The organism is Janibacter sp. LM (assembly GCF_039631275.1).
In the GTDB taxonomy this organism is placed as follows: Bacteria; Actinomycetota; Actinomycetes; order Actinomycetales; family Dermatophilaceae; genus Janibacter; species Janibacter terrae.
In genome coordinates this window covers 1-115,343 of sequence record NZ_JBDIVG010000020.1, presented here as the reverse complement: position 1 = coordinate 115,343, position 115,343 = coordinate 1, and the positions used below count along the sequence as shown (strand labels likewise).

Annotated in this window: 99 protein-coding genes, 1 tRNA gene and 1 pseudogene (1 of these 101 running past the window's edge); 25 read left to right on the top strand and 76 right to left on the bottom strand. The window is 71.6% G+C overall.

What is annotated here, in order from left to right; genetic code table 11:
* From ABC138_RS12095 to ABC138_RS12065, 7 genes are all read right to left on the bottom strand, one after another.
* Positions 1-274: the beginning of a phosphoglycerate kinase gene (locus tag ABC138_RS12095; protein WP_068323803.1), read on the bottom strand. The gene continues 935 nt to the left of window position 1, outside the view; only the first 274 of its 1,209 coding nucleotides appear in the window; the start codon lies at positions 272-274; its stop codon lies beyond the left edge, outside the window.
* 32 nt (positions 275-306) lie between these two features.
* Positions 307-1,314: a type I glyceraldehyde-3-phosphate dehydrogenase gene (gene gap / locus ABC138_RS12090; RefSeq protein WP_068323795.1), complete on the bottom strand. Its 1,008-nt coding sequence runs from the start codon at positions 1,312-1,314 to the stop codon at positions 307-309.
* Positions 1,315-1,411: 97 nt separating this feature from the next.
* Positions 1,412-2,392: a DNA-binding protein WhiA gene (gene whiA, locus ABC138_RS12085; RefSeq protein ID WP_345913815.1), complete on the bottom strand. Its 981-nt coding sequence runs from the start codon at positions 2,390-2,392 to the stop codon at positions 1,412-1,414.
* A 46-nt stretch (positions 2,393-2,438) separates the two neighbouring features.
* The gene (yvcK, locus tag ABC138_RS12080; protein WP_068323789.1) at positions 2,439-3,389 is read right to left on the bottom strand and encodes a uridine diphosphate-N-acetylglucosamine-binding protein YvcK; all 951 of its coding nucleotides are present in this window, start codon (positions 3,387-3,389) and stop codon (positions 2,439-2,441) included.
* Position 3,390: 1 nt separating this feature from the next.
* Positions 3,391-4,305 (bottom strand): RNase adapter RapZ, encoded by a 915-nt coding sequence (rapZ, locus tag ABC138_RS12075; protein ID WP_068323786.1) that lies wholly within the window; start codon positions 4,303-4,305, stop codon positions 3,391-3,393.
* Complete coding sequence (gene uvrC, locus ABC138_RS12070) at positions 4,302-6,248, bottom strand: excinuclease ABC subunit UvrC (RefSeq protein ID WP_345913813.1); 1,947 nt, start codon at positions 6,246-6,248, stop codon at positions 4,302-4,304. Before uvrC ends, rapZ begins: the two co-directional genes overlap by 4 nt.
* Before the next feature lie 9 nt (positions 6,249-6,257).
* Positions 6,258-6,653 (bottom strand): Rieske (2Fe-2S) protein, encoded by a 396-nt coding sequence (locus ABC138_RS12065; RefSeq protein WP_345913812.1) that lies wholly within the window; start codon positions 6,651-6,653, stop codon positions 6,258-6,260.
* A 217-nt stretch (positions 6,654-6,870) separates the two neighbouring features.
* On the opposite strand from ABC138_RS12065, the gene ABC138_RS12060 reads away from it, so the two are divergent.
* The 5 genes from ABC138_RS12060 (at position 6,871) to ABC138_RS12040 (ending at position 12,468) form a co-directional block, all read left to right on the top strand.
* Entirely contained in the window at positions 6,871-8,103 is a 1,233-nt protein-coding gene (locus ABC138_RS12060) for a branched-chain amino acid ABC transporter substrate-binding protein (protein ID WP_345913811.1), read from the top strand.
* Positions 8,104-8,253: 150 nt separating this feature from the next.
* Positions 8,254-9,213, top strand: a complete 960-nt coding sequence (locus ABC138_RS12055) for a branched-chain amino acid ABC transporter permease (protein ID WP_068421295.1) — start codon at positions 8,254-8,256, stop codon at positions 9,211-9,213.
* On the top strand, positions 9,210-10,877 hold the full coding sequence (locus ABC138_RS12050; protein WP_068323772.1) for a branched-chain amino acid ABC transporter permease: 1,668 nt from the start codon (positions 9,210-9,212) through the stop codon (positions 10,875-10,877). Before ABC138_RS12055 ends, ABC138_RS12050 begins: the two co-directional genes overlap by 4 nt.
* Complete coding sequence (locus ABC138_RS12045; protein WP_068323770.1) at positions 10,874-11,758, top strand: ABC transporter ATP-binding protein; 885 nt, start codon at positions 10,874-10,876, stop codon at positions 11,756-11,758. Before ABC138_RS12050 ends, ABC138_RS12045 begins: the two co-directional genes overlap by 4 nt.
* Positions 11,755-12,468, top strand: coding sequence for an ABC transporter ATP-binding protein (locus tag ABC138_RS12040; RefSeq protein ID WP_068323767.1), 714 nt, complete (start codon positions 11,755-11,757; stop codon positions 12,466-12,468). Before ABC138_RS12045 ends, ABC138_RS12040 begins: the two co-directional genes overlap by 4 nt.
* Before the next feature lie 57 nt (positions 12,469-12,525).
* On the opposite strand, the gene uvrA is transcribed toward ABC138_RS12040, so the two are convergent.
* Positions 12,526-15,642 carry an excinuclease ABC subunit UvrA gene (gene uvrA / locus ABC138_RS12035; RefSeq protein ID WP_345913810.1) on the bottom strand — a complete coding sequence of 1,039 codons (3,117 nt, stop codon included), beginning with the start codon at positions 15,640-15,642 and terminating at the stop codon, positions 12,526-12,528.
* Between the two features lie 80 nt (positions 15,643-15,722).
* On the opposite strand from uvrA, the gene ABC138_RS12030 reads away from it, so the two are divergent.
* Both ABC138_RS12030 and ABC138_RS12025 read left to right on the top strand, forming a co-directional pair.
* Complete coding sequence (locus tag ABC138_RS12030) at positions 15,723-17,579, top strand: glycoside hydrolase family 15 protein (RefSeq protein ID WP_068421284.1); 1,857 nt, start codon at positions 15,723-15,725, stop codon at positions 17,577-17,579.
* Complete coding sequence (locus ABC138_RS12025; RefSeq protein ID WP_345913809.1) at positions 17,576-18,244, top strand: MBL fold metallo-hydrolase; 669 nt, start codon at positions 17,576-17,578, stop codon at positions 18,242-18,244. Before ABC138_RS12030 ends, ABC138_RS12025 begins: the two co-directional genes overlap by 4 nt.
* A 12-nt stretch (positions 18,245-18,256) precedes the next feature.
* Here the strand turns inward: ABC138_RS12025 and ABC138_RS12020 are convergent, their stop codons facing one another.
* Positions 18,257-18,883 (bottom strand): LysE family translocator, encoded by a 627-nt coding sequence (locus tag ABC138_RS12020; RefSeq protein ID WP_345913808.1) that lies wholly within the window; start codon positions 18,881-18,883, stop codon positions 18,257-18,259.
* A 24-nt stretch (positions 18,884-18,907) separates the two neighbouring features.
* Here ABC138_RS12020 and ABC138_RS12015 point away from each other — a divergent pair, with 24 nt between their 5' ends.
* The gene (locus ABC138_RS12015) at positions 18,908-19,792 is read left to right on the top strand and encodes an EamA family transporter (protein WP_068323749.1); all 885 of its coding nucleotides are present in this window, start codon (positions 18,908-18,910) and stop codon (positions 19,790-19,792) included.
* A 57-nt stretch (positions 19,793-19,849) separates the two neighbouring features.
* Here ABC138_RS12015 and ABC138_RS12010 read toward each other — a convergent pair whose 3' ends face one another.
* The 5 genes from ABC138_RS12010 to rpsA form a co-directional block, all read right to left on the bottom strand.
* Positions 19,850-20,839, bottom strand: coding sequence for a TerC family protein (locus ABC138_RS12010; RefSeq protein WP_345913837.1), 990 nt, complete (start codon positions 20,837-20,839; stop codon positions 19,850-19,852).
* A gap of 233 nt (positions 20,840-21,072) precedes the next feature.
* Positions 21,073-23,160, bottom strand: a complete 2,088-nt coding sequence (uvrB, locus tag ABC138_RS12005; protein ID WP_068421356.1) for an excinuclease ABC subunit UvrB — start codon at positions 23,158-23,160, stop codon at positions 21,073-21,075.
* 33 nt (positions 23,161-23,193) lie between these two features.
* Positions 23,194-23,547, bottom strand: coding sequence for a hypothetical protein (locus ABC138_RS12000; protein WP_068323745.1), 354 nt, complete (start codon positions 23,545-23,547; stop codon positions 23,194-23,196).
* Positions 23,548-24,759: a dephospho-CoA kinase gene (gene coaE / locus ABC138_RS11995; protein WP_345913807.1), complete on the bottom strand. Its 1,212-nt coding sequence runs from the start codon at positions 24,757-24,759 to the stop codon at positions 23,548-23,550.
* Between the two features lie 83 nt (positions 24,760-24,842).
* Positions 24,843-26,345, bottom strand: a complete 1,503-nt coding sequence (gene rpsA / locus ABC138_RS11990; RefSeq protein ID WP_068323743.1) for a 30S ribosomal protein S1 — start codon at positions 26,343-26,345, stop codon at positions 24,843-24,845.
* A 166-nt stretch (positions 26,346-26,511) separates the two neighbouring features.
* Between rpsA and ABC138_RS11985 the strand changes: the two genes are divergently transcribed.
* Positions 26,512-27,333, top strand: coding sequence for a class I SAM-dependent methyltransferase (locus tag ABC138_RS11985; RefSeq protein ID WP_345913806.1), 822 nt, complete (start codon positions 26,512-26,514; stop codon positions 27,331-27,333).
* Positions 27,334-27,386: 53 nt separating this feature from the next.
* Here ABC138_RS11985 and ABC138_RS11980 read toward each other — a convergent pair whose 3' ends face one another.
* The 4 genes from ABC138_RS11980 to ABC138_RS11965 form a co-directional block, all read right to left on the bottom strand.
* The gene (locus ABC138_RS11980; RefSeq protein ID WP_068323737.1) at positions 27,387-28,430 is read right to left on the bottom strand and encodes a DUF3068 domain-containing protein; all 1,044 of its coding nucleotides are present in this window, start codon (positions 28,428-28,430) and stop codon (positions 27,387-27,389) included.
* A gap of 128 nt (positions 28,431-28,558) precedes the next feature.
* Positions 28,559-29,146 carry an HAD-IIIA family hydrolase gene (locus ABC138_RS11975; protein WP_345913805.1) on the bottom strand — a complete coding sequence of 196 codons (588 nt, stop codon included), beginning with the start codon at positions 29,144-29,146 and terminating at the stop codon, positions 28,559-28,561.
* Positions 29,107-29,715: an SIS domain-containing protein gene (locus ABC138_RS11970; protein WP_345913804.1), complete on the bottom strand. Its 609-nt coding sequence runs from the start codon at positions 29,713-29,715 to the stop codon at positions 29,107-29,109. Before ABC138_RS11970 ends, ABC138_RS11975 begins: the two co-directional genes overlap by 40 nt.
* Positions 29,712-30,755, bottom strand: a complete 1,044-nt coding sequence (locus ABC138_RS11965) for a GHMP kinase (RefSeq protein WP_068421353.1) — start codon at positions 30,753-30,755, stop codon at positions 29,712-29,714. The genes ABC138_RS11970 and ABC138_RS11965 overlap by 4 nt, the downstream gene beginning before the upstream one ends.
* Before the next feature lie 66 nt (positions 30,756-30,821).
* Here ABC138_RS11965 and ABC138_RS11960 point away from each other — a divergent pair, with 66 nt between their 5' ends.
* A complete protein-coding gene (locus ABC138_RS11960) occupies positions 30,822-32,015 on the top strand; it encodes an acyltransferase (protein ID WP_345913803.1) in 1,194 nt (397 codons plus the stop codon).
* Here the strand turns inward: ABC138_RS11960 and ABC138_RS11955 are convergent.
* Genes ABC138_RS11955 through ABC138_RS11945 form a run of 3 tightly spaced genes read right to left on the bottom strand, consistent with a single transcriptional unit; the run spans position 31,903 to position 37,528 of the window.
* Positions 31,903-35,925: an alpha-(1->3)-arabinofuranosyltransferase family protein gene (locus ABC138_RS11955; protein ID WP_345913802.1), complete on the bottom strand. Its 4,023-nt coding sequence runs from the start codon at positions 35,923-35,925 to the stop codon at positions 31,903-31,905. The two genes, ABC138_RS11960 and ABC138_RS11955, sit on opposite strands and share 113 nt — an antisense overlap.
* Complete coding sequence (locus ABC138_RS11950) at positions 35,922-36,641, bottom strand: class I SAM-dependent methyltransferase (protein WP_068421350.1); 720 nt, start codon at positions 36,639-36,641, stop codon at positions 35,922-35,924. Before ABC138_RS11950 ends, ABC138_RS11955 begins: the two co-directional genes overlap by 4 nt.
* Positions 36,642-36,655: 14 nt before the next feature.
* On the bottom strand, positions 36,656-37,528 hold the full coding sequence (locus ABC138_RS11945) for a class I SAM-dependent methyltransferase (RefSeq protein WP_345913801.1): 873 nt from the start codon (positions 37,526-37,528) through the stop codon (positions 36,656-36,658).
* Positions 37,529-37,583: 55 nt separating this feature from the next.
* Between ABC138_RS11945 and ABC138_RS11940 the strand changes: the two genes are divergently transcribed.
* Positions 37,584-38,819, top strand: coding sequence for a glycosyltransferase family 4 protein (locus ABC138_RS11940; RefSeq protein WP_068421264.1), 1,236 nt, complete (start codon positions 37,584-37,586; stop codon positions 38,817-38,819).
* Between the two features lie 79 nt (positions 38,820-38,898).
* On the opposite strand, the gene ABC138_RS11935 is transcribed toward ABC138_RS11940, so the two are convergent.
* From ABC138_RS11935 to ABC138_RS11915, 5 genes are read right to left on the bottom strand one after another with little or no spacing between them, the layout of a single operon-like run.
* Positions 38,899-39,054, bottom strand: coding sequence for a hypothetical protein (locus tag ABC138_RS11935; protein ID WP_169701846.1), 156 nt, complete (start codon positions 39,052-39,054; stop codon positions 38,899-38,901).
* Positions 39,055-39,103: 49 nt separating this feature from the next.
* Complete coding sequence (locus ABC138_RS11930; RefSeq protein ID WP_068421261.1) at positions 39,104-40,798, bottom strand: hypothetical protein; 1,695 nt, start codon at positions 40,796-40,798, stop codon at positions 39,104-39,106.
* Positions 40,799-40,809: 11 nt separating this feature from the next.
* Positions 40,810-41,922 carry a glycosyltransferase family 4 protein gene (locus tag ABC138_RS11925; protein ID WP_345913800.1) on the bottom strand — a complete coding sequence of 371 codons (1,113 nt, stop codon included), beginning with the start codon at positions 41,920-41,922 and terminating at the stop codon, positions 40,810-40,812.
* Positions 41,919-42,761, bottom strand: a complete 843-nt coding sequence (locus ABC138_RS11920; protein ID WP_345913799.1) for a glycosyltransferase family A protein — start codon at positions 42,759-42,761, stop codon at positions 41,919-41,921. The genes ABC138_RS11925 and ABC138_RS11920 overlap by 4 nt, the downstream gene beginning before the upstream one ends.
* Positions 42,758-46,957: an alpha-(1->3)-arabinofuranosyltransferase family protein gene (locus ABC138_RS11915; RefSeq protein ID WP_345913798.1), complete on the bottom strand. Its 4,200-nt coding sequence runs from the start codon at positions 46,955-46,957 to the stop codon at positions 42,758-42,760. Before ABC138_RS11915 ends, ABC138_RS11920 begins: the two co-directional genes overlap by 4 nt.
* A 196-nt stretch (positions 46,958-47,153) precedes the next feature.
* On the opposite strand from ABC138_RS11915, the gene ABC138_RS11910 reads away from it, so the two are divergent.
* Positions 47,154-48,395: a hypothetical protein gene (locus tag ABC138_RS11910; protein ID WP_345913797.1), complete on the top strand. Its 1,242-nt coding sequence runs from the start codon at positions 47,154-47,156 to the stop codon at positions 48,393-48,395.
* Positions 48,396-48,413: 18 nt separating this feature from the next.
* Here the strand turns inward: ABC138_RS11910 and ABC138_RS11905 are convergent, their stop codons facing one another.
* Complete coding sequence (locus ABC138_RS11905) at positions 48,414-49,250, bottom strand: class I SAM-dependent methyltransferase (protein WP_345913796.1); 837 nt, start codon at positions 49,248-49,250, stop codon at positions 48,414-48,416.
* Positions 49,250-49,825, bottom strand: a complete 576-nt coding sequence (locus ABC138_RS11900; RefSeq protein ID WP_345913795.1) for a hypothetical protein — start codon at positions 49,823-49,825, stop codon at positions 49,250-49,252. Before ABC138_RS11900 ends, ABC138_RS11905 begins: the two co-directional genes overlap by 1 nt.
* Before the next feature lie 134 nt (positions 49,826-49,959).
* Between ABC138_RS11900 and ABC138_RS11895 the strand changes: the two genes are divergently transcribed.
* A complete protein-coding gene (locus ABC138_RS11895) occupies positions 49,960-51,921 on the top strand; it encodes an acyltransferase (protein ID WP_345913794.1) in 1,962 nt (653 codons plus the stop codon).
* Positions 51,918-52,955, top strand: coding sequence for an NDP-sugar synthase (locus ABC138_RS11890; protein WP_345913793.1), 1,038 nt, complete (start codon positions 51,918-51,920; stop codon positions 52,953-52,955). The genes ABC138_RS11895 and ABC138_RS11890 overlap by 4 nt, the downstream gene beginning before the upstream one ends.
* Before the next feature lie 582 nt (positions 52,956-53,537).
* Here ABC138_RS11890 and ABC138_RS11885 read toward each other — a convergent pair.
* From ABC138_RS11885 to polA, 4 genes are all read right to left on the bottom strand, one after another.
* A complete protein-coding gene (locus ABC138_RS11885; RefSeq protein WP_345913792.1) occupies positions 53,538-53,957 on the bottom strand; it encodes a GtrA family protein in 420 nt (139 codons plus the stop codon).
* A complete protein-coding gene (locus ABC138_RS11880) occupies positions 53,954-54,898 on the bottom strand; it encodes a glycosyltransferase family 2 protein (protein ID WP_345913791.1) in 945 nt (314 codons plus the stop codon). The genes ABC138_RS11885 and ABC138_RS11880 overlap by 4 nt, the downstream gene beginning before the upstream one ends.
* A complete protein-coding gene (locus ABC138_RS11875; protein WP_345913790.1) occupies positions 54,895-56,505 on the bottom strand; it encodes a hypothetical protein in 1,611 nt (536 codons plus the stop codon). Before ABC138_RS11875 ends, ABC138_RS11880 begins: the two co-directional genes overlap by 4 nt.
* 288 nt (positions 56,506-56,793) lie before the next feature.
* On the bottom strand, positions 56,794-59,460 hold the full coding sequence (gene polA, locus ABC138_RS11870; RefSeq protein ID WP_345913789.1) for a DNA polymerase I: 2,667 nt from the start codon (positions 59,458-59,460) through the stop codon (positions 56,794-56,796).
* Between the two features lie 130 nt (positions 59,461-59,590).
* Here polA and ABC138_RS11865 point away from each other — a divergent pair, with 130 nt between their 5' ends.
* Genes ABC138_RS11865 through ABC138_RS11855 form a run of 3 tightly spaced genes read left to right on the top strand, consistent with a single transcriptional unit; the run spans position 59,591 to position 62,768 of the window.
* A complete protein-coding gene (locus ABC138_RS11865) occupies positions 59,591-61,516 on the top strand; it encodes an acyltransferase family protein (protein ID WP_345913788.1) in 1,926 nt (641 codons plus the stop codon).
* Positions 61,517-61,557: 41 nt separating this feature from the next.
* Positions 61,558-62,001: a hotdog fold thioesterase gene (locus tag ABC138_RS11860; protein WP_345913787.1), complete on the top strand. Its 444-nt coding sequence runs from the start codon at positions 61,558-61,560 to the stop codon at positions 61,999-62,001.
* Between the two features lie 14 nt (positions 62,002-62,015).
* The gene (locus tag ABC138_RS11855) at positions 62,016-62,768 is read left to right on the top strand and encodes a DUF554 domain-containing protein (RefSeq protein WP_345913786.1); all 753 of its coding nucleotides are present in this window, start codon (positions 62,016-62,018) and stop codon (positions 62,766-62,768) included.
* 21 nt (positions 62,769-62,789) lie between these two features.
* Here the strand turns inward: ABC138_RS11855 and ABC138_RS11850 are convergent, their stop codons facing one another.
* The 14 genes from ABC138_RS11850 to hisI all read right to left on the bottom strand — a co-directional run bounded on the left by ABC138_RS11850 (position 62,790) and on the right by hisI (position 78,765).
* Positions 62,790-63,386 (bottom strand): response regulator, encoded by a 597-nt coding sequence (locus ABC138_RS11850; protein ID WP_345913785.1) that lies wholly within the window; start codon positions 63,384-63,386, stop codon positions 62,790-62,792.
* A gap of 30 nt (positions 63,387-63,416) precedes the next feature.
* Positions 63,417-63,502: transfer RNA gene (locus ABC138_RS11845), tRNA-Leu, on the bottom strand.
* Between the two features lie 42 nt (positions 63,503-63,544).
* Positions 63,545-65,029, bottom strand: a complete 1,485-nt coding sequence (pyk, locus tag ABC138_RS11840) for a pyruvate kinase (protein WP_068323671.1) — start codon at positions 65,027-65,029, stop codon at positions 63,545-63,547.
* Positions 65,030-65,104: 75 nt separating this feature from the next.
* Entirely contained in the window at positions 65,105-66,562 is a 1,458-nt protein-coding gene (locus ABC138_RS11835; protein ID WP_345913784.1) for a glutamate synthase subunit beta, read from the bottom strand.
* Positions 66,555-71,126 carry a glutamate synthase large subunit gene (gltB, locus tag ABC138_RS11830; protein ID WP_345913783.1) on the bottom strand — a complete coding sequence of 1,524 codons (4,572 nt, stop codon included), beginning with the start codon at positions 71,124-71,126 and terminating at the stop codon, positions 66,555-66,557. Before gltB ends, ABC138_RS11835 begins: the two co-directional genes overlap by 8 nt.
* 119 nt (positions 71,127-71,245) lie before the next feature.
* Positions 71,246-72,118 carry a prolipoprotein diacylglyceryl transferase gene (gene lgt, locus ABC138_RS11825; protein WP_345913782.1) on the bottom strand — a complete coding sequence of 291 codons (873 nt, stop codon included), beginning with the start codon at positions 72,116-72,118 and terminating at the stop codon, positions 71,246-71,248.
* Positions 72,115-72,906: a thioredoxin domain-containing protein gene (locus tag ABC138_RS11820; protein WP_345913781.1), complete on the bottom strand. Its 792-nt coding sequence runs from the start codon at positions 72,904-72,906 to the stop codon at positions 72,115-72,117. The genes lgt and ABC138_RS11820 overlap by 4 nt, the downstream gene beginning before the upstream one ends.
* Positions 72,903-73,382: a DoxX family protein gene (locus ABC138_RS11815; RefSeq protein WP_068421227.1), complete on the bottom strand. Its 480-nt coding sequence runs from the start codon at positions 73,380-73,382 to the stop codon at positions 72,903-72,905. The genes ABC138_RS11820 and ABC138_RS11815 overlap by 4 nt, the downstream gene beginning before the upstream one ends.
* Positions 73,379-74,176 (bottom strand): tryptophan synthase subunit alpha, encoded by a 798-nt coding sequence (trpA, locus tag ABC138_RS11810; RefSeq protein ID WP_338538031.1) that lies wholly within the window; start codon positions 74,174-74,176, stop codon positions 73,379-73,381. The genes ABC138_RS11815 and trpA overlap by 4 nt, the downstream gene beginning before the upstream one ends.
* Complete coding sequence (gene trpB, locus ABC138_RS11805) at positions 74,173-75,429, bottom strand: tryptophan synthase subunit beta (RefSeq protein WP_345913780.1); 1,257 nt, start codon at positions 75,427-75,429, stop codon at positions 74,173-74,175. Before trpB ends, trpA begins: the two co-directional genes overlap by 4 nt.
* Positions 75,426-76,217 (bottom strand): indole-3-glycerol phosphate synthase TrpC, encoded by a 792-nt coding sequence (trpC, locus tag ABC138_RS11800; protein WP_345913779.1) that lies wholly within the window; start codon positions 76,215-76,217, stop codon positions 75,426-75,428. The genes trpB and trpC overlap by 4 nt, the downstream gene beginning before the upstream one ends.
* A 9-nt stretch (positions 76,218-76,226) precedes the next feature.
* The gene (locus ABC138_RS11795) at positions 76,227-76,817 is read right to left on the bottom strand and encodes a Trp biosynthesis-associated membrane protein (protein ID WP_068421221.1); all 591 of its coding nucleotides are present in this window, start codon (positions 76,815-76,817) and stop codon (positions 76,227-76,229) included.
* Positions 76,814-78,385 (bottom strand): anthranilate synthase component I, encoded by a 1,572-nt coding sequence (locus tag ABC138_RS11790; protein ID WP_345913778.1) that lies wholly within the window; start codon positions 78,383-78,385, stop codon positions 76,814-76,816. Before ABC138_RS11790 ends, ABC138_RS11795 begins: the two co-directional genes overlap by 4 nt.
* Positions 78,382-78,765, bottom strand: coding sequence for a phosphoribosyl-AMP cyclohydrolase (gene hisI, locus ABC138_RS11785; protein ID WP_345913777.1), 384 nt, complete (start codon positions 78,763-78,765; stop codon positions 78,382-78,384). The genes ABC138_RS11790 and hisI overlap by 4 nt, the downstream gene beginning before the upstream one ends.
* 107 nt (positions 78,766-78,872) lie before the next feature.
* Between hisI and ABC138_RS11780 the strand changes: the two genes are divergently transcribed.
* Positions 78,873-79,511, top strand: coding sequence for a TIGR03085 family metal-binding protein (locus ABC138_RS11780; protein ID WP_345913776.1), 639 nt, complete (start codon positions 78,873-78,875; stop codon positions 79,509-79,511).
* Positions 79,512-79,606: 95 nt separating this feature from the next.
* Here ABC138_RS11780 and hisF read toward each other — a convergent pair whose 3' ends face one another.
* Positions 79,607-80,395 carry an imidazole glycerol phosphate synthase subunit HisF gene (gene hisF, locus ABC138_RS11775; protein ID WP_068323635.1) on the bottom strand — a complete coding sequence of 263 codons (789 nt, stop codon included), beginning with the start codon at positions 80,393-80,395 and terminating at the stop codon, positions 79,607-79,609.
* 41 nt (positions 80,396-80,436) lie between these two features.
* Between hisF and ABC138_RS11770 the strand changes: the two genes are divergently transcribed.
* Entirely contained in the window at positions 80,437-80,997 is a 561-nt protein-coding gene (locus ABC138_RS11770; protein WP_345913775.1) for a hypothetical protein, read from the top strand.
* Here ABC138_RS11770 and ABC138_RS11765 read toward each other — a convergent pair.
* The 22 genes from ABC138_RS11765 to pyrR form a co-directional block, all read right to left on the bottom strand.
* Positions 80,984-81,418 (bottom strand): PH domain-containing protein, encoded by a 435-nt coding sequence (locus ABC138_RS11765; RefSeq protein ID WP_169701842.1) that lies wholly within the window; start codon positions 81,416-81,418, stop codon positions 80,984-80,986. The genes ABC138_RS11770 and ABC138_RS11765 overlap by 14 nt on opposite strands.
* Positions 81,406-82,245 carry an ATP phosphoribosyltransferase gene (hisG, locus tag ABC138_RS11760; RefSeq protein ID WP_082807462.1) on the bottom strand — a complete coding sequence of 280 codons (840 nt, stop codon included), beginning with the start codon at positions 82,243-82,245 and terminating at the stop codon, positions 81,406-81,408. The genes ABC138_RS11765 and hisG overlap by 13 nt, the downstream gene beginning before the upstream one ends.
* Before the next feature lie 10 nt (positions 82,246-82,255).
* Positions 82,256-82,519, bottom strand: coding sequence for a phosphoribosyl-ATP diphosphatase (locus ABC138_RS11755; RefSeq protein ID WP_055995812.1), 264 nt, complete (start codon positions 82,517-82,519; stop codon positions 82,256-82,258).
* An 11-nt stretch (positions 82,520-82,530) separates the two neighbouring features.
* On the bottom strand, positions 82,531-83,244 hold the full coding sequence (locus tag ABC138_RS11750) for a nicotinamide mononucleotide transporter family protein (protein ID WP_345913774.1): 714 nt from the start codon (positions 83,242-83,244) through the stop codon (positions 82,531-82,533).
* Positions 83,245-83,527: 283 nt separating this feature from the next.
* Positions 83,528-84,184 (bottom strand): ribulose-phosphate 3-epimerase, encoded by a 657-nt coding sequence (gene rpe / locus ABC138_RS11745; RefSeq protein WP_068421203.1) that lies wholly within the window; start codon positions 84,182-84,184, stop codon positions 83,528-83,530.
* A gap of 36 nt (positions 84,185-84,220) precedes the next feature.
* Entirely contained in the window at positions 84,221-84,604 is a 384-nt protein-coding gene (locus ABC138_RS11740) for a VOC family protein (RefSeq protein ID WP_345913772.1), read from the bottom strand.
* 3 nt (positions 84,605-84,607) lie between these two features.
* Positions 84,608-86,095: a transcription antitermination factor NusB gene (locus tag ABC138_RS11735; protein ID WP_068421198.1), complete on the bottom strand. Its 1,488-nt coding sequence runs from the start codon at positions 86,093-86,095 to the stop codon at positions 84,608-84,610.
* A complete protein-coding gene (fmt, locus tag ABC138_RS11730; protein ID WP_345913771.1) occupies positions 86,092-87,024 on the bottom strand; it encodes a methionyl-tRNA formyltransferase in 933 nt (310 codons plus the stop codon). The genes ABC138_RS11735 and fmt overlap by 4 nt, the downstream gene beginning before the upstream one ends.
* 27 nt (positions 87,025-87,051) lie before the next feature.
* On the bottom strand, positions 87,052-89,043 hold the full coding sequence (locus ABC138_RS11725; RefSeq protein ID WP_345913770.1) for a primosome assembly protein PriA: 1,992 nt from the start codon (positions 89,041-89,043) through the stop codon (positions 87,052-87,054).
* A 59-nt stretch (positions 89,044-89,102) separates the two neighbouring features.
* Positions 89,103-90,326 carry a methionine adenosyltransferase gene (gene metK, locus ABC138_RS11720; protein WP_068421192.1) on the bottom strand — a complete coding sequence of 408 codons (1,224 nt, stop codon included), beginning with the start codon at positions 90,324-90,326 and terminating at the stop codon, positions 89,103-89,105.
* Between the two features lie 74 nt (positions 90,327-90,400).
* Positions 90,401-91,645: a bifunctional phosphopantothenoylcysteine decarboxylase/phosphopantothenate--cysteine ligase CoaBC gene (gene coaBC / locus ABC138_RS11715; RefSeq protein ID WP_345913769.1), complete on the bottom strand. Its 1,245-nt coding sequence runs from the start codon at positions 91,643-91,645 to the stop codon at positions 90,401-90,403.
* Positions 91,646-91,659: 14 nt separating this feature from the next.
* Entirely contained in the window at positions 91,660-91,974 is a 315-nt protein-coding gene (rpoZ, locus tag ABC138_RS11710; protein WP_068421186.1) for a DNA-directed RNA polymerase subunit omega, read from the bottom strand.
* A gap of 24 nt (positions 91,975-91,998) precedes the next feature.
* Positions 91,999-92,556 carry a guanylate kinase gene (gene gmk / locus ABC138_RS11705; RefSeq protein ID WP_345913768.1) on the bottom strand — a complete coding sequence of 186 codons (558 nt, stop codon included), beginning with the start codon at positions 92,554-92,556 and terminating at the stop codon, positions 91,999-92,001.
* Positions 92,553-92,870, bottom strand: coding sequence for an integration host factor, actinobacterial type (mihF, locus tag ABC138_RS11700; protein ID WP_068323604.1), 318 nt, complete (start codon positions 92,868-92,870; stop codon positions 92,553-92,555). Before mihF ends, gmk begins: the two co-directional genes overlap by 4 nt.
* Positions 92,871-92,912: 42 nt before the next feature.
* Positions 92,913-93,788 (bottom strand): orotidine-5'-phosphate decarboxylase, encoded by an 876-nt coding sequence (gene pyrF, locus ABC138_RS11695; RefSeq protein WP_068323600.1) that lies wholly within the window; start codon positions 93,786-93,788, stop codon positions 92,913-92,915.
* Positions 93,785-94,786, bottom strand: a complete 1,002-nt coding sequence (locus ABC138_RS11690) for a dihydroorotate dehydrogenase (protein ID WP_345913767.1) — start codon at positions 94,784-94,786, stop codon at positions 93,785-93,787. Before ABC138_RS11690 ends, pyrF begins: the two co-directional genes overlap by 4 nt.
* The gene (locus tag ABC138_RS11685) at positions 94,783-95,682 is read right to left on the bottom strand and encodes a dihydroorotate dehydrogenase electron transfer subunit (RefSeq protein ID WP_338538019.1); all 900 of its coding nucleotides are present in this window, start codon (positions 95,680-95,682) and stop codon (positions 94,783-94,785) included. The genes ABC138_RS11690 and ABC138_RS11685 overlap by 4 nt, the downstream gene beginning before the upstream one ends.
* Positions 95,679-98,981, bottom strand: a complete 3,303-nt coding sequence (gene carB / locus ABC138_RS11680; RefSeq protein WP_345913766.1) for a carbamoyl-phosphate synthase large subunit — start codon at positions 98,979-98,981, stop codon at positions 95,679-95,681. Before carB ends, ABC138_RS11685 begins: the two co-directional genes overlap by 4 nt.
* Entirely contained in the window at positions 98,981-100,144 is a 1,164-nt protein-coding gene (carA, locus tag ABC138_RS11675) for a glutamine-hydrolyzing carbamoyl-phosphate synthase small subunit (RefSeq protein WP_068323596.1), read from the bottom strand. Before carA ends, carB begins: the two co-directional genes overlap by 1 nt.
* Positions 100,141-101,442: a dihydroorotase gene (locus ABC138_RS11670; protein ID WP_345913765.1), complete on the bottom strand. Its 1,302-nt coding sequence runs from the start codon at positions 101,440-101,442 to the stop codon at positions 100,141-100,143. The genes carA and ABC138_RS11670 overlap by 4 nt, the downstream gene beginning before the upstream one ends.
* On the bottom strand, positions 101,439-102,413 hold the full coding sequence (locus ABC138_RS11665; protein ID WP_068323591.1) for an aspartate carbamoyltransferase catalytic subunit: 975 nt from the start codon (positions 102,411-102,413) through the stop codon (positions 101,439-101,441). The genes ABC138_RS11670 and ABC138_RS11665 overlap by 4 nt, the downstream gene beginning before the upstream one ends.
* Positions 102,410-102,991 (bottom strand): bifunctional pyr operon transcriptional regulator/uracil phosphoribosyltransferase PyrR, encoded by a 582-nt coding sequence (pyrR, locus tag ABC138_RS11660; RefSeq protein ID WP_068323589.1) that lies wholly within the window; start codon positions 102,989-102,991, stop codon positions 102,410-102,412. Before pyrR ends, ABC138_RS11665 begins: the two co-directional genes overlap by 4 nt.
* Positions 102,992-103,199: 208 nt before the next feature.
* On the opposite strand from pyrR, the pseudogene ABC138_RS11655 reads away from it, so the two are divergent.
* From ABC138_RS11655 to ABC138_RS11645, 3 genes and pseudogenes are all read left to right on the top strand, one after another.
* Positions 103,200-104,182: pseudogene (locus tag ABC138_RS11655) on the top strand (methionine ABC transporter ATP-binding protein).
* A complete protein-coding gene (locus ABC138_RS11650; protein ID WP_068323585.1) occupies positions 104,179-104,874 on the top strand; it encodes a methionine ABC transporter permease in 696 nt (231 codons plus the stop codon). Before ABC138_RS11655 ends, ABC138_RS11650 begins: the two are co-directional and overlap by 4 nt.
* Positions 104,875-104,928: 54 nt before the next feature.
* Positions 104,929-105,777, top strand: coding sequence for a MetQ/NlpA family ABC transporter substrate-binding protein (locus ABC138_RS11645; protein ID WP_068323584.1), 849 nt, complete (start codon positions 104,929-104,931; stop codon positions 105,775-105,777).
* Between the two features lie 12 nt (positions 105,778-105,789).
* Here the strand turns inward: ABC138_RS11645 and ABC138_RS11640 are convergent, their stop codons facing one another.
* The 5 genes from ABC138_RS11640 to ABC138_RS11620 all read right to left on the bottom strand — a co-directional run bounded on the left by ABC138_RS11640 (position 105,790) and on the right by ABC138_RS11620 (position 109,953).
* The gene (locus tag ABC138_RS11640; protein WP_345913764.1) at positions 105,790-106,452 is read right to left on the bottom strand and encodes an NUDIX hydrolase; all 663 of its coding nucleotides are present in this window, start codon (positions 106,450-106,452) and stop codon (positions 105,790-105,792) included.
* Entirely contained in the window at positions 106,449-107,636 is a 1,188-nt protein-coding gene (locus tag ABC138_RS11635; RefSeq protein WP_068421173.1) for an AI-2E family transporter, read from the bottom strand. Before ABC138_RS11635 ends, ABC138_RS11640 begins: the two co-directional genes overlap by 4 nt.
* Positions 107,637-107,644: 8 nt before the next feature.
* Positions 107,645-108,058 carry a transcription antitermination factor NusB gene (gene nusB, locus ABC138_RS11630; protein ID WP_068323582.1) on the bottom strand — a complete coding sequence of 138 codons (414 nt, stop codon included), beginning with the start codon at positions 108,056-108,058 and terminating at the stop codon, positions 107,645-107,647.
* Entirely contained in the window at positions 108,059-108,619 is a 561-nt protein-coding gene (efp, locus tag ABC138_RS11625) for an elongation factor P (protein ID WP_068323581.1), read from the bottom strand.
* Positions 108,620-108,696: 77 nt separating this feature from the next.
* A complete protein-coding gene (locus tag ABC138_RS11620) occupies positions 108,697-109,953 on the bottom strand; it encodes a lipase family protein (RefSeq protein WP_345913763.1) in 1,257 nt (418 codons plus the stop codon).
* Between the two features lie 47 nt (positions 109,954-110,000).
* Between ABC138_RS11620 and ABC138_RS11615 the strand changes: the two genes are divergently transcribed.
* The gene (locus tag ABC138_RS11615; protein ID WP_345913762.1) at positions 110,001-111,578 is read left to right on the top strand and encodes an FMN-binding glutamate synthase family protein; all 1,578 of its coding nucleotides are present in this window, start codon (positions 110,001-110,003) and stop codon (positions 111,576-111,578) included.
* Here the strand turns inward: ABC138_RS11615 and ABC138_RS11610 are convergent.
* Together ABC138_RS11610 and ABC138_RS11605 are read right to left on the bottom strand one after the other, a co-directional pair.
* Positions 111,559-112,344 carry an ABC transporter permease gene (locus ABC138_RS11610; RefSeq protein WP_068421166.1) on the bottom strand — a complete coding sequence of 262 codons (786 nt, stop codon included), beginning with the start codon at positions 112,342-112,344 and terminating at the stop codon, positions 111,559-111,561. The two genes, ABC138_RS11615 and ABC138_RS11610, sit on opposite strands and share 20 nt — an antisense overlap.
* The gene (locus ABC138_RS11605) at positions 112,341-113,237 is read right to left on the bottom strand and encodes an ATP-binding cassette domain-containing protein (RefSeq protein WP_068421164.1); all 897 of its coding nucleotides are present in this window, start codon (positions 113,235-113,237) and stop codon (positions 112,341-112,343) included. The genes ABC138_RS11610 and ABC138_RS11605 overlap by 4 nt, the downstream gene beginning before the upstream one ends.
* Before the next feature lie 145 nt (positions 113,238-113,382).
* Between ABC138_RS11605 and ABC138_RS11600 the strand changes: the two genes are divergently transcribed.
* Together ABC138_RS11600 and ABC138_RS11595 are read left to right on the top strand one after the other, a co-directional pair.
* The gene (locus ABC138_RS11600) at positions 113,383-114,585 is read left to right on the top strand and encodes a histidine kinase (protein WP_345913761.1); all 1,203 of its coding nucleotides are present in this window, start codon (positions 113,383-113,385) and stop codon (positions 114,583-114,585) included.
* Complete coding sequence (locus tag ABC138_RS11595; RefSeq protein ID WP_345913760.1) at positions 114,573-115,256, top strand: response regulator transcription factor; 684 nt, start codon at positions 114,573-114,575, stop codon at positions 115,254-115,256. The genes ABC138_RS11600 and ABC138_RS11595 overlap by 13 nt, the downstream gene beginning before the upstream one ends.
* Positions 115,257-115,343 lie beyond the last annotated feature (87 nt).

The following is a 115,343-nucleotide window of genomic DNA, read 5'->3' as shown; positions in this document are numbered from 1 at the left end:
CCGTGGCGAAGGCGACGTCCGCACCGAGCAGCTCGCCCAGGCGGGTGGCCACGGGGGCCAACGAGTACTGCGCGTCCGGGGCACCCTTGGGCCGGCCCAGGTGGGCGGTGACGACGACCCGGGCGCCGGCCTCGACGAGCCGGGTGATCGTGGGGAGCGAGGCCCGGATCCGGCCGTCGTCGGTGATCGACGTCCCGTCGATCGGGACGTTGAGGTCGGAGCGGACGAGGACGCGCTTGCCGCGCAGGTCCCCGAGGTCGGCGAGGGTCTTCACAGGTGCCTTTCGGTGGGGGTCCGTCAGTGCGGTCAGAGGGAGGCGCCGACGTGGACCACGAGGTCGACGAGGCGGTTGGAGTAGCCCCACTCGTTGTCGTACCAGCCGACGACCTTGACCTGGTTGCCGATGACCTTGGTCAGGCCGGAGTCGAAGATACAGCTCGCCGGGTCCGTCTCGATGTCCTTGGAGACGATCGGGTCCTCCGTGTAGACGAGCTTGCCGACGAGCGGGCCCTCGGTGGCCGCCGCGCGCATGATCGCGTTGACCTCCTCGACAGTGGTCTCGCGGCCCGCCTCGAAGGTCAGGTCGGTGGCGGAGCCGGTCGGGACGGGGACGCGAAGGGCGTACCCGTCGAGCCTGCCCTTCAGCTCGGGCAGCACGAGCGCGACCGCCTTGGCCGCGCCGGTGGACGTCGGCACGATGTTGAGCCCCGCGGCACGGGCCCGACGCAGGTCCTTGTGCGGGCCGTCCTGGAGGTTCTGGTCGGCCGTGTAGGCGTGGATCGTCGTCATCAGGCCCTTGGTGATACCGAGCGAGTCGTGCAGCACCTTGGCCATGGGCGCGAGGCAGTTGGTCGTGCAGGAGGCGTTGGAGATGATCGTGTGCTTCGCCCCGTCGTACAGGTCGTCGTTGACGCCCATGACGACGGTGATGTCCTCGTTCTTCGCGGGAGCCGAGATGATCACCTTCTTCGCACCGGCGTCGACGTGGGCCCGGGCCGCGGTCGCGTCGGTGAAGAATCCCGTGGACTCGATGACGACGTCGACCCCGAGGTCGCCCCAGGGCAGCTTGGCCGGGTCGCGCTCGGCGAGCGAGGTGATCAGGCGGCCGTCGACCTCGATACCGCCCTCGACGACCTGCACGTCACCGTCGAAGCGTCCGAGGATGGAGTCGTAGCGCAGCAGGTGGGCCTGGGTGGCGTCGTCCCCCAGGTCGTTGAACGCGACGACCTCGACGTCGGCCCCTGAGGCCCTGACGGCGCGGAAGAAGTTGCGGCCGATGCGGCCGAAGCCGTTGATGCCAACTCGAACAGTCACAGTGGGTGCCTCCAGAGAGAGATTCCACGAGCGCCGCGGACGCGGCTCCTGGTCCCTCACACCCTATGGCCTGCGTCACCCCCGGCGTCGAGCCGGGTCACCCGTCGAGCATGTCCGAGGTGAGCGTCGCCTCGGTGCCGGGGATGCCCTCGTCGTCGGCCCGCTTGTCGGCCATCGCGAGGAGACGCCGGATGCGTCCGGCCACGGCGTCCTTGGTCATCGGGGGCTCGGCCCGCTGGCCCAGCTCCTCGAGCGAGGCCTCCTTGTGCTCGAGGCGCAGCTGGCCGGCCTCGCGCAGGTGGTCCGGGATGTCGTCCCCGAGGATCTCCAGGGCACGCTGCACCCTGGCCCCGGCGGCGACCGCGGCGCGGGCCGAACGACGCAGGTTGGCGTCGTCGAAGTTGGCCAGTCGGTTGGCGGTGGCCCGCACCTCGCGGCGCATGCGGCGCTCCTCCCACGCCATCATCGCGTCGTGGGCACCCAGACGGGTCAGCATGGCCGAGATGGCGTCGCCGTCGCGGATGACGACGCGGTCGACCCCGCGGACCTCGCGGGCCTTGGACTGGATGCCGAGGCGTCGGGCGGCACCGACGAGGGCCAGGGCCGCCTCCGGCCCCGGGCAGGTGATCTCCATCGAGGAGCTGCGGCCCGGCTCGGTGAGGGAGCCGTGGGCGAGGAAGGCACCGCGCCACGCCGACTCGGCGTCGCAGACCGACCCGCCGACGACCCGGGGCGGCAGACCGCGGACGGGACGGCCGTCGGCGTCCACGAGCCCGGTCTGGCGCGCGAGGGCCGGGCCTTCAGCCCCGACCTTGACGACGTAGCGGCTGCCCTTGCGCAGCCCGCCGGCGGCGATCACGGTCAGCTCGGAGGGGTAGCCGTAGAGCTCGGCGATGTTCTTGCGCAGACGTCGCGCCGTCTGGGCGGTGTCGACCTCGGCCTCGACGACGATCTGGCGGCTGACGATGTGCAGCCCCCCGGCGAATCGGAGCAGGCTGGCCACCTCTGCCTTGCGGCAGCAGGTCTTGGTCACCTCGAAACGGCTCAGCTCGTCCTTGACCTTGTCGGTCATCGCCATGTGTGGGTTCCTTCCCGGTTGTCGGCCGTGCGGGTCGCGCGCGCGCTCACGAGAGGATGTCACGATAGGCGGCCGCGAGACGCAGCGCATCGTGCTGCCCCGGACGATCCTGCTGGGCGAGCGGCATGGCGACCAGTTCCGCGCCCAGCATGCCGCAGGCCCACTCGAGGCGACTGCGGTCCTCGATCGTCCAGGGGTCGGCGAGCACGACGTCGAAGCGCAGGTCCGGCGCCATCGCGTGGAGCGTGCGGATGTGCTGCGTCGCGGAGAACCCCCGCGTCTCGGCGGTGTGCATCTCGAGGTTGAGCGTCAGGATCTTGGTCGCGGTCGTGCGGGTCAGCGCGTCCCGCAGGTCCGGCACGAGCAGGTGGGTCAGCACGGAGGTGTACCAGGAACCCGGCCCGAGGACGATGTGGTCGGCCGCGTCGACGGCCTCCACCGACTCGGGGCGGGCCGGTGGGTTGTCCGGCACGAGGGAGATCGACTCGACGAGACCGCGGGTGCGCGCGATCTCGACCTGTCCGCGCACCTCCTTCGTGGCCGTCGGCGCCGCCGGGTCCAGACCGCTGACGCGGGCGACGAGATCGAGCGGCACGGCGGCCATCGGCAGCACGCGTCCGCGCGAGGACAGCAGCCGCCCCACGAGGTCGAGCCCGGTCACCGGGTCCTCGTGCAGCTGCCAGAGCGCCACGATGAGCAGGTTGCCCAGGGCGTGCCCGGCGAGATCCCCCTCACCGGTGAACCGGTGCTGGAGCACGTCGCTCCACGTCTGGCCCCACTCGCTGTCGTCGCACAGCGCGGTGAGCGCCATCCGCAGGTCGCCCGGCGGCAGCACGTCGAAGTCCGTACGCAGGCGACCCGACGAGCCGCCGTTGTCGGCAACCGTGACGATGGCCGTCACCTGCTCGCACACGAGGCGAAGGGCGGACAGGCTGGCGGCGAGCCCGTGGCCACCGCCGAGGGCGACCACCTTGGCCGAGCGGAGGGCGTCGACCACGTCACTCCTGCCCGAGGTCACGGTGGACGACGAAGGTGGCGACGTCGTTCGACGAGAGCCGCGAGGCCAGCGCCTCGGCGAGGGCCACCGACCGGTGCTTACCCCCCGTGCAGCCCACGGCGAGGGTGACGTAGCGCCGGTTCTCGCGCAGGTACCCCGCGATGACCGGACGCAGCATGGTGTCGACGCCGTCGATGAACTCGCGCGCACCGGGCTGGCTGAGCACGAACTCGGCGACCTGGGCCTCCCGCCCGGTGTGCTGGCGCAGCTCGGGCACCCAGTGCGGGTTGGGCAGGAAGCGCATGTCGAGGACGAAGTCGGCGTCGAGCGGGACCCCGTACTTGAACCCGAAGGACAGCACCGCCATGCGCAACCGCTCCGAGGAGTCCTCGACGAAGAGCGGGCTGATCTTGCGGCTCAGCTGGTGGACGTTCAGGCCCGAGGTGTCGATGACCGTCTCGGCACTCGCCCGCACGCCCGCGAGGACCTCCCGCTCGCGGATGATCGCGTCGAGCAGCCGGCCCTTGCCCTGCAGCGGGTGCGGCCGGCGCACGCTCTCGAAGCGCCGCACGAGCGACTCGTTGGTCGCCTCGAGGAAGACGAGGTGGGTGGTCCACCCCCGCTCCCGCAGCATCGTGAGGGCCTGGGTCAGGGTGTCGAAACCCTGGGCGCGCACGTCGAGGACGATGCCGATGCGCACCGGGGGCTCGCTCGCGGCGATGTCCTCGCCCCGGCTCACCCCGAGACGCAGCAGCTCCGGGAGCAGGCTGACCGGCAGGTTGTCGATGACGTACCAGCCGTGGTCCTCCATGACGTTGCCGACCGTCGAGCGGCCGGCTCCGCTCATCCCGGTGACGACGACGACCTCCGGGACCCAGTCGCTCTCGGCCGCCGCGGCGGTGTCGGTCTCGTTCACTGGGTTCCTCCTGCGTCGTCGAGCACCTCACCGGTGGTGAGGTTCACGGCCGGCGTGGTCGTCGTCCCGGCCAACTCTGCCGCAATCCGCTCCGCGAGGGCAGGTCCGATCCCGGATGTGGTCGCCAGCTCCTCCGCCGACGCCGCCCGGATCCGCTTGACGGAGCCGAACCTGGCGAGCAGGGCGGCCCGGCGGGCCTCGCCGAGACCGGGGATGCCGTCGAGCGCGCTGCGTGTCATCGACTTGCTGCGCCGCTCACGGTGGAAGGTGTTGGCGAAGCGGTGCGCCTCGTCGCGCAGGCGTTGCAGGAGGTAGAGGGCCTCGCTCGTGCGGGCGAGGATCACGGGATGCTCGTCACCGGGGACCCAGACCTCCTCGAGCCGCTTGGCCAGGCCGACGACGGCGACGTCGTCGACGCCGAGCTCGTCGAGCACCTGCTGGGCGGCCGCGACCTGCGGGGCCCCGCCGTCGACGACGACGAGGTTGGGCGGGTAGGCGAAGCGGCGCACCTCACCGGTCTCGGGATCGGTCGCTTCGCGCTCGCGGTCCTTGAGGTGGCGGGCGAAGCGGCGCGAGAGGACCTCGTGCATGGCCGCGGTGTCATCGGTGCGTCCGTCGACGTCACCCCGGACGATGAAGCGCCGGTACTCCCCCTTGCGCACCAACCCGTCCTCGAAGACGACCATCGAGCCCACGACGTCGCTGCCCTGCACGTGGCTGATGTCGTAGCCCTCGATGCGGAGGGGCGCGTCGTCGAGGCCGAGCGCCTCCTGCAGCTCCTGCAGGGCCTGGCTGCGCGCCGTGAGGTCACCGGCCCGGGCCACCTTGTGCCGGGCGAGGGACTGCTCGGCGTTGCGGGCCACGGTCTCCATGAGTGCGCGCTTGTCGCCGCGCTGCGGGACACGCAGGTCCACGGAGCTGCCACGACGCTCGGTCAGCCAGGCCGCCACCTGCGCGGCGTCCGGGGGCACGACGGGGACGAGCACCTCACGGGGCACGGCTTCTCCCCCTTCGCCGCCGTAGACCTGCTGGAGGAGGTGCTCGACGACCTCCGGGAGGTCCTCGGCCGCCTTCTCCGCGACCCAGCCCCGCTGGCCCCGGATGCGGCCGCCACGGACGTGGAAGACCTGGATGGCGACCTCGAGCTCGTCGTCGGCCAGGGCGAAGACGTCGGCGTCGGTGCCGTCAGGCAGGACGACCGCGGACTTCTCGAGGGCCTTGGTGAGCGCCGCGACGTCGTCACGCAGGCGGGCGGCCTGCTCGAAGTCGAGCTCGGCGGCCGCCTCCTTCATCCGCCGCTCGAGCCGCCGCACGAACCGGGCGGTGTCCCCGGCGAGGAAGTCGCACAGCTCCAGCGCGAGCGCACGGTGCTCCTCCGGGGTGACGCGGCCGACGCACGGCGCCGAGCACTTGTCGATGTACCCGAGGAGGCAGGGGCGGCCGGACTGCTCGGCCCGCTTGAAGACGCCCTTGCTGCACGTGCGCACGGGGAAGACCCGCAGGAGCAGGTCGAGCGTCTCGCGGATCGCCCAGGCATGGGTGTACGGGCCGAAGTAGCGCGTGCCCTTGCGCTTGGCGCCGCGCAGCACCTGCGCGCGGGGGAACTCCTCGCCGAGGGTCACCGCGAGGTAGGGGTAGGACTTGTCGTCGCGGTACTTGACGTTGAAGCGGGGGTCGAACTCCTTGATCCACGCGTACTCGAGCTGGAGCGCCTCGACCTCGGTCGCGACGACGGTCCACTCGACCCGGGCGCCGGTGCGCACCATCCGCGAGGTGCGCGGGTGCAGCGCGGAGATGTCCTGGAAGTACGAGGAGAGCCGCGAGCGCAGGGACTTGGCCTTGCCGACGTAGATGACCCGCCCGTGCTCGTCGAGGAAGCGGTACACGCCCGGATCGGTCGGGATGGACCCCGGGGCGGGTCGGTAGGTCGCCGGATCTGCCACCCCCCGAGCCTATGAGACGGTCACGTCAGCGCCCTCGACGGTCGCCGTCCTCGCCGTGAGGCCGGTCGTCGCGGGCCCCTGCGTCACCGCCCCGGTCGCCGGGTCGAAGCGGCTGCCGTGGCACGGGCACTCGATGGCCTCGGCGGTCACGCCGGCCACCGCGCAACCCTGGTGCGGGCACCTGGCGTCGAAGGCCCTGAACTCGCCGGCGCTCGGCTGGGTGACGACGACGTCGTCACGCACGACGCCTCCCCCTTCGGGCACGTCGGCGACCGGGATGCTCACGCGACCCGTGCCCCCTCCGCCGGTCTCGCCGGCCGCGGAGCCGTCACCCCCGCAGGCGGCGAGCAGACCGGCACCACCGGTCGCGGCGAGGGACATGGCGGCGCGTCGCGTCGTGCTCATCTCAGAGCCCTTCCGAAGGGGGATCGGTCCGGCCCCCGATCCTGCCACCGGGGTCCGTGGGTCACCACGGTGATGACCACTTGGTAACGAGCGAGTCACGGTCTTGCGATGTGGGACACATCACGGCCTCCGCAGGCCTACATTCCCTGCACAGCCCGCAGCACCAGAGTTGCGCGCCGAGGCCGCACGGCCGCACATCCCAGCACCAGGAGGACACGTGATCAGGCGTTCCGTCATCTCAACGGGAGCGACGATGCTCGTCGCGACCATGGCCCTGTCGGCTTGCGGCACCCGCGGCGACAGCGGCGGCTCCGACGGCTCCGGCGACTCGGGCGGTGACAAGAAGGTCGTGAAGATCGGTGTCGTCGCGCCGTTGTCCGGCGACCTCTCCGCCCTGGGCCTCGGCATCCAGCACTCGGTCGAGCTCGCGGCCGACCAGGCGAACCAGTCCGGCGACCTCGGCGACTGGCAGATCGAGGTCGTCCCCGAGGACGACGAGGGCAAGCCCGAGGTCGGCAAGAACGCTGCCTCCAAGCTGGCCTCGGACAACGAGGTCATCGGCGTCGTCGGCACGCTGAACTCGTCCGTCGCCGGCCCGGTGCAGCCGATCCTCGACAAGGCGAAGATCACGATGGTCTCGCCCGCCAACACCAACCCGACGCTCACCCGCGGGGCCAAGCCGGAGGACTCCCCGGAGCGGGTCTACGCCAGCTACTTCCGCGTCTGCACCACCGACAGCATCCAGGGGCCCTTCGCCGCCCGGTACCTCTACGAGAAGGCCGGCATCAAGGAGATCGCGACCGTCCACGACAAGAAGACCTACGGCCAGGGTCTCGTCGAGGCCTTCACCAAGGAGTACGAGAAGCTCGGCGGCAAGGTCGTCGCCTCCGAGACGATCAACCCCGACGAGGACAAGTACGACGCCGTCGTCTCCTCCCTCAAGGCCAAGAAGCCCAAGGCCGTCTACTACGGCGGGGAGTACCCCCAGGGCGCACCCCTGAGCCAGCAGCTCAAGGCCGGCGGTCTCGACATCCCGCTCATGGGCGGTGACGGCATCTTCTCGCCGGAGTTCATCAAGCTCGCCGGCAAGGGCTCCGACGGCGACCTCGCCACCTCGGTCGGCGCCCCGACCGAGAGCCTGGACGCCGGCAAGAAGTTCCTGGAGGACTACGAGGCCGCCGGCTACAGCGACCCGGCCGAGGCCTACGGCGCCTACGCCTACGACGCGGGCCAGTCGATCATCGAGGCGATGAAGGTCTCGCTCAAGGACGCCTCCAGCGTGGAGGAGGCCCGCCAGGCCACCATCGACGCGATGAAGGACGTCTCCTTCGACGGCGTCACCGGCAAGGTGGCCTTCGACGAGTACGGCGACAACACCACGCGCGTCCTCACCGTGTACGAGGTCAAGAGCGGCAAGTGGACGGACGTGAACACCGAGGAGTTCAAGTGATGGACCTGATCTGACCGTCCCCGGTCAGGTCATCCGGTGGGGTGGGGACGCGGCTTCGCCTCCTCACCCCACCGCGGAGATCCCCCTTCGTCACATCCCCTCGACGCACGTGGTGGACGCACGACCTGCGTCCACGCCCCAGGAGGACACGTGGAACAAGTCGCCCAGCAGATCGTCAACGGTCTGACCATCGGGTCCCTGTACGCCCTGATCGCCGTCGGCTACACCGTCGTCTACGGCATCATCCAGCTCATCAACTTCGCGCACGGCGAGATCTTCATGATCGGCGCCTTCGGCGCGCTCTCGACCTCGCTGGTCCTCTTCCCCGGGCAGACGGCCCTGTGGACCCTGCCGCTCATCCTCCTCGGCGCCGTCGCGGCCTCGGTCCTCGTGGCGGTGCTCATGGAGCGCGTGGCCTACCGGCCGCTGCGCAACGCGCCCCGCCTGGCACCGCTCATCACGGCCATCGGCATCTCGGTCTTCCTGCAGGAGCTCGTCCGCGTCGGGTACAACGACCCGACGCTCTTCATCTCCTCGGTCAACCCCTTCGACTTCCCCTCCGCGAAGCAGAAGGTCGTCTTCCCCCAGGTCGACGGCATCTCCGGTGAGGCCTTCACCCTCGGCAACGTCACGCTGCAGCGGCCGGCGCTGTTCACGATCGCCTGCCTCGTCATCAGCGCCGTCGGGCTCTGGTACTACATCAACCGCACGCGCACGGGCCGCGCGATGCAGGCCGTCTCGCAGGACCCCGACACCGCGCGCCTCATGGGCATCAACGTCGACCGGATGATCGTCACGGCCTTCGCCGTCGGCGCCGCGCTCGCCGCCGTCGCCGGAGTCGCGTACGGCCTGCAGACGACCAACATCAACTTCAAGATGGGCTTCATCTACGGCCTGAAGGCCTTCACCGCTGCCGTGCTCGGGGGCATCGGCAACATCCAGGGCGCGGTCGTCGGTGGCCTCGTCCTGGGTGTCCTCGAGTCGATGGCCATCCAGTACCTGCCCGGCGGATCGCCGTGGAAGGACATCTGGGCCTTCTCGATCCTCATCCTCGTCCTCGTCTTCCGACCCCAAGGCATCATGGGTGCAAAGGTGGTGGACCGCGCATGAAGTCGCCGTCCCAGAACCCCCGTCTCGCAGCGCCGCTCGCGGTCGCCGGCTCCGTCCTGCTCATCGTCTCCGGTTTCCTGTCGTGGAGCTTCGAGCCCCTCTTCGGTGACATCTCCGTGCGCTTCTGGCCGGTCACCCTGCAGGTCTACGCGATCGTCATCGGCCTCGTCTCGCTCGTGCTGGCGCTCGTCGTGCTGGGTCCCCTGCGTCGGTGGGCCGAGCACATCGACGCCGGCCGCGGGCTGCGCACCATCGGCGTCACCGGCGCGATCTTCTCCGTGGTCTCGCTGGGAGCCATCTCCTTCGAGTCCGGTGGCCTGATCAACGCCAACGAAGGGGTGTGGGTCGCCGTCGTCGGCGGGCTGCTCGTCGCCGTCGCCGGCTTCATGACGCCCGAGCGCAAGGTCCTCGACCCGGCCGCGCTCGCGTTGCCCGCCTGGGTGGAGATCCTGACCATCGCGGCCCTGCTCGGCATCGCGCTCTACACGGCGCAGTACGCCCTGAAGCAGCAGGAGCCGTGGGTGCTCGTCCTGCTCGTCGGCATGCTCATCGGCGTGACGCTCACCTTCACGCGCTCGAACATGGCGGCGTGGATCGGTGGCGTGACCCTGCGCCACCGGCGCGTCTTCACGCTCGCGACCTTCGCGGTGGCGCTCGCCTTCCCCTTCACCCAGGGCGGCTCCGAGGGCAACCTGACGATCGCCGGCAATGTGCTGATCTTCGCGGCGACCGCGCTCGGCCTCAACATCGTCGTCGGCCTCGCCGGCCTCCTCGACCTCGGCTACATCGCCTTCCTCGGCGCCGGTGCCTACGTCGGGGCCACGATGTCGTACTCCGCCTTCGCGACGATCGGGTGGAAGCCCCCCTTCCTCGTCGTGATGCTCATCGGCGGTCTCGTCTCGAGCATCCTGGGTCTGATCATCGGCTCGCCGACCCTGCGCGTCTCCGGCGACTACCTCGCCATCGTCACGCTCGCCTTCGGTGAGATCTTCCGTCTGGCGATGTTCAACCTCGACGGCACCTCCGGCCCGCTCATCACGCGGGGGTCCAACGGCATCAACGCCATCCCGGACCTGGACTTCTTCGGGTTCAACTTCGGCGACACGCACACCATCCTCGGTATCGAGATCCCGCGTGCGGGCAACTACTACTTCGTGCTCATCGCGCTCATCGTCTTCGTGATCGTCGTCTTCACCCACCTGAACAACTCCCGCATCGGGCGCGGGTGGGTCGCGATCCGTGAGGACGAGCGCGCTGCCGAGGCCATGGGCGTCAACGTCTTCGGGCTCAAGCTGCTCGCCTTCGCCGGGGGCGCCTCGCTGGCCGGCATGGCCGGCACGGTCAAGGCCCACATGGACCAGGCGGTCTCCCCGGACAGCTACATCTTCCTCGAGTCCGCCTTCCTGCTCGCTGCCGTCGTCCTCGGCGGCATGGGCACGGTCGGCGGTGTGCTCATCGGCGCCGCGATCCTGAAGTTCCTCCCGGAGAAGCTGCGCTTCCTCGAGGACTACCGCCTCCTGATGTTCGGACTCGTGCTCGTCGTCATGATGCGCGTGCGTCCCGAGGGCCTCGTCGCCAGCAAGCGTCGCCAGCTGGAGTTCCACGAGGACGACGAGGACCTGGCCGAGACAGTGGTCATCAACGAGCTGGAGGCAGCCAAGTGAGCACCGCAACCACCACTCCCCCGACCGCGGAGTCGCAGGCAGCGCCGGGGGTCATCCTCGACGCCCGCAACGTCACGATGCGCTTCGGTGGTCTCGTCGCCGTCGACGACGTCTCGATGGACGTTCGCGAGGGTGAGATCGTCGGGCTCATCGGCCCCAACGGCGCCGGGAAGACGACCTTCTTCAACTGCCTCACCGGCATGTACAAGCCGACCGAGGGCGAGGTGGCGCTCTTCGGCACGCAGATCCCTCCGAAGCCGCGCGCCGTCGTCCGCGCAGGCATGGCACGCACCTTCCAGAACATCCGGCTCTTCGGCAACATGACCGCGCTGGAGAACGTCATGGTGGGTCGCTTCTGCCGGACCTCCTCGGGAGCCTTCACCTCGATCATCCGGGGCCCGAAGTTCCGTCGCGAGGAGCGCGAGACGACCGACCGTGCCCAGGAGCTGCTCGACTACGTCGGCCTCGGGCGCAGCGCGCACCTGCTCGCGCGCAACATGCCCTACGGCGACCAGCGTCGCCTCGAGATCGCGCGTGCCCTGGCAACCGATCCCAAGGTCCTGCTGCTCGACGAGCCGACGGCCGGCATGAACCCCAAGGAGACCGAGCAGGCCATGGAGCTGATCTTCAAGATCCGCGACTCGGGCCTGGCCGTCGTCGTCATCGAGCACGACATGCGGTTCATCTTCAACCTCTGCGACCGGGTGCTCTGCCTCGTGCGGGGCCAGGTGCTCGTCGAGGGCACGCCCGGGGAGGTCCAGTCCGATCCCCGCGTCATCGAGGCCTACATCGGCGTCGCGGACGACGAGGACGAGGAGGTGGCCGCACTCGACGTCGACACGACCTTCAGCGCGACCACGGACGAGGAGGAGGGCCGATGAGCGCGATGCTCGAGGTCGATGACCTAGAGGTCTCCTACGGCAAGATCGTCGCCGTGAAGGGGATCTCCTTCACCGTCGACGAGGGGGAGGTCGTCACCCTCATCGGTACCAACGGTGCGGGCAAGACGACCACCCTCCGCACCATCTCCGGCCTGCTGCGGCCGAGCAGCGGCGAGGTGCGCTTCAAGGGCCAGCGCATCGACCAGCTGCCCGCGCACCAGATCGTCACGCTGGGGCTGGCCCACTCGCCCGAGGGGCGGCGGATCTTCCCGAAGATGACCGTCGAGGAGAACCTGCGCCTGGGCGCCTTCGCCCGCCGCGACAGGGGCGTCGACAAGGACATCCAGGCCGCCTTCGAGCTCTTCCCGATCCTCGGGGAGCGCCGCTCGCAACCCGCCGGCACCTTCTCCGGCGGGGAGCAGCAGATGCTCGCCATGGGGCGCGCGATGCTCTCCCGGCCGAAGCTGCTCATGCTCGACGAGCCCTCGATGGGGCTCTCGCCGATCATGATGAAGCGGATCATGTCGACCGTGAAGACGCTCCAGGCGCAGGGCACGACGATCCTCCTCGTCGAGCAGAACGCGCGGGCGGCGCTCAAGCTGGCCAACCAGGGCTATGTCCTCGAGGTCGGCAAGATCGTCACCCAGGGCACCGGTGCGGAGCTGCTGACGAGCGACGAGGTCCGCAAGGCCTACCTCGGCGAGGACTGACCCCCGGCACGTCCGGACGGCGAGGGATGGGGCGGCCCCCACCCCTCGCCGTTCGCGTCAGCCCGCCTTCTTCGCACGGCGGGCCGCCGCGCTCGCCGCACTCGAGACGGACTTCTTGGCCGGCGCGGCCTTCTTCGCCGCGGTGACCTTCGTCCCCTTCGTGGCCGCGGTCCTGCGGGCCGCGGTCTTCTTCGCGGAGGCCGACTTCTTCGTGGCCGCTCCCTTCGCCGCGGGGGCCGGGTCGGCCTCGTCGACGACGAGCTCGCCGACGACCGGCGAGACCGACGAGGAGGCGAGCACCGGGGCGAGGAACTGCCCCGTGAAGGAGCGTGGCACGGCTGCGACCTGCTCCGGGCTGCCGCTCGCGACCACCTGGCCACCGCCCGACCCGCCCTCGGGACCCATGTCGACGACGTAGTCGGCGCACTTGATCACGTCGAGGTTGTGCTCGATGACCAGGACCGAGTTGCCCTTGTCGACCAGGCCCTGGAGCACGAGCAGCAGCTTGCGGATGTCCTCGAAGTGCAGGCCGGTCGTCGGCTCGTCGAGCACGTAGATCGTGCGCCCGTTGGACCGTTTCTGCAGCTCGGCCGCGAGCTTGACCCGCTGCGCCTCACCGCCCGAGAGGGTCGTCGCCGGCTGCCCGAGGCGCACGTAGCCCAGGCCGACAGCGTTGAGGGTCTTCATGTGGCGGGCGATCGCCGGGACGGCCGCGAAGAAGTCCTCGGCCTCCTCGATCGGCATGTCGAGGACCTCGGCGATGTTCTTGCCCTTGAAGTGCACCTCGAGGGTCTCCCGGTTGTACCGGGCGCCGTGGCAGACCTCGCACGGGACGTAGACGTCCGGCAGGAAGTTCATCTCGATCTTCAGCGTGCCGTCACCGGAGCACGCGTCGCAGCGCCCGCCCTTGACGTTGAAGGAGAACCGGCCCGGCTGGTACCCGCGCACCTTCGCCTCGCTCGTCTGGGCGAAGAGCTTGCGGACGTGGTCGAAGACCCCGGTGTACGTCGCCGGGTTGGACCGCGGCGTGCGACCGATGGGGCTCTGATCGACGTGCACGACCTTGTCGAGGTGCTCGAGGCCGGTCACCGTCTTGTGCCGACCCGGCACCCGGCGGGCGCCGTTGAGCTTGTTGGCCATGACGTTGTAGAGGATGTCGTTGACGAGGGTCGACTTGCCGGACCCGGACACGCCCGTCACCGCGACGAAGTTGCCCAGCGGGAAGCTGACGTCGATGCCGGCGAGGTTGTGCTCCTTGGCTCCCTTGACCGTGACCTCGCGCCCGGGGTCCTGCGGTCGGCGCACGGCCGGGACCGGGATCTCGAGGTCGCCGGAGAGGTAGCGGCCGGTCACCGAGCGCTCGCTCGTCAGCAGGTCGGCGAGCGGCCCGGAGTGGACGACATGACCGCCGTGCTCCCCCGCTCCCGGGCCGATGTCGACGACCCAGTCCGAGGCGGCGATGGTGTCCTCGTCGTGCTCGACGACGATCAGTGTGTTGCCGAGGTCGCGCAGCCGGGTCAGCGTCTCGATGAGCCGGTGGTTGTCGCGCTGGTGCAGACCGATGCTCGGCTCGTCGAGCACGTAGAGCACGCCCACCAGGCCCGAGCCGATCTGCGTGGCCAGCCGGATGCGTTGCGCCTCGCCACCGGAGAGCGTGCCCGCGGCCCGCGAGAGGGAGAGGTACTCCAGGCCCACGTCGAGGAGGAAGCCCAGCCGTGCGTTGATCTCCTTGATGACCTGCTCGGCGATCTGCCGCTCACGCTCGCTGAAGTCGACGGTGTCGAGGAACCCGGCCGCCTCGCGGATCGAGAGCGAGGAGACGTCGGCGATGCTCTGCCCACCGACGAGGACGGCGAGGGACTCCGGCTTCAGGCGGGTCCCCCGGCACGTCGGGCACGGGATCTCGCGCATGTACCCCTCGTACTTCTCCCGGCTCCAGTCCGACTCGGTCTCGGTGTGCCGGCGCTTGATGAAGGGGATGACCCCCTCGAAGCCGGTGCTGTAGGAGCGCTCCCGCCCGAAGCGGTTGCGGTACTTGACGTGCACCTTGTGGTTGCGTCCGTGCAGGAGCGCCTCGCGGGCGCGGCTCGGCAGCGCTCGCCACGGCGTGTCCATGTCGAAGCCGAGGTCGTCGCCGAGCGCCGACATCGTGCGCTGGAAGTACTGGGCCGACTGGGTCCCCTGCGCCCAGGGCGCGATGGCCCCCTCCGCGAGCGTCAGGTCGTCGTCGGGGACGACGAGCTCCGCGTCGACCTCGAGCTCCGTCCCCAGGCCCGTGCAGACCGGGCAGGCGCCGAAGGGGGAGTTGAAGGAGAAGGACCGCGGCTCGATCTCGTCGATGTTGAGCGGGTGGTCGTTGGGGCAGGCCATCGTCTCGGAGTAGCGGCGCTGACGCTGCGGGTCGTCCTCGTCGAGGTCGACGAAGTCGATGACGAGCACGCCCCCGGCGAGCCCGAGGGCGGTCTCCACGGAGTCGGTGACCCGTTGCTTCGCGGCCCGGTCCTCCTCCCCCTTCGCCACGAGGCGGTCGACGACGACGTCGATGGTGTGCTTGACCTGCTTCTCCAGCGTCGGCGGCTCCGCCAGCGAGACGACCTCCCCGTCCACGCGGGCCCGGCTGTAGCCCTTGGTACGCAGCTCGGAGAAGAGGTCGACGAACTCGCCCTTGCGGGCGCGCACGACCGGCGCCAGGACCTGGAAGCGGGTGCGCTCGGGCAGCTCGAGGAGCCGGTCGACGATCTGCTGCGGGCTCTGACGGGTGATCGCCTCGCCGCAGACCGGGCAGTGCGGCCGACCGACGCGGGCGAAGAGCAGACGCAGGTAGTCGTGGACCTCGGTGATCGTGCCGACGGTCGATCGGGGGTTGCGGTTCGTCGACTTCTGGTCGATGGACACCGCGGGCGACAGCCCCTCGATGAAGTCGACGTCCGGCTTGTCCATCTGCCCGAGGAACTGCCGCGCGTAGGCCGACAGGGACTCGACGTACCGGCGCTGCCCCTCGGCGAAGATCGTGTCGAAGGCCAGCGACGACTTGCCCGACCCCGACAGCCCGGTGAAGACCACCAGGGAGTCGCGTGGGATGTCGACATGGATGTTCTTGAGGTTGTGCTCGCGGGCCCCCTGGACGACGATCCGGTCGTGCAGGCGGGAGCCGGCGGCCTTGGCAACAGTCACGCACCCAACCTTAGGCGGGACCACCGACAGCGCTCTCCCCCCTTCGCCGGACGGGCCGAAGCAGGGCCTAGCCTGAGCGGATGACGACACCGATCGAGGACTATGCCGCCATCGGCGACACCGAGACCGCCGCCCTGGTGTCCAAGGGGGGCTCGGTCGACTGGCTCTGCCTGCCGCGCTTCGACTCCTCGTCGTGCTTCACCGCGCTGCTCGGCACCCCCGAGCACGGCCGGTGGCTCATCGGCCCGGTCGGCGAGGCGACGACGACCCGCGCCTACCGCGGCGACTCCTTCATCCTCGAGACCACGCACCGCACCGCCACCGGGGCGGTCAAGGTGACCGATCTCATGCCCCTCGGCGACGGGCGCGCGGACCTCGTCCGCGTCGTCGAGGGCCTCGAGGGCGAGGTCGAGATGCGCCAGGAGTGGGTCGTGCGCTTCGGCTACGGCCGGATCCGCCCGTGGGTGGCGCACTCCCCCGGTCACGAGCAGGACCGCGAGGTCATCACCGCCATCGCCGGCAACGACATGCTCGTCCTGCGCGGCTCCCGGCTGCCCGTGCCCGAGGGCGACCACCACCGCGACCGGTGGACCGTGCGCGCGGGCGAGCACTACAACTTCTCCACGACGTGGTTCGCCTCCTACAAGCCGATCCCCCCGCCGCTCGACATCCGCTCACGCATCGAGGCGACGTACCAGCGCTCGGCGCAGTGGGGTGCCCGCTGCACCTACGAGGGGCCGTACCAGGACGAGGTCGTGCGCTCGCTGCTCACCCTGCGCCTGCTCACCGACACGCGCCGGGGCGGCATCGTCGCAGCGGTCACCACGAGCCTGCCCGAGGACTTCGGCGGCGAGCGCAACTGGGACTACCGCTACTGCTGGCTGCGCGACGCCTCGCTCACCCTCGAGGCGCTGCTCAAGTCGGGCTACGTCGGCGCGGTCAAGCTGTGGCGGGACTGGCTCGTGCGCGCGATCGCCGGCGACCCGGAGGACATGCAGATCATGTACGCGGTCGACGGCGGGCGGGAGCTGCCGGAGCGCGAGCTCGACCACCTCCCCGGGTACGCGGGCAGCCGTCCCGTGCGCATCGGCAACGGTGCCGTCGACCAGAAGCAGACCGATGTCCTCGGCGAGGTGATGATCGCGCTCGAGGACGCCCGCGCCCAGGGCCTGACCGAGTCGCCCCAGTCGTGGGCCGTCCAGCGCGCCCTCGTCAACAACCTCGCCACGCACTGGCAGGACGCGGACAACGGCCTGTGGGAGATCCGCGGACCGCTGCGCCACTTCACCCACTCGCGGGTGATGGTGTGGGCCGCCTTCGACCGCGCCATCCGGGCGGTCGAGCTCCACGGGTACGAAGGGGAGGTCGAGACCTGGCGCGACCTGCGCGAGCGGGTGCGCGCGGACGTGCTCGAGCACGGGTGGGACGAGGACCGGCAGAGCTTCACCCAGCACTACGACACCACCGAGGTCGACGCCTCGCTGCTGCTCATCCCCATGGTCGGGTTCCTGCCCCCGGACGACCCTCGGGTCCTCGGGACGATCGCCGCCGTCGAGCGCGACCTCCTGCGCGACGGGTACCTCCTGCGCTACCGCACGGAGTCGGGCGTCGACGGCCTCGCCGGTGACGAGCACCCCTTCCTCGCCTGCTCCTGGTGGCTGGTGAGCGCCTACGCCCTCACCGGGCAGCTCGACAAGGGGCACGCCCTCATGGCCCGTCTGTGCGGGCTGCTCAACGACGTCGGCCTCGTCGCCGAGGAGTACGACGTCGGGGGCCGTCGGCAGGCGGGCAACTTCCCGCAGGCCTTCAGCCACCTCGCCCTGATCGGCGCCGCCTACGCGCTGCGTGATGCCGACGCCGCCGCGGCCCGTGGCGAGCACCCCAGGACGGACGACACAGCGACCCCCGTTCACCCCGTTGAAGGAGCGATCTCATGACCGACACCTACGACCCCGACGTCACCCCGGGCGGCCCCTGGTCCACCCGGGAGCTGGCCCACCTGACGATCCGCAAGCTCTCCGTGTCCGAGATGCACAACAACGTCTACCTGCTCACCTGCCGGGCGAGCGGTGCCCAGCTGCTCATCGACGCCGCCGACGAGGCCGACCGCATCCGCGAGCTCGTCGCCGCGGGCGGGACGGACCTCGGCCACCTCGTGACGACGCACCAGCACTGGGACCACGTCCGCGCCCTGGCGGAGATCACTGCGGAGTACTCCCCCGAGACGTACGCCGGCGAGGACGACGCCGACGCGCTGCCCCTGGCGCCGGACCACCGTCTGGCGCACGGGGACACGATCATCTTCGGCGAGGCCACGCTGGCCGTGACGCACCTTCGGGGGCACACCCCGGGGTCGGTGGCACTCGCGTACGACGACCCCGAGGGCCATGTCCACCTCTTCACCGGGGACAGCCTCTTCCCCGGCGGGGTGGGCAACACCAAGATGGAGGGCCAGAGCTTCGAGTCGCTGTACGCCGACGTCACCCAGCGGGTCTTCGACGTGTACGACGACGACACGTGGGTCTACCCCGGCCACGGCTCGGACACGACGCTCGGAAGGGAGCGGCCCCACCTCCAGGAGTGGCGCGAGCGGGGCTGGTGAGCGCCCGCCCGGTCAGTGCGTCGTCGCGACCTTGATGCCGAACCCGACCATCGCCGCACCCATGCCTGCCTCGATCCGGCGACGGGCCCTCGGTGCGGACAGGGCCACCCGGGCCCGCTCGGCGAGGACGACGAGACCGGTGAGCCAGAGCCCACCCAGGGCCACCAGGCTCAGCGCGTAGAGGGCGAGCACCGGCACCCCTGCCCCGTCGCCGACGAACTGGGGCAGCACCGCGAGGTTGAAGGCGAGCACCTTGGGGTTGGTGAAGTTGCACAGGAAGCCCAGGGCGAAGGACCTGCCCCGTCCACCGCGCCCCCCGTCCGACACCGTCCCCGGGGTCTCCGGGGCGAAGTCGCCCCGCCACGCCGTCCACAGCGCGTGCCCGCCCAGCCACAGCAGGTAGGCCGCCCCAACCCACTTGACCGTGAGGAAGAGCGGCTCGCTCGCCACGACGAGCGCACCGAGCCCGCCGGCGGCCAGCAGACCCTGCACGGCTCCCGCGGCGCTCACCCCGGCCACGGTCACCAGGCCCGTGCCACGACCCCGCACGAGGGCGGCCCGCAGGGTGAGGGCGGAGTCCGGACCGGGCGCGACGGTGATGACGAGCACCAGCGCGAGGAAGGACAGGTAGGTGGCCATGGGACCGAAGACTAGGGTGACGCCGTGAGTCGTGTCGATGCCGTCCCAGCGCCCTTCCTCGTCCTCGCGGGAGTGCTCTCGGTGCAGTTCGGCGGGGCGCTCGCGGCCACCCTCGTCCCGGAGATCGGCGCGGCCGGCTCGGTCATCCTGCGGCTCGGCTTCGCGACGGCGATCCTCCTGCTCGTCGCCCGGCCGCGCTGGCGCGGCCACACCCGCCGGGACTGGGCGACGGTCACGTGCTTCGGTGCCGCGCTCGGGATGATGAACTTCGCCTTCTACGGCTCGCTCGGTCACCTGCCGATCGGCGTCGCCGTGACCATCGAGTTCGTCGGGCCCCTGGCGCTCGCTGCCGTCCTCTCGCGCCGCCCGCGCGACCTCCTCGCGGTCGGCGCCGCGGGGGTCGGGGTCGTCCTGATCTCCCGGGCCCTGAGCATCCCCCTCGACGAGCTCGAGGGCACGGGCATCGCGCTCGCCCTCGCGGCGGGTGCCTGCTGGGCCGGGTACATCGTCTTCTCCGGCCGGACCGGAGCGGCCTTCCCCAAGCTGGAGGGGCTCGCCCTCGCCATGGTCGTCGCGACGCTCCTGGTCCTCCCCTTCGGCCTGCTCGACGTCGCCCGGCACGGGACCGGCGCCTGGGACGCCGAGGTGCTGCTCAAGGGGCTGGGCATCGCCGTCCTCTCGTCCGTCCTGCCCTACTCCCTCGAGCTCTTCGCCCTCCGACGGCTCGCGCCCGCGGTCTTCGGCATCCTGCTCAGCCTCGAGCCCGCCGTGGCGGCGCTCGCCGGGTTGCTCGTGCTCGGCCAGCGCCTCGACCCCGTGCAGCTCGGCGGGATGACGCTCGTGGTCCTGGCGAGCATCCTCGTCCTCGGCCTGGGTCAGCGCACCCCCGCCACCGAGCTGCCCGTCTGAGGAGATGACGAAGGGGGTCGGTCACCGCGGCGTGACCGACCCCCTTCGTCTGCCGGCTCAGTGGTCGGAGCCGATGCCCTCCTTGGCGTCCTTGTTGGACTTCCAGAGGCTGGCGACCGTCGTGACACCGAGGATGAGGACGATGGCGCCGAGGGAGAAGAGCGTGGAGATCTCCGGGACGCTCACGTGCTCGCCGCCGTTGATGAAGGGCAGCGTGTTCTCGTGGAGCGCGTGGAGGATGAGCTTGACGCCGATGAAGGCGAGCAGGACCGACAGGCCCAGGCTCATGTAGACGAGCTTCTTCAGCAGACCACCGATGAGGAAGTACAGCTGGCGCAGACCCATGAGCGCGAAGAGGTTCGCCGTGAGGACGATGTACGGCTCCTTGGTGAGGCCGTAGATCGCCGGGATCGAGTCCAGGGCGAAGAGCAGGTCGGTCATGCCGAGGGCGATGACGACGATGAAGAGAGGAGTCGCGACGCGCTTGCCGTTCTCCTTGGTGAAGAGCTTGGGGGCCCACTCGATCGTGCTCGGCACGGTCCGCTGGAACCACTTGATGACCGCGTTGGGCTCCCACTCGTCCTCCTCGTCGTGGCTCTCCGTGGCGAGGTTGAACGCGGTGTAGATGAGGAAGGCGCCGAAGATGTAGAAGACCCAGGCGAACTGGTTGATCGCGGCGGCGCCGACGAAGATGAAGATCGTCCGCAGGACGATCGCGATGATGATGCCCCACAGGAGCGCGGTCTGCTGGAAACGGGCCGGCACGCCGAACTTCGCCATGATGATGATGAAGATGAAGAGGTTGTCGACCGAGAGCGAGTACTCGGTCAACCACCCGGCGAAGAACTCGGTCCCGCGGTCACCCCCTTCCATCAACCACAGGCCGATGCCGAAGAGCACTGCCGCCGAGACGTAGATGCTGAGGATCGTCGCGACCTCGCGCGTGGAGGGGACGTGCGGGTTGCGGGCCACCCAGATGACGTCGAAGAGCAGCACCGCGGCGGCGACACCGAGCGTGAGGAGCCACGCCCAGGTCGGCACGTCCATGGTGCCGCCGCTCATGATCGACGGCTGGAGCGATGAGATGGTGGACAACGGGAACCTTCCGGACAGGGAACACAACGTCCGGAGGTCTCTCCCACCCCCGAGGGGGCCGATGACCCGGGTCGGCGGACCGACCGTGCTGACGAGCCAACGCTTGGGGGTACTCCCCTCCGCTCCCTCGAGTCTCTCACGACCCACCCCGGTCCGGCTGCAGGACTCTGCCCGGGCGCCCCCGGCTACCGGGTCGCGGCGGTCATCTGCCGCAGCTCCTTCTTCAGGTCCCCGATCTCGTCGCGCAGGCGCGCCGCGAGCTCGAAGTGCAGGTCGGTGGCCGCCTGGTGCATCTGGTCGGTGAGCTCCTGGATGAGTCGGGCCAGCTCGGTCGCCGGCAGGTCGCGGCCCCGCTCCGTGGTCTCGGCGCCCGCCTTGCCACCGCGACCCTTGCCGCGGGACTGGCTGCGACCGGAGCCGAGCAGCTCGTCGGTGTCCGCGTCCTCGCGGCGCAGCATGTCGGTGATGTCGGCGATCTTCTTGCGCAGCGGCTGGGGGTCCAGGCCGCGCTCACGGTTGTAGGCGATCTGCTTGACCCTGCGGCGGTGGGTCTCGTCGAGGGCCTCCTGCATCGAGGGGGTCACCTTGTCGGCGTACATGTGCACCTCGCCCGAGACATTGCGGGCGGCGCGACCGATCGTCTGGATGAGCGAGCGGGCGCTGCGCAGGAAGCCCTCCTTGTCGGCATCGAGGATGCTCACGAGCGAGACCTCGGGCAGGTCCAGGCCCTCCCGCAGCAGGTTGATGCCGACGAGGACGTCGAACTCGCCGAGCCGCAGCTCGCGCAGCAGCTCGACCCGTCGCAGGGTGTCGATGTCGGAGTGGAGGTAGCGCACCCGCACCCCCTTGTCGAGGAGGTAGTCGGTGAGGTCCTCGGCCATCTTCTTCGTCAGGGTCGTCACGAGGACCCGCTCGTCGCGGTCAGCGCGCTGACGGATCTCGTGCAGGAGGTCGTCGATCTGGCCCTTGGTCGGCTTCAGGACGACCTCGGGGTCGATGAGGCCGGTGGGGCGGATGACCTGCTCGACGTACCCGTCGGACTTGGCCAGCTCGTAGTCGCCGGGGGTCGCGGAGAGGTAGACGGTCTGCCCGATCCGCTCGAGGAACTCCTCCCACTTCAGCGGGCGGTTGTCCATCGCGCTCGGGAGCCGGAAGCCGTGCTCGACGAGGGTGCGCTTGCGGGAGGCGTCGCCCTCGTACATGGCCCCGATCTGGGGCACGGTCTGGTGCGACTCGTCGATGACGAGGAGGAAGTCCTCGGGGAAGTAGTCGAGCAGGCAGTTGGGCGCGGTGCCCGGCAGGCGGCCGTCGATGTGCATCGAGTAGTTCTCGATCCCGGCGCAGCTGCCGACCTGGCGCATCATCTCGATGTCGTAGGTCGTGCGCATCCGCAGTCGCTGGGCCTCGAGCATCTTGCCCTGGCGCTCCATGTCCGCCAGCGTCTGCTCGAGCTCGGTCTCGATGCCCGCGATGGCCCGCTCCATGCGCTCCGGCCCGGCGACGTAGTGGGTCGCCGGGAAGATGTGCATCTGCTGCTCCTCGCGCACCACCTCACCGGTGAGCGGGTGGAGGGTGTGGACGCGCTCGATCTCGTCGCCGAAGAACTCGATGCGCACGGCCAGCTCCTCGTACACCGGGATGATCTCGACCGTGTCGCCGCGCACGCGGAAGGTGCCGCGGGTGAAGGCCAGGTCGTTGCGGGTGTACTGCATCGTGACGAACTTGCGCAGCAGCTCGTCCCGGTCGATCTGGGTGCCGACCTCGAGGGTGACCATCCGGTCGACGTACTCCTGCGGCGTGCCGAGGCCGTAGATGCACGAGACCGAGGCGACGACGATGACGTCCCGGCGGGTGAGCAGGCTGTTGGTCGCGCTGTGGCGCAGACGTTCGACCTCCTCGTTGACCGAGGAGTCCTTCTCGATGTACGTGTCCGTCTGGGGCACGTAGGCCTCGGGCTGGAAGTAGTCGTAGTAGCTGACGAAGTACTCGACGGCGTTGTTGGGCAGCAGCTCGCGGAACTCGTTGGCCAGCTGCGCGGCGAGCGTCTTGTTGGGCGCCATGACGAGGGTCGGGCGCTGGACCTCCTCGATGAGCCAGGCGGTCGTCGCCGACTTGCCGGTGCCGGTGGCGCCGAGGAGGACGATGTCCTGCTCACCGGCCCGCACGCGCGTCGCGAGGTCGGCGATCGCGGTCGGCTGGTCACCGGCCGGCTCGAACTCCGAGATGACCTCGAAGGGAGCCACCGTACGTTGCAGATCGGTCACCGGGCGCATGACCACCACGGTATGTCACCCCACCGACAACCCTCAGAAGTCGACCGGGTGCTCGGGCAGGTCCGCCCGGGAGTGGCCGCTGCGGATGACCTTCCAGTGGCCACCCGGACCGCGACGCAGGGTCCACCGCCCGAGGCGCGCGATGGGCGCCAGCGCCATCACCATGCCGCGGACCGCGTCCTGCGCCTCGTCGTCCTCGGCGGCGTCGTGCCCTCCCGTCACGAGGAAGCGCAGGTGGATCTGGGGCTGCCCCCGCACGATCTCGACGGACCGGTCCTCGACGCGGTGCCCGAGCGCGAGCAGCTCCTCGGCACGCGGCAGGAGGCTCTGCGGCGGCACGCCCGGCGAGACTCCGTGCACGTCGACGGCGACGCGGTAGGACGGCACTCAGGCCCCCCGTGCCCCGGGCGACCACCCGGCCTCGCGGGCCCAGGCCTCGACCCGCCCGTGGGCGGCGGCGAACCACGGCTCCTTGGCGTCGGCGTACTCCCTGCGGGTCAGCCCCTCGGCCGCGAGGCGTTCCTTCTCCGCGCGGTAGTCCGCGCGCGCGGAGGGGTCCTCCCGCAACCAGTCGCGGAAGAGCAGCGCCCAGCGCCACCCCGACGAGCCCACCTCGCGCACGTGCACGTGGACCGGCACGGCCGGGTCGCTCCCCAGGTGGTACCGATTCGGCCAGGTGGCGGAGTCCCGCGAGGTGTCCAGCGGGGTGTCCTCGACGACGCCCTCGATCCGGGGCCATCCCCCTTCGACCATCGCCGCGAGGAAGGCGGCGGAGTCCGCGACGTCGAGCGAGGCCACCCCGACCTGCAGGTCGATGATCGGCTTGGCGTGCATCGGGACGGCTGTGGACCCGATGTGGTCGAGCGTCACCGCGAGGTCGCCGAGCCGGTGCCGCAGACGAGCGATCTCGCGCGCGGCCCGCCCCGCCCACGCCGGGTCGGGCTCGACGAGGACGAGCTCCTGCGGCGCGCGCACGGGGGTGAGCTCGGCGAGGTTGTCGGCGAAGGGGGCCAGCCGCGCCTCCCACAGCCGGTCCACCGCGGCGACGAGCTCCTCCGGGGACCCGTTGTTGTCGAGGAGGACGTCGGCGACCGCGCGCCGCTCCTCGTCGGTGGCCTGGGCGGCGATCCGCGAGCGGGCCTCGTCCTCGGGCATGCCCCGCGACCCGACGAGCCGCTGCACACGCACCTCCTCGTCGGTGTCGACGACGAGGACGAGGTGGTACTCCCCCGCCATCCCCTTCTCGACGAGCAGCGGCATGTCGTGCACGCCGATCGCCGTCCCGGCCGCCTCGGCGGCCGCGAAGCGCTCCGCGGTGCGCGCCCAGATCGCCGGGTGGGTGATGCCCTCGAGCGCGGCGAGGGCCTGCGGGTCACCGAAGACGACCCGCCCGAGCGCCGGACGGTCGAGCGCCCCCTCCACGTCGAAGACGCCGTCACCGAAGCGTTCCCGGACCCGCTCCAGCGCCGCCTCCCCCGGCTCGACGACCTCGCGGGCGATCCGGTCCGCGTCGACGACCACCGCACCGAGCTCGGCGAGCCGGGAGGAGACCGTCGACTTCCCGGAGCCGATCCCACCTGTGAGTCCGATGCGCAGCATGGGCCCGATCCTAGGCAAGACGAAGGGGGGCGCCGCACCGGATCGGTGCGACGCCCCCCCTCGTCGTCAGGAAGCGACCCGGGTCAGTTGCCCGTGAGCTTCTCGCGGAGCGCAGCCAGGGCCTCGTCCGAGGCGAGCGTGCCCTCGGACGTCGGCGCCGGGGCACCAGCGCTCGGCGCGCCCGAGCTGCTGCTGCTGCTGTCCGAGCTGTACGAGGTGGTGCTGACGGAGTCGGCACCGCCCTCGGCAGCGGCGGCGTCGTCCGCAGCGGCCTTCTCCATCTGGGCGCGGTGGGCCTCCCAGCGGGCGTGGGCGTCGGCGTACTGCTTCTCCCATGCCTCGCGCTGGGTGTCGTAGCCCTCGAGCCACTCGTTGGTCTCAGCGTCGAAGCCCTCGGGGTACTTGTAGTTGCCCTGCTCGTCGTACTCCGCGGCCATGCCGTAGAGGGTCGGGTCGAACTCGGTGAGGTTGGCGCCGTCCTCGTTGGCCTGCTTGAGGCTCAGCGAGATGCGGCGACGCTCCAGGTCGATGTCGATGACCTTGACGAAGATCTCCTGGCCGACGTTGACGACCTGCTCCGGCAGCTCCACGTGGCGCTCGGCCAGCTCGGAGATGTGGACCAGGCCCTCGATGCCGTCCTCGACGCGCACGAAGGCACCGAAGGGGACGAGCTTGGTGACCTTGCCCGGGACGACCTGACCGATCGCGTGGGTCCGGGCGAAGTGCTGCCACGGGTCCTCCTGCGTCGCCTTGAGCGACAGGGAGACGCGCTCGCGGTCCATGTCGACGTCCAGGACCTCGACCGTGACCTCGTCGCCGACCTCGACGACCTCGGAGGGGTGGTCGATGTGCTTCCAGGACAGCTCGGAGACGTGGACGAGACCGTCGACGCCACCCAGGTCCACGAAGGCACCGAAGTTGACGATCGAGGAGACGACGCCGGAGCGGACCTGCCCCTTCTGGAGCTCCTTGAGGAAGGTCGTGCGGACCTCGGACTGGGTCTGCTCGAGCCAGGCACGGCGGGACAGGACCACGTTGTTGCGGTTCTTGTCCAGCTCGATGATCTTGGCCTCGATCTCCTTGCCGACGTACGGCTGGAGGTCGCGGACGCGACGCATCTCCACGAGGGAGGCGGGGAGGAAGCCGCGCAGGCCGATGTCGAGGATGAGACCACCCTTGACGACCTCGATGACGGTGCCGGTGACGACGCCGTCCTCTTCCTTGATCTTCTCGATGGTGCCCCAGGCGCGCTCGTACTGCGCGCGCTTCTTGGACAGGATGAGTCGGCCTTCCTTGTCCTCCTTCTGGAGGACGAGGGCCTCGACGAGGTCGCCGACGGCGACGATCTCCGAGGGGTCGACGTCGTGCTTGATGGACAGCTCGCGCGAGGGGATGACACCCTCGGTCTTGTAGCCGATGTCGAGAAGCACCTCGTCGCGGTCGACCTTGACGATGTGACCCTCGACGATGTCGCCATCGTTGAAGTCCTTGATCGTGGCGTCGATGGCGGCGAGAAGATCTTCCTCAGAGCCGATGTCGTTGATGGCGATCTGAGGGGCGGTCGTGTCGACCGTGCTGGCAGTCATGTAGTAGGAACTCCGATTGTGGACAGTTGATCGTATGGAACGGGTGCGGTGCAGGCATCGCACCCGGGTGCCCTGGTGGACACAGCTGGGCACACAAGAGTGCCCTCCCATCGTAGTGCTCAGGCACGAGGGGGGCAAAACCCTTGCGTCGGCTAGCGTCCACCCCATGGACGAGGGCCCCGACGAGCACCCGGACGCCGTCAGCCGGCGCGAGAGCGACCAGGGCGAGACGGTCCGCGCCAACCGTGGGTGGTGGGACCGCGAGGCCACGGACTATCTCGCCGAGCACGGCGGGTTCCTCGGTGACGCCGACCTGGTCTGGGGCCCCGAGGGCTGGACCGAGGAGGACCTGCACGTCCTCGGACCGCGCGACCAGCTCGCCGGCCGGCGGGTCCTCGAGTTCGGCGGGGGCGCCGCCCAGGGGGCGCGCTGGTGCGCCGCGCAGGGCGCGCACGTCGTCTCCACCGACCTGTCCGCCGGCATGCTGGCCACCGCCCGCCTGCTCGACGCCCGGCACGACGGCCCCGCTCCCCTCCTCGCCCAGGCGGACGCGAGCCGGCTCCCCTTCGCCGACGCGAGCTTCGACATCGTCTTCTCCGCGTACGGGGCCACCCCCTTCGTCGCGGACTCCGCCGGGCTCATGCGCGAGCTCGCGCGCGTGCTGCGACCGGGCGGGACGCTCGCCTTCTCCACCTCGCACCCGATCCGGTGGGCCTTCCCCGATGTGCCGGGACCGGAGGGCCTGACCGCGACCGGGACGTACTTCGACGAGACCCCGTACGTCGAGACCACCGCCGGACGGGCCAGCTACGTCGAGCACCACCGCACGCTGGGGCACCGCATCGCCGAGCTCGTCGAGGCGGGTCTCCTCCTGCGCGCGCTCCTCGAGCCCGAGTGGCCACCGGACAACACCGAGACCTGGGGCGGCTGGTCGCCGCTGCGCGGCGAGCGCCTGCCCGGGACCGCGATCTTCGTCGCCACGACGTGAGCCCGGTCGCCCGCCGGGGTGGCGGAGGACCGGGCTCACTGCGCAGCGCGGCCTCAGCCGCCGTGCAGGTCGCTGCGCCGCGTCGTCGGGGCGTCGGGGTCGGCCATGCCGAAGACCGGGTCCGGCCGGTCGTCCACGTAGGCCGGCTGCGCGTCCAGGTGGTGGCGTCGCCCGATGAGCACCGACAGCAGCACACCGGTCAGCAGGAGCAGGACACCGAGGATCGTGAGGACCAGCGGCAGGGTCGAATGGACCATCTTGAGCAGGCTCGAGGCACTCTTGTACTCCTCGACGTTCTTGTCGACGGTCTCCTTGGTGAAGCGCGACTCGGTCTCGAGCGCCTTGAGCGACTCGCCCTCGTAGCGGAACTCCTGGTTCTGCAGCTCCAGGCGGTCGAGGACGACGCCCGTCACCGGGTCGACCCAGAAGGTGCGCTGGTTGCTGTAGAAGCGCTCGGCCTCGACGGCACCGTTCTCCTTCGCCTTCGGGAAGAGGCTGCCCGGCAGCTCACGGGTGCCGGTCTTGGTCTCCGGGACCTCCATCGTGAACCGGTAGACGTTCATGCCCTGCAGGTCCTCCTCGCCCTCGTACTTCACGGGGAAGGACTGGCCGGCCGAGCTGTCCCACCACCGGTAGGTGTCGACGGGCTTGGTGTCGAAGGGGAACTTGACCAGCAGGCCGTCGCGCTTGACCTCCTGGCCGTCGCGGGCCTCGCCGCAGCAGTTGACGGCCTCACCGGTGTGACGGTCGAAGACGTAGACCTCGGTGGATCCGTCCATGGGCATGTTGTCGCCGTTGTTGTCGCTCACCTGGCCGCTGTTCCAGATCGCCAGGTCGCGGCCGGAGTCCTCGGATGCCTGCTCGGACGCCTCCGGGTCACCGATGATGCGGCTCGTGGTGGTCAGCTCGCCCGAGCCCGGCTTGACGTTGTCGGCGTCGAAGAAGGAGGCGTTGGGGTCCTGCACCACCTGCGTCGTGTTCTGGTCCAGGGGGACGACCGCGAGCTTGGGGTAGGCATAGAACCGCAAGAGCAGCCCCATGGTGAGGATGAAGGCGCCGACGCCCATGATGATCGCCGGCAGCAAGAACTTGCGCACGAGAAAGCCTCCTTGGCCCTGAAGAACTTACCGGACGGTAGCACCATTCGGCACACCTCGCCCGGCTGGACGACAGCGTAGGGGACGTGACCTCGGACTCGCCCGATCCGCGGCCTGCGCGAGGCCCCTCATGTCCCGAGGATCCGGGCCACGACGGCCCCGGCGTCGGGTCCCGGAGGGCCGACCCGCTCCGCCCGCATCCCGAGCCCGATGGCCGGCTCGAGGTCGCTCGGCATGTCCCCGACCACGACGCACCGGGCGGGGTCCGCCCACGGTGCCCGGCGCAGTGCCTCGACGAGGAGACCGTCCAGCGGCTTGCGGCAGCGGCAGGCCCCCCGCTCGTGGGGGCACACCGCGATCGCGTCGATGCGTCCGCCGTCGGCCGCGAGCAGCTCCCGCAGGCGGGCGTGGACCGCCAGCAGGTCCGTCCGGTCCATGAGGCCCCGGGCGATGCCCCGCTGGTTGGTGACGACGACCGTGCGGCAGCCCGCGGCCGTGAGCGCCGCGACCGCCTCGGACGCCCCGGGCAGGAGCTGGAGCTCGTCCGGCCGGGTGACGTAGCCGTCGGGCACCCGGACGTTGAGCGTCCCGTCCCGGTCGAGCAGGACGAGGTCGAAGGGGGTCCCCTCGCCGGGCGCGGTCAGCGTCCCGGGGCCGAACCACCAGGGCGCCGCGGTCAGGGGTGGTCCTGCAGGGCGTGGTCGACGGCCTCGCACCAGGCGTGGGCCCAGAGCATGTGGACCTCCTGGATGCGCGGCGTCTCCCCGGAGGGCACGACGAGCAGGTGGTCGGCGAGGTGGTCCTGGCCGGCTCCCTTCGCACCCGTCATGAGGATCGTGGTGAGCCCGCGCGCGCGGGCCTCGCCGAGCGCCGCGACGACGTTGGGGCTCGTGCCGGACGTCGACATCGCGAGCAGGACGTCCCCGGGTCGCCCGAAGGCCCGGACACCGCGCAGGAAGACCTGGTCGAAGCCGTAGTCGTTGCCGATGGCGGTGAGCGACGAGTGCGACTCGGCGAGGCTGATCGCCGGGAGCGGGTGCCGGTCGCGGACACACTTGCCGAGGAACTCGGCGGCGACGTGGCTGGCGATCGCCGCCGAGCCGCCGTTGCCGGCGACGAGCAGGGTCCGCCCGGCGAGCAGGGCGTCCAGGACCGCCCGGCCCGCGGCGTCCGCCGCGGAGCGCAGCAGCGGCTCGGCCACCTGCTCGGCGAGCCGGGCCCAGGCGGCGATGCCCGCGTCCAGCTGCTGCGTCACGAGGGCGTGCCGCTCCTCGGTCGATGTCATGGCTGGCCCTTCCAGGTCGTCACGCCGTGCTTGGTGAAGGTGAACTCGGAGACGGTGAGGCCGAGTCGGATGAGCTCGTCGGCCACGAGGTGGCGCCGCTCGAACTCGCAGATGAAGATCAGGTGCCCGCCGCCGCCGGCGCCGGTCACCTTGCCACCGAGGGCGCCCGTCGCGAGGGCCGCCTCGACCGCGTCCTGGATGAGCGGCGTCGAGATGCGCGAGGACATCCGCTGCTTCTCCTGCCAGGCGATCCCGAGGAGCCGACCGATCTCGTCGACGTCCCCCCGCAGGAGGGCCACGCGCATCGCGTCGGCGAGGTCGCGCTGCGCCCGCAGGCCGGCGACCGCCTCCTCGTTGCCCGTCTCGTAGCGGGAGACCTGGTCCTCGATGATGTGGTCGCTCACCCGCGTGCGTCCGGTGTAGGCGAGCAGCATGTTGTGCTCGAGCTCGTGCACGGTGTCGGGGCGCACCCGCAGGGGGTTGACGACGACCTCGCCGTCGCGACGGAACTCCATGTAGTTGAACCCGCCGAAGGCGGCCGCGTACTGGTCCTGGTAGCCGCCGGGGATGTGCAGGTCGTCCCGCTCGAGCCGGTAGGCCAGCCGGGCGATCTCGTGAGGGCCGAGGTCGAGCCCGCAGTGCCGGGCCACCAGGTCGATGACCGCGACCATGACGGCGCTCGAGCTGCCGAGCCCGGAGCCGGGCGGCGCGTTGGTGTGCAGGAAGAGGTCGAAGCCCTCGGACCGGATCGCCCCGTCGAGGGTCATGATCTGCGCGATCGCCGCCCTGGGCAGGTCGAGCTCCCCGTCGAGGACGAAGGGGGTGCCGACGTCGTAGCCGATCGAGGTCCCGTAGTCGTGGGACTCGACGGTGATGTGACCGTCCGTGCGCGGCCGCAGGGTGGCCCAGGCGTAGCTGCCGATGGTCGCGCTGAGCACCGCGCCGCCCTCGCGCTGCGGGAAGGGGGCGACGTCCGTGCCACCGCCGGCGAAGCTGACCCGCAGGGGCGCGCGGGCACGCAGGACCGGACGCGACGTCATGGGTGGCCTCTCGATACGACGGTGAGCGATGATGACGGAATGGTAAGTGACCCGCAGGTAGGACGGGTGGCGGATGTGGCGGGTCGCATGCTCGGGCTCGACCTGCTGCGTGCCGTGGCGGCCTGGCTCGTCCTGCTCTCGCACGTGGCCTTCTGGACCGGGGCCGGCGCCTCCGGGGTCGTGGGCGGGCTCACGGTCCGGGGCGAGCTCGGCGTCGCGATCTTCTTCGCCCTCTCCGCCTTCCTGCTGTCCTCCCCCTTCGTGCGTCGTGCCCTCGGTGGCACCGCGGACTGGTCGACCAGGCGCTACCTCGTGCGGCGTGCGGCACGCATCCTGCCCGCCTACCTTCTCGCGCTCGCGGCGGTCGTCGCCGTCGCCGCTCGCCTCGGCGGTGCCGCGGCGAGCGTGCTCGACGTGCCGACCGTGCTCGTCCACCTCGTCATCGGCCAGGGCTGGACGGGGCGCACCTTCCAGTCCTTCACCCAGACGTGGAGCCTCACGACCGAGGTGACCTTCTACCTGCTCCTGCCGCTCGTCGCGTGGCTCCTCGCCCCGCTCGTGCGCGGCGCCTCCCCCCCCGCCGCGACCCGTCGCCTGCTGTGGCTCTGCCTCCTCGTCGGGGTGCTCGGCCTCGGCACCCAGACCTTCGCGGCGCTGCTCGAGGGGACCCCGGGCGGGGTGCTCGCCACGAGCGCGGCCGGGCACGCCGCGTGGTTCGCGCTCGGCGTGGCCGTGCGCGTGCTCGTCGAGGCGGAGCGGGTGGACGCCCTGCCGGCCGACCGTCCGTGGCTCGAGGTCCTGCGCACGAGCCCGGGGACCCTCGTCGTCCTCGCCGCCGTCCTGTGGCTGCTCGCCTCGACCCCTGTCGCCGGCCCGCGCGCCATCGAGTCCTCGTCGCCACCGGAGGCGCTCGCCGCCGAGGTGCTCTACGGGCTCGTCGCGGGGTGCCTGCTCCTCGCGGCGACGACGCGCGGCCTGTCCTCGACCCTCGCCGACTCCCCCGTCGCCGGCGCCCTGCGGTGGCTCGGCGACATCTCGTACGGGGTCTTCCTGTGGCACGTGCTCGTGCTGCAGGTCGCCTTCGCGGCCCTCGACCTGCGGCTCTTCGCTGCGCCCTTCGCGCTGACGCTCGCCCTCGTGACGCTCGTCAGCGTGGGTCTGGCGCACCTGTCGTGGATGCTGCTGGAGCGTCCGGTGCTGGCACTGGCCCACCGTCGGCCCGCGGACGCACCAGAGCCGCTGCCAGCACCCCGAGGCTGAGCGCGCCGAGCACCTGGGAGACCATCGCGCCGGCCGACTGGCGCTCGGCGACCCCGAGCACCGCCAGCGCGACCCCCGCTGCCCCGAGGACGAGCACGACCGCGGCCGCCCGCCGCCGCACCGGCACGAGCGCGCCCACCGCACCCGCGAGCAGCCCGGCCCAGCCCGCGACGAGCAGGCCGACGAGTGCCGCGAGCAGGACGCCCACGACGAAGGGGGCCACTCCCCCGGCGGGGACGTCCGTCGGCTCAGGGCCGGCCGGCTCCACGACCCGGTCGTCGACGGCCGACGAGCGCGCAGGACGGCGCGCCGGGACCAGCTCGACGAGCCCCCACAGGAGCAGGAGCCCCGCGAGGACGGCCCCGACGAGCAGGGCGAGCCGGTGCTGCCCGTTGGGCACGAAGTCGATCGTGATCCGCTCGCTCGCTCCCCCGGGCACCACGAACCCCTGGCGCCACCCGTCCACGGTGACCGGCTCGAGCCGCACGCCCTCCTCGTCGACGGCCCGCCAGCCCGCGTTGGCCCCCTGCGACAGGGCCAGGACCGAGGGCCCACCGGCCCCGACGTCCGCGAGCCACCGGCCGGTGTGCTCGCGCTGCGTCGTCACCGTGCGGGTCGGCACCGCCTCGGACCGCACCCAGCCGACGGGCACGAGGGCGACCGACTCGGGGACCAGACCCGGGACGCCGGCGGCCGTCACCGTGCCGCCACCGGCGGGCAGCTCGCCGCAGGCCGTCGCGGCGACCGGTCGGCCGCCGACGAGGTCGGCGCGCGGTGCGGTGAGGGACAGACCGATGCGGCCCTCGTCTCGGCCGACGGCACCTGCGGCGCTGCAGCCCAGCGTCACGGTCGTCGGCGGGGCGCCCGCCTCGGGCAGGGTGACCTCCGGCCCGGACCATGCGGCCCGGCCGGGGGGCCGGGTGAAGACGAGGGAGACCTGGCGTGTCTCCTGCGCCGGGATCCGCAGCTCGGTGCCCACGGGCAGCACGTGGCGCTGCGTGTCGGTCGCGACGGTCACTGAGCCCACGGACCGGTCGAGCCTGATGGTGCCGACCCGCCGCTCCCGGCCGAGGTCGATCCGCAGCGTGGGCCGCGCGGCACCGACCGCGGGCCGCCACCGTGTCGTGGGGTCGCCGTCGAGGGCGGCGACCGGCCAGTCGGCCAGCCCGGACGCGGCGGGGTCGGTGTCGGGTGCGGTGCTGCCGGTGAGGCTCCACGGTGCGGTCACGAGGTCCTGCGCAGCCTCCCCCGGGCGCACCCGCACGGACGCCTCCACCCGGGTCGTCGGCAGGTGGCCCACCCGACGGACGAGGTCGCCGGGGTCCTCGCCCGCCCCGACGTCGACGCCGCCGCGCGGGTCGCGCGTCAGCAGGGCCGGGCCCCGGCCCGGCGGCAGGGCCAGCCCCGTCCCGAGACGGGGGCCGTCCTCGAGCTGCACCTCGCGCACGCCGACCGGCGCCCCGCGGCGCGTCGGGTCCCCGCCCGCACGCTCGAGGTCGACGGTGACCTCGGTGCGTCCGCGACCGTCGAGGGGGACGCGCCAGGTCTTGGTCCCCTCGAGCAGCTCGCCGTCGCTGCCGGCGACGCGGACGCCCGACAGCGGGGCGAGGGTGCCGCCCCACGCCTCGTGGACGAGCACGGCCGTCGGCCGGTGGGTGTCGGGGAGGCGCAGCGTGAAGGACTGCCGGCCCAGCCCGTCGCCGCTCACCCAGGCGGTCGTGGGGTCGCCGTCGACCATGGCCGCCGGGCCGGTCCCCGCGCCCCCGGGGTCTCGGGCGAAGGGGTCGGCAGCGGTCGAGCTCACGGCGAGCCCGGAGAGCCCGCGCCAGAACCGGGTGGTGCGGGCGACCGCCGAGCCGCCCGGGTCCAGGTCCTTGGTGCCGACGATCTCGGGCCAGAGGTTGGTGGCGGGCAGGGTGGGGCTGCGGCTGTCCGACGGCGGTCGTCCGGAGTTGCGCGCCTGCCACCGCAGCGTGTCGGTGCGCACGTCGGCGTCCTCGCCGCGGGCGGTCGTGGTGAGGGCGTCGGGGTCGACCAGTCCCGAGGCGAGCAGCGCGAACCAGCCCTCGGGCGCGGCGGCGACGGGGACCACCCCGTCCCGGGGCACGAGGACCATGGGCTCGGCCGGGGCGTCCAGCCGCCAGATGCTCACCCGGTCCTGGCCGTCGCCCTCGGCCCAGACCCGGGTGATGCCGGGGGTGGCCTGCAGGGTGTCCGCCACCCGCCGGGGGTCCATCGCGCCGACGGCCTGCTGCAGGCCGCCGCGGACGACGACGCGGGAGACGCCGAGCCGCCGCAGCCCGGGGACGATCTCCGGCCGGCTGCGCCCCGTCGCGGTCATCTCGTCGAGGTGGTCGAGGATCCTCGTGGCACCCGGGTGCCCGAGCGGCGCGGCGGCCCGGGTGAGCACCGGTGAGGCCGCGAGCGCCCCGAGGGGCTCGTCGGTGACGCGTCCCCACGTGAAGTCCGCGGTGCGCGCCCCGGGGAGCACCAGCGTCGTCCCGCCGTCGCGGGACGCGAGCTCGTCGACCTCCCGGGCCGCCTCGGTCCACGTCCCCGGCAGGTCCTCCGGCGCCCAGGCATCACCGACGCGACCGACCCACAGCGGCGCGAGCGAGCCGACGAGGGCGAGCACGGTCGCGACGACGACGGCCTGCCGCACCACGGGACCGGTGCCGCCCTCCACGCGGGTGGCCCAGTGGGCGAGCAGGCCCACGCCGAGGGCGACCGGCAGCCGGATGAGCAGGTCGGCCTTGTGGACGTTGCGGAAGGGGGCGAGCGGCCCGTCGAGCAGGTCCTGCACGACGGGCGCGAGCGGCCCGGAGGCCGAGCCGGAGCGCCCGACCGTCATCGCGAGCACGCCGAGCAGCACCAGGACGAGCGCCCAGCGCGTCAGCTGCGCCGCGGGCCGCCCGGACGAAGGGGGCGGGTCGCCCCCTTCGCCGTGGGCCCGGTGACGCACGAGACCGGCGAGGCCGAGCCCGGCGAGCAGGGTCGTCGCGAGGATCGCCGAGAAGGACTGGGCGAGGACCCACCCGCTCTGCCACGTCGGCTGGTCGCTGCCGGTGAGGATGTAGGCGATCCAGTGGTTGGCGCCCCGGAGCACGTTGGTGACGGACGCGACCGCCGTCGTCGTCGACGCCAGCTCGATGTGGTCGAGGAAGGGGTAGGAGTAGTGGCCGAGGACGAGCAGCGGACCCAGCCACCAGGCCGCCCCGGCGACCGCACCGAGGAGCCACCACGCGAGGGCCCGCCAGCGGTGCCGGCCCGCCGGCGCGAGGAGCAGCCAGGCGGCTGCGGGGACGAGGGCCACGAGCGAGACGGTCGCGTTGACCCCACCCAGGCATGCCGTGAGGAGGCCGGTGAGCACCGCTGTCCGCCGGCGGTCCGCGGCGAGCGCGCCGGGGGCGACGGCGCGCGCGGCGACGAGGACGAGCCAGGGGGCGAGCGCCTGCGGCCACACCTCGACGGAGATCTCCGAGAGCACGGTGAGCGCCCGCGGCGACAGGGCGAAGACCCCGCCGACGAGCAGCGCCGGGACCGGGGCCAGGCCGGCGACCCGTCGGGCCAGGCGCTCGGCGCCGACGAAGGCCACGACGAGCAGGAGGGTCCACCACAGCCGCTGGACCGCCCACGCCGGCGCGCCCACCGCGTCGCCCACGAGGAAGAAGGTCCCCATCGGCCAGAGGTAGCCGTAGGCCTGGTTCTGCAGCTCGCCGATGCCGGTGTGGTCGTTCCACGCCCACAGCGCCCGGCCGAGGTAGCGCGCCGGTGACAGGACGAGGTCGGTCTTGGTGTCCGGCTGGATCGTGCCCGGCGCGACGAGCCAGGGGAGGACCGCGACGAGCAGGGTCGCGGCGAGGCGCTGGAGGCCCTCGCGCAGGACGTCGACCCGGCCGTCAGCCGTCATCGGCGACGCAGGACGAGCAGGAGGTTCCACGTCACGACCTCGCGCAGGCCGGGGACGCGCAGCACGGCCCGCGCCGCGTCCGGCAGGTATCGGGGCCGGGCGACGAGGACGTCCGCGTCGGCCCGGCGCGCCCACTCCAGGCCCTGGCGCACGCTCACGCGGTGCAGGGTCTCGCCGACGCGGTTCTTCGGCGGGTGGCCGTGGCGACGCTCGTACCGACGGACCGCGCGGTCGCCGCCGAGCCAGTGCCACGGTGAGGTCTCGTGCCCGCCCCACGGCGAGAGCCAGTTGGTGTACGAGAGGAGGACGATCCCGCCCGGCCGGGTGACGCGGAGCATCTCGTCGGCGACAGCCTCGGGGTCGGGCACGTGCTCCCACATGTTGCTCGAGAAGACGACGTCGACGCTCCCGTCCGCGAGGGGCAGCCGCAGGGCGTCGCCGACGACCCCGCCGTCCCGCACCGAGGGGACCGCCGGGTCGTGGTCGAGCGGCACGTAGCGCGCGCCCTCCGCGCGGAAGGCGCGGGCGAACTCGCTCGGGCCGGCGCCCACGTCGAGGACGGTCCGGCCGTCGAGGGGGGTGTGCTCGCGCACCAGCCCGATGGAGTCGCGCGCCAGCTCCGAGTAGAAGCGCTCCGGCTCGGTCTGCTCGACGAGGAAGGCCGAGAAGAGGCGCACCGACCGGCGCACCCCGCGACGCATGGGCTGGGAGGTCATCGGCACGACACCCATCATGGACGACGCGCGAGCAGCTGCAGGGTGGGGCGGCTGCGCGGGGAGACGAGGCGCTGGCCCAGGACGAAGGGGAGGCTGGCCACGGCCGCGGCGAGCACCGGTCGCGAGCCGAGGACCCCCTGCGGCCGCTCGCCCGGACGGACCGCCCGGGCCAGGCTCGCGGCGTCGACGCTCAGGCTGTCGAGGAGCAGCCGCCGCACCTCGACGTCGACGAAGCCGGCCGCCCGCGCGGCCCGCGCCAGGGAGTCTGCGGTGAAGAAGCGGATGTGCGTCGGGTCCTCGAGCATCCACCAGGCGGCGCCGTACCGGGTGAGGCCGGTGCTGTCCCCCGCCGGCGTGAGGAAGCTCGCGCGACCACCCGGCCGCAGCAGGTCGAAGGAGGAGCGGAGCGCGGCGTGCGGGTCGACGACGTGCTCGAGGACGTGGATGCCGTACACGAGGTCCTGCTCCCCCGGCAGGTCCGTGGCCTCCTCGATGCCACCGGTGCGCAGGTCCCCCTTCGCGCGCACGACCTCGTCGACGCCGACCTGCAGCTGGTCGGGGTCGACCCCGGCCACCTGCGCGCCGTCGTCGAGGAAGCGGCGCAGCATCGTCCCCGCGCCGAACCCGACCTCGAGGACCCGCTCCGGGACACCGTCACGGACGAGCTCGCGGTAGGTGAGGTCGAGGCGGATGCGGTCGAGCGTCGGCTCGCCGCCGTACGCGAGGTCACGGTGGTCGGCCGGGCAGCGGTCGAGGTCCCGCACCAGGTGCCCGCAGCGCTCGCACCGCTCGAGCACGCAGCCCCCGCGCACGGCCTGCCCGCGGACCGGGCCGTCGCACACCTCGCAGCGCGGATCCGCGGCTTCACCTACCCTTGGGTAACTCACGGCGCTAGCCTAACCGTCGGCGTTGCACCCCTGGCAGCGCGACAAGGAGAGACGAATGACCTGGAGCACGACGACCCCGAAGCGGCGGCTGAGGGTGCTCTACCTGTCCTGGCGCGACCGCGAGAACCCCGAGGCGGGCGGCGCAGAGACCTTCACCGAGCGGACCTCCGAGGTGCTCACCCAGCAGGGCCACGAGGTGACGATCTTCACCGCCACCTTCCCCGGCTCCGCCCCGCGCACCCGGCACGGGGACGTCGACGTCATCCGTCGCGGCTCCAAGTTCAGCGTCTACCTCCACGGCATGTGGCACCTGCTGCGCCACGGCCACGACTACGACGTCGTCCTCGACGTGCAGAACGGCGTGCCCTTCTGGTCGCCCCTCGTGACGCAGGTGCCCGTCGTCAACATCGTCCACCACGTGCACCGCGAGCAGTGGACCGCCGTCTTCGGTCGCAAGGTCGCCCGGCTCGGGTGGCTCCTGGAGTCCCGCGTCGCCCCCTGGGTCTACCGCCGCAGCCGCTACGTCACCGTGTCGAAGTCGACCCGCACCGAGCTCGAGGAGCTCGGCGTCGACCCCGGCCGCGTCGACCTCGTCTACTCCGGCAACGACCGGCCCGCCGACCTCGACCGGTTCGCCCGGCTCGAGCGGACGCAGGCCCCGACGATGCTCTTCCTCGGCCGCCTCGTGCCGCACAAGCACGTCGAGCAGGCCGTCGACATCCTCGCCTCCCGGGCCATGTCCCACCCCGACCTCGAGCTGCACGTCGTCGGGGGCGGCTACTGGGAGGACTCGATCGCCGAGCACGCCCGGGCGCGGGGCGTCGCCGACCGCGTCCACCTCCACGGATTCGTCCCCGAGGAGCGCAAGCACGAGCTGCTCGCCCGCGCCTGGGTCGTCGTCATGCCCTCGCACAAGGAGGGCTGGGGCCTGACGATCGTCGAGGCCGGCCTGCACGGCACCCCTGCCGTCGCCTACGGCTTCGCCGGCGGCCCGAGCGAGTCGATCGTCCACGGCCGCACCGGCCTGCTCGCCGACTCGGTCGGGGAGTTCGAGGACCACGTCATCCGGCTCGTCGACGACGCCGTGATGCGTCGCGACCTCGGCCGGACCGCGCGCCTGTACGCGAGCTCCTTCGACTGGGGCCGCGCCGGACGGCGCCTCGAGTCGGTCATCGAGTCCGTCCTGGGTCTGCGCGAGCGCTACCGCGACGACGTCATCGACCTCGACGCGCTCATCGCCACCCGCCCCGTGGAGGACCACGCGCCGGACCTGCAGGCCGTCGCGTCCTGATCGACGGCCCTGCCCGGCCATGACGAAGGGGGCGTCCGCTCGAGCGAGCGGACGCCCCCTTCGTGGGGTCTGGGGCAGATCAGCTGTTGTAGTTGATGATCTGCTGGTTCTCCTGAGGGACGGACTTGTTGCCCTCGTACTGCACGATGCCGAAGATCAGCAGCGCCGCCATCGCCGCGCCGAGCACGGTGCCGACGACGTTGTAGGCCAGCTTCTTGGAGCCGTCGTTGTTCACAGGTGTCCTCCGTCAACGGATGTCGTTCCGGCCATCCTATACCGGCCGGTCACTTCGCGGCGAGTCGTGCGGACGTGTCACCGGTCCCACCCCGGCGCGTGCGCCACAGCCCGCCGACGGACCCGATGAGCGCCGCCGCGGTCCCGGCGAGGCCGAGCCCGCGCAGTGCGTCTGCGTCGTCCGAGACGGGGTCAGGGCGTCCGAGGTCGACGACCCGCAGGTCGCCGACCGTGCGCGTCGCGAGCCCGTCGAGGGCCGGCACGGTGCCCTCCGGGGCGGGCTGGTCGGTCTGCACGACCACCCAGCGGACCCCGAGCGACCTGAGCACCCCGGGGACGTCCCCTCCCGACGCGAGCGCCTCCGCGACCCGCGCCGACGCGGGGTCCTCCCCGGCCACCGTGCCGTCACGCAGCGGCAGCCGGTCGTCGGAGACGACCTGCTGCGGGAGCAGCCTGTTCCACGGGTCCAGGACGACGCGGTCCCCGTCCCACGCGTAGCGGCGGTAGGTCGACCACGGGAAGACGGCTGCCGGCTCACCGCTGCGGCCCACCTCGCGCGCGACGGCGAGCACGTCGTCGGGGTAGTCGACGCTCCCCCAGGCACCCGCGTGCCCCGCGGCGAGGGTGGGCAGGGTGGCGACCGGCCACAGCACGGCCACGGCCACGAGGACCCGCGGCAGGTCGCGCTCGACGAGTCGGTCGACGACGACGGCCGTGGCCACCGCGAGGAGCAGGACCCACAGCGCGACGAACTTCTGCCCGTCGCGCAGCAGACCGCCGCCCGGGACGGTCGTGACGACGGCTTCGAGCAGGGTTCGCCCGCCCGGCAGGGCCGCGAGGCCCGCGAGGAGCAGCCCGAGCACGCCGCTGGCCGTGGCGGCCCGGGTCACCGGCGCGCGCCACCAGGCGGGGCTGCGCAGCGCGAGCGCGAGGACGAGCAGGACCGCGAGCAGCGCGCCGAGGGCCACCGGCCACGTCGTGCGCTCGACGAACCACGTGCGGTCGTTCCACAGCCCCCCACCGAGCAGCAACGAGCCCAGCACGCCGAAGGGGGTGTCCGCACCGGCCGCGAACGCCGCGGCGCCTCCCGCGTCGGCTGCGTGCGAGGACGCGCGGAGGAAGGGCCACCACCAGGCGGCGTTGGCGAGCAGCGAGATCCCGGCCACGAGCGCGAGGTCCCGTGACCGGAGGCGGATGCTCCCGTCGAGGGAGAGCACGGTCACCGCGGCGACCAGGGTGGCGAGCACGCCGGGCGTCGACCCGCCGAGGGCCGCCGCCGTGAGGGTCGCGGCGAGGAGCGCGAGGCCACGCGAGGTGCGCACCCGGGTGGCCGCGACGAGGACCCACGGCAGGAGGGCGAAACCGAGGAGGTAGCCCCAGTGGCCGATGCCGAGGCGCTCGCCGACCCACGGGTTCCACGACCACAGCATCGCGGTCGCGACGGCGCCGGGCGCGGTGCGGGCCAGCCGTCCGGCTCCGGCTCCCCCGAGCACGAAGCACCCGAGGAGGACGAGCTTCTGCACGAGCCACCCGGGCAGCACCGTGCCGAGCAGCGCGACGACGAGGTCGTTGGGGACGGCACGCGGCACGCTCCCGTCCGTGCCCAGCGTGCGGGCCGACAGCGGCAGGTCGGGGACGAAGACGAGGTCGTAGTGCAGCGTGTACCCGGGGGCGAGCGCAGGACCGAGGACGACGACGCCGACGAGTGCCCCGACCACCGCGCCCAGGACGCCGGGGCGGGTCACCCCCTTCGTCCTCATCGCGACCGGTGGAGCGCTTCGATCTCGGCGAAGGCGTCGCCCATGGCGACGCACTGCGCCGTGAGGTCGTGGTGCGTCACGACGTGGGCGCGGTTGGCGCGCCCCACCTCGGCACGCCGGTCGGGGTCCTCGAGGAACCCGACGAGGGCGTCCGCGAGGGCCTCGACGTCGTCGTCGACGAGCAGGTTGGGCGGCTGGACGGCCTCGTCGTTGGTGCCGCACCGCGTGGTGACCACCGGCAGGCCGCAGGCCAGGGCCTCCAGGTAGGCCAGGCCCAGCTGCTCGGTCCACTTCCACGTCGGTCGCGGTGCGGTGGCGAAGACCGCGGCGGAGCGCATGAGATCGGCGACGCCGGCGGTGTCGAGGGAGCCCACGAGCTCGACGCCCGTGCGCGGGTCGTCGGCGGCGGCCCGCACGAGGTGCTCGAGCGGACCGCGTCCGGCGACCTTGAGCCGCGCCTCGGGCACCCTCCGGCGCACGAGCGCCATGGCCTCGAGGATGCGGTCGATCCCCTTGTTGGCGGCGAGGGGCGAGGCGAACACCACGACCGGCTCGGCCACCGGCTCGGCGGCGGAGTGGAAGAGCCCGATGTCGACGCCGGGCTTGACGACGCGGATGAGCTCGTCGTCGAAGTCGTTGGCCAGGAGGTGGTCGCGGGCGGCGTCGACCATGCACAGCAGCAGGTCGGCGTCCCGGCAGGAGTTCAGTGCCTGACGGTACGGCGGGACCTTGTACAGGGGCTGGTCGGGCAGGTTCTCCCACGTGATGACCGCCTGGAGCGGACGGGTGGCGCCGGTGGACCGCGCCCGACGCCGCCAGCCCGAGGCCTGGCCGGTGACGAGCGAGCACAGCTCGAGCGAGGCCACCCAGTCGTACTCGGAGGGGCCCTGCTCCCGCAGCCCGCGGACCCGGGCGAGGGCGCCGGCCTCGACGAACCGCTTGATCGGCCGCACGTAGGTGCTCGGGATCCAGTCGATCCCGCCGGCCGGCTCCTGCTGAGCCATGGCGCGCACGTGGGTGCCCGGCATCCGGGACATCCAGTACAGCTCGCGGCGGGGTCGCTGGTCCGGCAGCGACACCCAGAGCATCCGACGAAGGGCGTCGCTCACGTCGCTGCCCGGTCCTTGCGGCCGCGTCGTGCCCCGAGCGCGTAGCCGCCGGCCTCCAGCGCGCGCAGGAGCACCATGCCGGCCGCGTGCGCCGGGTCCCTGAGGAGCCGACGGTGGTTGCGGGCGTAGGAGCGCAGCACGGCCCGGCCCTGGGCACCGACGGCACCTTCGTGCTCCTGCGCGAAGGCCGGGATGCTGCGGCCGTAGTAGTACCGCTTGCTGAGGACCTCGCGCACGGTGAGGCGGCCCTCGTCGTGGTCGATGATGATCGGTGCGAGCTCGATGCCGGCGCCCGAGGCGCGCATCTTCATCCGCAGGTCCGCGTCCTCCGGGCCGGACATGCCCGTGTGGAAGGCGCCCTCCCCGAGCAGGTACTCGCGGCGGACGAGGCGCGGGTTGTGCAGCCACGGGTCGTCGAGGTAGCACTCACGCTCGAGGGCACGGCAGGCGGTCCAGAAGCCCTCGCCGATCGTCCGCTCCGGCAGCGCGATGCCGCTCGCGCCGGTCGCGCAAGCCGTGTCGAGCGCCATCGCGACGGTGCGTCGCGGCAGCACCATGTCGCTGTCGAGCCAGAGGACCCACTCGGAGCTCGCGGCCTCGATGCCGGTGTTGCGCTGGGCGGAGCGCTCGGGGCCGGCGGTGATGACCCGGTCGGCGTAGCGCTCGGCGACCTCCCGGGTCCCGTCGGTGCTGTGGTTGTCCACGACGACGAGCTCGAGGGGCCGGTGCGTCTGCTCGGTCACCGAGCGCAGGCAGGCCTCGATGGTCCGGATGTTGTCGCGGGTCGGGACCACGACGGTCACCGACCCCGGGATCGGGTGCTGGTCGGGCGCGCTCACGTGGTGCTCTCCTTGGGAGGGTCGGGTCGCATGAAGGTACCGAGGACGGCGAGGACGACGCCGGCCCCGGCCAGGTGGTGCGGGACGAGGGAGGCCTTGATGGTGTCGGCGTCCACGGAGCCGAGGGTGCCCTCGACGAGACCGGCCTGGACGAGGTAGGCGACCGCCGAGAGGACGACCAGCGCCGCGCCCGCCGCGATGAGGCGACCGGGTCGGGGCCCCTGGCGCCTCACGAGCAGCATCGCAGCCAGCGCCGCGAGGGATCCACCGATGCCCGTGAGGACGAAGGCGCCGAGGACGATGCCCGCCTCGACGAGGACCCGCGAGCGGCCGGAGCGGTCGGCGAGGACACGGCCGAGGCCGACGAAGGGGAGCGGGTCGCGTGCGACGACCGGCTCGGGCACGGCGGCCTGCTCGGCCGGGGCAGCGGTCTCGGCTGCAGCTGGGTCGACGAGCGGCTCCTCGGGCCACTCGGTCTCCCGCTCGGTGCGCACCGCGGCGACGCGCCGCCGCACCAGCGGGGTCAGGAGGAGCACGAGCGCGACGAGCAGGCTGAGCCCGCTCACGAGCAGCGCGACGTCCGCGCGGCGCTGCGGACCGTAGCCGATGCTCACCTCGTGGGCCGCGAGGTCGTCGACGTACCACCCGGCGGCGTAGCCGTCGACGACGACGGGCGGGCCGAGGTCGGTGCCGTCCTCGAGCGTCGCGCGCCAGCGCGGGTCGTGCCCCTCGCCGATGGTGAGGAAGTACGGCGTGCGGGCGGCGCCGACGGAGACGGTCATGGACGCGGAGAGCGTCGTGCGGTCGACCTCGACGACGGGCGGTGGGACGGTCTCGGTCGGCTTGGTCCCCTGCCGGTCGCGCAGGGTGAGCCCGTCGAGCTGGATGTCGTCGACCGGACGGAGCCGGTGCTCCCCCCAGGTGATCGACTGTGCGGCGCACCCCTGCCAGGTCGTGGCGGGCCCGTCGCGGCCGGCGATCGCCTCGGGGTCGCTCGGGCGCATGCGGACCGGGTCGCCGTCGATGGTCGCGACGGGGATGCACGGGCGGCTCTGCTCGCCCTGCTCGAGCTCGACCCCGGTGTCGATGCTCGTGAACCGGGGCGGCCGGTTGCCGTCCGAGTCGTCGACCTCGTCGACGGCCACCCGCAGGGTGCGGCCGCTCGTCCTCGGGGGGAGCGTGATCGTGGTGGTGCTCCCACGCCCGATCCGGGCGTCGGCGACCTCCTCGCCGTCGACGAGCACCCGGGCACGCGTGGCCCACATGGTGTCGCCCTCGTCGTCGGGGCCCGGGGCCTGGGTGATCGCCACCCTGTCGAGGTCGCGCTGCGGTCCGGTGACCTCCCACCACGCGTCGGCCAGGTCGCCGCCGGGGACCCACGCGGTCCGCGGGTCGCCGTCGGCGGCCTTGGAGGCGCGCACGTCGAGGGCGTCGAAGTAGGTGCGGTTGGAACGCATCCGGTAGGTGTCGGCCGCGCCGGAGAGCTCGTCGGCGAGGTGCTCGAGGTCGCCGGTGGCGCGCACCCGCGCCTCCATCCGGACCTCGCGGTCGTCGGGCAGGGTGAAGTCGCGTCGCAACCCCTGCTCCGAGTCGTCGGTCGGCGCATCGGTGTTGACCACGCGGGTGAAGCTCACGTCGAGAGGCGTCTCCCCGAACTCGGAGCGCTCACGGGCGTCGAGGCCGGAGTAGAGACGGGAGAGGGTGTCCGGCGTCCGCACGGTCCGCTCGGCGACCAGGCCCTCGGCACCGAGGTCGATCTCGGACAGGCCCACGAGGCTGAAGCCCTCCCCCCGCAGCCCGGCGACGGTGATCCTCACCCGGTCGGTCGTGATGCCGCCGAGCTGGACCTCGGCCGTGCCGTCCTCCTCGACCTTCGCGGTGCGGGTGGACTCACCCGCGTCCACGCGCAGGCTGTCGATCTCGACGCCGCCGAGCGCTGTCGTGTCGATGCGGACCCGGCCCAGCTGGCGCTCCCGGGGCAGACGCAGGATGATCGACTCCCCCTTCGCCCGCTGGAAGTCACCGAAGAGCCACGACGTCCGCCGGTCGCCGTCGATGGCGTGCTCCGCGACGCCGTGCGGCAGGTCGAAGAAGGCCCCGCCGGAGCTCGTCGCGGTGGCGCGCACCCCGTCACGCACGAGGGTGCTCTGGTCCTGGGCGTCGCCGAGCGCGCGGGTGAGCGCAGGGGTCTCGTCGGCGGCGAGGACGGCGCCCTGGTTGGCCGTCAGGCGGTTGGTGATCGCGGCGCGACGCTGGTTGGTGTCGGTGAGCACCATCCGCCCGCCGTCGCGCAGGACCTCGCGCAGCTGCTCGTCGGTGACGTCGTGCGCGTACCGGAGCGCGGGCGTGTCGTCGAGGAGGCCCTGCTCGGCCAGTGGTGGGATCGCCCAGGCATCGCCGGCGACGACGACCGTGCCGGGGGTGGGCGTGGCACGCACGACGCCACGGTGCCCCCGGACGCCGTAGAGCTGCAGGGGCGAGAGCACGGCCTCGTCCTGGGAGACCGGCGGCACCGCGTAGGTGAACATGTTCTGACCCGGGGCGCCGAAGTTGGCCAGCCCCCGCAGGCCGGGGTCGCCGCCGAGCGCACGAGCCGTCTCGCCGGGGCGGGCACCCCCGGTGTCCTCCCAGTTGACGTCGTGGCGCAGCAGCACACGGTCGGCCCCGAGGTAGCGGGCGAAGGGGGAGACCTCGTGGCTGCCCGCGGTGCCCTGCTGCAGGGTGGCGTCGAGGGCCGCGAGGAAGTTGCCACCGGTCGCGGAGGTGTTGGGGATCGTCTCCGGGATGACGGCATCGCGCTGCATGAGCGAGTTGGGCAGGTCGTCCGGCCGCTCGAGGCTCCAGCGGTAGGAGGAGCGCGTCTGGCCGGGCAGGAGCAGCACCCGGCCGTTGACGTCCCCCTCGTCGGCCGCGGCCGCGGCCCTCTTCCAGTAGTCGGGGACGTCCAGCGGCGAGACGTAGAGGTTGCCCGTGACCGCGGGGGCGACCAGCGCGACGACGACGCCGGTGGCGAGGGTGGCCACGAGCGGGACACCGCCGTTGCGCCGCAGCACCCGTGGGAGCAGCCGGACGAGACCGAGACCGATGACGAGCGCGAAGACGAGGGCGAGACCGGCCCCGACCTTGTTGGTCGTGCGGAAGGCGACGAGTGGCGTCAGGTGCTCGAAGAGCCACCGCAGGACGATGCTGAAGGCCGAGCTGCCGTTGCCGCCCGGGTAGAGGCCGACCATGATCACGGCGACGATCGCGGTGCCCAGGGCGCTGAAGCGGGCCAGCCGGGCCGGGACGACCCGCAGGGAGGCGAGCGCGGCAGCAGGCCAGAGCATCGTCAGCAGGACGATCACGGCGCTCGTCAGGTACATCGCGTACTGCGGGATCCACGGGCCGGCGTCGGAGGAGCCGTAGTAGGACCACAGACCGAGCCCACGCAGGACCTCGACGAAGGAGCTGACCCGGGCGATGCCGTCGAGGGACTCCGAGCCCTGGACGATCTGCGAGCCGGTGTCGCTCGCCGCGGCGCCGGGGACGAGCCAGTAGGCGGAGACGAGGACGACGAAGAGGGCGCTCTTGGCCAGCGCGGTCAGGACCTCGGCCCACGTCAACCCCTGCTCGGAGCGCACGTGGAGCACGAGCGGGATGACGAGGAGCAGCTGGTAGACGGGCACGACGCCGACGTTCATCCCGCTCATGCAGAAGAAGACGAGTCCCACGGCGGCCGGCCAGGCCCAGCTGGTTGGCTCACGCAGGGCCTTGGTCATCGCGATGAGCAGCCACGGCAGCAGGGCCATCGGCAGGGCGATGGCGAGGGTGCCTCCCGCGGCCACCGCGTACGGGTTGGCGATGTAGGCGACGCCGGCGAGCAGGCCGGCCCAGGCCCCGGCGCCCGGCACGAGGGTGCGGAGCAACCGGTTGGTCCCCCAGGCGGCGAGCGCCCAGAGCAGCAGGTGGTAGACCTTGAAGGCCATCTCCGGGTCCAGCCCCACGGCGCGCAGGGCGGCAGTGACGACGAGGACCGGGACGAGCCCCACGTTGAAGTTCGGCGAGCCCAGGTAGGGCGAGGAGGTCCACGCCGACAGGTAGCGCGGCAGCATCTCCTGCGGGGCGAGGTAGACCTCGGGCTTGATGTCGGTCTGGAAGACGCCCCACGAGTTGCCGAAGACGACGACGGCGAGCAGGAGGAGCAGGAGTGCGGACACCAGCCGCACGGAGCCCGCGCGGTCAAGCCGGAACCGGCTGCGCACACTCACCTCTTCCTCTCGGGACGCGTCGTCCGACGGTCTCGCCCCAGTGGAACCTGCAGCACGCCGGACGGCCGATCCTAACCGACCGGGGCATTTCTGCTACCGGGGCGTAACATCGTGTGGTCATCCCCACCGACCGCCGAGGACCCCCATGACGTCACGTGCGCGCCGGGCGCTGCCCGTCGCCGGTCTCGTCCTCGGGGCCTCCATGGGACTGGCCAATGTCATGGGCTACGTCTTCGTGGCCCTCGTCTCGTCCACGCTCGGCCCGGCCGACTTCGGCGGCTTCTCAGCACTCAACACCTACGGCGTCCTGCTCGCCCTGCCCGCCGGCGCGTACCAGCTCGTCGTCGCCCGACGGCAGGGCGCTCGGTACCGCGTGACCGACCGCCACGTCACGGGGCTGCGCTCCGCGCTGGCGGTCGGCAGCGTGCTGGCGCTCGTCACCATCGCCCTCTCCCCCGTGCTCGCCCACCAGCTGCGCCTCGACACCGCGTGGTCGGTCGTGTGGCTGGCCCTCATGCTGCCCCCGATGACGCTGACCGGGGCCCTGCAGGGAGTCCTCCTCGGACGGGGCCTGCTCGGCCGGCTCTCGGTCGTCTACCTCGTGACCGCAGGATCACGACTCGTGGCCGCGGTGGTCGCGACGCTCGCCGGTTTCGACGTCGTCGAGGTCTTCGCGGCCACGCTGCTCGCCTCGGTCGGGACCCTCGGCTGCGCGCTCCTGCTCACCCGGCACGAGCTCGCCGGTGGCAGGTCGGCACGGGGGCTGCTGCGCGACCTCGTGCGCAGCAACCTCGCGCTCGCCGGCCTCATGGCGCTCTCGTCGGTCGACGTCATGCTCGCCCGCAGCGTGCTCACCGACCACGACAGCGGCTCCTACGCCCTGGCCGCGCTCTTCGGCAAGGTCGTCTTCTGGGGCACGCAGTTCGTCGCCCTGGCGATCGTGCCGAGGCTCGCGGAGGGGTCGTCCGGCGCGGTGCGCGCCACGGTCTACCGCTCCGCCGCCGGGGTCCTGGCCATCGGGACCGTCGTCGCGCTGGGCTGCGCGCTGCTCCCGGGCCGGCTCGTCGCCCTGTCGGGAGGCGCCGACTTCGCCGACGCGGAGCCGCTGCTCGTCTGGAGCGCGATCATCGGCACCCTGTGGGCGGTCGTCCAGGTGTGGCTCTTCGCCGGGATGACGCGCGGTCACCACGTCCTGACCGTCGTCGTGTGGGTGGCGGCCGGGGTGCAGAGCCTGCTGGTCCTCGTGTGGTTCAACGACTCGCCCTACGAGGTCCTCGCCGCCGTGGGCGGGACCGCCGCCGTCGTCGCGGGGGTGGGGCTGCTCACCACGCCGAAGGGGGATGCCCCCCTCCCCCGTGCGGACCCGGCCGAGGCCCTGGTCGCCTGACCGAGCCCGAGCCCACGGTCAGTCGATCGAGCTGGCCTTCTTCGAGGGGTAGAGCTTCTTCGCGAGCGGGATCAGCTCGGGGAAGCGGTGGATGGCCGTCCATGCGGCCTTCTGCCCGGGACCCAGCGAGGAGAGGTAGGCCAGCCGGCGCCACCGCACGTCCCACGGCTCGTCGGCTCCCCGCGCCGTCGCCTCGTCGCGGCGGAAGCTCAGCGCGTGCAGCCCGTTGGCCCAGCGCGGGTCACCGTTGGCCTCGGCGTCCCAGCGGCGCTCGACCCGCCACTGCGGGTGCCGTCGGATGTACTCCTCGTGGGCGCCGTGCACCATCGGGTAGGACGCGTCGTCGACGAGGATGACCGCCTCGTCGGCGAGCCAGGGCTCGATGATGCCGAGGGCCAGGTAGTGCGACAGGCCCGTGTGCTCACCGTCGTAGAAGTAGACGCCCACCGGGCGGTCCAGGATGCCCGGCCGTCGCAGCAGCGAGAAGCAGTTGCCCTCGATGAGGCGCACGTCCGCGTGGGCGGCGTGGGTGCGCAGGTTGTGCTCCAGCTCGGCGCGGGCCTCCTGGCCCTGCATGCCGAACTCGAGGTAGTTCTCCACGACGTAGAAGGCCTTGTCCTCCACGCCCTGGACCGCGGCGCACATCGAGCGCCCCTTGTAGCTGCCGACCTCGAGGTAGCACTCCTCGGCGGGCATGACCCGCGCCGCGGCGTTGAGGACGGCCAGCTCGTTGGCCGAGGTGTAGCCGTTGACCGTCGCGGCGATGCGCTCGAAGGTCGGGTCGAGCGGCGCGCTCGTGCGAGGGGCCCCGTCGAAGGCATTGTCGACCTCGGCGAGGAAGTGATCCACCCGCATCAGCGCCAGCCGTCCGATTCCCAGTCGTCGTCCCTGCGTCGACGGGAGGTCCGCTCGGCCGTGCCGTCATCGGGACGATGACGACGGGACTCCTCGGCGAAGTCCTTGTCGCGCAACGGCCGTCGGCCGGACTCGCTTCGAGCAGAGCGGGACTCCGGCACATCACGCTCGTGGTCGATCGGCTCATCGCGCTCACTCGTGAACTCGCTGCGTAGGCGTCGATTCGAGTTACCCGCGCGCAGACCCCGGCCCTCGGATTGATCGGCGGCGTCGGAACGTTCGGCACGCTGGGACGAGTGCGACCTCAGGTCGATGTCATCGTCGTCCATCTCGTCGTCCATCTCGTCATGGGCCGGGTCATTCCCGACTCCGCCGAGGCCGAAGAGAGCAAAACCGAGCACGATGACCAGCAGGCCCAGCCCGAGTGCGGCGTAGGCCCGGGCACGGCTGACGCCCTCCGGCGCTCCGCAGATGTTGACGGATTCAGAATTTGGCGACGCAGGTGATCCGCACCCGAAGATCCCGCCCTCAGGCTTGAGGAGGTACACGGGCGTGAAATAGAAGTAGGCGGCCACACCGATGAGGCACAGGCCCACGATGACGGCTACCTTGGTCTCGGTTCGAAGCGTGCTGATCCGCCGTGACTCGTGTGTGGTCTCTGACATGCCGATTACTATACTGATGAGTAAATGAGGTCGACTCCTCCACCATGACGATGAGTTCCACACCCACCGAACCACCGCGGCGCAGACTCTTGACGTATCGTCCGGCCATCGATGGACTGCGCGCCTTGGCCGTGGTTGCTGTCGTTACCTACCACGCACTCCCCCAAGCTCTGCCCGGCGGGTGGTTCGGGGTGGACGTGTTTTTCGTCATCTCCGGATATCTCATCACTTCTCTGCTGTTGGCAGAGTTCCGGTCACGCCGGGGCAAGATCGATCTCATCGGGTTCTGGCGGGCACGGGCGCGCCGGCTGCTGCCCGCGCTCTTCCTCGTCGTGTCCGTCGTCTTGGCTGTCGCGCCCTTCGTCACACCGCGAGGTCGACTCGACGCTCTGAGGCTCGACATCCTGGCCACTCTCGCTTACGTCGCGAACTGGCGATTCGTCTTCAGCGACGAAGCCTACTTCGGGCAGGTCTCAGCCCCGTCCGCTCTGCGTCACGCTTGGTCACTGGGGGTTGAGGAACAGTTTTACATCGCATACCCGCTGCTGCTGATGGCTCTGCTCATGCTGGTCCACCGGCGCACCACCTTGGTTGCGGCACTCTCGCTGCTCGCAGCCGCTTCTGCAGTACTCATGGTTGCCCTGCACCACCCTGGAGTCGACCCCAGCCGCGTCTACTACGGCACCGACACGCGGGCACACCAGCTCCTCGTCGGGGCTGCCGTCGCAGCCTTTCTGATCAACGGTCCAGGCGGAGTGGACCGAGGTCTCGTCAGATCAGCGGACCGATGGTGTCGACGCCTCGCTCTACCTGCGATGACTCTTGTTCTCGGTGCCTTCTGGTGGGCAGGTCGAGGACAAGACGCGCTCTTCGAGGGCGGGTCCGTCTTCTTGTCGATCATGATCAGCATCGTCCTCGTTGCGGCCAGCAGCTCTTCGGGATCATTCGTGCAGAGACTGCTCTCGTGGGAACCCTTGCGCAGGGTTGGAGTCGTTTCCTACGGCATCTACCTATGGCACTGGCCAGTAATCGTCTTCCTCAATGACAAGACGCTCCCGGTGCCCACTGCCAGTCGCGTGGCCATCCAATGCGTCCTCATCGGCGCCCTCTCGTGGTTGTCCTATCGTTTCGTCGAGCGGCCGGTTCGCCGCGGCGGACTTCGAGCCTTGGCCCCCCGGGTTCCTCGCCTCAGCATGGCCATCGGCTGGATCGCCGTCCCGGCTGTCGTCATCGGCACTCTGGCGATACCCACCACCGGAGCCAGCGTCGCGTCCATGGGCCTGCGGAGCGGAGGTGCGATCACCATCCCCCAACCCTCGTACCAGCCGGAGCCGAAGATGATCTCGGTGGCACTCTTGGGGAACTCGGTTCCCCAGGGCCTCATCCTCAAATTCAGGAGCGCCAACCACCCAGACCTGCGGCTCATCGACTCCACGAACGTCGGTTGCGATCCACTGGATGCACCCAGATCCATCGGCCGCACGGTGTTACCGGAAGGCGAGAACTGCCAAGACTGGCGTGATGGGTGGACACAGCAGTTCGCCGAGGAACGGCCGGATGTCGTCCTCTACTTCGTGGCCCAGACCATGGTCACTGACAGGATTGTCGAGGGGCAACCGGTCACGTTTGGCTCACCCGAATGGGTCGCAATCGTCGAAGACGGTCTGTCAGAAGCCCGCAGCGCTGCAGGCTCCAGCCACTTCGCTGTCATCAACCTGGCCTGTCACGACATGCCCACCTTCAACAACGAAGAGGTTGAACGGGTCGACGACACCACCTACGTGCGCACCCTCAACGACACAATCGTGCACTGGGCCCAGCGCGAGAACGTGCCTGTCGTGGACCAGTTCTCGTTGCTCTGCCCCAAGGGCACGGCCACCGACGCCGTCAATGGCGTGCCCCTGTACGACGATGCCATCCACTTCACGGACAAGTCCGCACCGATCTTCTGGAAGTGGCTCGCGCCGCGTCTGCAAGAGATTTCCCGTGGAAGGGGCTCCTCTTGACCGGGCTGGACGCCGTCATCCTCGCTGGGGGCCGGGGCAAACGGATGCTGCCCCTGACGGCTGACTGTCCCAAGCCATTGCTACCGGTCGGGCCATGGACGTTGGTCGAGCACCAAATCGCGGCCCTGGGTGCGCTCGGTGTCGATAGGGTCATGCTGTCTACAGGATATCGGCACGAAGACTTCGACGAAATCGTCCTGAGGCTCCGCGACACCGGCATCCAGCTCATCACCGTGGTGGAGGAGACTCCTCTCGGGACGGGCGGGGGGCTGAGGGAAGCGCTGAAGGCCCTCCCGGACGCTGAAACAGTCGTGGTCCTCAACGGCGACCTGTTGTCGGGGCACGATCTCGCAGCCCAAGTGACTGCGCTCCGTGCCGCACCCGAGGGTACGACCGGGATCGTCCACGTGCGTGAGGTCGAGGATGCTCGCGCCTACGGCAGCATCCTCATGGATGTTGACGACGGCGTGCTTATCACCGCCTTTGTCGAGAAGTCCGCGACTCCCCCTTCGCTCACCGTCAACGCAGGTACGTATGTCCTGCGACGTGAATTCTTGGACGACATCGCCAGCGACGGCGAGGTCTCGCTGGAGCACGAGGTCTTTCCCGCGCTCGTCGATCGACGGGCCCTGCGGGCGTACCGGGAGAACGCCTACTTCCTCGATGTGGGTTCCCCCGCTGCTCTCGTGACCGCCAACCGAGACCTCCTTTTCACACCGTGGCCGGGTGCCGCACCGACGCCGCAGGGGCCCGCCCTCGTGCTACCCGGTGCGAACGTCGACCCGAGCGCGGTCCTTTCCGGCGGGACGGTGGTCCATCCCGGGGCCGTGATCGCCGCCGGGGCGCGAATTGAGTCAGCGCTCGTCCTCGACGACGCCCGCATCGACGCGCACAGTCAGGTCCTGCGTTCGGTCATCGGTCGCCGTGCGCACGTTGGCGCCAGCACTCGCCTTGCCGACTGCGTGCTCGGCAGCGACGTCACGGTCGCAGCCAACCGCAATCTCGAGCGGCAGTCGGTCGAGGCTGGCGGCTGACGACTGACGTGGAGAGAAGTCACCGCTGCGACCACTCACTCATCCCATAGGCCGTGATCACCTCGACGGTGCGGCCGCGGCATGCCTTCATCTCGTCGAAGCGCACGACGACGTTGGACTTGGCCATCCGACTCACCACGACCAGTCTCCTTGGGATCATCGTGGTGCGGCCCAGGGAAATACCGGTGCTCCACTTCCGTGTCAAACCCGAAGAGGACTGCCCCCAGCCCTCCGACGATCACCGCCAGCGCGCCCCAGAGCCCCGCCAACGCACCGTTGCGATCTGGTGCGCCCTTGCAGACCTTGTTAACGAAATCGATGTCGGACCCGTGGATGAAGTTGCCGCAACCGAACCAGCCGTTCGCCGTGTCCATGTACACGGGTGCAAAGAGGAAGTACACGGCGCAGGCAACAAAGGAGGCCCCTAGGATCGTGGTCACCTTGGTTCCGGCCCGTGGGCGGCGTCGGACGCGGCTGCGGAGTTCGTCGTGCGATCTCGCGTCACGCCGATGGATCGATTCACTCATCACGTGCCTTCCGCTTCAACGGCGCAGATTACGCAGACTTGGGTAACGGCCGTGATCATACCGATGGCCGTTCGGCACCCTCCGCGACACCCTCCGCGACACCCTTACGAGGCCTCTTGAGAGCGTACGAGGCCATCGCGTAAGTGATCGGGATGATGAGGACACCAGCAATCAAGGGAGCCACACGCTCGTCGGCGTGCAGACCTTCCACCAGCAGCGCTACACCTACGGATGAGGCCGCCAACTGTGCCACGGCGACCAACGGGTACCTGAAGAACCGACCCCACGTGGGTAGGACGCGATAGGTGAAGTGACAGTTGGCGAAAAATGACCCCACAAAGGCGACCAACCACGCCAGCACGTGGGCCGGCAGGTATGGGAGGACCAGCAAGGCGGGGACGTAGATGACGTAGTAGACGGCAGTATTAAGAGTGCCCACGAGGGCGAACCGCGACACCGACCGCCAGTCCCTCACGGTCCGTCCTCCGTCTCGGAGTCGAGGGCTACGACGTAGCTAGGACGCCCTTTGGTCTCGTGGTAGATCCGACCGACGTATTCCCCAATGACTCCCAGGACGACCAGCTGGATTCCACCAAATATGGTGATTGCCGCGAAAAGGGTGAGGTAACCCGGGGAGTCAACCCCGTGAGTCAGGTAATGCCACAACAACCACGCCAGGTAGAAGGCGGAGGCCAAGACGCACGCGATCCCACTCCAGACAGCCCCCCTCAGGGGTTTGCTGTTGAACGACATGACCCCATCCACTCCATAATCCAAGAGCTTCAGGTATGACCAGCGTGAACTGCCGTGTTGCCGTGCGTGCCCTTCGAAGGCGATCGAAGCAGTTGGAAAGCCGATCCAAGAGAACAAACCCTTTGAGAATCTGTTCGCCTCGGGCAGCCGCGTCAAGGTATCGACGGCTCGTCGACTGAGCAACCGGAAATCACCAGCCCCGTCTTCGAGGGAAACGTCGATGACCTTGTTCACGAACCGATAGTACGAGCGAGCGATGGCCCTCCTGATAGGCGGTTCATGCGACCGATCGCGCACGGCCACGACCTGGTCGAACCCCTGCCGCTGGATCTCGACCATGCTAGGGATGAGCTCGGGTGGATGCTGCAAGTCGGCATCCATGATCACCACGGCCGTCCCGCGGGCCGTTCGGAGTCCCGCGAGCATGGCGGCTTCCTTGCCGAAGTTTCGGCTAAACGACAAGTACCGCAAACTGCTGAGGCGCGCGGACTCGGACTGTGCAACATAGAGGGTTCTATCAGTGGAGCCATCGTCGACGATGAGGATCTCGTAGGACTCACCCCACTCATCGAGAGTCGAGACAAGCGCCTCAATAAGTTCAGGGAGTACCTCCTCTTCGTTGTGGCAGGGAACGACGACGGACAGGTGAGGACGGTCAGTCACTCTGCCTCCGGGGTTGGCCTGAAATAGATTCGAACAGTGCCGCGAGAAGTCTCGACGCCCCCGATAAGATGCTCGCCAGCATCCGGTTGGTGCCCAGGATCGTACAAGATGAGTTGAACCGAATCAGGGGGCGAAGTCCTTCCCTTGCGGAACTCGGTGTCCTCAACATCGACAAAGAAGCTTGGCAGGTGCACCGCAAGACCTTGCCGTCGCAGTTCGTAGCCGACCGCAGGCGCAATGTCGAAGATGGACATAAATCCCACGCCGACCAGATTGACGTGCCGCGGAGGAGCTCCTGCCCTAGTGAGGTCTGCCGCGATCTCCTGTGCGGTGTTCTCGATTCCGTGACCCGCGTGAAGAGAGCTTGGTCTGCCGTCAATCAAGGGTGCGGCGCTCAAGCACAAAGCGATGACCACCAGAGCTCGCGCAGCTACGGGGGACCGACCACGCCACCCCTCGATGCCCCAACCATCACCTCGGAGACCCCGACGTGCGCCGTCGGTAGCTCTGATCCGCATGATCAGGGCGATCACGAAACATCCCAAAGATGTGATGATCGCCCACCATGTCACGGCCAGAACCCCAGGAACCAATGTGTAGTTCCAGACTTGGTGATTTGTAGCCGGCACCAGGTAGATGAGTACGACCAGAGCCGCTTGGAACCACAGGCTCGCCCTGGCCAATGTGGGCAACCACTCGGGTAGCAGAACGTCGCGCGGTAGAAACCTCCGAGGTACCACCGCGACTCCGATCAAGAGAAGAAGGCATGCCGCTCCCAGCACAAGATCCAGCACCGAAAACTCAGAGTCCAGGAACCCTCCGTATGGCGAAGCGAAACGGCCGACCTTGCTGGAGAATGGATACGCCGAGGACAGATGCCCCAGAAGTACTTCGCCGAGGTCGTTCTTAGTCCCCGTCGCACGCGAGGATGAGGTCGTGAAGCGCCACACTTGAGTGAGGTTGTTGGGCTGACGCACCAGGAGTTCGAGCGCAGGCGCGCACCAACACGCCAGGAAAACCCCCCAGCACGTCCAAACCCAGGCGCGACGACGATTGCCCTCAGCGATCCAGCCGCGCATCGGCCAGATTGTTCGACGGGTCTGCCACCAGCGCACCAGACCGATCACGGTCAGCGGCACGACGACGACCGCCATGAAGGGCAAGCCTGAAAGATGTGTCTGCGTGATCAGGGACGCCACAAAGATGAACCACGGGAGCGCCCCTGTCCGACGACGAAGGAGAAGCGCAACGAGAAACAACAGGGCAATGACTGCCAGTGACCGAGGAAGCGGATTGAAGGAACGGATATAGGTGTCCAGCCCGCCCACAACGCCCACTGTCGCGGTCGCACCCAAAGCCCCGAGCCCTCCCCACCGCCCTGCCAGTTCGTACCCGGCACCGATCGCGATGCAGACCAAAACTCCCGACAGCAGCCCGGACGCGACTGCGAGAGTCCAGCCAGCACCGCCCAAGATGTAGACCACGGGGGCCAGCAGGTAGTACTGGAGTGGCCCCGGATGATGCACCAGGACCCCCGAAGCATCGGCAGTCGCCGACATGGCGCCTTGCAGGGGAGGGTGGCCGTGAAAGACGTCGTAGACGGACAAGGCCGTCAGCGCGTCGTCACCAACTGGAAACCAGCCCGCATTGATCGCTAGGACGACAGCCCATATGACTGGGACGAGACCCGCAAACATCAGCCACAGGAGTTCTCTGGGGACGAGCGTCCATCGTCTCCTCAAGCGGGGCAACAGCCCTCGCATCGATCCATTGCGACGAAAATTGGGCAACGGCAAGGCCCACGCCCCCATGTGTTCCCCCGATCTCCCAAACTGTCCGACCGCATCCTAGCCGTGGCGCTCGACCGTCGTGGCGAACGCGATCGTCACAGGGTCCTAGTGCGCAGCCTCGTGCCAGCTGCGGCCCCGGCCGACCGACACGTCGAGGGGGACGTCCATCTCGACGGCGCTGCCCATCTCGCGACGCACCAGCGACTCGACCTGCTGGTCCTCGCTGGGCGCCACCTCGAGGACGAGCTCATCGTGCACCTGGAGCAGCACGCGCGAGGCCAGCCCCTCCTGCGCGATGGCCCGGTCGACACGGAGCATCGCCAGCTTCATGATGTCTGCGGCCGATCCCTGGATCGGGGCGTTGAGCGCCATCCGCTCGGCCATCTGGCGGCGCTGGCGGTTGTCGCTGGTCAGGTCCGGCAGGTAGCGCCGCCGGCCCAGCATCGTCTCGGTGTACCCGGTCGCCCGGGCGCGGTCGACGATCTCCTCGAGGTAGTCACGGACCCCGCCGAAGCGCTGGAAGTACCCCTCCATGAGTGCGGTGGCCTCGCCCGTGGAGATGGCCAGCTGCTTGGACAGGCCGAAGGCGCTCAAGCCGTAGGCGAGGCCGTAGGACATGGCCTTGACCTTGCTGCGCATCTCCGCCGTGACGCCCTCGGGCTCGACCCCGAAGACGCGTGCCCCGACGAAGCGGTGCAGGTCCTCGCCCGTGCGGAAGGCCTCGATGAGCCCCTCGTCCCCCGACAGGTGGGCCATGACCCGCATCTCGACCTGGCTGTAGTCGGCGGACATCAGCGACTCGTAGCCCGACCCGACGACGAAGACCTCGCGGATGCGACGTCCCTCCTCGGTGCGGATCGGGATGTTCTGCAGGTTGGGGTCGGTCGAGGACAGCCGCCCGGTCGCCGCGATCGTCTGCTGGTAGGTCGTGTGGATGCGCCCGTCGTCGGCCACCGACTTGATCAGGCCCTCGACGGTGACCCGCAGACGAGTGGCGTCGCGGTGCCGCAGGAGGGCCTCGAGGAAGGGGTGCTCCGTCTTGGCGTGAAGGTCCGCCAGTGCGTCGGCATCGGTCGTGTAGCCGGTCTTGGTCTTGCGGGTCTTGGGCAGCCCGAGGGTGTCGAAGAGGACCGTCTGCAGCTGCTTGGGCGAACCCAGGTTGATCTGCTCGTCGTCGATCGCGGCCCAGGCATCGGCCTGCGCCGCGGCCACCTTGGCGGCGAAGTCCGACTCGAGAGCCGTGAGGGCCTCGGAGTCGACCGCGATGCCCGCCGTCTCCATCTGGGCGAGCACACCCACGACGGGAAGCTCCACGGCACGCATCAGCTCGCTGCCGCCGGTCTCCTCGACCTGCTCCTCGAGCACGGGGGCGAGCTCGACGGCTGCCGCCGCCCGGATCATCGAGGTGCGACCCGTCTCGGAGTCATCGGCGGAGAAGTCGAGGATCCCCTGGTCGGAGTCGTCCTCGCCGCCGGACAGGGCACGCCCGAGGTGGCGCACCGCCAGGTCGCCGAGGTCGTAGGAGCGCTGGTCGGGACGGACGAGGTAGGCGGCGATGGCGGTGTCGACGACCAGGCCGGCCAGCGGCAACCCTGAGGACGCGAGCGCCAGCATCGGGCCCTTGGCGTCGTGCAGCACCTTGGTGCGCTCCGGGTCGACCAGCCAGGCACGCAGCGCGGCCTCGTCCTCGGACTCGAGCTGGGGCACGTCGACGAATGCGGCCTCGCCGTCGACGGTGGCCAGGCCGAGCCCGGTCACCTCGCCTCGGCCCCTGCCCCACTCACCGACGACGTCGACGCCCAGGCGAGCGGTGCCGTGCTCGGCGAGCCACGGCGCCACCTCGCCCGCGCGCAGGACGCGACCGTCGACCTCGACCCCGCCGGTGACCTCGGACTCGGCGGTGTCGAAGGTGGCGAAGAGACGATCCCGCAGGACCCGGAACTCCAGGCTGTCGAAGAGGGTGTGCACCCGCTCGCGGTCCCACTCCCTTCGCTCCAGGTCCTCGATGCCCACCGGGACCGGCACGTCGCGCAGCAGGCCATTGAGTCGGCGGTTGCGCAGGACCTGGTCGATGTTGTCGCGCAGCGACTGGCCAGCCTTGCCGCCGATCTGGTCGATGGCGGCCACGATGCCCTGGAGGTCACCGTGGGCGTTGAGCCACTTGGCCGCCGTCTTGGGGCCCACGCCGGGCACACCCGGGAGGTTGTCGCTCGCCTCCCCGACGAGTGCGGCGAGGTCGCTGTAGAGCTGCGGGCCCACCCCGTACTTGTCGGTGACGGCGTCGGGCGTCATGCGAGCCAGGTCCGACACGCCCTTCTTGGGGTAGAGGACAGTCGAGTGCTCGTCGACGAGCTGCAGGGTGTCCCGGTCGCCGGAGCAGATCAGGACGTCCATCCCTGCCTCGCGGCCCTGGGCGACGAGGGTCGCGATGACGTCGTCCGCCTCGTAGCCGTCGAGCTCGACGTGGGTGATGTTGAGCGCGTCGAGGACCTCCTGCAGCAGCGGGATCTGCCCGGAGAAGGCATCGGGCGTGGCGCTGCGGCCGGCCTTGTACTCGGGGTACTCCGCGCTGCGGAAGTTGGCGCGGGAGACGTCGAAGGCGACCGCCACGTGGGTCGGCTCCTCGTCGCGCAGCACGTTGATCAGCATGGCGACGAAGCCGTAGACGCCGTTGGTGTGCTGTCCGGTGCTCGTCGAGAAGTTCTCCGCAGGGAGCGCGAAGAAGGCCCGGTAGGCGAGGGAATGTCCGTCCAGCAGCAGTAGTCGACTCACTCCACAGACACTATGACGCCCGGGCCTCGAGTGACCAATGGCACCGGTCAGCACACCGTAGGACCGGCGGCTGGGCACGTACCATGTCTGCGGCCCCTCACTGCCGTGGGCCACGACGAAAGGATCGCGAGTGACCAACCGTCCGGTACCGGGTGGCCATCGTCCGCCGCTCGACGGACTTCGTGGGATCTCAGTCATCGCCATCGTCCTGTTCCACGCCGAGGTCGCGTGGGTCCACGGTGGCTACTGGGCGGTCAACGTCTTCTTCATCGTCTCCGGGTATCTCATCACCGGCCTCCTCCTGAAGGAGCACGACCGGTGGGGCACGGTCGATCTGGTCACGTTCTACGTCCGCCGGGCCAAGCGCCTGCTCCCTGCGCTCGTGACCAGCGTCGTGGCCATCGCCGTGGCTTCCCGATGGATCATGGGCGAGTCGATGCCCGACACCACGCGCGGAGATGCCCTGTCGAGTCTCTTCTACGTGGCCAACTGGCGGTTCATCTTCACTGGCCAGTCCTACTTCGAGCAGTTCGGCGAGGCATCGCCCTTCCGCCACATGTGGACGCTGGCGATCGAGGAGCAGTACTACCTGTTCTTCCCGATGCTCCTGCTGGGCCTCATGGCCGTGCTACGCACCCGGTGGCGGGTCACGTTCGGCCTCGTCATCTTCATCGCCCTCTCCGCGGGCATCATGTGGTGGCTCGCTCCGACCGGCGGTGCCGACGCCTCACGCGTGTACTACGGCACGGACACCCGCATGCAGGACATCTTCAGCGGATGTGCACTCGCCCTCGCGGTCTGGGCAGCCCGACGACGCGACCTCGTGCGGATCGCCCGACATCGCACAGCCCTCGAGATGATGGGCGGTGCTGGCCTGGTAGGTCTGGTGGCGGCTCTGCTCTTCATGAAGCTCGACGCGTGGGCCTACCCGTGGGGGTATCTCCTCTTCAACACAGGCTTCGTGGTGCTCGTCCTCGCCATGGTTGAGCTCCTGCCTGATGGCGGTCTCGCCCGTGCGATGTCGTGGCGGCCGCTGGTGTGGGTGGGCCAGCTCTCGTACTCCCTCTACCTCTGGCACTGGCCTGTCATCGTCTTCCTCAACGACGAACGCACCGGTCTCGACGGGGTGCCACTCCTCGCCCTGCGGCTCGGGGTGTCGTTGCCGCTCGCCGCCGCTTCGTACTACCTCGTGGAGAACCCCGTTCGACGCGGGCGCATCTCCAAGCTCCTCACACCGTCTCGCACAGGACTCGCCTTCGTCATCGCCATCGCGGTCTCGACCGTGGCAGTGAGCGCCTCCTACAGCGGCATCACGGGCGCGCCTTCCGTCGCCACGGGTGAGGCGAAGCGGGTAACGCCCACCGAGTCGAGCGGATCCGGCGAGGGGACGAACCTGCTGATCGTCGGCGACTCCGTGGGCTTCGCGCTCGGGTATGACTTCCCCCACGACGAGTTCCCGCAGGTCAATCCGACGGCCCAGGTGCGCTTCGGGTGCGGAACCGCAGTGCAGCACCTCGCTGTCAACGGGGCACAGCAGAATTCTGGCGCTGCAGAGTGCGAGGGCATGTTCGAGGAGTGGAAGCAGGCGTCCGTGGACACCCACCCCGACGTCGTCGTGTGGAGCCTTGGCGGTTGGGAGGTCTTCGACCATGTCGTTGACGGCAAGATCGTCTCCCCCGGCTCACCCGGATACGCTGCCCACCTGACGCAACGGCTCGACGACGGACTCGCCTCACTGCCGCAGGACGTTCCGGTCTACATCCCCAATGTCCCGTGCTACCACCAGAAGGAGTTCGAGGTCGACGGTCAGGACCTCGCACCGGATCGCAACGACGCGCAGCGCAGCAAGGACGTCAACACCGTGCTCACAGCCTTCGCCGACAAGCACGCCCAGGTGCATGTCGTCGATACGTACTCGTGGTTGTGTCCGAGTGGCTCCTACCAGGACACGATCGACGGCAAGAAGTTGCGCAAGGACGGCGTCCACTACAACGCGGACGGTGCACGGGCATTCTGGGAGTGGATGATGCCCCAGATCGACACGTCCCACCGCTAGCACCAGCTGCACACCAGAACCGCACGATTCCAGGAGAACGCATGTCTGACCTCGTCCCACCGGCGCCGGGCCACACCCTGACTGTGGACCAGCTCAACGAGCATCGTGGCGCCCTCAACACGGCCATGGGCATCACGCTCACCGAGGCGTCACCGCAGCGGTGCGTGGCCGGCATGCCGGTCGAGGGCAACACCCAGCCCTACGGCATCCTCCACGGGGGCGCCAGCGTCGTGCTCGCGGAGACCCTCGGATCCACGGGCGCCGCTCTCCACGCCGCGACGCTGGGCAAGATTGCTGTTGGCCTGGAGATCAGCGCCAGCCACCACCGGGCTGCCCGCTCGGGCATCGTGACGGGCACGGCGACGTCGGTGAGCCTCGGCGGCACCGTCGCCACGTACGAGGTCGTGATCACCGACGAGCAGGACCGCCGCCTGTGCACCTCTCGCGTCACGTGCATCCTGCGTGATGCCCCACCCGGCGACTGACGACAAGGAGACCCGTGGACTTCATCGGTGCCGGAACGGTGCTCAACGTGCTCACGGTCGTCGTCGGCGCTGGGCTCGGCATGCTCGTCGGCGGCCGCCTCCCGGAGCACACCCGGTCGGTCGTCACCGACTGCCTCGGCCTGGTGACCCTGCTCATGGCCGCCCTGTCGGTGATGGACGTGCTCTCCCCCGACCTGGCCGCGGCGGTGGGGTCCAGCGCTCCCGTGCTCATCGTGCTCGGCTCGCTGCTCATCGGTTCGGTCATCGGGTCCCTGCTCGGCGTCGAGCGGTGGCTGGGCTCGCTCGCCGGCCGGGTTCAGGGTTGGGTCGGTCACTCCCCGGCCGACGGCGCCGAGAGGGAGCGGTTCATCGAGGGCTGGCTCACGGCCAGCCTCCTCTTCTGCGTGGGACCGCTCACGATCCTCGGCAGCCTCGACGACGGGCTGGGCCGCGGGATCGACAAGCTGGCGCTCAAGTCCGTCCTCGACGGGTTCGCGGCGCTCGCCTTCGCCTCCACCTTCGGCGTGGGCGTGCTCCTGTCCGCCGTGAGCGTGGCCGTCGTCCAGGGCTCGCTCACCGTGCTCGGCGTGGTCCTGGGCGCCCTGCTCCCGGAGGCCCACATCGCGGCCCTCACGGCCACCGGTGGCCTCGTGCTCGTCGGGATCGCCCTGCGGCTGCTGCAGATCCGTCAGATCCCCGTCGGGGACATGCTGCCGGCGCTGGTCGTGGCACCGCTGCTCATGCAGCTGGTCGTCGCGCTCGGCTGACGGGGCAGACGCCCCGTCGGGTCAGGACTTGTCCATGCCGGCGACGACGGCGTCGGCGACCTCGCGCATGCCGAGGCGGCGGTCCATCGCCGTCTTCTGGATCCACCGGAAGGCCTCGGCCTCGGTGATCTTCAGCTTCTTCATCAGCACGCCCTTGGCCTTCTCGACCGACTTGCGCGTCTCGAGGCGCTCGCCGAGGTCGGCGACCTCGGACTCGAGGGCCTTCAGCTCGGACCAGCGGGAGGTCGCGACCTCGATGGCTGGGGTGACGTCGGAGACCGTGAAGGGCTTGACGATGTAGGCCATGACGCCGGCGTCGCGGGCCCGCTCGACGAGCTCCTTCTGCGAGAAGGCGGTCAGCATGATGACCGGGCAGATCCGCCGCTCCCCGATGGTCTCGGCGGCGGTGAGGCCGTCCATCACGGGCATCTTGACGTCCATGATGATCAGGTCCGGCTGCAGGGACTCGGCGAGCTCGACGGCCTCCTGGCCGTTGCTGGCCTGACCGACCACCTCGTAGCCGGCGTCGGTGAGCATCTCCGCGAGGTCGAGTCGGATGAGCGCCTCGTCCTCCGCGAGCAGCACCCGCTTGCCCTGCTGTCCGTCGGTGTCCGCCATGTCCATCCTTCGTGATCGATCGGTCGTGTCTGGTGCCGAGGGCGGGACTTGAACCCGCACGCCCTTGCGGGCAGAGCATTTTGAGTGCTCCGTGTCTGCCATTCCACCACCCCGGCCGGAGTGCGCGGCAAGCATACCGAGCGCTCAGGGGTGTCGCGTCAGCCCATCCCGCCGGGCAGCGCGCCCTTCGTCGTCTCGGCGTCGTCGCGGTAGGCGGCCGCCGTCTTGTTGCGCGCGTCGCCGATGCGGTGCACGCGCAGCGCATTGGTCGACCCGGGGACGCCGGGCGGGGACCCGGCGACGATGACCACGTGGTCACCCTCCTGGCACCAGCCGAGGTCGAGCAGCTGCTCGTCGACCATGAGGGCGTACTGGTCGGTGTGCGTCACCGGCGGCGTGAGGAAGGTCTGCATCCCCCACACGAGGGAGAGCTGCGAGCGGGTGTCCTGCACCGGCGAGAAGGCGAGCATCGGCAGGCCCGAGCGGACCTGGGCGAGGCGACGGGCCGAGCCACCGAGCTGGGTGAAGGCAATGAGGTACTTCACCCCCAGGGCCTCGCCGACCTCGGCGGCCGCGGCCGTGACGACACCCCCCTGGCTCGTCGGCGGGGCCATGAGGTCGCGCATCCGGCTCAGCCCCTCCTCCTCCGTCGTCTCGATGATCTTGGACATCGTCTTGACGACCTCGATGGGGAACTTGCCCACCGCGGTCTCTCCGGAGAGCATCAGCGCGTCGGCACCGTCGAGCACCGCGTTGGCGGCGTCCGAGGCCTCCGCCCGGGTGGGGCGCGAGTTCTCGATCATCGACTCGAGCACCTGGGTCGCGACGATGACCGGCTTGGCCTTCTGCCGGCACAGCTCCACCGCACGCTTCTGCACGATCGGGACCTGCTCCAGGGGCAGCTCGACGCCGAGGTCGCCGCGCGCGACCATGATGCCGTCGAAGGCGTCGATGATCTCCTCGAGCGCGTCGACCGCCTGCGGCTTCTCGATCTTGGCGATCACGGGCAGTCGCTCGCCGACCTCGTCCATGATCTCGTGCACCCGGTTGATGTCGTCGGCGGAGCGCACGAAGCTCAGCGCGATGTAGTCGGCCCGCAGCCCGAGCGCCCACCGCAGGTCCTGCTCGTCCTTGTCCGACAGCGCCGGGGCGCTCACCGCGGCGCCCGGCAGGTTGATGCCCTTGTTGTCCGACAGCGGGCCACCGTAGACGACGACGCAGTGCACGTCGGTCTCGTCGACGTCGTGGACGGCCAGGGTGATCTTGCCGTCGTCGACGAGGATCGTGTCCCCCGCGCCCACGTCCCCGGCCAGGCCGGGGTAGGTCGTCCCGACGACCCGGTGGTCGCCCGGTACGTCACGGGTGGTGATCGTGAAGTGGTCGCCGGCCGCCAGGTGGATCGGTCCGTCGGCGAAGCGGCCGGTGCGGATCTTCGGCCCCTGCAGGTCGACGAGGACGCCGACGGCGTGGCCGGTCGCGTCGCTCGCGTCGCGGACGCTGCGGTAGTTGGCCTCGTGCACCGCGTACTCGCCGTGGGAGAGGTTGAGCCGGGCGACGTCCATGCCGGCGGTGACGAGCTCACGGATGCGTTCGGGGCTGGAGGTCGACGGGCCGAGGGTGGAGACGATCTTCGCGCGACGCATGTCTCCACCCTATGCCGACGACGAAGGGGGTGTGACCACCGTCGCGGTCACACCCCCTTCGCCCCCCGGCCGGGCTCAGACGACGAGCGGACGGTCCGTCGGGTCGACCGGGCGCGGCAGCTGCGACTCGCCCATGAGGTAGCGGTCGACCCCGTGGGCCGCGGCGCGGCCCTCGGCGATCGCCCACACGATGAGCGACTGGCCACGGCCGGCGTCACCGGCGACGAAGACGCCCGGGACAGCCGTCTGGTAGTCCTTGCCGCGCACGATGTTGGACCGCTCGTCGGTCTCGAGGCCGAGCTGGGCGACGACGCCCTCCGGCTCCGGACCGAGGAAGCCCATGGCGAGCAGGACGAGCTGGGCAGGGAGCACCCGCTCGGTGCCCTCGACCGGCTCGAAGCCCCGGTCGCCGCGACGGACCTCGGTGAGGCGCAGGCCGGAGACCCGGCCCTCGTCGTCACCGATGATCTCGGTCGTCGACACCGCGTAGACGCGGTCGCCGCCCTCCTCGTGCGCGGAGGCGACGCGGAAGAGCATCGGGTAGGTCGGCCAGGGCTGGTCCTGCGGTCGGTCCTCGCCCGGCCGGGGCATGATCTCGAGGCTCGTGACGGACCTGGCGCCCTGGCGGATGGACGTGCCGAGGCAGTCGGCCCCGGTGTCGCCGCCACCGATGATGATGACGTCCTTGCCCTCGGCGCTCACCTGGTCCTCGACCTCCTCGCCGAGCGCGACGCGGTTGGCCGGCGGCAGGAAGTCCATGGCCTGCACGACGCCCTCGAGCTCGCGGCCCGGGACGGGCAGGTCGCGCGGCACGGTGGCCCCGACGGCGAGCACGACCGCGTCGTAGCGGTCCCGCAGCTGCTGCCCGGTGATCTCGGTGCCGATGTCGACGCCGGAGCGGAAGCGGGTGCCCTCGGACCTCATCTGCTGGAGGCGCCGGTCGAGGATGCGCTTTTCCATCTTGAACTCCGGGATGCCGTACCGCAGCAGGCCGCCCGGTGCGTCGGCGCGCTCGTAGACAGCGACGGTGTGGCCCGCCCGCGTCAGCTGCTGCGCGGCGGCCAGACCGGCCGGGCCGGAGCCGACGACGGCGATGGTCTTGCCGGTGAGGCGATCGGGGATCTGCGGCGGGACGTCACCGCGGCCGAAGGCCTCCTCGATCGTCGTCACCTCGATCTGCTTGATCGTCACGGCCGGCTGGTTGATGCCGAGCACGCACGCGGTCTCGCAGGGCGCCGGGCAGAGACGACCGGTGAACTCCGGGAAGTTGTTGGTCGCGTGCAGGCGTTCGATCGCATCGTGCCAGTCCCCGCGCCAGGCGAGGTCGTTCCACTCCGGGATGAGGTTGCCGAGGGGGCAGCCCGAGTGGCAGAACGGGATGCCGCAGTCCATGCACCGACCGGCCTGGCGCTGCAGCTGTCCGGTCTGCTGCTCCTCGTAGACCTCCTTCCAGTCACGGATGCGCACGTCGACGGGGCGACGGGCGGGCAGCTCACGCTCTCGGGTGGTCAGGAATCCGTGCGGGTCAGCCACGGGAGGCCTCCATGATCCGGTCCCAGACCTCCGGGCCGTCGACGTCGAGGCCCTCGGCCTCGGCGTCGGCCCGCACATCGAGGACGCGCTGGTAGTCGCGGGGCAGGACGAGCGAGAAGCGGTCGAGACCGGCCTCGCCCTCGTCCAGCAGGCGCCGGGCCACCGCGGAGTCGGTGTGCTCGAGGTGCTGGGTCAGCAGCTCGCGCACGACCTCGCGGTCACCGGTGCGAAGGGGGGTGACGTCGACGAGCTCGCGGTTGACGAGGGACTCGTCGAGGTCGAGCACGAAGGCGTTGCCACCGGACATGCCGGCGGCGAAGTTGCGGCCCGTCGGGCCGAGGACGAGGACGGTGCCACCGGTCATGTACTCGCAGCCGTGGTCACCGACGCCCTCGACGACCGCGGTCGCGCCGGAGTTGCGGACGCAGAATCGCTCGCCGACGATCCCGCGCAGGAAGAGCTGGCCCGACGTGGCGCCGTACCCGATGACGTTGCCGGCGATGACGTTGTCCTCGGCGACGTAGCGGGCGTCCTGCGGCGGGCGCACGATGACGCGACCACCCGAGAGGCCCTTGCCGACGTAGTCGTTGGCGTCGCCGACCATGTCGAGCGTGATGCCCCGGGGCAGGAAGGCGCCCAGGCTCTGGCCGGCCGAGCCGGTGAGGGTCAGCTCGATCGTCCCCTCGGGCAGGCCCTCGGGGTGGCGCTTGGTCACCTCGTGGCCGAGCATCGTGCCGACCGTGCGGTTGACGTTGCGGACGGCGAACTCGCCGGTGACCGCCTCGCCGCCCTCGAGCGCCGGGGCCGCCAGCTCGATGAGCTGGTGGTCGAGCGCGGCCTCGAGACCGTGCTCCTGGGCGCGGGAGTGCCGCACCCCGGACCCGTCGAAGGAGCTCACCCTGGCGAAGATCGGGCCGAGGTCGAGCCCGGAGGCCTTCCAGTGGTCGATCGCCTTGCGGGTGTCGAGCAGGTCGACCCGGCCGACGGCCTCGTCGAGCGTGCGGAAGCCGAGCTCGGCGAGCAGCTCGCGCACCTCCTGCGCGATGTACTCGAAGAAGGTCTCGACGAACTCGGGCTGGCCCGAGTAGCGCGAGCGCAGCTCGGGGTTCTGCGTGGCGATGCCGACCGGGCAGGTGTCGAGGTGGCAGACCCGCATGAGGATGCACCCGCTCACGACGAGCGGGGCCGTCGCGAAGCCGAACTCCTCGGCACCGAGCAGCGCGCCGATGATGACGTCGCGACCGGTCTTGATCTGCCCGTCGACCTGGACGACGATGCGGTCGCGCAGGCCGTTGAGCACGAGCGTCTGCTGGGTCGCGGCGAGGCCGAGCTCCCAGGGACCACCCGCGTGCTTGAGCGAGGTGAGCGGCGAGGCGCCGGTGCCCCCGTCGTGACCGGAGATCAGGACGACGTCCGCGTGCGCCTTGCTGACGCCCGCCGCCACGGTGCCGACCCCGATCTCGCTGACCAGCTTCACGTGGACCCGCGCCTGCGGGTTCGCGTTCTTCAGGTCGTGGATCAGCTGGGCGAGGTCCTCGATCGAGTAGATGTCGTGGTGCGGAGGCGGGCTGATCAGGCCCACCCCCGGGGTCGAGTGGCGGGTGCCCGCCACCCACGGGTACACCTTGGGGCCCGGGAGCTGCCCCCCTTCGCCCGGCTTGGCGCCCTGCGCCATCTTGATCTGGATGTCGTCGCTGTTGGTCAGGTAGGCCGACGTGACGCCGAAGCGCCCCGAGGCGACCTGCTTGATCGAGCTGCGACGCTCCGGGTCCATGAGGCGGTCGAGGTCCTCGCCGCCCTCACCGGTGTTGGAGCGCGCGCCGAGACGGTTCATGGCGATCGCCAGGGTCTCGTGAGCCTCCTGGCTGATCGAGCCGTAGCTCATCGCGCCCGTGGAGAACCGCTTGACGATCTCGCTGATCGGCTCCACCTCGTCGATCGGGATGGAGGGACGCTCCTGCCCGTCGGCGAGGGCGAAGAGGCCGCGCAGCGTCATGAGGCGCTCGGACTGCTCGTCCACCCGCTGCGTGTACTGCTTGAAGATGTCGTAGCGCCGCGCCCGGGTGGAGTGCTGGAGGCGGAAGACCGTCTCGGGGTCGAAGAGGTGCGGCTCGCCCTCGCGACGCCACTTGTACTCGCCACCGACCTCGAGCTTGCGATGCGGCGGACGCATCCCGGCGGGCGGGTAGGCCGTCGCGTGGCGCGCGGCCGTCTCCGCCGCGATGACGTCGAGGCCGACGCCCCCGAGCTGGGAGACGGTGCCGGTGAAGTACTCGTCGACGAGCTCCTGGCTCAGGCCGAGGGCCTCGAACACCTGCGCACCGCGGTAGGACGCGACCGTGGAAATGCCCATCTTGGACATCACCTTGAGCACGCCCTTGCCGAGGGCCTTGATGAGGTTGCGGACCGCGGTCGTCTCGTCGACGCCGGTGATGACCTCGCGCCGGACCATGTCCTCGACGGACTCCATGGCGAGGTAGGGGTTGACCGCGGCGGCGCCGTAGCCGATGAGCAGCGCGACGTGGTGCACCTCGCGCACGTCACCGGTCTCGACGATGAGGCCGACCTGCGTGCGGGTCTTCTCCCGGATGAGGTGGTGGTGGACCGCGGACGTGAGCAGCAGCGACGGGATCGGCGCGAGGTCACGGCCGGAGTCCCGGTCGGACAGGACGATGAAGCGGGCGCCGTCGGCGATCGCCTCGGAGACCTCGGCGCAGATGCGGGTGAGGGCGGCGCGCAGCGCCTCCTCTCCCCCGGTGACGTCGTACAGGCCGCGCACGACATAGCTCGCCTTGCCCGGCAGCTCCCGGTCGGCGTCGATGTGGACGATCTTGGCCAGCTCGTCGTTGTCGATGACCGGGAAGGGCAGGACGACCTGGCGAGCGTGGTCCGGGTCGGGGGCCAGCACATTGCCCTCGGGGCCGATCGCGGTGCCGAGCGCCGTGACGAGCTCCTCGCGGATCGCGTCGAGGGGCGGGTTGGTCACCTGCGCGAACATCTGGGTGAAGTAGTCGAAGATCAGCCGCGGCTTCTCCGACAGGACCGCCACGGGGGTGTCGGTCCCCATCGACCCGAGCGCCTCGATGGCCTTCTCAGCCATCGGGGTGAGCAGGATCTTCAACTCCTCCTGCGTGTAGCCGAAGGTCTGCTGGCGCCGCGCGACGGAGGACGGCGTGTGCATGACGTGCTCGCGCGGGGGGAGGTCACCGAGCATGATGCGGCCCTCGTCGAGCCACTCCCCGTAGGGGTGCTCCGCCGCGAGCCGGCCCTTGATCTCCTCGTCCTCGACGATCCGGCCCTCGCCGGTGTCGACGAGGAACATCCGGCCCGGCGTGAGCCGGCCCTTCTGCACGACGTGCTCCGGCTCGAGGTCGAGGACCCCGGACTCGGAGGCCAGGACGACGAGGCCGTCGTCGGTGACCCAGTAGCGGCCCGGGCGCAGGCCGTTGCGGTCGAGGACCGCCCCGACGAGGCGGCCGTCGGTGAAGGTCACGCAGGCCGGCCCGTCCCAGGGCTCCATGAACATGGAGTGGAACTCGTAGAAGTCCTTGAGCTCCTGCGGCATCGTCGCGTGGTTCTCCCACGCCTCGGGGATCATCATCAGCACCGAGTGCGGCAGGGAGCGGCCACCGAGGTGGAGCAGCTCGAGCACCTCGTCGAAGGAGGCGGAGTCCGACGCCTCGGGCGCGCAGATCGGCATGATCCGCTGCAGGTCGCCGGGGATGATGTCGCTCGACAGCAGCGACTCGCGGGCGCGCATCCAGTTGCGGTTGCCCTTGACGGTGTTGATCTCGCCGTTGTGCGCGATGAACCGGAAGGGGTGGCTGAGCGGCCAGCTCGGGAAGGTGTTGGTCGAGAAGCGCGAGTGCACGAGCGCGAGCTCGGTCTCGAAGCGCTCGTCCGAGAGGTCCGGGTAGAAGGGCTCGAGCTGCGCGGTGGTGAGCATGCCCTTGTAGGCGATCGTGCGGGCCGACATCGACGCGAAGTACACGCCCGTCTCGCGCTCGGCGCGCTTGCGCGTCACGAAGGCCAGTCGCTCGAGCGTGAGCCCGGAGACCTCGCCGCCGGGTGCGGCGACGAAGAGCTGGTGGAAGTCGGGCATGCAGTCGCGGGCCATCTGGCCGACGATGTCGCGGCGCACCGGCACCTCGCGCCAGCCGAGGACCCGCAGACCCTCCTCGGCGACGATGGCCTCGATGCGCTGGACCATCTGGTCGCGCTCGGACGGGTCGGTCGGGACGTACGCCGCGCCGACGGCGTAGTGGCCGGCCTCCGGCAGGTCGAAGTCGACGACCTCGCGGAAGAAGCGGTCCGGGACCTGGCACAGGATGCCGGCGCCGTCACCGACGAGCGGGTCGGCGCCGGTGGCGCCGCGGTGCTCGAGATTGGTGAGCGCCAGGAGTGCGTGGTCGACGATGTCGTGGCCGGCATGGCCGCGCATCGTGGCGACCATGGCGACACCGCAGGCGTCCTTTTCGGCGTCCCGGCGGTAGAGGCCGGAGTCAGCCGGAAGTGCCGACCAGCGCTCATAGGGGGAGAGGGACACGTCAGTCACGTCGGTCACCGTCCTCGGGGTCTCGATTCGAAAGTACCTGCCGCGTCAGGGACAACGACAGGTACAGGGTCAGAGGGCGTGGACGGCGTCGGCCACGGCAAGACGGAGTGTAGCAGCGCCTGTCTTACCTAGTGAGAGGGCTCATCTCGGGATGTGAGATGTTCGTCTCTTTCGTCCGCGGCGCGTCGGCGCCCGCAGACGGTGTAGATGACCACACCGAGCACGAAGACGACCAGGCTCGTCCAGATGTTGACCCGCAGGCCGAGGATGGTGTTGGCGGCGTCGGTGCGCATCGTCTCGATGACGACGCGGCCGAGCGGGTAGCCGGCGACGTACAGGCCCATCACCTGGCCCGGCGCGAGCCGGCGCCGTCGGTCGAGCGCGAGGATGGCGATCGCGAGCACGAGCAGGAAGAGCGACTCGTAGAGGAAGGTCGGGTGGTACGTGCCCAGGACGACCGGGTCACCCGCGGAGTCCACGACCGCCTGCCCGGCGCCGGCATCCCAGTCGTGGATGCGTACGGCCCAGGGCAGGTCGGTCGGCTCGCCGTAGATCTCGTTGTTGAACCAGTTGCCCCAGCGCCCGATCGCCTGGGCGACGAGCACGCCGGGTGCGACGGCGTCGGCGAAGGAGAGGAAGGAGACCCCCTCCCGCCGGGTGCCGATCCATGCCCCGAGGGCGCCGAGGGCGACGGCGCCCCAGATGCCCAGGCCCCCCTGCCAGATCTTCAGCGCGTCGACGGGGCTCCCGCCCTCGCCGAAGTAGGGCTGCGGGGTGGTGATGACGTGGTAGAGCCGGCCACCGACGATGCCGAAGGGCACTGCCCACATCGCGACGTCGAGGACGAGGCCCTCCTCGCCGCCGCGATCGCGCATGCGACGGTCGCCCATCCAGATGGCCACGCCGATGCCGGCGAGGATGCACAGCGCGTACGCGTGGATCGTCAGCGGTCCGAGCGCGAGAACCCCGACGGTGGGCGAAGGGAGCGTGGCCGGGATCACCGCTGCTGCTCCAGGTCCTGCGGCACCTCGCCGCTCGTGAGGACCTCGGTCAGGCGCGTGGTGTCCGCCCGGCCCGTCTGCTGGTCCATCAGGGCCCCCCAGCTGAGCTGGGTCCCGCCGACCGCGATGACCGGCGTCCCGGTGATGCCGTCCTTGACGGTCGCGTCGTCGACGCTCCTGACGTAGTCGACGTAGGTGCCCTCGTCCGTGCACTTCTGCCAGGCGTCGAGGGCGTCGCCGGAGAGACCGGCCTCCTTCGCCGCGCGGGTGTAGTCGCCCTCGGCGAATCCCTGCTGCGTCTCCGTCGCGGGCTGCAGGGCGAAGAGCGCCTCGTGGTACTCCTCCCACCTGCCCTGGTCGGCGGCGCAGACGGCGCTCGACCCGGCGACGGCCGAGGAGTCACCGCCGGTGTTGGTGTCGATGACGGTCTTGAGGTGCACGCGCAGCCTGATCCTGCCGTCCTTGGCCAGGTCGTTGATCGTGTCGCCCATCGCCTGCTCGAAGACCTGGCAGATCGGGCACCGGAAGTCCTCGTAGACGTCGACGACCGGCGCGTCGGCCGCGGGTTTCGCGTCCTTGAAGGGTTCGATCGGCTGCCCCTGCTCGACACCGACGGGCTGCTTGCTCGCCGCCGTGTCGCCGCCGCGCGTCGAGGCCCAGATGGCCCCGCCGACGACGAGGGCGATGACGAGGACGACCACCACGCCGGCGACGACGAGGACGTTGGCGCCCCCCTTCGCTCCCCCGGTGGCGGCCTGCGCCTTGGCCTTGCGGTCGGTGGTGCTCACTGCAACTCCTTCGTGGTCCCGAAGAGGACCCGGTCGAGACTCCACGTCGACGCCGGACGGACGACGAGCCACAGCCCGCACAGGGCCAGCGCGAGGTCCCGGGCGATCTCGCTGCCGTACCTGGTCTCGGAGGCGGCCACCTGGCCACCGCCGCCGAAGCAGCCGCAGTCGATGGTCAGCCCGCGGGCCCAGGCCTGCGCGATGCCGACGACGAACGCCGCCATGAGCAGGGTTCCCACGAGCGCGTTGGCGCGGGTGAGGAGGCCGATGACGAGCAGCGCGCCGACCGCGACCTCGAGCCACGGGAGGCCGTAGCCGAGGTACTTCGCGACCTCGAAGGGGAGGACGTCGTAGGCCTGCACCGCCCGGGCCGAGCCGAGCGGGTTGCCGAGCTTGAGCGCACCGGCCCACACGAGGACACCGCCGAGGGCCACGCGGGCGAGGAGGCCGACGTGGTCGCGCCAGCGGGTGGTCACACCCGACCCCGCACGCCCTCGGCGAGCTCGGTGGTGAGCGCGCGGAGCGCGGCCAGCCCCTCGTCGCGGCCGCGGTCCATGAGGGTGGCCACGAGCGCGGAGCCGACGATGACGCCGTCGGCGAAGGAGGCCACCTCGGCCGCCTGCGCACCGTTGCTCACGCCGAGCCCGACGCACAGCGGCAGGTCGGTCGCCCCGCGCAGCCGGGCGACGAGCTCGGGCGCGCTGCTGCCGACGCTGCCCCGGGTGCCTGTGACACCCATCGTCGACGCGGTGTAGACGAAGCCGCTGCTCGCGGCGGTGACGGTCGCGATGCGCTCGGGGGTGGAGCTCGGGGCGACGAGGAAGATGCGGTCGAGTCCGTGCCGCTCGCTGGCCTCGTGCCACTCCCCCGCCTCCTCGGGGATGAGGTCCGGCGTGATCATGCCGGCTCCGCCCGAGGCGGCCAGGTCCGCGGCGTAGCGGTCGACGCCCCGACGGAGCACGAGGTTCCAGTAGGACATGACGACCGGGACGGCACCCGCCGCGCGGGCGGCGGCCGTCGCCCGGAAGACGTCGTCGACGTGGACCCCCTTCGCCAGTGCCTCGGTCGCCGCGCGCTGGATGACCGGACCGTCCATGACGGGGTCGCTGTAGGGCATGCCGACCTCGATGATGTCGGCGCCGGACTCGGCGAGCGCGGTGATCGCGGCCAGCGAGCCCTCGACGTCGGGGTAGCCGACCGGCAGGTACCCGATGAGGGCGGCCCGGTCCTCGGCACGGCAGTGCTCGAAGACCTTGCTCAGCGCGCTCATGCCCCGCCCTCGGACCCGTCGACGTAGCCGAAGTACTCGGCCGCGGTGTGCATGTCCTTGTCACCGCGACCGGAGAGGTTCACCAGGAGCAGGGCCTCGGGGCCGAGCTCCGCGCCGACATCGAGCGCCGCGGCGAGGGCGTGCGCCGACTCGAGCGCCGGGATGATGCCCTCGGTGCGGGACAGCAGCCGGAAGGCGTCCATGACCTGCTCGTCGGTGGCGTAGCGGTACTCGGCCCGCCCGCTGTCGCGCAGGTAGGAGTGCTCCGGGCCGACGCTCGGGTAGTCCAGGCCGGCGGAGATCGAGTGCGTCTCGAGGGTCTGGCCCTCGTCGTCCTGCATGAGGTAGCTCATCGCGCCGTGCAGGACCCCGGGCTCCGCGGTCGCGAAGCGCGCGGCGTGCCGACCGGTCTCGACGCCCGCACCACCGGCCTCGACACCGATGAGGCGCACGCCCTCGTCGCCGACGAAGCGGTGGAAGATGCCCATGGCGTTGGACCCGCCGCCGACGCACGCGATGACCGCGTCCGGGAGGCGGCCGGTCAGCTCGAGGACCTGGGCGCGGGCCTCCTCGCCGATGATCTTGTGGAAGTCACGGACCATCTCCGGGAAGGGGTGGGGTCCGGTGACCGTCCCGAGGACGTAGTGGGTGTGCTCGACATTGGTCACCCAGTCGCGCATCGCCTCGTTGATCGCGTCCTTGAGGGTGGCGCTGCCGTGCTCGACGGCGACGACCTCGGCCCCGAGGATCCGCATGCGGGCGACGTTGAGCGCCTGCCGCTCGGTGTCGACCTTGCCCATGTAGACCCGGCACTCCAGGCCCATGAGGGCCGCGGCGGTGGCCGTGGCGACCCCGTGCTGTCCGGCGCCCGTCTCGGCGATGACGCGGCGCTTGCCCATGCGCTTGGTGAGCAGGGCCTGCGCGAGCACGTTGTTGATCTTGTGGCTGCCCGTGTGGTTGAGGTCCTCGCGCTTGAGGATGATCCGCGCGCCGCCGGCGTGCGCCGCGAAGCGGGGCACCTCGGTGATGATGCTCGGCCGGCCGGTGTACGTGCGGTGCAGCCGGGCCAGCTCGTCGACGAACTCGGGGTCGACGAGCGCCTTCTGGCGGGCCTCGTCGAGCTCCTCGAGCGCGGGGACGAGCGCCTCGGGGACGTAGCGGCCGCCGAAGGCGCCGAAGCGCCCGGGGACGTGCACCTCGGCGGGGACGTCGGCCTGCTCGGTCTGCTGCTCGGTCTCTCGGGACTCGCTCATGCCTGCTCTCCTGCGGCGATCATCGAGCGCACCCCGGCCTCGGGGTCGCCGCCGACGACGAGGGCCTCGCCGACGAGGATGGCATCGGCACCGGCCCGCGCGAAGACCGCGGCCTCCTCGGGCCCGCGGACACCGGACTCCGCGACGCGCACGCACGACGCCGGGATGAGTGGGGCGATCCGGGCGAAGGTCTCGATGTCGACGTCGAGTGTCTTGAGGTTGCGGTTGTTGACGCCGATGACGCTCGCACCGGCGTCGACCGCGCGGGTGGCCTCGGCCTCGTCGTGAACCTCGACGAGGCAGGTCAGGCCGAGCGACCCGGCGAGGGCCATGAGGTCGGACAGCCGGCGGTCGTCGAGGGCGGCGACGATGAGCAGGACGATGTCCGCCCCGTGGGCCCGCGCCTCCCAGACCTGGTACTCGGTGACGATGAAGTCCTTGCGCAGGACCGGCACGTCGACCGCCGCGCGGACGGCATCGAGGTCGGCGAGGCTGCCGCCGAACCGGCGCTGCTCGGTGAGCACCGAGATGGCGGTGGCTCCGCCCGCGGCGTACGCGGAGGCGAGGGCTGCCGGGTCGGGGATGTCGGAGAGCGCCCCCTTGCTCGGGCTGGAGCGCTTGACCTCTGCGACGACGGACAGGCCGGGGCGCCTCAGCAGCGCCTCGGCGTCGCGGGGCGCGGGCAGCCCTTCGCACTGGCGCCGCAGGCGCTCGAGCGGGGTCCGGGCCTCGCGCCCGGCGAGGTCCTCACGGACACCATCGATGATCTGGTCGAGGACGCTGGGCATGGCCACAGGCTAGTCGACGCTCGGGTCGTCGCCGAGGGTGACCCGGTCCCAGTCGGAGTCGACCCGCTCCCCCCGGGCGCCGCCCACCTGGCCCCCGTCCCCGTCGCCGACGGGCCGCTCGTACCTGCGACCCAGACCTCCCCAGCGGCGGCCGCCGAGGATGCCGCCGACGCAGGCGAGCAGCAGCAGCCCCGCGGCCACGACCGCGATCCACGGCCAGGCCGTCGCCGACCCGGTCGCCTCGAGGGTCCCGGTCGCGCCGGAGTGGGTCGCCGCGACGCTGCCGAGGACGTCGGGGGCGTCGAGCACGGCACGCAGGGCGAGGGCGATGACGCCCGCCCCGACGGCGCCGAGCACGGCCAGGCTGATCCAGCGCGCGACCCGACCGGAGGTGGTGGCGGCGACGGAGGCGGCCATCGCGACGAGGGCCAGGCCGGCGAGGCCGGGCGCCGCCTCGGTGCCGACCGCGGCCGCGCGCACCGGTCCGGCGACCCCGTCGACGGTCCCGGTGACCCAGTCGGCACGCCCCGCGGCGAGGAGCACGATCCCGGCGGCGACCGCCAGCAGCACGACGACCGGCTTGCGGGCGAGCAGCCTCATCGGCCACCGCCGATGGGGCGAGTCGCCCGGGCCGCCGCGACGGCCGCGAGCGCGGCACCCGCCTTGTGCACCGTCTCCTCCTGCTCGAGGCTCGGCACCGAGTCGGCGACGATGCCCGCCCCCGCCTGCACGTGCGCGACCCCGTCCTTGACGAGCGCGGTCCGGATGGCGATGGCGACGTCCATGTCCCCGTGGAAGTCGAGGTAGCCGACCACCCCGCCGTAGATCCCTCGTCTGCTGCGCTCGTAGCGCTCGATGAGCTCGAGGGCCCGGGGTTTGGGAGCGCCCGAGAGCGTCCCCGCGGGGAAGGTGGAGACGAGGACGTCGAAGGCCCCGACCCCCTTCGCCATCTCGCCGACGACGGTCGACTCCAGGTGGATGACGTGGCTGTAGCGACGCAGGTTCATGAACTCGACGCAGTCGACGCTGCCGGCCGTGCACACGCGCTGCAGGTCGTTGCGCCCCAGGTCGACGAGCATGAGGTGCTCGGCGCGCTCCTTGGGGTCGCCGATGAGGTCCTCCTCGTGCTGGAGGTCCTGCTCTGGGGACGTGCCGCGGGGGCGGGTGCCCGCGATCGGGTGGGTGATCGCCCGGCGCCCGGTGACCTTGACGAGGGCCTCGGGCGAGGAACCGACGACCTCGTAGACCGAGCCGTCGGGGTGCGGCAGGCGCACGAAGTACATGTACGGGCTCGGGTTGCTGCGTCGCAGGGCCCGGTAGACCTCGAGCGCGTCGACCGGGCACGGCATCGAGAAGCGCTGCGACAGGACGACCTGGAAGACCTCGCCGTCGCGGATGTCCTCCTTGGCGCGGTCGACGATCTCCTCGAAGCCCTCGACGCTGATGTCGCTCTCGACCTCCGCCCGCGCGCTCACCACCACCTCGGGGTCGACCGAGGCCACGGTCGACGCGGCGGGCGCGGCGAGGCGCTCGGTCATCGCGTCGAGGCGCGCGACCGCGTCCTGGTGGGCCCACTCGACGCGCTCGTCGGTGTCGTCGTAGTTGATCGCGTTGGCGACGAGCAGCAACGAGCCGTCGCTGTGGTCGAGCACCGCGACGTCGGTCGCGAGGACCATGCCGAGCTCGGGGACGCCGAGGACGTCCGGCAGCTCGCTCGGCACGCGCTCCCAGCGGCGCACGGCGTCGTAGGAGATCGCCCCGACCATGCCGCCGGTGAGCGGCGGCAGGCCCTCGATCGGGTCGGTCCGCAGCGCCTCGAGCGTCGCCCGGAGGGCCACGGTCGGGTCGCCCTCGGTGGGCACACCGGCCGGCGGCTCACCGATCCAGTGCGCCTGGCCGTCGCGCTCGGTGAGGGTGGCTCGGCTCTGCGCGCCGATCATCGACCAGCGCGACCAGACCCCGCCGTGCTCGGCGGACTCGAGCAGGAAGGTGCCGGGCGCGTCCCCGGCGAGCTTGCGGTAGACCCCGACCGGGGTCTCGCCGTCGGCGACGAGCCGCCGGACGACGGGCACGACGCGCCGGTCGCGGGCCAGGTCGGTGAAGGTGTCGAGGTCCGGCCAGGTCTGCCCGTGGTCGAGGGCGGGCAGCTGGGTGCGCGGCGCGCTCATCCGTCCGCCCCCACGACCGCCCCGAGGTCGTCGGCGTCGAAGCAGGTGCGGTCACCGGTGTGGCAGGCGGCGCCGACCTGGTCGACCTGCACGAGCAGCGCGTCGCCGTCGCAGTCGAGGGCCACAGAGCGCACGTGCTGCACGTGGCCCGAGGTGTCGCCCTTGCGCCAGTACTCCTGACGGCTGCGCGACCAGAAGGTCACCCGGCCGCTCGTGAGGGTGCGGTGCAGGGCCTCGTCGTCCATCCAGCCGAGCATGAGCACCTCGCCGGTGTCGTGCTGCTGGACGATGGCGGCGACGAGGCCGGCCGGGTCGCGGCGCAGGCGTGCCGCGAGCTGCTCGGGCAGGGGCGAGGACGAAGGCGTGGACACCCTTGCCATTGTGCACGCCGGGCCCGATCGCCCCCGCGTCGCATCGCATCGTGGTCGGGGCGGGGTTACCCTGCGACGTCAGCACGACCACGTGTCCCAGACCCTCCGGAGGCCCCATGACCCGCCACGCCCGCGCCGAGCGCGAAGCACTGTGCGACACCCTCCTCGACCTCGGCCCCGACGCGCCGACGCTCTGCGGCGACTGGACGAGCGCGGAGCTGCTCGCGCACCTCGTGGTCCGCGAGGGCCGCCCCGACCAGGCCGCCGGCATCCTCGCCGCGCCGCTCGCCGGTCGCACCGAGAAGGCCATGGCCCGGTTGCTCGAGCGCCACTCCTTCGAGGACCTCGTCGCCCGCCTGCGGTCCGGCCCGCCCCGCTGGCACCCGACGAGCGTCGGCGCGGTGGACGAGAAGGTCAACCTCGTCGAGATGTTCGTCCACCACGAGGACCTGCTGCGCGCCCGCCTCGGCGCCCCCCGCCGCACCCTCTCGCCCGAGCTCGTCTCGGCGCTCGGGGACCGGCTCGCCACCATGGGTCGGCTGCTCTTCGGCCGGACGAAGGGGGTGGACGTCGAGCTCGTCACCGCCCGCCGCCGCGACCGCATCGGCTCCGGTGATGGCCCGGTCGTCGAGATCCACGGGCGTCCGGGCGAGATCATCCTCTTCGGCTTCGGCCGCAAGAGCGTCGCCGAGGTCGAGCTCACCGGCCCGCCGGAGGCGGTCGAGACCGTCCGCACGGCCTCCTACGGCATCTGAGCGACCGTTCGTCTGCATTCCCCTAGGGCAATGCAGACCCGGGCCCGCATTCCCCTAGGGCAATGCGGGTTCAGGTACGGGCGAAGGGGGGAGCCTCAGTCCGCGCGACCGCGACGGACCGGCAGCCCGGCGGAGGCGAGGGCGTCCTTGACCTCACCGATCGTCACCTCGCCGAAGTGGAAGATGCTGGCGGCCAGCACGGCGTCGGCGCCGGCCTCGACGGCCGGGGGGAAGTGCGCGGCGGCCCCGGCACCACCGCTGGCGATGACGGGGATGCTCACCTCGGCGCGGACGGCGCGGATGAGCTCCAGGTCGAAGCCGGCCTTGGTCCCGTCGGCGTCCATCGAGTTGAGCAGGATCTCCCCCGCGCCGAGGTGCGAGGCCCGCGCGCACCACTCGACGGCGTCGATCCCGGTGCGGGTGCGACCACCGTGGGTCGTCACCTCGAACCCGCCTGCGGGAGAACCGTCCTCGGCGGTCCGACGGCGCACGTCGGCCGACAGGACGAGCACCTGCGCGCCGAAGCGGTCGGCGACCTCGCTGATCAGCTCCGGCCGCGCGATCGCCGCGGTGTTGACCCCGACCTTGTCTGCGCCGCAGCGCAGCAGCCGGTCGACGTCCTCGACCGTGCGCACTCCCCCGCCGACGGTGAGCGGGATGAAGACCTCTTCGGCCGTGCGGGTCACGACGTCGTAGGTCGTCGCCCGGTCCGAGCTGCTGGCGGTGACGTCGAGGAAGGTCAGCTCGTCGGCTCCCTGCTGGCCGTAGCGCCGGGCGAGCTCGACCGGGTCGCCGGCGTCGCGCAGGTTCTCGAAGTTGACGCCCTTGACGACCCGTCCGGCGTCGACGTCGAGGCAGGGGATGACACGCACGGCGAGGGACACGCGGGGCAGCCTACCGAGCCCCCCGGTTACGCTTCGCCCCGATGTCGCCCCTCGAGCAGCTCCTCGCCCACGCCGCCGGCGCGCCGCCCTCGTGCGGTCCGGTGCACGTCATCGGCATCGACGGGCGGAGCGGGTCGGGCAAGACCTCGCTGGCCCGGCGGCTGGCCCGCCGGTGGGAGGCACCCGTGCTGTCCATGGACTCGCTCTACCCCGGCTGGTCCGGGCTGGCCGCAGCGACCCCGCTGCTCGTCGAGCACGTCCTGCTCCCGCTCTCGCGCGGTGACGAGCCGCTCGTGCCGACGTGGGACTGGCTCGCCGAGCGCCCCGGTCCGCGGCTGCCGCTGCCCGTCTCCGACCGCCTGGTCGTCGAGGGGTGCGGGGCGACGGTGGGCCCGGCGGCGCCCTTCGTCGGGACGCGCGCGTGGCTCGAGGGGCCGGCCGGGCTGCGGCGGGAGCGGGCCATCGCGCGCGACGGCGCGGTCTTCGCCTCCCACTGGGAGATGTGGGCGCGGCAGGAGGAGGCCGTCTTCACCGCGGACCGCACCCGCGAGCGGGCGCACGTGGTCCTGACGATGGCGCAGCTGGACGCTAGCGCCCGATGAGGTCGGCGAGGCGCTGGGCCTCCTCGACCGAGCGCTCGCCGTCCGAGCGCTGGATCGCCATGACGGCGACGTCGGTGCCGTCCGCCAGGTCGATGCGCGGCCAGGGCATCCCCTGGGAGAAGCGGATCGCGAGCATGTCCTCCCACGGCACGACCTCGCCGGGCCCGAGGTTGCGGATGAGGAGACCCTCGGCCCGCGGCCGGGCGTGCAGCGTCGCGAAGCGGGAGAGGAAGGCCGCGACGGCGACCCCGATGCCCGCGCAGGTGAGCCGGTCCATGACCCCGAAGCGCTCGGGGAGGGTCGCCGCCAGCACGACCGACCCGAGGAGGATGACGACAGCGATGACCGCCGAGACCCACCGCCCTCGCACGGGACGGAAGGGGGCGGCGCTCGCGCGGTCGGGGACGGTCACAGCCGGCACGCCGTGATCTCGGTGACGAGGATGGCGCGCGCACCGAGGTCGTACAGCTCGTCCATGATCCGGTTGGTCCGGCCGCGCGGGACCATCGAGCGCACGGCGCACCAGCGCTCGTCGTGCAGGGTGCTCACGGTCGGCGACTCGAGGCCGGGCGTCAGCTGCACGGCCTGCTCGACGAGCTCGGCCGGGCAGTCGTAGTCGAGCAGCACGTACTCGCGGGCGGTGACGACACCGGTGAGCCGCCGGTGCAGCACGTCGATGCCTCCCTCGCTCGCGTCGGCACGGCGGATGAGCACGGCCTCGCTGCGCAGGATGGGCTCGCCGAAGACCTCCAGCCCCTGCTGGCGCAGGGTGGTCCCGGTCTCGACGACGTCGGCGATGGCGTCGGCGACGCCGAGGGTGATGGCGGTCTCCACGGCGCCGTCCAGGCGGACGACGTCGGCGGTGACCCCCTTCGCCGCGAGGTGGTCGCGCACGAGACCGGCGTACGAGGTCGCGACCCGGCGACCGTCGAGGTCGGCGGCGCTGCTCGCCTCACCGGGCCGGCCGGCGAAGCGGAAGGTCGACCCGCCGAAGCCCAGGCCCATGACCTCGGTCGCGGCCGAGCCGGAGTCCAGGAGCAGGTCCCGGCCGGTGATGCCCGCGTCGACCTGGCCCTTGCCGACGTACAGGGCCACGTCACGCGGACGCAGGTAGAAGAACTCGACGTCGTTGTCGGCGTCGGCGACGATCAGCTCCTTGCTGTCGCGGCGGACCCGGTACCCGGACTCGCGCAGCATCTCGACGGCGGGTTCGGACAGGGAGCCCTTGTTGGGCACGGCGATGCGCACGGCGGTCCTCTCAGAGGTGGGTGTAGACGTCTTCGACGGTGAGGCCACCGTCGATCATCAGCACCTGCAGGTGGTAGAGCAGCTGGCTGATCTCCTCGGCCAGCTCCTCCTTGCTCTCGTACTCGGCGGCCATCCACACCTCGGCGGCCTCCTCGACGATCTTCTTCCCGATCGCATGGGTCCCGGCGTCGAGCTGCGCCACGGTGCCCGATCCCTCGGGCCGCTCGGCGGCCTTGCGGGAGAGCTCGTCGAAGAGGGTCTCGAAGGTCTTCACGAGCGCCCAGCCTAGTTCGCCACGAGCGACCGCTCGCCCACGGGTTCACCGTCCGGACTCTCGACCCGCGAGGCGCGCCGCCAGACGACGAAGCCGTAGACGACGAAGATCGCGTACACGGCGTAGAGGAAGGCGGTCGGCAGGTAGCCGCTGTGCCACAGCAGCGGCACCCCCACGAGGTCCACGCCGATCCAGATGAGCCAGAACTCGTTCCAGCCGCGCGCCATGGCGTAGGTCGCGAGCAGCGAGCCCATGAAGATCCACGCGTCGGCCCAGAAGTACCAGCGCGGCGCCGGCCACCCCGCACCGAGCACGGCGAAGACCTGCTGGACGATCACGATGCCGATGACTGCGGTGACGAGCAGACCGAGGCGCTCGGCCCCCTTCGCCCACCGCGGGGTGATCGCGTGCCCGTCGCCACCTGCCCGCGCCGACCTCACCTGGCGCCAGCGCCACCAGCCGTAGAGCGAGGTGACGATGAAGAAGATCTGCCGGGCGGACTGGCCGAAGAGCGGCGCCTTGTCGTCCACGCCGACGGTGATCCCGATGTAGACGAGGAAGAGGATGGCGTTGCCGACGATGCCGATCGGCCACGCCCACACCCTGCGCAGCATCCCCCCGACGGCGGAGGCGAGACCGAAGCCGATCCCGATGACCTCCATGAGCGAGAGGCGGTAGCCGGCGATGTCGACGCCGGCCGGGTAGATCCATTCGATGATGGACATGCGTCGTCCTTGTCCGCGCGTGCCGCTCTCGTCCGGACTCTCACCGTCGGCCCCGGGGTTCTTGACCGGAGTTCACCGTCCGCGCAGGCGGTCGGGTCGCGGGCTCTCACCGCCGGTGCGGATTTTCACCGCGTCACGTGGCACGTGCAGGGACATTGTGCGAAGGGTTGGCCCGCTCGGCAATTCGGGCGTGCACAACAGGTCGTCCTGACGCAGTCGGTGGCGATATCCGCCACGAGATGCACCAGGACGACTCTTTGTGCACGGCGGGGTGACCAGTCGGTCAGTGGGCGTGCCCCTGCGCCAGCGCGCGCAGCTCCTCGACGGCCGCGGCGGCCGACTCGGCACCGTAGACCGCGGACCCGGCGACGAAGACGTCGGCGCCCGCCTCGGCGCACTGCTCGATGGTCCTGGCCGAGACTCCCCCGTCGACCTGGACCCAGATGTCACCGCCGTGGCGCTTCACGGCCTCGCGGACCTGCGCGACCTTGGGCATCTGGTCGGCCATGAAGGACTGCCCGCCGAATCCCGGCTCCACGGTCATGACGAGCACCATGTCGAGCTCGGGCAGCAGCTCCTCGTACGGGGCGAAGGGGGTCCCCGGCTTGATCGCCATGCTCGCCCGCGCACCCTGGGCGCGGATGTCGCGGGCGAGGGTCACCGGGTCCTTGGCGGCCTCGATGTGGAAGGTGACGCTCTGCGCCCCGGCCTCGGCGTACGGCGGCGCCCAGCGGTCGGGGTCCTCGATCATCAGGTGGCAGTCGATCGGGATCGGACTCACCCGCAGCAGCGACTCGACGATCGGCAGACCGAGGGTGAGGTTGGGCACGAAGTGGGCGTCCATGACGTCGACGTGCGCCCAGTCGGCGGTCGCGATCGCCTGCAGCTCGGACTGCAGGTTGGCGAAGTCGGCGGACAGGATGCTCGGGGAGATCTGCACGGGGTCCTCTGCTGGTGGGGGGGGGCGGGTGGTGGGTCAGTCCTCGTGGATCGAGAGGATGTTGCCGCACCCGTCCTCGATCTGGAAGTGCAGGCCGATGACGTCGCGGGTCAGCTCCTCGCGGAAGACGATGCCCCCGAGGTCCTTGAGCCGGCGGTACTCCATCTCGGCGTCGTGCACCGCGAGCATGATCGCGGCGAGGCCCTCGCGGTACCGGTGCTGGGTGAAGGCCCTGGTCACCTCGTCCTCGACGGGCTCGAGGTTGAGCTGGCAGCCCCGCTCCCAGCCGCTGCCGGGGCCGAGGATGCACAGCTCCTCGTCCGGCACGACGAGCACGTCGCGCCAGCCGAGCACCCGGGTGTAGAACTCGTGGGCGCGGCGGACGTCGGTGACGAAGAGACCTGTGACGAGGGCGCGCACGGTTCAGCCCTTCTTGCGCAGGAGTGCGAGGAACATGCCGTCCGTGCCGTGCAGGTGGGGCCACAGCTGGGCGTGCGGCCCGTCGCCGAGCCCGGTCAGCTCGGCGGTCGCCGCGTCGGCGAGGAAGGTCCGGGCGTCGAGCACCTCGACGTCGTCACGCTTCTTGAGGACGTCGCGCACGACGAAGGTCGTCTCGGACAGGTGCGGGCTGCACGTCGCGTAGGCGATGACGCCACCGGGGCGCGTCGCGTCGATGCCGGCGGCGAGCAGCTCGCGCTGCAGCGGGCCCAGTCCCGCGAGGTCCGTGGGCTGGCGGCGCCAGCGCGCCTCGGGCCGGCGGCGCAGGGCGCCCAGCCCCGTGCACGGGGCGTCGACGAGCACCCGGTCGTAGACCTCCGGCTCGTCCCGGCCGACCTCGCGGCCGTCGCCGGTGCGCACGACGAGCTCGCGACCGTGGTCCCTGGCCTTGGTCAGCGCGGGGCGCAGGCTCTGGCGGACCAGCTCCGTGCGGTGCTCGCTCACCTCGTTGGCGACGAGGTCGGCCCCCTGCCGCAGCGCGAGCGCCGCGAGCAGGCCTGCCTTGCCACCGGGCCCGGCGCACAGGTCGAGCCACCGCTCGGGTGCACCGACGCTGCGCGGGGTGACCGGCACGGCGGCGAGCGCGAGGGCGAGCAGCTGGCTCCCTTCGTCCTGAACCGCGGCGCGGCCCTCGCGGACGGCGTCGAGCGCGCCGGGGTCACCGCTCTCGAGCTCGGCGGCGAAGGGGGACCACCGCCCGGGCTGCGCGCCGGCGGCGAGCAGCTCGTCGACGTCGGCCAGCCCGGGACGGGCGACGAGGGAGACGTCGGCAGGCACGTTGTGCGCGGCGAGGAGCTCCTCGAGCTCCGCGTCCGCGTCGTCGGGCGTCGCGGCGCCGTGGCCGATGAGCGCCTGGCGCAGCGCCTTGACGACCCAGACCGGGTGCGACTGCGACACGGCCAACCGTTCGGCGACGGGTTCGGTCGGCGTGACGAGCTCGAGCCACTCCTCGCGGCTGCGCTCGCCGATGCGGCGCATGACGGCGTTGACGAGGCCCGCGGCACCCTGGCCCGCCGCGGCGCGGGCGAGGGCGACGGACTGGTCGGCGGCGGCGTGCTCGGGCACGCGCATGCCGAGGACCTGGTGGGCGCCCATGCGCAGCACGTCGAGCACCCCGCCGTCGAGCTTGCTCACGGGACGCTGGGACGCCTCGGCGATGACCGCGTCGTAGAGACCCTGCATCCGCAGGGTCCCGTACGTCAGCTCGGTGGCGAAGGCCGCGTCCCGTCCGGACAGGCGCGCCCGGCGCAGGGCCCTGGGCAGCTCGAGGTTGGCGTAGGCGCCGTCCTGCGAGACCGCACGCAGCACCTGCTGGGCGGTCGAGCGGGGGACGTCGGCGCGACGGGCCCGGGCGGAGGGTGCGGTGCGCGACTTCTGCCGCGGCCCCCGGTGGTGCGGACGGTCCTGGCTCATGCGCTCTCCTCTCCGAGCCGTTCCCCGGCCCCGATGCGGACCCCGCGGGCCCAGTCGGCGGCGGGCATCGGCTTCTTGCCGAGGGGGGTCACCTCGCCCAGGCGCACGGCGCGGTCGGCGGTGCCGACGAGCACCTCGCGCTTGCGGGCGTCGATGGTCCCGGCGGGCAGCTGCTCGTCGGTGATCGTCACGGGTGCGAGCTTCAGGCGCTCCCCCCGGAAGGTCGTCCAGGCGCCGGGTGCGGGCGTGCAGCCGCGCACGAGGCGGTCGACGGCCATCGCCGGGTGGAGAAGGTCGACCCGGGCGTCGTCGACGGTGATCTTCGCGGCGTGGCTCACGCCCTCGTCCGGCTGGGGCCGCGGCTGAAGGTCTCCCGAGGCGATGCCGTCCATCGTCGCGACGAGCAGCGGCGCGCCGGCGTCCGCGAGCCGCTCCAGGAGCGCGCCGGAGGTGTCGTCCGGCCGGATCCGCTCGGTCATCGTGCCGAAGACCGGCCCGGTGTCGAGCCCGGCCTCGATCCGGAAGGTGCTCGCCCCGGTGATCTCGTCGCCGGCCATGAGCGCCCGCTGGACGGGTGCGGCGCCGCGCCAGGCGGGCAGCAGCGAGAAGTGCAGGTTGACCCACCCGTGCGCCGGGATGTCGAGCACCCGGACCGGCAGCAGGGCGCCGTAGGCGACGACCGGGCAGCAGTCGGGGGCGAGCTCGGTGAGGCGGGCGACGAAGTCCTCGTCCTTCGGGCTGGTCGGCGTGAGCACCTCGAGCCCGGCCTCCTGGGCGAGGACCTTGACCGGGGAGGACCCGAGGCGTCGGCCGCGCCCGACCCGTGCATCGGGTCGGGTGACGACGGCGACCACCTCGTGGTCGGAGTCGAGCAGGGCACGCAGGGAGGGGACGGCGACCTCGGGGGTCCCGGCAAAGATCAGTCGCACCTGCGCGAGTCTAGTTGGCCCCCACGCTCACCCGATGCTCAGATGCCCCACCCGGACCGAGGTCAGGTCAGGCGCCTTGCGGGCGCTCTCCCCCGCGCGCACGTCCTTGAGCGCCGCGGCGACGAGCGGCCCGTCGGCGAAGGGGGCGGTGACGACGAGTCGTCGTCGTTGGTCCGCGCCGGGTACCGGCAGCGGCCCGAGCACCGCGGCGTCGGGTGCCGCGGCGCGCACGGCGTGCTCGATCGGTTCGACGCGCTTGCGGTCAGTGACCACCTCGGCGGTCCACGTCGTCGGCGGCAGCGACAGCTCGGCCCGCTCGGCCAGCTCGCGCGCCGCGAACCACTGCGGGTCCCACCGCACGAGGGCCTCGACCGGGGGGATCGTCACGTGGCCCGGCGCACCGCAGAGCACCACCGTGCCGCCGTCGGCCCAGGGGCGGGCCAGCCCCGCCGCGGCGAACCACCGCCGCACCGCCTCCTCCCCCGCGCGCAGGTCGGGCCGGTCCAGGCTCGCCCACGCGTCGAGCAGGAGCACGGCGGCGTACCCCCCTTCGGCCACGGGCTCGGCACCGGGGGTGGCCACCACGATCGTCGGCTCCGCGCCGACGCCCTCGCGGACCTCTCCTGCACCCGAGGTGATGACGCGGGTCCCCGGGAAGGACCGCCCGATCTCCTCCGCGGTCCGTCGCGCGCCGATGATCCCGGCGCGCAGCCGGTCGCCGTCGCAGTGCGGGCAGACGAAGCCGCGGGGCACCTTGCCGCACCACCCACACTCCGGCGACCGGTCGGGCGAGGGCAGCGCGAGCGGACCTCGGCACTCGGGGCACCGCGCCGGCGCTCGGCAGCTGGCGCAGGACATGGCGGGGAGGTAGCCGCGGCGCGGCACCTGCAGCAGCACGGGACCGTGCTCGAGGGCGGCGGAGGCGGCGCGGTGCGCGGACGAGGGGATGTGCGCCCGGGCGCCCGGCCCGTCCCGCTCCTCGTCGGACCCCTCACCCGCGACGAGCACCCGCGGGGCCTCGCGGCGTGAGGCGATGCCGCCGACGAGGTGCACCCGGCCGACGTCGACGAGCGCGGCGAGGTCGGTCGAGAGGGCGAGCCCGCCGGCGAGGAGCGCGGCGTCCTCGATGTCGGCGCGCGTGGTGAGCACCTCGCGGACGTGGGCGTAGGGCGAGCGGGGCTCGAGGTGCAGGTCGTCCCCGTCGTCCCACCAGGCGACGAGCCCGAGGTCGCGCACGGGCGCGTAGGCGGCGGCGCGGGTGCCGACGACCACGCGCACGTGACCGCGCAGCACCTTCAGCCACGCGGTGTAGCGCGCCTGCGGCCCCTGGCCGGCGGTGAGGCGCACGTGCTGCCCCGTCCCGAGCACCTCGGTCAGGGCCGCGTCGACGCGGGCGACGTCCCGCTGGTCCGGCACGACGACGACGCTCCCCCGGCCGGAGCGGAGGGCGGCCCCGGCGGCCTCGGCGAGGGCCCGCGGCCAGTCCTCCGCCACCGGCCGCCCGGGGGCGGCGAGCCAGGCGGCGCGAGGGGACTCGCCCGCCGCGACCCGTGACCACCACGCGGCCCCCGCCCGGTAGCCCGCCCAGACCTGCGGGACCTCCGTCGTCGTCTCCGGCGAAGGGGGACCCACCTCCCCTGCGTCGGTGGTCGGGTCGCCGGTGGGCGGGTCGAGCGGCAGCGCCTTCTCCGCACGGGCGTGCCGGGGCGGGACCGCGAGGCGCAGGACGTCCATGACCGTGCCGGCCTGGTGCCGGGAGAGGCGTCGGGCGAGCTCGAGGACCTCGGGGGTCAGCACCGGCTCCGGCGAGACGACGGTGCGGACCTCGGCGAGGCGACCGGTGTGCTCGGCGACCTCGGTCCGCTCGAGGACGTAGCCGGGCAGGTCACGCCCGGCGAAGCGCACCTTGACCCGGACACCGGGCTGCGCCGCCTCGTCGAGGGCCTCGGGCACGAGGTACTCGAAGGGCCGGTCGAGATGGACCAGCCCCGAGTCGACGAGGACCTGGGCGACGCGCACGGGGACCAAGGTAACCGGGCGGGGTGTCAGCGACACCCCGCCCGGTCGACCGCTGTGGCTCAGCCCCTGACTGCTGCCTGGAGCGCCTCGACCTTGGTCGTCTGCTCCCACGGGAAGGGGTTGTCGTAGCCGGCGGCCTCGGTCCGGCCGAAGTGGCCGTAGGCCGCGGTCGGGGCGTAGATCGGGCGGAGCAGGTCCAGCTCCTCGACGATCGCGAGCGGGCGCAGGTCGAAGACCGTGTTGACGGCCACCTGGATCCGGTCGACGGGGACGGTCTCGGTGCCGAAGGTCTCGATGTAGAGGCCGACCGGCTGCGCGGCGCCGATGGCGTACGCGACCTGGACCTCGCAGCGGCCGGCGAGGCCGGCGGCGACGACGTTCTTGGCGACCCACCGCATGGCATAGGCCGCGGAGCGGTCGACCTTGGACGGGTCCTTGCCGGAGAAGGCGCCACCACCGTGGCGGGCCATGCCGCCATAGGTGTCGACGATGATCTTGCGGCCGGTGAGGCCCGCGTCGCCCATGGGGCCGCCGATGACGAACTTGCCGGTGGGGTTGATCAGGGTCCGGTAGTCGGAGGTGTCGAGCTCGACGCCCGAGTCCTTGAGCGCGGCCATGACCGGCTCGAAGACGTGCGCCTTGATGTCCGCCGGCAGCTGGGTCTCGTGGTCGACCTCGGCCGAGTGCTGGGTCGACAGGACGACGGTGTCGAGGCGCACGGCGCGGTCGCCGTCGTAGTCGATGGTGACCTGGGTCTTGCCGTCCGGGCGCAGGTAGTCCAGCTCGCCGCTCTTGCGGACCTCGGTGAGGCGCTGCGCGAGGCGGTGCGCGAGGAAGATCGGCAGCGGCATGAGCTCCGGGGTGTCCTGGCAGGCATAGCCGAACATCAGGCCCTGGTCACCCGCGCCCTGCTTGTCCTTGGGGTCCACGCCGCCGGTGCGGTTCTCGTAGGCGGTGTCCACGCCCTGCGCGATGTCCGGGCTCTGCTGGCCGATGGAGATCGAGACACCGCACGAGCGGCCGTCGAAGCCCTTGTCGGAGGAGTCGTAGCCGACGCCGTCGGCGATGACCGTGCGGACGAGCTGCGGGATCTCGACGTAGGCCTCCGTGGAGACCTCACCGGCGATGTGCACGAGCCCGGTGGTCACCATGGTCTCGACGGCCACGCGGCTGCGCGGGTCCGCCTCGAGCATGGCGTCGAGGATCGAGTCCGAGATCTGGTCGCAGATCTTGTCGGGGTGACCCTCGGTCACCGACTCTGAGGTGAAGAGACGTCCGGACACGCAGTACTCCCATGATCGTGGAAGGGCGGCCCAGGACCGCCCGGTACGGGCCCGGCCAGTCTAAGCACGCGCGCTCAGCGCGCAGCCGACACGCCCACGACGACGTCCCAGATGCCGTGCGAGACCTCGAGCTTGCTGGCGGGGCCGATCTCCACGACCGCCTCGCTGTCCCGGGTGAGCACGTGGACGCTCGTGTCGTCGGCGCCGAAGGTCTTGTCCGTCCCCACCTCGTTGACGACGAGGAGGTCGCAGCCCTTGCGGGCCAGCTTCTGCCGCCCGAGCTCGAGGACCGAGCCGGTCGCGTCCCCCGTCTCCGCGGCGAAGCCGACGAGGAGCGGTGCTGCCGACGACCCGCGCGCGGCGACGAGACCGGCGAGGACGTCGGGGTTGCGCACGAGCCGGATCGTCGGCGCCGCATCGGGGTCCGCCGGGTCGTGCGTCTTCTTGATCTTGCTCTCGGCGTAGTCCGCGGGCCGGAAGTCGGCCACCGCCGCGACCATGACGACGACGTCGTGGCTCGCGGCCCGGGCGGTCATCTCGGCCTGCAGATCCAGCGCGGTCTGGACCGGCACGACGGTGATCCCGTCGGGGACGGCCAGGGCGAGGTTGGCGGCGACGAGGGTCACCCGCGCGCCCCGGGCGGCGGCTGCCTCGGCCAGGGCCAGGCCCTGCTTGCCGGAGGACCGGTTGCCGAGGTAGCGCACCGGGTCCAGGGGCTCGCGGGTGCCGCCCGTGCTGATGAGCACGGTGCGTCCGGCGAGGTCGGGCCCGTGGACCGGGTCGGCGGACGGCGAGCCGCCCAGTGCCTCGAGGGCGGCGGCGTGGATCGCCTCCGGCTCGGGGAGCCGGCCGGGGCCGGTGTCGGCACCGGTGAGCCGCCCGGAGGCGGGCTCGACGACGGTCACGCCGCGCTCGCGCAGCGTCGCGACATTGGCCCGCGTCGCCGCGTGCTCCCACATCTCGGTGTGCATCGCCGGGGCGAGCACCACCGGGCAGCGGGCGGTGAGCAGGACATTGGTCAGCAGGTCACCGGCCAACCCGTGGGCGGCCTTGGCGAGCAGGTCCGCGGTCGTCGGCGCGACGACGACGAGGTCGGCCTCCTGGCCCAGCCGCACGTGGGGCACGTCGGTGATGTTGCTCCAGATGTCGGTCTGGACGGGCCGGCCCGAGAGGGCCTCCCACGTGGGGGCCCCGACGAAGCGCAGCGCGGCGTCCGTCGGGACCACGGTCACCTCGTGGCCCTCCTCCGTGAACAGGCGCAGCAGGAGGGCTGCCTTGTAGGCGGCGATGCCGCCTCCGACACCGAGGACGATGCGCACGAAGGGGGGTCCGCTCAGGCCTCGTCGGCGACGGGCGCGTCGGTGGCCGGGAGGAGGTCCTCGCCCTCGGGGGCGCTGGCCTCCTTGGTGAGCAGGCCCTCGTTGATCTCGCGAAGGGCGATCGAGAGCGGCTTGTCGTGGACCTGCGCGTCGACGAGGGGGCCGATGTACTCGAGCAGGCCCTCCTGCAGCTGGGAGTAGTACGCGTTGATCTGGCGGGCCCGCTTGGCGCCGTAGATGACGAGCGCGTACTTGCTGTCAGCCTTGGTCAGCAGGTCGTCGATCGGCGGGTTGGTGATACCGATGGGGTTGGCCGTGGTGCCGGACACGTCGGGGTGGTCCTGTCGTCGGGGTCAGTGGGATCTCATCAATGATACGAGTTCCTCGGCGGCACGACGAATGTCGTCGTTGACGATGACCCGGTCGAACTCGTTCTGGGCTGCCAGCTCGACCTTGGCGGTCTCCAGCCGGACCGCCCGCTCGTCCGCCGTCTCGGTGCCGCGGCCCTCGAGCCGACCGACGAGCTCCTCCCACGTCGGCGGGGCGAGGAAGACGAAGCAGGCGTCGGGCATCGAGGCCCGCACCTGCCGGGCCCCCTGCAGGTCGATCTCCAGCAGGGGGAGCTTGCCCGCCGCCAGGGCCTCCTCGACCGGCTGGCGCGGCGTGCCGTAGGAGGCCCTCCCGTGGACGACCGCCCACTCCAGCATCTGCCCGGAGGCGACCTGCTCGGCGAACTCGTCGCCGGACATGAAGCGGTAGTGCACGCCGTCGACCTCGCCCGGGCGTGGCGGCCGGGTCGTCGCGGACACGGAGAGCCACACCTCGGGGTGGTGCTCGCGGATCCAGGCGGCGACGGTGCCCTTGCCCACGGCGGTGGGTCCGGCGAGGACGGTCAGACGGGGGGTGCTCATGCCCGGGGGAACCTCTCCTGGAGTGCGGTGCGCTGGTGACGGCCGAGTCCGCGGACCCGGCGTGAGGCCGCGATCCCCAGCTCGTCCATGATCCGGGATGCGGTGACGGGCCCGACACCCGGGAGGGACTCGATGAGCGTGCGGACCCGCATCCGGGCCAGCGCGTCGTCGCTCCCGGCGTCCTCGAGGACCTGGGCGACCCCGGTACGACCGGCCTTGAGGTGCTCGCGCACCTCCGCCCGCCGGAGCCGGGCCGAGGCGGCCTGCTCCAGGGCCCGGGCACGCTGCTGCGGGCTGAGGGGCGGGATGCTCACGGCGTGCCTCCGGGGCGTCGGGTCGGCGATCCGGTCACCCTCTCACGCCGCGGTGATGTCGGCGACCTGCGTCGCCACCTCCCGGGCCCGGGCGCGGAGGGAGGACACGTCCGGCCCCGCCCGGAGCACGTCGCGGCTGCTGCTCGCGAGCACCTGGCCGAGCGCCCCGGCGAAGACCGAGCGCACGTCCGCGGCGGTGGCGCCCTGCGCCCCGAGACCGGGTGCGAGGATCGGTCCGCCCATGGCCGGCAGGTCGACGCCGAGGTCCGCGACGGCGGACCCCACGGTCGCGCCGACGACGAGGCCGACGCTGCCGAGCTCGCCACGGGAGCGGGCCCCGGCGTTGTCCGCCGCGGCGTCGTCGGCGATGGCGCCGGCGACGGAGCGGCCGTCGGCGAGCCGGGCGTGCTGCACCTGGGCGCCCTCCGGGTTGGAGGTCAGGGCGAGGACGAAGACCCCGCGACCGGTCTGGTGCGCGAGGTCGATGGCCGGGCGCAGGGAGCCGTACCCCAGGTAGGGGCTGAGCGTGATCGCGTCGGCGGCCGCGGGCGCGTCCGTGCCGAGGAAGGCCTCGCCGTAGGCGTCGACGGTCGTGCCGATGTCGCCGCGCTTGACGTCGAGCACCGTGAGGGTGCCGGCGTCCCGCAGATCGGTGAGGGCCCGCTCGAGGAGGGCCACCCCCTTCGCCCCGAAGACCTCGAAGAAGGCGGACTGCGGCTTGACCGCGGCCACCGCTCCCCCGAAGGCCTCGACGCAGGTCATCGTGAAGCGCTCGAGGCCGGCGAGGTCGTAGGTCAGGCCCCACGACTCGACGAGGCCCCGGTGCGGGTCGATGCCGGCGCACAGCGGTCCGTACTCGGCCATCGCGGCCTGCAGCCGAGCGCCGAAGGGCAGGGGGGGCAGCGGGTCGGCGCTCATGGCGTGAACCTCTCATGGGCGATCCCGACGACGTCGGACAGGCGGTCGAAGCCGCGCTCGGCGAGCAGCTGCTCGAGCTCGCGCCCGACGCGCTCGGGGGCGGTCGGGTCGTTGAAGGCGGCCGTCCCGACCTGGATCGCGCTCGCGCCCGCCGCGACGAGCTCGAGGGCGTCGCGGCCGTGCCGCACCCCCCCGACCCCGACGATGGGTGCGGTCCTGATCCGGCCGGCGCGCATGGCCCCGGCGACCTGCCAGACCGCCCGGACCGCCATCGGGCGGATCGCCGGCCCGGAGAGCCCACCAGTCGCCGCGATGAGGTGGGGCCGCAGGCGGTCGACGTCGATCGCGACGCCGAGCGTGGTGTTGATCATCGTCAGGCCGTGGGCGCCGGCCCGCAGCACCGTGTCGGCGATCTCGACGATGTCGGTGACGTCGGGGCTGAGCTTGGCGAGCATGGGCAGCCCGCGCGGGACCTCCTCGCGCACGAGCGTCATCACCTTGTGCGAGCTCGCGGGGTCGCACGCGAAGACGAGCCCGCGGTTGGCGACGTTGGGGCAGGAGATGTTGACCTCGATGGCGGCGACGGCGCTCGCGTACCGGCTGCGCACGACCGCGCGCGCGACACCCGCGAACTCCGAGGCCGTGCTCCCGGCGATGGAGACGACGACGCGGGCGCCGATCGAGTGCAGCCAGGCGAGGTCCTCCTCGACGAAGGCCTGGACGCCCGGCCCCTGCAGGCCGATGGAGTTGAGCATCCCCGAGGGGGTCTCCGCCATGCGCGGTGTGCCGCGCCCGGAGACGGGCTGGGCCTTGACCGACTTGGTGACGAAGGCGCCCAGCTGCGCCACGTCGATGAAGCGGTGCATCTCCCGGCCGTTGGCGGCGCAGCCGCTCGCGGTCATCATCGGGTTGGGCAGGCGCACCCCGGCCAGGTCCACCGACATGTCCACGGACACCGCGGACGCCGCGGACGTGGACGTGGACGAAGGGGGTGTCATCGGGCCTCCTTCGGCGCGCCGACCGCGTCGGCGGGCACGCGGCACAGGCCGTCCGCGAAGGCCTCCCAGCGCACGCGGTCGCCTCGGAAGACCGGGCCCTCGAGGCAGCTGCGGACCATCTTGGTCCTGCCCTGCGCGTCGCTCACGGGCATGACGCAGGTCATGCAGATGCCGACGCCGCAGGCCATGGCCTCCTCGACGGCGACCTGCGCGACGATCCCGTGTGCCTCGGCGATCTCGCTCATCGAGCGCAGCATGCCCATGGGCCCGCAGCCGTAGAGCACGCCGGCGCCCGTGCGGGTGATGAGGTCGGGCAGCACGTCCGAGACCCAGCCCTGCGTGCCGGCCGACCCGTCGTCGGTCGTCACGGTGACGCCGTCGGCGACCCTGCGGGCCTCGACGACGCCGAAGAGCCGGTCGGCCGAGGCCGCACCGAGGACGATCTCGACGGCGCAACCGCGCTCGCGCAGCTGCTCGGCCAGCCAGAAGAGCGGCGCGGAGCCGTAGCCACCGCCGACGAGGATGCACGGCACCGGCTGCGAGGGCAGCGGGAACCCGCGCCCGAGCGGACCGATGACGCTCACGCTCTCCCCCGCCTCGAGCGCGGTGAGCGCCTGCGTGCCGGGCCCGTGCGCCGCCACGACCACCTCGGTCGTGCCGCCGTAGGTGCCGGCCGGGCTCACCCGGTGGATGGAGAAGCTGCGGCGCAGCAGCATCGAGCTCGTCCCGTCACCGACGGACAGCGCCACGAACTGCCCCGGCCGCGCGATCTCGGCCAGACCCGGCGTGACGAGCGTCAGGTGCCGATAGGCGCCCACGGCGGCATTGCCCAGGACCTCGGCGTCGACCTGGACGACACCGGCCCCCTCGCGGGCCGCGATCGTGCGAGCCGTCACCGCCCCACCCCGTAGAGGTCGAGGTCGCGGGCGTGCTCCTGCAGGGGCTTGACCCGCAGCTCGCCGTGGATGCGCGACTCGATCGACTGCACGGCCGCGCCGAGCTGCTGGACCGTGGTGACGATCGGCTTGTCCATGGCGGTCGTCGCGGCGCGGATCGCGTAGCCGTCGGCGCGGGCGTGCTGCCCGGACGGCGTGTTGAAGACGACGTCGATCTCGCCGGCGAGGATCCGGTCGACGACGCTGACCTCCCCTTCGCGACGCTCGGAGTGCTTGGTGACGACCTCGCACTCGATCGCGTTGCGGCGCAGGACGTCCGCGGTGCCCTGGGTCGCGAGGATCGTGAAACCGAGGTCGGCGAGGCGCTTGATCGGGAAGATCATCGCGCGCTTGTCGCGGTTGGCCACGGAGACGAAGACCGTGCCGGTCGTCGGCAGCCCGCTCGAGAGCGACGCGAGCTGGCTCTTGGCGAAGGCGGCACCGAAGTCGTCGTCGATCCCCATGACCTCGCCCGTCGAGCGCATCTCGGGACCGAGCAGCGAGTCGACGACGTCGCCCTCCTTGGTCCGGAAGCGCTTGAAGGGCAGCACGGCCTCCTTGACCGACATCGGCGCGTGGGCCGGCATCGAGCCACCGTCGGCGTGGCGGGGCAGCATGCCCTCGTCCTTGAGCTCGGCGATGCTCGTGCCGAGCATGACGCGGGCCGCGGCCTTGGCCAGGGGCACGCCCGTGGCCTTGGCGACGAAGGGGACGGTGCGCGAGGCCCGCGGGTTGGCCTCCAGGACGTAGAGCACGTCCTGCGCGAGGGCGAACTGGACGTTCATCAGGCCGCGCACGCCGATGCCTTCGGCGAGGGCGAGGGTCGCCTCTCGCACCCGCTGCAGCTCGGAGGTGCCGAGGGTCGCCGGCGGGAGGGTGCAGCTGGAGTCACCGGAGTGGATGCCGGCCTCCTCGATGTGCTCCATGATCCCGCCGAGGTACATCTCGGTGCCGTCGTACAGGGCGTCGACGTCGATCTCGATCGCGTCGTCGAGGAAGCGGTCGACGAGGATCGGGTGCTCGGGGCTGGCGATCGCCGCCCGGGTGACGTACTCGGAGAGCGTGGCGTCGTCGTAGACGATCTCCATGCCGCGTCCGCCCAGGACGTAGGACGGGCGCACCAGGACCGGGTAGCCGATCTCGCCGGCGATCTCCACGGCCTCCTCCGCGCTGAAGGCGGTGCCGTGCTTGGGCGCGTTGAGCCCGGCCTCGTGGAGCACCCGGCCGAAGTGGCCCCGGTCCTCGGCGAGGTCGATCGCCTCGGGCGAGGTCCCGACGATGGGCACGCCGGCGGCCTTCAGCTGACCGGCGAGGCCGAGCGGCGTCTGCCCGCCGAGCTGGACGATGACGCCCGCGACGGGGCCGGCCTGGGTCTCGGCGTGGATGACCTCGAGGGCGTCCTCGAGGGTCAGCGGCTCGAAGTACAGGCGGCTGCTCGTGTCGTAGTCGGTCGAGACCGTCTCGGGGTTGCAGTTGACCATCACGGTGTCGTAGCCGGCGTCGCGCAGGGCGAAGCTGGCGTGCACGCACGAGTAGTCGAACTCGACGCCCTGGCCGATGCGGTTGGGCCCCGACCCGAGGATGATGACGGCCGGACGCTCGCGCGGCTCGACCTCCGTCTCCTCGTCGTAGGAGCTGTAGTGGTAGGGCGTGCGGGCCGCGAACTCCGCCGCGCAGGTGTCGACCGTCTTGTAGACCGGGCGCACCCCGAGGGCGTGGCGCACGCCGCGCACGACGGCCTCGTCCATCCGGCGCAGCCGGGCGATCTGGGCGTCGGAGAACCCGTGCCGCTTGGCCAGGCGCAGCACCTGCGGGTTGAGCTCCTCCGCGGCGTGCACCTCCTCGGCGACCGAGTTGATGAGCGCCATCTGGTCGAGGTACCAGGGGTCGATCTTGGTCGCCTCGAAGACCTCCTCGACCGACACGCCGGCGCGCATCGCCTGCTGCACCTGCACGATCCGGCCGTCGGTGGGCGTGCGTGCCGCCTCGAGGAGCTCGCGGCCGTGCTCGAGCGTGGGCTGGTCGCCGTCCCAGTGGAAGGCAGCACCCTTGCGCTCCGCGGAGCGCAGGGCCTTCTGCAGCGCCTCGGTGAAGTTGCGCCCGATGGCCATCGCCTCACCGACGGACTTCATCGTCGTCGTGAGGGTCGGGTCGGCCGCCGGGAACTTCTCGAACGCGAAGCGGGGCACCTTGACGACGACGTAGTCCAGGCTCGGCTCGAAGGCCGCCGGCGTCTCCTGCGTGATGTCGTTGGGCACCTCGTCGAGCGTGTAGCCGATGGCCATCTTGGCCGCGATCTTGGCGATCGGGAAGCCGGTCGCCTTCGACGCCAGGGCCGAGGAGCGCGAGACGCGGGGGTTCATCTCGATGACGATCATCCGGCCGTCGGCGGGGTTGATCGCGAACTGGATGTTGCAGCCACCGGTCTCGACGCCGACCTCGCGGATGACCGCGATGCCCACGTCGCGCATCTTCTGGTACTCGCGGTCGGTGAGGGTGAGCGCGGGCGCCACGGTGATGGAGTCACCCGTGTGCACACCGACGGGGTCGAAGTTCTCGATCGAGCAGACGACGACGACGTTGTCGACGTTGTCCCTCATCACCTCGAGCTCGTACTCCTTCCAGCCGAGGATCGACTCCTCGAGGAGCACCTCGGTCGTCGGGCTGTACTGCAGGCCCTGGCCGGCGATGCGGCGCAGGTCCGTCTCGTCGTAGGCGAAGCCGGAGCCGAGGCCGCCCATGGTGAAGGAGGGCCGCACGACGACCGGGTAGGTGAGGTCCTCCGCCGCCGCCAGGCACTCCTCCATCGTGTGGCAGATGATCGAGCGGGCCGACTCGGCGCCGCAGCGCTCCACGACGCCCTTGAAGCGCTCGCGGTCCTCGCCGAGCTCGATGGCCTCGACGCTGGCGCCGATGAGCGGGCAACCGTACTTCTCGAGCACGCCGGCCTCGTGGAGCGAGATCGCCGTGTTGAGCGCGGTCTGGCCGCCGAGGGTGGCGAGCACCGCGTCGGGACGCTCGCGCTCGATGATCTTCTCGACCACCTCGGGGGTGATCGGCTCGATGTAGGTCGCGTCCGCGAACTCCGGGTCGGTCATGATCGTCGCCGGGTTGGAGTTGACGAGGATGACCCGCACGCCCTCCTCCCGCAGCACGCGGCAGGCCTGGGTGCCGGAGTAGTCGAACTCGCAGGCCTGTCCGATGACGATCGGCCCGGAGCCGATGACGAGGACGCTCGTGATGTCGTCGCGCTTGGGCATCAGGCCTGGGTCTCCTTGGTGGTGGCGGTGGTGGTCTCGAGGAGGTCGACGAAGCGGTCGAAGAGGTACGCGGCGTCGTGCGGGCCGGCCGCCGCCTCCGGGTGGTACTGCACGGAGAAGGCCAAGAGCTGCCCCGCAGCACTCCGTAGTTCCAAGCCCTCGACGACGTCGTCGTTGAGGCACACGTGGCTCACGGCCGCGGCGCCGAAGGGGGTCTGCGTCACCTCGTCGAGGGGCGCGTCCACGGCGAAGCCGTGGTTGTGGGCGGTGACCTCGACCTTGTTGGTCGTCCGGTCGAAGACCGGCTGATTGATGCCGCGGTGGCCGTACTTGAGCTTGTAGGTGCCGAAGCCCAGGGCCCGCCCGAAGAGCTGGTTGCCGAAGCAGATGCCGAAGTAGGGCAGGCCGGCGCGCAGTGCCTCCTGGAGCAGGGCCACCTGGTCGCCCGCGGTCGCCGGGTCGCCGGGGCCGTTGGAGAAGAACAGGCCGTCGGGGCCGACCGCCATGACCTGCTCGAAGGTGGAGGTCGCGGGCAGCACGTGGACCTCGATGCCGCGCTCGGCGAGCCGCTTCGGGGTCATGGTCTTGATCCCGAGGTCGATCGCGGCGACGGTGAAGCGCTTGTCCCCCTTCGCCTCCACGACGTAGGGCTCGGTGGTGCTCACCTGGGTCGCGAGCGCGGAGCCGGCCATCTCCGGGGCGGCCTGCACCCGCTCCAGCAGGGTCGCCTCGTCGGCGAGGGCCTCGCCGGAGAAGATCCCGACGCGCATGGCGCCCCGCTCGCGCAGGTGGCGGGTGAGCGCCCGGGTGTCGATCCCGGCGATGCTGACGATGCCTTGCGCGGCGAGCTCCTCCTCGAGCGAGCGGCGCGAGCGCCAGCTGCTCGGGCGGATCGCGGGGTCGCGCAGGACGTAGCCGGCGACGTGGATGCGGGAGGACTCGTCGTCCTCGTCGTTCCAGCCGGTGTTGCCCACGTGCGGCGAGGTCATGACGACGACCTGGCCGCGGTAGCTGGGGTCGGTGAGGGTCTCCTGGTAGCCGGTCATGCCGGTGGAGAAGACCGCCTCACCGACGGTGGCACCGACGGCGCCGTAAGCCGTGCCGGCGAAGGTCCGACCGTCCTCGAGGACGAGGACCGCGGGGGTGGTGGTGTGGTGACTCAACTGATGACCTCTCCATCGGTGGCCGTGACGCGGCCGCGCAGGATCGTCGTGCGGACCCGCCCGGTGAGGGTGTGCCCGGCGAAGGGGGTGTTGCGGGACAGGGAGAGCGAGGTGGCCGGGTCGACGGTGACCCGCTCGCTCGGGTCGACGAGGACGAGGTTGGCCGGGGAGCCGACCTCGATCGCCCGTCCGTGGTCGGTGAGCCCGGCGATGCGGGCCGGGGCGTGGGACATCCGCTCGGCGAGCGTCGCGAGGTCGGTGCGACCGGAGCCGACCATCACGTCGTGCACGACGGAGAAGGCCGTCTCGAGCCCGAGCATGCCGAAGGCGGCGTCCGGGAAGGCGTGCTCCTTGTCGTGGCGGGCGTGCGGGGCGTGGTCGGTCGCGACGGCGTCGATCGTGCCGTCGGCCAGGGCCTCGCGCAGCGCCTCGACGTCCTCGGCGGGGCGCAGCGGCGGGTTGACCTTGTACACCGGGTCGTAGCCGCTCAGCAGGTCGGTCGTGAGCACGAGGTGGTGCGGGGTCACCTCCGCGGTCACGCGGGCCCCGCGACGCTTGGCCCAGCGCACGGCCTCGACGCCCTCGGCGGTCGAGACGTGAGCGACGTGCACGCGTGAGCCGGTGTGCAGCGCCAGCTCGGCGTCGCGGGCGATGATGCTCGACTCGGCGACGGCCGGCCAGCCGGTGAGGCCCAGGCGGCCGCTCAGCTCGCCCTCGTGGCAGCACGCGGCCGGGCCGGCGAGGGCCGGGTCCTGGGCGTGCTGGGAGATGACGCCGTCGAAGGCCCGCACGTACTCGAGCGCCCGGCGCATGACCCGCGCGTCGTGGACGCAGCGGCCGTCGTCGGAGAAGACCCTGACCTGGGCCCGGGAGCGGTGCATGAGACCGAGCTCGGCCAGCTCGGCGCCCTCGAGGCCCTTGGTCACGGCACCGATCGGCCGGACGTCGCAGTGCCCGGCGGCGACCCCGAGGTCGAGGACGCGCTCGGCGGCCTCGGCGGTGTCGGTGACCGGGCTGGTGTTGGCCATCGCGAGGACCGCCGTGAAGCCACCGGCGGCGGCGGCGGCCGACCCGGTGCGGACGGTCTCGGCGTCCTCCCGGCCGGGCTCGCGCAGGTGGGTGTGCAGGTCGACGAAACCGGGCAGCAGGACCAGCCCGTCGGCGTCGAGGCGCTCGGCCTGCCGGGTCGCGTCGGCGGAGGCGTCGGCCCCGAGCGCGACGACGGCGCCGTCGCGCACGAGCACGTCGGTGGCCGCAGCGCCCAGCGGGGAGGCCCCGGTGATCAGCAGGTCCCTCATGCGGCGCCCCCTTCGTCGGTCAGGCCGGAGGCCAGCAGGTGGTAGAGGACGCTCATCCGCACGGCGACACCGGCGCTGACCTGGTCGAGGACCAGGCTGCTCGCGGCGTCCGCCGCGTCGGCGGCGATCTCGAGGCCGCGGTTCATCGGGCCGGGGTGGCAGATGACCGCCTCGGGGTTGGCGGCGGTGAGCGCGGCGAGGCGGTCGCGGGTCAGGCCGTAGCCGACCGTGTACTCGCGGGCCGTGGGGAAGAACCCGCCCGACATCCGCTCGCGCTGGACCCGCAGCATCATCAGGGCGTCGACCCCGGAGTCGATGACCTCGTCGAGGTCGTCGCTCAGGGTGAAGCCGTCGGCCTGCGCCCAGCGCGCGGCCCCGCTCGGCATGAGCGTCGGCGGCGCGACGACCGTGACCTGCGCACCGAGGCGCGGCAGGGACAGGACGTTGGAGCGGAAGACCCGGCTGTGCGTGACGTCCCCGACGATCGCGACCCGCTTGCCCTCGAGCGTGCCGAGGCGCCGACGGATCGTGTAGGCGTCGAGCAGCGCCTGGGTCGGGTGCTCATGGGTGCCGTCGCCGGCGTTGACGACCGAGGTGCGCACGTCGGCCTCGTCGAACCAGCGGGCCACCTGGTGGGCGGCACCGGAGGCCTGGTGCCGCATGACGATCGCGTCCACCCCCATGGCGGCGATGGTGCGCACGGTGTCGCGGAGGGACTCCCCCTTCGACGTCGAAGACCCCTTGCCGGTGATGTTGATCGTGTCGGCGCTCATCCACTTGCCGGCGATCTCGAAGGAGCTGCGCGTGCGGGTGGAGTCCTCGAAGAAGAGGTTGATGATCGTGCGTCCCCGCAGGGTCGGGATCTTCTTGACCTGGCGATGCTGCACCTCGTGCATCTCGGCCGCGGTGTCGAGGACCTCGCGCAGGGCGTCGTCGCCGAGGTCGGCGACGGAGAGCAGGTGGCGGGTCATCGGGGGTCACCGCCCGAGATCGTCACGGAGTCCTCGACGCCGTCGTGCCCGGTGAGGCGCACGGTGACGCGCTCGGCCTGGGACGTGGGGAGGTTCTTGCCGACGTGGTCGGCGCGGATCGGCAGCTCGCGGTGCCCGCGGTCGACGAGGACGGCCAGGCGCACCGCCCGCGGGCGGCCGTAGTCGGACAGCGCGTCCAGGGCGGCGCGCACGGTCCGGCCGGAGTAGAGGACGTCGTCGACGAGGACGACGATGCGGTCGTCGACGCCGGCAGCGGGGAAGGTGGTCTGCTGCGGCGCGCGGGTCGGGCGGCCCCGCAGGTCGTCGCGGTACATCGTCACGTCGAGCGAGCCGACGGGTACCGAGGCGCCCTCGATCTCCGTCATGAGCGCTGCGAGGCGCTGGGCGAGCTCGACGCCGCGACTGGGGATGCCGAGCAGGACGACGTCCTGGGCCCCCTTGTTGCGCTCGACGACCTCGTGGGCGATGCGACGCAGCGCTCGGGCGACGTCGGAGGTGCTGAGCACCTCACGGGCTGGCGGCTCGGGGCCGACCTCTGGGGGCGTGTCCGGACACATGGGTGTCTCGAGACCTCCTTCTCTGCCTCACGGGACAGTGGTTAAAGGATGTCGATCGGCCCCGACTCTACCGTCCGCGGCGGGACCGCCCGACATCCGTCCACGTCCGCCCGGCAACGCCACCCCGTGGGCGAAGGGGGCTCATCATGCGTTTTGCTTATGCCAGACATAACTTCCTATTGTCTTCGACGTGACCGAGACCCCCCTCCTGCAGCTGTCCGGCCTGCGCAAGGAGTTCCCCTCCGCGCGCGGGCCGGTCGTCGCACTCGACGACATCACCCTGTCGATCGCGCGCGGCTCGATCCACGGCATCGTCGGTCGCTCCGGCGCCGGCAAGTCCACGCTCATCCGCTGCCTCACCGGGCTCGAGCGGCCGACCTCGGGGACGGTGGACCTCGACGGCACCGACATCCCGGCCCTCGCCGGCGAGCAGCTGCGCGCGGTGCGTCGCCGCTTCGGCATGGTCTTCCAGCACGCCAACCTGCTCGACTCGCGCACGGCCGCCGACAACATCGCCCTCCCCTGGAGATCGCCGGCTGGTCCGCCGACGAGCGCCGGGCGCGCGTCGCCGAGCTGCTCGAGCTCGTCGGGCTCACCGATCGCGCCGACAACCACCCCGGCCAGCTCTCCGGTGGCCAGCAGCAGCGCGTCGGCATCGCCCGCGCCCTGGCGACCCGTCCCGACATCCTGCTGTGCGACGAGCCGACCTCGGCCCTGGACGCCGCGACCACCCGGCAGATCCTGGGGCTGCTGCGCGACCTGCGCGAGCACCTCGGGATCACCGTCGTCATCATCACGCACGAGCCCTCCGTCGTCCGCGAGGTGTGCGACACGGTGACCCTCCTGGCCGACGGCCGCGTCGTCGAGACCGGCCCCATCGGTGAGGTCGTGGCCGACCCGCGCCGCCAGCTCCACCGCGACCTCGTCCCCCTGCCCCCGCTGCCGCTCGGGCACGAGGGTGGCTACGTCGAGGTCGCGCTCGGCGACAGCCGCTCCGGCACCACGAGCGTCGACGCCGTCCTGGCGCTGCTGCGCGAGGCCGGCATCCCCGCCGAGGTCGCCGCGGCGACGCTCGAGACCATCGCCGGCCGCCGCGTCGGCCGCATCCAGCTCGAGGTCGAGCCGGCGCGCACCGGTGACGCCGTCCGCGTCCTCGAGGCCGCCCACCTGTCCCCGGAGGTGGCCGCATGACCGCCCTGACCACCGTCGCCGCCGAGGGCCGCTGGCTCGACAACGACGTCATCCGCCAGCTCGTCCCCACCGCCGTCTGGGAGACGCTGGCGATGACCGGCCTCGCGGGCGTGCTCACCGCGCTGCTCGGCATCCCCGTCGGTGTGCTGCTCTACACGAGCTCGCCCGGCGGCACCTCGCCCCACCCCACCGTCCACCGTGCGCTCGGGGCGGTCGTCAACGTCGGACGCTCGCTGCCCTTCCTCATCCTGATGATCGCGATCATCCCGTTCACGCGCTTCGTCGTCGGGACCTCGATCGGCTGGCAGGCGGCGGTCGTCCCGCTCACCGTCGGCGCCATCCCCTTCTACGCCCGGCTCGTCGAGACCTCGCTGCGCGAGGTGCCTGCGGGCAAGGTCGAGGCCGTCGCGATGATGGGCGCCACGCGTCGCGAGATCACCCGCAAGGTGCTGCTCCCGGAGGCGCGCTCCGGTCTCGTGGCCGGACTGACGACGACGGTCATCGCGCTCATCGGCTACACCGCGATGGCCGGTGCCATCGGCGGCGGCGGCCTCGGCGCCGTCGCGATGTCCTACGGGTACAACCGCTTCGAGTCCGACGTGATGATCGTCTGCGTCGCCCTCCTCGTCGTCATCGTGACGATCGTCCAGGTCGTCGGCGACCTCGTCGCCCGCCGCCTCGACCACCGCTGATCTCCCCCCCTTCGTACCACCGGCCCGACCGGCCACCCATCGAGAGGAACCACCATGCCCACCACCCGCTCCGCGACCCGCGCTGCTGCGGTCATCACCGTCTCCGCCCTTGCCCTCGCGGCCTGCGGCGCGGTCGAGGACGATGCCGAGGGCCCCGCGGCCGGCGACGGCGGCGTCACCACGATCTCCGTCGGCGCGTCCCCCACCCCGCACGCCAAGATCCTCGAGTTCGTCGACAAGGAGCTCGCGCCCGACGCGAAGCTCGACCTGGAGATCAAGACCTTCGACGACTACGTCCAGCCCAACGTCCAGCTCTCCGAGGGCACGCTCGACGCGAACTACTACCAGCACCTCCCCTACTACGAGGCGCAGGTCAAGGACCGCGGGTACGAGTTCGCGCACTACACGGGCATCCACATCGAGCCCTTCGCCCTGTACTCCGACAAGGTCAAGGACGTCAAGGACCTGCCGGACGGCGCCCAGATCGGCATCAACAACGACCCGTCCAACCAGGGTCGCGCGCTGCAGCTGCTCGCCGACAACGACGTCATCACCCTCAAGGACGGCAAGGACGCGACCAACGCGACCATCCTCGACGTCGCCGACAACCCGAAGGACCTCACCTTCAAGGAGACCGACGCGGCCCAGCTCGCGCGCTCGCTCCAGGACCTCGACGCCGCCGTCATCAACGGCAACTACGCCATCGAGGCCGACCTGTCGGTCGATGACGCGCTGCTCGTCGAGGAGGGCAAGGACAGCCCGTACGCCAACTTCCTCGCGGTGCAGAAGGCCAACGAGGACAACGCGTCGCTGAAGAAGCTCGACGAGCTCCTCCACTCCCCCGAGGTCAAGAAGTACATCGAGGAGACCTGGCCGAACGGTGAGGTCCTGCCCGCCTTCTGATCGACGCGCGGCTCAGGAGGGGTCGGTCGCCCGTGGGCGGCTGCCGGGCCGGTCGTCCCGCACGCCGGTGATGACCGGCCTCAGGGCGAGCACCGACGCGACGTCGCCCAGGTCGGCGAGCTCGCGCAGCAGCACCCTCGTCGGGGTCATCAGCCGCAGCCGCTGCTCCGTCGCCGCGGTGAGGAGGGCGCCGACGCCCTCCCACACGGAGTGCGTGGCCTCGGTCGTGAGGTGCGTCGGCTGGTCGGGAGCGTGCCCGGGCACGGGGAGGACGAAGAAGGCGACGTCGAAGCGCTTGGGCGAGGCCTCGGGGGTCACCCAGCGGTCCCACGGCAGCAGCGCCTCGGGGTCGGCGAGGAGCCCGGTCTCCTCGGCGAGCTCCCGCAGCCCGGTGGCGAGCAGGGTGCGCGCGGACACGCTCGGGTCGACGTGGACGGGGGCGTCGACGGGGACCTGATGCCACCGGCGCACGTGCTCGGCGAGGGTCGCGGCGGACAGGGCGATGTCCGCTCCCCTCGCCTCGTCGGCCGGGTCGCACCGGCCGCCGGGGAAGACGACCACACCGGCCGCGAAGTCCATCGTCGTCGCGCGGTGCTGGACGAAGACCTCGAGGCCGTCCGGCCCGTCACGCAGCGGGATGACGCTCACGGCCGGGCGGGCGACGACAGGCGTCACGATCTGACCGGGGCCTCGTCCTCGACCTCGTCGGCGACCTCCCCGCCCTCGGCCGACTCGGTGACGACCTCGTCCGCGCTGACGATGCCGGCGCGCAGGTCGACCTGCTCGCTGATGTACCGCAGGACGACCGCCGCGACGGCGGCCACCGGCACTGCGAGGAAGGCACCGACGATGCCGAAGAGCGTGCTGCCCACCGCGACCGCCAGGAGGATCACGCCGGCGTGCAGCTGCATCGAGCGGCCCTGGAGGAAGGGCTGGAGGACATTGCCCTCGATCTGCTGCACCGCGATGATCAGCGCGAGCACGAGCAGCGCCGTCGTGGGGCCCTGGGCGACGAGGGCGACGAGGACGGACAGGACGCCGACGGCGAAGGCACCGACGATCGGCACGAAGCCACCGAAGAAGGTGAGGATCGCCAGGGCGAAGGCGAGCGGCACGCCGAGCAGCGCCAGACCGGTGCCGATGAGGACCGCGTCGACGGCGGAGACGAGCGCCTGGGTGCGGATGAAGCCACCCAGGGTGTTCCACGACCGCGTCGCCACCTCGGTGAGGTGACCACCGGCGCGCTCACCGGCGACCCGACGGACGAAGGGGAGGAACGCCGGCCCGTCCTTGATGAAGAAGAAGACGAGCACGAGGACGAGGACGAGGGTGACGAGGCCGGAGCCGACGGCCGAGGCACCGGCCAGGGCACCGCTCGCGATCTGGCCGCTCCGCTCCTGCAGCCAGGTCGTCGCCTTGCCGACCGCGTCGTCGATCGTCGCGCTGTCGACGTTGAAGGGCGGCTTGGCCGCGAGCTCCTGCAGGTCGCCCAGGCCCTTGGCCGCCTGGTCGGCGAGGTCACCCGACTGCGAGACGAGCGAGGGCGCGATCGCGCCGAGGACCCCGAAGAAGACGAGGAGCGAGCCGACGATGACCAGCGCCGCGGCGAGCGCGGAGGGCACCCCCTTCGCCCGCAGCCAGCGGGTCGGCGGCCACAGGACCGTGGCGACGATGAGCGCGAGGAGCACGGGGAAGACCCCGACCCAGAGCTTGCCGAGGACCCACCAGACCACGACCGCTCCGGCCGCCAGGAGGACCAGGCGCCACGACCACCGGGCGAGCGCGGTCAGCCCCCGTCCGATGACGACGCCGCGGTCCACGGGCTCGGGGCGGTGCTCGACGGTGGTCTCGCTGCTCATGTGTCTCCTCAGACGAGGGTGGGCTTGACCTCGACGATGCGCGCCAGCAGCCCGTTGATGAACTTCGGCGACTCGTCCGTGCTGAGCTCGGTCGCCAGGACGACGGCCTCGCTCACGGCGACCTGGTCGGGGACGTCCTCGCTGAAGAGGATCTCCCAGGCGCCGAGCCGCAGGATGGCGCGGTCGACGTCGGGCATGCGGTCGAGGGTCCAGCCCTGGCTGTACGTGGTCAGGGCGTCGTTGATGTCGTTCCAGTGCGCCACGACGCCCTGGACAGCGGTGATCGTGTACGGGTTGAGCGGCGCCGGCGTGACCGGCTTCGACGCCCGCTCGCTCGCGAGGTCACTCGCGTTCAGGCCCCGGGACTCGGCCTCGAAGAGCAGGTCGACGGCACGCCGACGCGCCTTGGTGCGTGCCCCCACTCAGCTCACTCGACCGAGGTAGGAGCCGTCGCGGGTGTCGACCTTGACCTTGGTGCCCTGCTCGAGGAAGAGCGGGACGGCGATCTCGGCGCCGGTCTCGAGGGTGGCCGGCTTGGTGCCACCGGTCGAGCGGTCGCCCTGGAGGCCCGGCTCGGTGTAGGTGATCTCGAGGACGACCGAGGCGGGCAGCTCGACGTACAGGACGCTGCCGTCGTGGCGGGCGATGACCGCCTCCTGGTTCTCCAGCATGTACTTGGCGGCGTCACCGACGACCTCCGGCGCGACCGGGATCTGGTCGTAGGTGTCGGGGTCCATGAAGACGAAGTCGGTGCCGTCGTTGTACAGGTACTGCATCGTGCGCTTGTCGACGTTGGACGTCTCGACCTTGGTGCCGGCGTTGAAGGTCTTGTCGACGGTCTTGCCGCTCGTGACGTTCTTCAGCTTGGTGCGCACGAAGGCCGGGCCCTTGCCGGGCTTGACGTGCTGGAACTCCACGACGCTCCAGAGCTGGCCGTCGATGTTGAGGACCATGCCGTTCTTGAGGTCATTCGTCGTTGCCACGGGTGTGCTCGCCTTCGCGTCGTCTCGGTCTGGTCTCCCACCGCTGCGCCGAGGGCGCGCGCGGGCCGCCCAGCATCCTAACCGTCGAACGCCTCGGACACCCACGCGCTCACGTCGGCGGCGGCCTCCTCGAGCACCGAGATGTGGTCGGCCCCCCGCACGCGCTCGTACGTCAGGTCCGCGCCCTGCGCCTCGTACTGCTCCGCCAGGCGGTCGCTGAGCAGCGGCGGCACCGTGGTGTCCTTCGTGCCGTGGACGACGAGGACCGGCACCTGCGGGTGCAGCTCCGCCGCGTCGTTGGCGCCGACGACCCGGCGGATGCGGGAGAGGTCGGCGTCGTCCCGCAGGAAGGTCGGCAGGTCCATGCCGCCGAAGGAGTCCTGCCGGAAGAGCTCGGCGATGCAGCGCTCCTCCAGCTGCGGCAGCAGCCTGCGGCCCGCGGGGCTCACCACGTCCTCCTCCGGCACGCCGGCGACGCGGGCGGCGGAGACGATGAGCGGACCGAGGAACCCCGAGCCCGCATCTGCCGCGGCGGCCCGCTCCTGCGCCGTCGTCCCCGCGGGCCGACCGCCGTCGGCCATCTCGACGACGACGCCGAGCTGGCTCGGCGGCGCCAGGGCGACGATCCCGGCCAGGTCGAGCCCGGGTGAGTACCCGGTGGTGAAGCGGCTCGTGAAGAGTGCCGCCTGGGCGCCCTGCGAGTGCCCCATGGCGACCCAGCGCGGGGAGAGGTCCGGGGAGAGCTCGTGCGCGGCCAGGACGATGTCGGTCATGGCCGCCCCGGCCGACTGCCCCATGAGGTACGGGTGCGGCCCCGGCGTGCCCAGCCCCTCGTAGTCGGTGCGCGCGACGGCGTAGCCGTCCCCGACGAGGTCCGCGGTGGCCCGGTCCATGGCCGCGGTGTAGACGCCGGTCTGCTGGTCCACCAGGGAGCGGGAGGGGGCGCACTCGTCGGCCATGCCGGTCGTGCCGTGGCCCCAGCTGATGACCGGCCAGCCGCCCTGCGGGGGCTCCCCGGCCGGCACGGACACCACCCCGGACACGGCGACGGGCTCCCCCTTCGCGTCCGTCGAGCGGTACATGACCAGGTGCGTCGTCCCGCCGATCGTCGGGCCGTCGACGACCCGGCGGGACCAGATGAGGCTGCCGTGGCGCCCTGCGGACAGCTGCTCCGCGCTCGTCGTGTAGAACGCCGCCCCCGCCGGGCCCTGCGGCGCCCCCGGCACGTCGTCGTCGCCGGCGCGCCACAGGACGAGGGCTGCGAGGAGGACCACGACGACGGCCGCTGCCACGAGCAGCCATCGACGCCGGCCGGCGCCCCACGAGGTCGTCATGCGGGGCATCCTCGCATCCACCCCCCGGGAGAGGCAGGATGGCGAGCATGAAGTCGAAGGTCGCCCTCGCCACCGTGCTCGCCGGCACCGCCGGGCTCGCTGCCCGGGACCTGCTGCAGAAGCAGCACTCCCTGAAGCGCAACTTCCCGGTCGTCGCCAACGCCCGCTACCTGCTCGAGCGCATCGGACCCGAGCTGCGGCAGTACATCGTCACGAGCAACGACGAGGAGCGGCCCTTCAGCCGGGACCAGCGGGCCTGGGTCTACGCCTCGTCCAAGATGGAGAACAACTACGTCGGCTTCGGCACGGACAACGACGTGGAGACGGTGGAGGGCTACCCGATCCTCAAGCACCGCACCTTCTCCGACGTCGCCGCGCCCACGGCGGTGCACTCCGCGGACTCCGTGGTCCTGCCGAGCGCCAAGGTCCTCGGGGGACCGCGTGGCCGCCGGCACGCGTTCCGGCCCAACTCGGTCGTCAACATCTCCGGCATGAGCTTCGGCTCGCTGTCCGGTCCGGCCGTCCGGGCCCTCAACGAGGGCGCCCGCCTCGCCGGCGCGCTGCACTGCACCGGCGAGGGGTCGCTCTCGCCGCACCACCGGCAGGGCGGGGACCTGATCTTCCAGATCGGCACGGCCTACTTCGGGTGCCGGGACGAGGAGGGCCGCTTCGACCTCGAGCGGCTCAAGGAGGTCGTGGCGTCCGCGCCGGTCAAGGCCATCGAGGTCAAGCTCAGCCAGGGGGCCAAGCCGGGGCTGGGTGGCATGCTGCCCGCGGCCAAGATCTCCGACGAGATCGCGCAGACCCGCGGTATCGCGCAGGGGCACGACTGCGCCAGTCCCTCCCGGCACACCGAGTTCGACGACGTCGACTCCCTCCTCGACTTCGTCGAGCGCGTCGCCGACGAGACCGGGCTGCCCGTGGGCATCAAGTCCGCGGTGGGCGACATGGGGTTCTGGCAGGAGCTCGTGGACACGATGGCCGCGGACTCCTCCCGCGGCGTCGACTTCGTCGTCATCGACGGCGGCGAAGGGGGGACCGGCGCTGCCCCGCTCGTCTTCAGCGACGCGGTGGCGCTGCCCTTCCGGCTGGCCTTCACCCGGGTGTACTCGGTCTTCGCCCGCGCGGGCATCACCGACCGGGTCACCTTCGTCGGGTCCGGCAAGCTCGGCCTGCCCGAGAACGCGCTCGTCGCCTTCGCCCTCGGCTGCGACATGGTGCACGTGGCCCGTGAGCCGATGCTCGCGCTGGGCTGCATCCAGGCACAGCGGTGTCACACGGACCACTGCCCCACCGGTGTCGCCACGCAGAACCCGTGGCTCGTCCGGGGGTTGGACCCGACGCTCAAGGCGCAGCGCGTCAACAACTACCTGCGCACCCTGCGCCGCGACCTGCTCAAGGTCTCGGAGGCGTGCGGCGTCTGGCACCCCGGGCTGCTCACGGTCGACGACGTGGAGCTGCTCCTCGGCAACCGCGCGGCCACCCCGCTCGGCGAGGTCTACGGCTACGAGCCCGGGTGGGGCGCCATCAGCGACGAGGACGCGGCCGCGATCATCGAGATCATGTCGCGGACCGCGCCCCGTGGTGGGACGAGCAGGGAGCGGACTACTTCACCTCGCGCATGAGGACCCGGTGGGTCCCGATCGCCAGCGGGATCCCGACCCAGACGGCGGTGGCGGTCGCCAGCTGCGCCCAGCTCTCGCCGGTCATGCTGCCCTCGGTGAGAGGCGCGGCGACGAGGTTGAGGTCGAGCCAGCGGGCGACATCGCCCATCCAGCCGATCGTCGCGGTGAGGACCGTCCACACCGTCGGCAGCACGAGGCTGGTGACGATGGCGACCGGGGTGTTGAGGAAGGCTGCGCCGAAGGCGACGCCCTGGAGGGTGTAGACGAGGCCGGCGAGGACGATGCCGACCAGCGAGATGCCGGTCAGGGTGAGCTCCCCGCCCGCGAGGAGCGTGCCGAGGACGGCCGCGGCGCCGGCGGCGGCGAGCAGCACGAGGCAGAGCACCAGCGCCCCGGCGACCTTCGCAGCGAGCACCCGACCGCGCCGTGGCACGAGGGCGAAGGTCACCAGCCCGGTGCGGTGGGCCCACTCCTGGGTCGCCGACATGATGCCCACGATCGGCAGCAGGAGCATCGTCGGCATGACGATCAGGCCCAAGAAGGTCGGGAAGGCCGTGCCGCTCCCCTCGCCCCAGACGACGAGGCCGGCAGCGACGAGGAAGCTCATCCCCGCCATGACGACGAGCATCCACGTGCCGGCGCGGGTGTCGACCATCTTGCGCAGCTCGAGGCCGACGAGCCGGGCGAAGGGGATCCGGTCGCCGGAGACGTCGACCGGCGCGGACTCGGACGTGGTGGGTGCGGTGGGTGCGGTGGCGGCGCTCATGCGGCCATCCCCTCTCGGGACTGTGCGGCGGTCAGGGCGAGGAAGAGCTCCTCGAGGCCACCGGCGGAGCCGCTGGCGAGGTCGGTGAGGACGATGCGGGCGTCGAGCGCGATGCGACCGACCGCCTCGCTGCTCGTCGCCGCCAGCAGGCCGGCGGGGCTGGCGGTGACCTCGATGCCCGCGGTGGTCAGCGCTGCGGCCAGGGCCGCGTCGTCGGTGGAGCGCACGCGCGTGCCCTGCTGCTGCAGGAGCTGCTCGACGCTGCCCTGGGCGACGATGCGCCCGTGGCCGATGATGACGAGCTCGTCGGCGACGACCTGCACCTCGGAGAGCAGGTGCGAGGAGAGCAGCACGGTGCCGCCGCGGTCGGCGAAGCCGCGCAGCAGCCCCCGCATCCAGTGGATGCCCTGGGGGTCGAGCCCGTTGGCCGGCTCGTCGAGGACGAGCACCTCGGGGTCGCCGATGAGCGCAGCGGCCAGGCCGAGGCGCTGGCGCATGCCGAGCGAGTAGTTGCGCACCCGTCGACCGGCCTCCTGGTCGGTGAGACCGACGGTGGCGAGCCCGTGCTCGACGGCGGTCGGCCCGACGCCGATCGAGCGGGCGGCCAGGGTGAGCACCTCTCGTCCAGTGCGGCCGGGGTGCTGGGCCGAGGCGTCGAGCATGACGCCGACGTGGCGGCCGGGGTTGGGCAGGTCGGCGTAGCGCCGGCCGAGGACGAGCGCCTCGCCGGAGGTCGGCGGCGTGAGGCCGGTGACCATCCGCATCGCGGTGGACTTGCCCGCGCCGTTGGGGCCGAGGAACCCGGTGACGCTACCGGGGTGGGCGGTGAAGGAGATGTCGTCGACGGCGGCGAAACCGCCGTAGCGCTTGGTGAGGTGGGTGAGCGTGATCATGGCTCCCACGATGCGACGGCGGGGGCGAAGGGGACATCGCCCGCGGGTCTCGACGGCTCCCCCTCCTCAGGTAGGGGGGCGCCGGCGTGCGGCCCCCTCCCTGGGGCTGATGTCGTCGGGGTCGGGCTGCGCCTACGGTGGCTCCGTGACAGCCACAGCCCAGCGCGAGGAGCGCGTCCCGGACCGGCTCACGTGGTGGGACACCACGTGGCGGGTCGTCGTCGCGCTGCTCCTGGGCGGGCTGCTGTGGCTCGTCACGGCCGCGATGATCTTCTCGGACAGCGGTCTTGAGCCGAGCGTGCTGAGGGGCCTGTGGTTCGTCGTCGTCGACCCGCTCCTCGGTCTCCTCGCCGCGGCTCTGCTCCTGCTGCGCCGTCGGTGGCCGGTCCCGGTGACCACCGCGACGACGGTGCTCGCCGGCGTGTCGATGGTCGCCGCGGGAGCGCAGACCGTCGTGCTCGTCTCGCTCGCGACCCGCCGGCGCTGGCGCGAGATCCTCCCGCTCGCCGGGTTCACCGTGCTCGCGAGCCTCCTCGCGACCCGGGTCGTCTACCCCGACCCCAAGGCGCTGCCGCTCTGGGTGGAGGCCCTCGTCACCCTGCTCGTCATCGTCGTCACCGTGGCGGTCGGGTACGCCATCGGGTCGCGCCGGGCACTCGTGGCCTCGTGGGTCGAGCGGGCCCGCTCCGCGGAGTCGGAGCAGAGCGCGCGCGTCTCCCGGGCGCAGACGGCAGAGCGCTCGCGCATCGCCCGCGAGATGCACGACGTCCTCACCCACCGCATCTCCCTCATCACGATGCACTCCGGGCTGCTCACCTACCGCGAGGACCTGCCCGAGGCGGAGCGGCGCGAGGCGATCGCCGCGATCGACACCAACGCCCGCGCCGCGCTGACCGACCTGCGCGAGGTCCTCGGGGTCCTGCGCGACGAGGACGTGTCCCTCCCCCTTCGCCCGCAGAGCACCCTCGCCGACGTGCCGGAGCTGCTCGAGGAGGCCTGTGCCGGGGGAACCCGGGCGGCGTTCGACGACGGCGGCATCGACCCGACGGCCGTGCCCGAGACGACCGGACGCACGGTCTACCGGGTCGTGCAGGAGGGCCTGACCAATGCCCGCAAGCACGCGCCCGGGGCGGCCGTGGCGGTCACGCTCGGCGGCCGCGCCGGCGGCACGCTGCGGGTCGAGGTCGCCAACCCCCGCGCCGTCGGCCACCAGGCGCCGGCACCAGCCTCCGGGCTGGGTCTCCTCGGGCTCGCCGAGCGCGTCGAGCTGGCCGGCGGTGAGCTGGCGCACGGCTGGCACCCCGACGGGATGCACCGACTCGTGGCCTCGCTACCGTGGCCGGCGTGAGCCCGCCCATCTCCGTCGTCCTCGTCGACGACGACGCCATGGTCCGCACCGCGCTGTCGATGATCCTCGGCGGGGCGCCGGAGATCACCGTCGTCGCCCAGGCCGGGGACGGCCGGCAGGGGCTGTCGGTCATCGCCGAGCACGCGCCCGACGTCGTGCTCATGGACATCCGCATGCCGCGCCTGGACGGGTTGTCGGCCACCGAGGAGCTCGTCCGCAGCGGGGCGCCGAGCAAGGTCATCGTCCTCACGACCTTCGACGCCGACGACGACGTCATGCGCGCGCTGCAGCACGGGGCGGACGGATTCCTGCTCAAGGACACCCCGCCGGACCGGATCGTCGAAGCCGTGCGGCTCGTCGCGGCCGGGCAGTCGATCCTCTCCCCGAGCGTCACGTCCCGGGTCCTGGAGTCCGTGCGCGGGGCCTCCCGACGCGGGGCCGACGCGTCGCGTGACACGGCCCGGTCCCGCCTGGCGCTGCTCACCGAGCGGGAGCTCGACGTCGCCCGCGCCGTCGGCGCGGGCCTGTCCAACGCGGAGATCTCGGCGCAGCTCTACCTGAGCGTCGCGACGGTCAAGGCCCACGTCGGCCGCATCCTCGACAAGCTCGACGCCGACAACCGGGTCCAGGTCGCGATCACCGTGCACGAGGCCGACCTCGACGCCCCCTGACCCTGCATTCCCCTAGGGCAATGCAGACCTGAGCGCGCATTGCCCTAGGTGTTGCGGGGCATGAGGTTGGTGACACGAGGAGGGGCG

What these genes read in the sequence shown, in the direction of transcription:
- ABC138_RS11905 (WP_345913796.1), bottom strand. Translation starts at nt 49,250, where the DNA reads ATGCGGGTGGATCACTTCCTCGCCGAGGTCGACAATGCCTTCGACGGG.
- ABC138_RS11665 (WP_068323591.1), bottom strand. Translation starts at nt 102,413, where the DNA reads ATGACCCGCCACCTGCTCTCCGTCGCCGACCTCGGCGACGACGCCCTG.
- trpB (WP_345913780.1), bottom strand. Translation starts at nt 75,429, where the DNA reads ATGAGCGAGTCCCGAGAGACCGAGCAGCAGACCGAGCAGGCCGACGTC.
- ABC138_RS11985 (WP_345913806.1), top strand. Translation starts at nt 26,512, where the DNA reads ATGGACGAGGGCCCCGACGAGCACCCGGACGCCGTCAGCCGGCGCGAG.
- trpA (WP_338538031.1), bottom strand. Translation starts at nt 74,176, where the DNA reads ATGAGCGCGCTGAGCAAGGTCTTCGAGCACTGCCGTGCCGAGGACCGG.
- ABC138_RS11955 (WP_345913802.1), bottom strand. Translation starts at nt 35,925, where the DNA reads ATGACGGCTGACGGCCGGGTCGACGTCCTGCGCGAGGGCCTCCAGCGC.
- ABC138_RS11850 (WP_345913785.1), bottom strand. Translation starts at nt 63,386, where the DNA reads ATGGCGGACACCGACGGACAGCAGGGCAAGCGGGTGCTGCTCGCGGAG.
- ABC138_RS11970 (WP_345913804.1), bottom strand. Translation starts at nt 29,715, where the DNA reads ATGACATCGACCGAGGAGCGGCACGCCCTCGTGACGCAGCAGCTGGAC.
- ABC138_RS11795 (WP_068421221.1), bottom strand. Translation starts at nt 76,817, where the DNA reads ATGAGGCTGCTCGCCCGCAAGCCGGTCGTCGTGCTGCTGGCGGTCGCC.
- coaE (WP_345913807.1), bottom strand. Translation starts at nt 24,759, where the DNA reads ATGCTGCGCATCGGACTCACAGGTGGGATCGGCTCCGGGAAGTCGACG.
- ABC138_RS11780 (WP_345913776.1), top strand. Translation starts at nt 78,873, where the DNA reads ATGACCCGCCACGCCCGCGCCGAGCGCGAAGCACTGTGCGACACCCTC.
- ABC138_RS11750 (WP_345913774.1), bottom strand. Translation starts at nt 83,244, where the DNA reads ATGTCCATCATCGAATGGATCTACCCGGCCGGCGTCGACATCGCCGGC.
- ABC138_RS11620 (WP_345913763.1), bottom strand. Translation starts at nt 109,953, where the DNA reads ATGACGACCTCGTGGGGCGCCGGCCGGCGTCGATGGCTGCTCGTGGCA.
- ABC138_RS12025 (WP_345913809.1), top strand. Translation starts at nt 17,576, where the DNA reads ATGACCGACACCTACGACCCCGACGTCACCCCGGGCGGCCCCTGGTCC.
- ABC138_RS11790 (WP_345913778.1), bottom strand. Translation starts at nt 78,385, where the DNA reads ATGAGCGCGCCGCGCACCCAGCTGCCCGCCCTCGACCACGGGCAGACC.
- pyrF (WP_068323600.1), bottom strand. Translation starts at nt 93,788, where the DNA reads ATGAGCGCCGACCCGCTGCCCCCCCTGCCCTTCGGCGCTCGGCTGCAG.
- ABC138_RS11650 (WP_068323585.1), top strand. Translation starts at nt 104,179, where the DNA reads ATGACCGCCCTGACCACCGTCGCCGCCGAGGGCCGCTGGCTCGACAAC.
- ABC138_RS11690 (WP_345913767.1), bottom strand. Translation starts at nt 94,786, where the DNA reads ATGACACCCCCTTCGTCCACGTCCACGTCCGCGGCGTCCGCGGTGTCC.
- pyk (WP_068323671.1), bottom strand. Translation starts at nt 65,029, where the DNA reads ATGCGTCGCGCGAAGATCGTCTCCACCCTCGGCCCGTCGACCTCCAGC.
- ABC138_RS11670 (WP_345913765.1), bottom strand. Translation starts at nt 101,442, where the DNA reads ATGAGGGACCTGCTGATCACCGGGGCCTCCCCGCTGGGCGCTGCGGCC.
- ABC138_RS12030 (WP_068421284.1), top strand. Translation starts at nt 15,723, where the DNA reads ATGACGACACCGATCGAGGACTATGCCGCCATCGGCGACACCGAGACC.
- ABC138_RS11860 (WP_345913787.1), top strand. Translation starts at nt 61,558, where the DNA reads ATGTCTGACCTCGTCCCACCGGCGCCGGGCCACACCCTGACTGTGGAC.
- ABC138_RS11965 (WP_068421353.1), bottom strand. Translation starts at nt 30,755, where the DNA reads ATGACGTCGCGTCCGGTCCTGCGTGCCCGCGCGCCCCTGCGGGTCAGC.
- trpC (WP_345913779.1), bottom strand. Translation starts at nt 76,217, where the DNA reads ATGCCCAGCGTCCTCGACCAGATCATCGATGGTGTCCGTGAGGACCTC.
- ABC138_RS12065 (WP_345913812.1), bottom strand. Translation starts at nt 6,653, where the DNA reads ATGAGCACGACGCGACGCGCCGCCATGTCCCTCGCCGCGACCGGTGGT.
- ABC138_RS11735 (WP_068421198.1), bottom strand. Translation starts at nt 86,095, where the DNA reads ATGAGCCAGGACCGTCCGCACCACCGGGGGCCGCGGCAGAAGTCGCGC.
- ABC138_RS11645 (WP_068323584.1), top strand. Translation starts at nt 104,929, where the DNA reads ATGCCCACCACCCGCTCCGCGACCCGCGCTGCTGCGGTCATCACCGTC.
- ABC138_RS11895 (WP_345913794.1), top strand. Translation starts at nt 49,960, where the DNA reads ATGACGATGAGTTCCACACCCACCGAACCACCGCGGCGCAGACTCTTG.
- ABC138_RS11635 (WP_068421173.1), bottom strand. Translation starts at nt 107,636, where the DNA reads ATGAGCAGCGAGACCACCGTCGAGCACCGCCCCGAGCCCGTGGACCGC.
- carB (WP_345913766.1), bottom strand. Translation starts at nt 98,981, where the DNA reads ATGCCCAAGCGCGACGACATCACGAGCGTCCTCGTCATCGGCTCCGGG.
- ABC138_RS11610 (WP_068421166.1), bottom strand. Translation starts at nt 112,344, where the DNA reads ATGAGCGCCGCCACCGCACCCACCGCACCCACCACGTCCGAGTCCGCG.
- ABC138_RS11605 (WP_068421164.1), bottom strand. Translation starts at nt 113,237, where the DNA reads ATGATCACGCTCACCCACCTCACCAAGCGCTACGGCGGTTTCGCCGCC.
- ABC138_RS11910 (WP_345913797.1), top strand. Translation starts at nt 47,154, where the DNA reads ATGACGTCACGTGCGCGCCGGGCGCTGCCCGTCGCCGGTCTCGTCCTC.
- ABC138_RS12020 (WP_345913808.1), bottom strand. Translation starts at nt 18,883, where the DNA reads ATGGCCACCTACCTGTCCTTCCTCGCGCTGGTGCTCGTCATCACCGTC.
- ABC138_RS12040 (WP_068323767.1), top strand. Translation starts at nt 11,755, where the DNA reads ATGAGCGCGATGCTCGAGGTCGATGACCTAGAGGTCTCCTACGGCAAG.
- ABC138_RS11615 (WP_345913762.1), top strand. Translation starts at nt 110,001, where the DNA reads ATGAAGTCGAAGGTCGCCCTCGCCACCGTGCTCGCCGGCACCGCCGGG.
- ABC138_RS12010 (WP_345913837.1), bottom strand. Translation starts at nt 20,839, where the DNA reads ATGGACGTGCCGACCTGGGCGTGGCTCCTCACGCTCGGTGTCGCCGCC.
- ABC138_RS11770 (WP_345913775.1), top strand. Translation starts at nt 80,437, where the DNA reads ATGTCGCCCCTCGAGCAGCTCCTCGCCCACGCCGCCGGCGCGCCGCCC.
- whiA (WP_345913815.1), bottom strand. Translation starts at nt 2,392, where the DNA reads ATGGCGATGACCGACAAGGTCAAGGACGAGCTGAGCCGTTTCGAGGTG.
- hisI (WP_345913777.1), bottom strand. Translation starts at nt 78,765, where the DNA reads ATGGCAAGGGTGTCCACGCCTTCGTCCTCGCCCCTGCCCGAGCAGCTC.
- rpsA (WP_068323743.1), bottom strand. Translation starts at nt 26,345, where the DNA reads ATGACTGCCAGCACGGTCGACACGACCGCCCCTCAGATCGCCATCAAC.
- ABC138_RS11950 (WP_068421350.1), bottom strand. Translation starts at nt 36,641, where the DNA reads ATGACCTCCCAGCCCATGCGTCGCGGGGTGCGCCGGTCGGTGCGCCTC.
- gmk (WP_345913768.1), bottom strand. Translation starts at nt 92,556, where the DNA reads ATGAGCACCCCCCGTCTGACCGTCCTCGCCGGACCCACCGCCGTGGGC.
- ABC138_RS11940 (WP_068421264.1), top strand. Translation starts at nt 37,584, where the DNA reads ATGACCTGGAGCACGACGACCCCGAAGCGGCGGCTGAGGGTGCTCTAC.
- uvrB (WP_068421356.1), bottom strand. Translation starts at nt 23,160, where the DNA reads ATGCGCCCGGTGACCGATCTGCAACGTACGGTGGCTCCCTTCGAGGTC.
- pyrR (WP_068323589.1), bottom strand. Translation starts at nt 102,991, where the DNA reads ATGTGTCCGGACACGCCCCCAGAGGTCGGCCCCGAGCCGCCAGCCCGT.
- ABC138_RS12050 (WP_068323772.1), top strand. Translation starts at nt 9,210, where the DNA reads ATGAAGTCGCCGTCCCAGAACCCCCGTCTCGCAGCGCCGCTCGCGGTC.